The sequence below is a fragment of the Pantoea sp. X-Soil-ISGK-259 genome (assembly GCF_059730705.1).
In genome coordinates, this window is record NZ_AP035986.1 from 2521974 (window position 1) to 2637316 (window position 115343).

91 protein-coding genes, 1 tRNA gene, 1 pseudogene and 1 other annotated feature (2 of these 94 cut by a window edge) are annotated in these 115343 nt (G+C 51.8%); of the genes and pseudogenes, 40 read left to right on the plus strand and 53 right to left on the minus strand.

Annotated features, from left to right (window positions below):
* Nucleotides 1-65 carry the 3' portion of an RluA family pseudouridine synthase gene (locus AC6I77_RS12030; protein WP_033762058.1) on the plus strand. The gene continues 634 nt to the left of window position 1, outside the view, so the window shows 65 of its 699 coding nt (coding positions 635-699); its start codon lies off the left edge, out of view; the stop codon is at nucleotides 63-65.
* Between the two features lie 16 nt (nucleotides 66-81).
* On the opposite strand, the gene AC6I77_RS12035 is transcribed toward AC6I77_RS12030, so the two are convergent.
* A complete protein-coding gene (locus tag AC6I77_RS12035) occupies nucleotides 82-621 on the minus strand; it encodes a DUF2058 domain-containing protein (RefSeq protein ID WP_497816953.1) in 540 nt (179 codons plus the stop codon).
* 162 nt (nucleotides 622-783) lie between these two features.
* Between AC6I77_RS12035 and AC6I77_RS12040 the strand changes: the two genes are divergently transcribed.
* The 3 genes from AC6I77_RS12040 (at nucleotide 784) to AC6I77_RS12050 (ending at nucleotide 3725) form a co-directional block, all read left to right on the plus strand.
* Nucleotides 784-1416: a TetR/AcrR family transcriptional regulator gene (locus AC6I77_RS12040; RefSeq protein WP_497816954.1), complete on the plus strand. Its 633-nt coding sequence runs from the start codon at nucleotides 784-786 to the stop codon at nucleotides 1414-1416.
* Nucleotides 1417-1499: 83 nt separating this feature from the next.
* Nucleotides 1500-2882, plus strand: coding sequence for a D-arabinono-1,4-lactone oxidase (locus AC6I77_RS12045; RefSeq protein ID WP_497816955.1), 1383 nt, complete (start codon nucleotides 1500-1502; stop codon nucleotides 2880-2882).
* A gap of 12 nt (nucleotides 2883-2894) precedes the next feature.
* Nucleotides 2895-3725 (plus strand): glycosyltransferase family 8 protein, encoded by an 831-nt coding sequence (locus AC6I77_RS12050; RefSeq protein ID WP_004571356.1) that lies wholly within the window; start codon nucleotides 2895-2897, stop codon nucleotides 3723-3725.
* 88 nt (nucleotides 3726-3813) lie between these two features.
* Here AC6I77_RS12050 and AC6I77_RS12055 read toward each other — a convergent pair whose 3' ends face one another.
* Nucleotides 3814-4935 carry a Gfo/Idh/MocA family protein gene (locus AC6I77_RS12055; protein ID WP_187513315.1) on the minus strand — a complete coding sequence of 374 codons (1122 nt, stop codon included), beginning with the start codon at nucleotides 4933-4935 and terminating at the stop codon, nucleotides 3814-3816.
* A 332-nt stretch (nucleotides 4936-5267) separates the two neighbouring features.
* Between AC6I77_RS12055 and AC6I77_RS12060 the strand changes: the two genes are divergently transcribed.
* Nucleotides 5268-5343 (plus strand) — tRNA-Asn (locus tag AC6I77_RS12060).
* Between the two features lie 129 nt (nucleotides 5344-5472).
* Nucleotides 5473-6068, plus strand: a pseudogene (locus AC6I77_RS12065) (tyrosine-type recombinase/integrase); the annotation flags it as partial.
* A 218-nt stretch (nucleotides 6069-6286) separates the two neighbouring features.
* Here the strand turns inward: AC6I77_RS12065 and AC6I77_RS12070 are convergent.
* From AC6I77_RS12070 to AC6I77_RS12085, 4 genes are all read right to left on the minus strand, one after another.
* Entirely contained in the window at nucleotides 6287-7129 is an 843-nt protein-coding gene (locus AC6I77_RS12070) for an HNH endonuclease (RefSeq protein WP_485525587.1), read from the minus strand.
* On the minus strand, nucleotides 7129-8694 hold the full coding sequence (locus AC6I77_RS12075; protein ID WP_497816956.1) for an AAA family ATPase: 1566 nt from the start codon (nucleotides 8692-8694) through the stop codon (nucleotides 7129-7131). Before AC6I77_RS12075 ends, AC6I77_RS12070 begins: the two co-directional genes overlap by 1 nt.
* Before the next feature lie 144 nt (nucleotides 8695-8838).
* On the minus strand, nucleotides 8839-11295 hold the full coding sequence (locus AC6I77_RS12080) for a DEAD/DEAH box helicase (RefSeq protein ID WP_485525589.1): 2457 nt from the start codon (nucleotides 11293-11295) through the stop codon (nucleotides 8839-8841).
* Nucleotides 11292-12098 carry a Hachiman antiphage defense system protein HamA gene (locus AC6I77_RS12085; protein ID WP_497816957.1) on the minus strand — a complete coding sequence of 269 codons (807 nt, stop codon included), beginning with the start codon at nucleotides 12096-12098 and terminating at the stop codon, nucleotides 11292-11294. The genes AC6I77_RS12080 and AC6I77_RS12085 overlap by 4 nt, the downstream gene beginning before the upstream one ends.
* Nucleotides 12099-12999: 901 nt before the next feature.
* Between AC6I77_RS12085 and AC6I77_RS12090 the strand changes: the two genes are divergently transcribed.
* The 4 genes from AC6I77_RS12090 to AC6I77_RS12105 are packed head-to-tail and all read left to right on the plus strand — an operon-like array spanning nucleotide 13000 to nucleotide 16938.
* Nucleotides 13000-14451, plus strand: coding sequence for a circularly permuted type 2 ATP-grasp protein (locus AC6I77_RS12090; protein ID WP_004571354.1), 1452 nt, complete (start codon nucleotides 13000-13002; stop codon nucleotides 14449-14451).
* On the plus strand, nucleotides 14445-15386 hold the full coding sequence (locus tag AC6I77_RS12095) for an alpha-E domain-containing protein (protein WP_497816958.1): 942 nt from the start codon (nucleotides 14445-14447) through the stop codon (nucleotides 15384-15386). Before AC6I77_RS12090 ends, AC6I77_RS12095 begins: the two co-directional genes overlap by 7 nt.
* Complete coding sequence (locus AC6I77_RS12100; protein ID WP_140033249.1) at nucleotides 15386-16180, plus strand: transglutaminase family protein; 795 nt, start codon at nucleotides 15386-15388, stop codon at nucleotides 16178-16180. The genes AC6I77_RS12095 and AC6I77_RS12100 overlap by 1 nt, the downstream gene beginning before the upstream one ends.
* Nucleotides 16181-16206: 26 nt before the next feature.
* Nucleotides 16207-16938: a proteasome-type protease gene (locus AC6I77_RS12105; protein ID WP_105099003.1), complete on the plus strand. Its 732-nt coding sequence runs from the start codon at nucleotides 16207-16209 to the stop codon at nucleotides 16936-16938.
* Between the two features lie 148 nt (nucleotides 16939-17086).
* Here the strand turns inward: AC6I77_RS12105 and katG are convergent, their stop codons facing one another.
* The 4 genes from katG to AC6I77_RS12125 all read right to left on the minus strand — a co-directional run bounded on the left by katG (nucleotide 17087) and on the right by AC6I77_RS12125 (nucleotide 25138).
* Nucleotides 17087-19306: a catalase/peroxidase HPI gene (katG, locus tag AC6I77_RS12110; RefSeq protein ID WP_004571350.1), complete on the minus strand. Its 2220-nt coding sequence runs from the start codon at nucleotides 19304-19306 to the stop codon at nucleotides 17087-17089.
* Nucleotides 19307-19494: 188 nt separating this feature from the next.
* Nucleotides 19495-22590, minus strand: coding sequence for an efflux RND transporter permease subunit (locus AC6I77_RS12115; RefSeq protein ID WP_497816959.1), 3096 nt, complete (start codon nucleotides 22588-22590; stop codon nucleotides 19495-19497).
* Nucleotides 22587-23684 (minus strand): efflux RND transporter periplasmic adaptor subunit, encoded by a 1098-nt coding sequence (locus AC6I77_RS12120; protein ID WP_497816960.1) that lies wholly within the window; start codon nucleotides 23682-23684, stop codon nucleotides 22587-22589. Before AC6I77_RS12120 ends, AC6I77_RS12115 begins: the two co-directional genes overlap by 4 nt.
* A 431-nt stretch (nucleotides 23685-24115) precedes the next feature.
* The gene (locus tag AC6I77_RS12125) at nucleotides 24116-25138 is read right to left on the minus strand and encodes an LLM class flavin-dependent oxidoreductase (RefSeq protein WP_004571347.1); all 1023 of its coding nucleotides are present in this window, start codon (nucleotides 25136-25138) and stop codon (nucleotides 24116-24118) included.
* A gap of 294 nt (nucleotides 25139-25432) precedes the next feature.
* Here AC6I77_RS12125 and AC6I77_RS12130 point away from each other — a divergent pair, with 294 nt between their 5' ends.
* The 3 genes from AC6I77_RS12130 (at nucleotide 25433) to AC6I77_RS12140 (ending at nucleotide 28486) form a co-directional block, all read left to right on the plus strand.
* Nucleotides 25433-26206, plus strand: coding sequence for a phosphate/phosphite/phosphonate ABC transporter substrate-binding protein (locus tag AC6I77_RS12130; protein WP_039659859.1), 774 nt, complete (start codon nucleotides 25433-25435; stop codon nucleotides 26204-26206).
* Nucleotides 26207-26383: 177 nt separating this feature from the next.
* Nucleotides 26384-27298: a ketopantoate reductase family protein gene (locus AC6I77_RS12135; protein ID WP_039659857.1), complete on the plus strand. Its 915-nt coding sequence runs from the start codon at nucleotides 26384-26386 to the stop codon at nucleotides 27296-27298.
* A gap of 126 nt (nucleotides 27299-27424) precedes the next feature.
* On the plus strand, nucleotides 27425-28486 hold the full coding sequence (locus AC6I77_RS12140) for a LacI family DNA-binding transcriptional regulator (protein ID WP_039659856.1): 1062 nt from the start codon (nucleotides 27425-27427) through the stop codon (nucleotides 28484-28486).
* Nucleotides 28487-28581: 95 nt separating this feature from the next.
* Here the strand turns inward: AC6I77_RS12140 and tmaR are convergent, their stop codons facing one another.
* The 3 genes from tmaR to dacD all read right to left on the minus strand — a co-directional run bounded on the left by tmaR (nucleotide 28582) and on the right by dacD (nucleotide 31543).
* Complete coding sequence (tmaR, locus tag AC6I77_RS12145; protein ID WP_004571340.1) at nucleotides 28582-28908, minus strand: PTS system regulator TmaR; 327 nt, start codon at nucleotides 28906-28908, stop codon at nucleotides 28582-28584.
* A 160-nt stretch (nucleotides 28909-29068) separates the two neighbouring features.
* The gene (locus AC6I77_RS12150; RefSeq protein WP_004571339.1) at nucleotides 29069-30127 is read right to left on the minus strand and encodes an FUSC family protein; all 1059 of its coding nucleotides are present in this window, start codon (nucleotides 30125-30127) and stop codon (nucleotides 29069-29071) included.
* 252 nt (nucleotides 30128-30379) lie between these two features.
* Nucleotides 30380-31543 (minus strand): serine-type D-Ala-D-Ala carboxypeptidase DacD, encoded by a 1164-nt coding sequence (gene dacD, locus AC6I77_RS12155; protein ID WP_497816961.1) that lies wholly within the window; start codon nucleotides 31541-31543, stop codon nucleotides 30380-30382.
* 577 nt (nucleotides 31544-32120) lie between these two features.
* Here dacD and sbcB point away from each other — a divergent pair.
* Nucleotides 32121-33548 carry an exodeoxyribonuclease I gene (gene sbcB, locus AC6I77_RS12160; RefSeq protein WP_004571337.1) on the plus strand — a complete coding sequence of 476 codons (1428 nt, stop codon included), beginning with the start codon at nucleotides 32121-32123 and terminating at the stop codon, nucleotides 33546-33548.
* Between the two features lie 60 nt (nucleotides 33549-33608).
* Here sbcB and AC6I77_RS12165 read toward each other — a convergent pair whose 3' ends face one another.
* From AC6I77_RS12165 to ltnD, 5 genes are all read right to left on the minus strand, one after another.
* Nucleotides 33609-34964, minus strand: coding sequence for a GntP family transporter (locus tag AC6I77_RS12165; protein ID WP_004571336.1), 1356 nt, complete (start codon nucleotides 34962-34964; stop codon nucleotides 33609-33611).
* Nucleotides 34965-35088: 124 nt separating this feature from the next.
* Complete coding sequence (locus AC6I77_RS12170) at nucleotides 35089-35874, minus strand: HPr family phosphocarrier protein (RefSeq protein ID WP_004571335.1); 786 nt, start codon at nucleotides 35872-35874, stop codon at nucleotides 35089-35091.
* Nucleotides 35874-36518, minus strand: a complete 645-nt coding sequence (gene otnC, locus AC6I77_RS12175) for a 3-oxo-tetronate 4-phosphate decarboxylase (protein ID WP_375150270.1) — start codon at nucleotides 36516-36518, stop codon at nucleotides 35874-35876. Before otnC ends, AC6I77_RS12170 begins: the two co-directional genes overlap by 1 nt.
* Nucleotides 36511-37773 (minus strand): 3-oxo-tetronate kinase, encoded by a 1263-nt coding sequence (otnK, locus tag AC6I77_RS12180; RefSeq protein ID WP_497816962.1) that lies wholly within the window; start codon nucleotides 37771-37773, stop codon nucleotides 36511-36513. Before otnK ends, otnC begins: the two co-directional genes overlap by 8 nt.
* A complete protein-coding gene (gene ltnD / locus AC6I77_RS12185) occupies nucleotides 37773-38678 on the minus strand; it encodes an L-threonate dehydrogenase (protein WP_275769032.1) in 906 nt (301 codons plus the stop codon). Before ltnD ends, otnK begins: the two co-directional genes overlap by 1 nt.
* Before the next feature lie 266 nt (nucleotides 38679-38944).
* On the opposite strand from ltnD, the gene ygbI reads away from it, so the two are divergent.
* A complete protein-coding gene (gene ygbI, locus AC6I77_RS12190) occupies nucleotides 38945-39706 on the plus strand; it encodes a DNA-binding transcriptional repressor YgbI (RefSeq protein WP_008926050.1) in 762 nt (253 codons plus the stop codon).
* A gap of 49 nt (nucleotides 39707-39755) precedes the next feature.
* Here ygbI and AC6I77_RS12195 read toward each other — a convergent pair whose 3' ends face one another.
* Nucleotides 39756-41114, minus strand: coding sequence for an APC family permease (locus AC6I77_RS12195; protein WP_004571330.1), 1359 nt, complete (start codon nucleotides 41112-41114; stop codon nucleotides 39756-39758).
* 404 nt (nucleotides 41115-41518) lie between these two features.
* Entirely contained in the window at nucleotides 41519-42934 is a 1416-nt protein-coding gene (locus AC6I77_RS12200) for a glutamine synthetase family protein (RefSeq protein ID WP_497816963.1), read from the minus strand.
* 204 nt (nucleotides 42935-43138) lie between these two features.
* Here AC6I77_RS12200 and puuD point away from each other — a divergent pair, with 204 nt between their 5' ends.
* From puuD to AC6I77_RS12225, 5 genes are all read left to right on the plus strand, one after another.
* Complete coding sequence (gene puuD / locus AC6I77_RS12205; protein WP_497816964.1) at nucleotides 43139-43906, plus strand: gamma-glutamyl-gamma-aminobutyrate hydrolase; 768 nt, start codon at nucleotides 43139-43141, stop codon at nucleotides 43904-43906.
* On the plus strand, nucleotides 43899-44456 hold the full coding sequence (gene puuR / locus AC6I77_RS12210) for an HTH-type transcriptional regulator PuuR (RefSeq protein WP_008926054.1): 558 nt from the start codon (nucleotides 43899-43901) through the stop codon (nucleotides 44454-44456). The genes puuD and puuR overlap by 8 nt, the downstream gene beginning before the upstream one ends.
* Before the next feature lie 19 nt (nucleotides 44457-44475).
* A complete protein-coding gene (locus tag AC6I77_RS12215; protein ID WP_497816965.1) occupies nucleotides 44476-45753 on the plus strand; it encodes an NAD(P)/FAD-dependent oxidoreductase in 1278 nt (425 codons plus the stop codon).
* 404 nt (nucleotides 45754-46157) lie between these two features.
* Complete coding sequence (locus AC6I77_RS12220) at nucleotides 46158-46517, plus strand: GtrA family protein (RefSeq protein ID WP_497816966.1); 360 nt, start codon at nucleotides 46158-46160, stop codon at nucleotides 46515-46517.
* Nucleotides 46514-47437, plus strand: coding sequence for a glycosyltransferase family 2 protein (locus AC6I77_RS12225; protein WP_497816967.1), 924 nt, complete (start codon nucleotides 46514-46516; stop codon nucleotides 47435-47437). The genes AC6I77_RS12220 and AC6I77_RS12225 overlap by 4 nt, the downstream gene beginning before the upstream one ends.
* 598 nt (nucleotides 47438-48035) lie before the next feature.
* On the opposite strand, the gene AC6I77_RS12230 is transcribed toward AC6I77_RS12225, so the two are convergent.
* On the minus strand, nucleotides 48036-48863 hold the full coding sequence (locus AC6I77_RS12230; protein WP_497816968.1) for an SDR family oxidoreductase: 828 nt from the start codon (nucleotides 48861-48863) through the stop codon (nucleotides 48036-48038).
* Between the two features lie 179 nt (nucleotides 48864-49042).
* On the opposite strand from AC6I77_RS12230, the gene hisL reads away from it, so the two are divergent.
* The 13 genes from hisL (at nucleotide 49043) to AC6I77_RS12295 (ending at nucleotide 61455) form a co-directional block, all read left to right on the plus strand.
* On the plus strand, nucleotides 49043-49090 hold the full coding sequence (hisL, locus tag AC6I77_RS12235; protein WP_100396937.1) for a his operon leader peptide: 48 nt from the start codon (nucleotides 49043-49045) through the stop codon (nucleotides 49088-49090).
* Nucleotides 49066-49186, plus strand: a sequence feature (His leader region). (Overlaps the previous gene by 25 nt.)
* A gap of 45 nt (nucleotides 49187-49231) precedes the next feature.
* Nucleotides 49232-50131, plus strand: coding sequence for an ATP phosphoribosyltransferase (gene hisG, locus AC6I77_RS12240; protein ID WP_004571317.1), 900 nt, complete (start codon nucleotides 49232-49234; stop codon nucleotides 50129-50131).
* Between the two features lie 3 nt (nucleotides 50132-50134).
* Nucleotides 50135-51439, plus strand: a complete 1305-nt coding sequence (hisD, locus tag AC6I77_RS12245) for a histidinol dehydrogenase (RefSeq protein ID WP_497816969.1) — start codon at nucleotides 50135-50137, stop codon at nucleotides 51437-51439.
* Nucleotides 51436-52512 (plus strand): histidinol-phosphate transaminase, encoded by a 1077-nt coding sequence (hisC, locus tag AC6I77_RS12250; protein WP_497816970.1) that lies wholly within the window; start codon nucleotides 51436-51438, stop codon nucleotides 52510-52512. The genes hisD and hisC overlap by 4 nt, the downstream gene beginning before the upstream one ends.
* The gene (gene hisB, locus AC6I77_RS12255) at nucleotides 52509-53576 is read left to right on the plus strand and encodes a bifunctional histidinol-phosphatase/imidazoleglycerol-phosphate dehydratase HisB (RefSeq protein ID WP_136197175.1); all 1068 of its coding nucleotides are present in this window, start codon (nucleotides 52509-52511) and stop codon (nucleotides 53574-53576) included. The genes hisC and hisB overlap by 4 nt, the downstream gene beginning before the upstream one ends.
* Nucleotides 53576-54166: an imidazole glycerol phosphate synthase subunit HisH gene (gene hisH, locus AC6I77_RS12260; RefSeq protein ID WP_008926061.1), complete on the plus strand. Its 591-nt coding sequence runs from the start codon at nucleotides 53576-53578 to the stop codon at nucleotides 54164-54166. The genes hisB and hisH overlap by 1 nt, the downstream gene beginning before the upstream one ends.
* Nucleotides 54166-54903: a 1-(5-phosphoribosyl)-5-[(5-phosphoribosylamino)methylideneamino]imidazole-4-carboxamide isomerase gene (hisA, locus tag AC6I77_RS12265; protein WP_136197176.1), complete on the plus strand. Its 738-nt coding sequence runs from the start codon at nucleotides 54166-54168 to the stop codon at nucleotides 54901-54903. Before hisH ends, hisA begins: the two co-directional genes overlap by 1 nt.
* Nucleotides 54885-55661: an imidazole glycerol phosphate synthase subunit HisF gene (gene hisF / locus AC6I77_RS12270; RefSeq protein ID WP_136197177.1), complete on the plus strand. Its 777-nt coding sequence runs from the start codon at nucleotides 54885-54887 to the stop codon at nucleotides 55659-55661. The genes hisA and hisF overlap by 19 nt, the downstream gene beginning before the upstream one ends.
* Complete coding sequence (gene hisIE / locus AC6I77_RS12275; RefSeq protein ID WP_039659822.1) at nucleotides 55655-56266, plus strand: bifunctional phosphoribosyl-AMP cyclohydrolase/phosphoribosyl-ATP diphosphatase HisIE; 612 nt, start codon at nucleotides 55655-55657, stop codon at nucleotides 56264-56266. Before hisF ends, hisIE begins: the two co-directional genes overlap by 7 nt.
* A 114-nt stretch (nucleotides 56267-56380) precedes the next feature.
* Nucleotides 56381-56857 carry a YbaK/prolyl-tRNA synthetase associated domain-containing protein gene (locus AC6I77_RS12280; protein ID WP_497816971.1) on the plus strand — a complete coding sequence of 159 codons (477 nt, stop codon included), beginning with the start codon at nucleotides 56381-56383 and terminating at the stop codon, nucleotides 56855-56857.
* 66 nt (nucleotides 56858-56923) lie between these two features.
* The gene (locus AC6I77_RS12285) at nucleotides 56924-57715 is read left to right on the plus strand and encodes an ABC transporter substrate-binding protein (protein ID WP_312215595.1); all 792 of its coding nucleotides are present in this window, start codon (nucleotides 56924-56926) and stop codon (nucleotides 57713-57715) included.
* 106 nt (nucleotides 57716-57821) lie between these two features.
* Nucleotides 57822-59120 carry a succinylglutamate desuccinylase/aspartoacylase family protein gene (locus AC6I77_RS12290; protein WP_497816972.1) on the plus strand — a complete coding sequence of 433 codons (1299 nt, stop codon included), beginning with the start codon at nucleotides 57822-57824 and terminating at the stop codon, nucleotides 59118-59120.
* Between the two features lie 277 nt (nucleotides 59121-59397).
* Nucleotides 59398-61455: a hypothetical protein gene (locus AC6I77_RS12295; protein WP_497816973.1), complete on the plus strand. Its 2058-nt coding sequence runs from the start codon at nucleotides 59398-59400 to the stop codon at nucleotides 61453-61455.
* A 117-nt stretch (nucleotides 61456-61572) separates the two neighbouring features.
* On the opposite strand, the gene gnd is transcribed toward AC6I77_RS12295, so the two are convergent.
* The 27 genes from gnd to wbaP all read right to left on the minus strand — a co-directional run bounded on the left by gnd (nucleotide 61573) and on the right by wbaP (nucleotide 93843).
* Nucleotides 61573-62985, minus strand: a complete 1413-nt coding sequence (gnd, locus tag AC6I77_RS12300) for an NADP-dependent phosphogluconate dehydrogenase (RefSeq protein WP_497816974.1) — start codon at nucleotides 62983-62985, stop codon at nucleotides 61573-61575.
* 177 nt (nucleotides 62986-63162) lie between these two features.
* Entirely contained in the window at nucleotides 63163-64068 is a 906-nt protein-coding gene (locus AC6I77_RS12305; protein ID WP_497816975.1) for an NAD-dependent epimerase/dehydratase family protein, read from the minus strand.
* On the minus strand, nucleotides 64065-65312 hold the full coding sequence (locus AC6I77_RS12310) for a glycosyltransferase family 4 protein (RefSeq protein ID WP_497816976.1): 1248 nt from the start codon (nucleotides 65310-65312) through the stop codon (nucleotides 64065-64067). The genes AC6I77_RS12305 and AC6I77_RS12310 overlap by 4 nt, the downstream gene beginning before the upstream one ends.
* Nucleotide 65313: 1 nt before the next feature.
* On the minus strand, nucleotides 65314-66291 hold the full coding sequence (locus AC6I77_RS12315) for a glycosyltransferase family 2 protein (protein ID WP_497816977.1): 978 nt from the start codon (nucleotides 66289-66291) through the stop codon (nucleotides 65314-65316).
* Complete coding sequence (locus AC6I77_RS12320) at nucleotides 66288-67628, minus strand: hypothetical protein (protein ID WP_497816978.1); 1341 nt, start codon at nucleotides 67626-67628, stop codon at nucleotides 66288-66290. The genes AC6I77_RS12315 and AC6I77_RS12320 overlap by 4 nt, the downstream gene beginning before the upstream one ends.
* 3 nt (nucleotides 67629-67631) lie before the next feature.
* Nucleotides 67632-68462 (minus strand): glycosyltransferase family 2 protein, encoded by an 831-nt coding sequence (locus AC6I77_RS12325; protein ID WP_497816979.1) that lies wholly within the window; start codon nucleotides 68460-68462, stop codon nucleotides 67632-67634.
* Entirely contained in the window at nucleotides 68459-69691 is a 1233-nt protein-coding gene (locus tag AC6I77_RS12330; RefSeq protein ID WP_497816980.1) for an ABC transporter ATP-binding protein, read from the minus strand. Before AC6I77_RS12330 ends, AC6I77_RS12325 begins: the two co-directional genes overlap by 4 nt.
* Nucleotides 69681-70529, minus strand: a complete 849-nt coding sequence (locus AC6I77_RS12335) for an ABC transporter permease (protein WP_497816981.1) — start codon at nucleotides 70527-70529, stop codon at nucleotides 69681-69683. Before AC6I77_RS12335 ends, AC6I77_RS12330 begins: the two co-directional genes overlap by 11 nt.
* A gap of 117 nt (nucleotides 70530-70646) precedes the next feature.
* Nucleotides 70647-71579 carry a glycosyltransferase family 2 protein gene (locus tag AC6I77_RS12340; protein ID WP_497816982.1) on the minus strand — a complete coding sequence of 311 codons (933 nt, stop codon included), beginning with the start codon at nucleotides 71577-71579 and terminating at the stop codon, nucleotides 70647-70649.
* Nucleotides 71579-72124, minus strand: a complete 546-nt coding sequence (gene rfbC, locus AC6I77_RS12345) for a dTDP-4-dehydrorhamnose 3,5-epimerase (protein ID WP_497816983.1) — start codon at nucleotides 72122-72124, stop codon at nucleotides 71579-71581. The genes AC6I77_RS12340 and rfbC overlap by 1 nt, the downstream gene beginning before the upstream one ends.
* A complete protein-coding gene (gene rfbA / locus AC6I77_RS12350) occupies nucleotides 72124-73005 on the minus strand; it encodes a glucose-1-phosphate thymidylyltransferase RfbA (protein ID WP_497816984.1) in 882 nt (293 codons plus the stop codon). Before rfbA ends, rfbC begins: the two co-directional genes overlap by 1 nt.
* A 44-nt stretch (nucleotides 73006-73049) precedes the next feature.
* Nucleotides 73050-73937 carry a dTDP-4-dehydrorhamnose reductase gene (gene rfbD, locus AC6I77_RS12355; RefSeq protein WP_497816985.1) on the minus strand — a complete coding sequence of 296 codons (888 nt, stop codon included), beginning with the start codon at nucleotides 73935-73937 and terminating at the stop codon, nucleotides 73050-73052.
* Nucleotides 73937-75016, minus strand: coding sequence for a dTDP-glucose 4,6-dehydratase (gene rfbB / locus AC6I77_RS12360; RefSeq protein ID WP_497816986.1), 1080 nt, complete (start codon nucleotides 75014-75016; stop codon nucleotides 73937-73939). Before rfbB ends, rfbD begins: the two co-directional genes overlap by 1 nt.
* Nucleotides 75017-75451: 435 nt before the next feature.
* Nucleotides 75452-76465 (minus strand): UDP-glucose 4-epimerase GalE, encoded by a 1014-nt coding sequence (galE, locus tag AC6I77_RS12365; RefSeq protein ID WP_110411255.1) that lies wholly within the window; start codon nucleotides 76463-76465, stop codon nucleotides 75452-75454.
* A 42-nt stretch (nucleotides 76466-76507) separates the two neighbouring features.
* Nucleotides 76508-77410: a UTP--glucose-1-phosphate uridylyltransferase GalF gene (gene galF, locus AC6I77_RS12370; protein ID WP_110411254.1), complete on the minus strand. Its 903-nt coding sequence runs from the start codon at nucleotides 77408-77410 to the stop codon at nucleotides 76508-76510.
* 278 nt (nucleotides 77411-77688) lie between these two features.
* Nucleotides 77689-79029, minus strand: coding sequence for a lipopolysaccharide biosynthesis protein (locus AC6I77_RS12375; RefSeq protein ID WP_004571292.1), 1341 nt, complete (start codon nucleotides 79027-79029; stop codon nucleotides 77689-77691).
* Nucleotides 79026-80249, minus strand: coding sequence for a glycosyltransferase (locus AC6I77_RS12380; RefSeq protein ID WP_004571291.1), 1224 nt, complete (start codon nucleotides 80247-80249; stop codon nucleotides 79026-79028). The genes AC6I77_RS12375 and AC6I77_RS12380 overlap by 4 nt, the downstream gene beginning before the upstream one ends.
* A 4-nt stretch (nucleotides 80250-80253) precedes the next feature.
* Nucleotides 80254-81516 carry a colanic acid biosynthesis pyruvyl transferase WcaK gene (wcaK, locus tag AC6I77_RS12385; RefSeq protein WP_033762030.1) on the minus strand — a complete coding sequence of 421 codons (1263 nt, stop codon included), beginning with the start codon at nucleotides 81514-81516 and terminating at the stop codon, nucleotides 80254-80256.
* A gap of 161 nt (nucleotides 81517-81677) precedes the next feature.
* Nucleotides 81678-83894, minus strand: coding sequence for a phage tailspike protein (locus tag AC6I77_RS12390; protein ID WP_004571289.1), 2217 nt, complete (start codon nucleotides 83892-83894; stop codon nucleotides 81678-81680).
* 82 nt (nucleotides 83895-83976) lie between these two features.
* Entirely contained in the window at nucleotides 83977-85011 is a 1035-nt protein-coding gene (locus AC6I77_RS12395) for a glycosyltransferase (protein WP_004571288.1), read from the minus strand.
* A 46-nt stretch (nucleotides 85012-85057) separates the two neighbouring features.
* A complete protein-coding gene (locus tag AC6I77_RS12400) occupies nucleotides 85058-85810 on the minus strand; it encodes a glycosyltransferase family 2 protein (RefSeq protein ID WP_039659802.1) in 753 nt (250 codons plus the stop codon).
* Between the two features lie 70 nt (nucleotides 85811-85880).
* A complete protein-coding gene (locus AC6I77_RS12405; RefSeq protein ID WP_312041355.1) occupies nucleotides 85881-86798 on the minus strand; it encodes a glycosyltransferase family 2 protein in 918 nt (305 codons plus the stop codon).
* Nucleotides 86799-86927: 129 nt separating this feature from the next.
* Complete coding sequence (locus AC6I77_RS12410) at nucleotides 86928-88064, minus strand: EpsG family protein (protein ID WP_039659798.1); 1137 nt, start codon at nucleotides 88062-88064, stop codon at nucleotides 86928-86930.
* Nucleotides 88065-88341: 277 nt separating this feature from the next.
* Nucleotides 88342-90519: a tyrosine-protein kinase Wzc gene (gene wzc / locus AC6I77_RS12415; protein ID WP_497816987.1), complete on the minus strand. Its 2178-nt coding sequence runs from the start codon at nucleotides 90517-90519 to the stop codon at nucleotides 88342-88344.
* A 12-nt stretch (nucleotides 90520-90531) separates the two neighbouring features.
* Complete coding sequence (locus AC6I77_RS12420) at nucleotides 90532-90966, minus strand: arsenate reductase/protein-tyrosine-phosphatase family protein (RefSeq protein ID WP_497816988.1); 435 nt, start codon at nucleotides 90964-90966, stop codon at nucleotides 90532-90534.
* 9 nt (nucleotides 90967-90975) lie between these two features.
* The gene (locus tag AC6I77_RS12425; protein ID WP_033762024.1) at nucleotides 90976-92115 is read right to left on the minus strand and encodes a polysaccharide export protein; all 1140 of its coding nucleotides are present in this window, start codon (nucleotides 92113-92115) and stop codon (nucleotides 90976-90978) included.
* Between the two features lie 294 nt (nucleotides 92116-92409).
* Nucleotides 92410-93843, minus strand: a complete 1434-nt coding sequence (wbaP, locus tag AC6I77_RS12430) for an undecaprenyl-phosphate galactose phosphotransferase WbaP (protein ID WP_004571283.1) — start codon at nucleotides 93841-93843, stop codon at nucleotides 92410-92412.
* A 794-nt stretch (nucleotides 93844-94637) separates the two neighbouring features.
* Between wbaP and AC6I77_RS12435 the strand changes: the two genes are divergently transcribed.
* Nucleotides 94638-96209 carry a TerC family protein gene (locus tag AC6I77_RS12435; RefSeq protein WP_110411252.1) on the plus strand — a complete coding sequence of 524 codons (1572 nt, stop codon included), beginning with the start codon at nucleotides 94638-94640 and terminating at the stop codon, nucleotides 96207-96209.
* 30 nt (nucleotides 96210-96239) lie between these two features.
* On the opposite strand, the gene asmA is transcribed toward AC6I77_RS12435, so the two are convergent.
* From asmA to udk, 3 genes are all read right to left on the minus strand, one after another.
* The gene (gene asmA / locus AC6I77_RS12440; RefSeq protein WP_154926628.1) at nucleotides 96240-98063 is read right to left on the minus strand and encodes an outer membrane assembly protein AsmA; all 1824 of its coding nucleotides are present in this window, start codon (nucleotides 98061-98063) and stop codon (nucleotides 96240-96242) included.
* A gap of 12 nt (nucleotides 98064-98075) precedes the next feature.
* A complete protein-coding gene (dcd, locus tag AC6I77_RS12445; protein ID WP_004571280.1) occupies nucleotides 98076-98657 on the minus strand; it encodes a dCTP deaminase in 582 nt (193 codons plus the stop codon).
* 83 nt (nucleotides 98658-98740) lie between these two features.
* A complete protein-coding gene (gene udk / locus AC6I77_RS12450; protein WP_004571279.1) occupies nucleotides 98741-99382 on the minus strand; it encodes a uridine kinase in 642 nt (213 codons plus the stop codon).
* Between the two features lie 283 nt (nucleotides 99383-99665).
* Here udk and AC6I77_RS12455 point away from each other — a divergent pair, with 283 nt between their 5' ends.
* From AC6I77_RS12455 to yegD, 3 genes are all read left to right on the plus strand, one after another.
* Nucleotides 99666-100280: a phosphatase PAP2 family protein gene (locus AC6I77_RS12455; RefSeq protein WP_004571278.1), complete on the plus strand. Its 615-nt coding sequence runs from the start codon at nucleotides 99666-99668 to the stop codon at nucleotides 100278-100280.
* A 163-nt stretch (nucleotides 100281-100443) separates the two neighbouring features.
* Nucleotides 100444-103785 carry a diguanylate cyclase gene (locus AC6I77_RS12460; protein ID WP_039659793.1) on the plus strand — a complete coding sequence of 1114 codons (3342 nt, stop codon included), beginning with the start codon at nucleotides 100444-100446 and terminating at the stop codon, nucleotides 103783-103785.
* A gap of 75 nt (nucleotides 103786-103860) precedes the next feature.
* Nucleotides 103861-105213, plus strand: a complete 1353-nt coding sequence (gene yegD, locus AC6I77_RS12465) for a molecular chaperone (RefSeq protein ID WP_008926093.1) — start codon at nucleotides 103861-103863, stop codon at nucleotides 105211-105213.
* Between the two features lie 372 nt (nucleotides 105214-105585).
* Here yegD and AC6I77_RS12470 read toward each other — a convergent pair whose 3' ends face one another.
* Entirely contained in the window at nucleotides 105586-106926 is a 1341-nt protein-coding gene (locus AC6I77_RS12470; RefSeq protein WP_004571275.1) for a carbohydrate porin, read from the minus strand.
* Between the two features lie 206 nt (nucleotides 106927-107132).
* Nucleotides 107133-108092, minus strand: a complete 960-nt coding sequence (locus AC6I77_RS12475) for an aldo/keto reductase (protein ID WP_004571274.1) — start codon at nucleotides 108090-108092, stop codon at nucleotides 107133-107135.
* A 240-nt stretch (nucleotides 108093-108332) separates the two neighbouring features.
* Here AC6I77_RS12475 and AC6I77_RS12480 point away from each other — a divergent pair, with 240 nt between their 5' ends.
* The 3 genes in view from AC6I77_RS12480 to mdtC are tightly spaced (each overlapping or abutting the next) and all read left to right on the plus strand, a layout consistent with a single transcriptional unit that may run on beyond the window.
* On the plus strand, nucleotides 108333-109571 hold the full coding sequence (locus tag AC6I77_RS12480; RefSeq protein ID WP_312041224.1) for an MdtA/MuxA family multidrug efflux RND transporter periplasmic adaptor subunit: 1239 nt from the start codon (nucleotides 108333-108335) through the stop codon (nucleotides 109569-109571).
* On the plus strand, nucleotides 109571-112693 hold the full coding sequence (locus tag AC6I77_RS12485) for an MdtB/MuxB family multidrug efflux RND transporter permease subunit (RefSeq protein WP_110411248.1): 3123 nt from the start codon (nucleotides 109571-109573) through the stop codon (nucleotides 112691-112693). The genes AC6I77_RS12480 and AC6I77_RS12485 overlap by 1 nt, the downstream gene beginning before the upstream one ends.
* On the plus strand, nucleotides 112690-115343 hold the 5' portion of the coding sequence (gene mdtC / locus AC6I77_RS12490) for a multidrug efflux RND transporter permease subunit MdtC (protein WP_004571271.1). It continues 418 nt past the right edge of the window; only the first 2654 of its 3072 coding nucleotides appear in the window; its start codon is at nucleotides 112690-112692; its stop codon lies off the right edge, out of view. Before AC6I77_RS12485 ends, mdtC begins: the two co-directional genes overlap by 4 nt.

Consider the following 115343-nt stretch of genomic DNA (forward strand, 5'->3'; position numbering starts at 1 on the left):
GGCTGACGTTTGTTCATCCTGTCAGCGGCGAGGTAATGCAACTCTCTGCCGCCAGCCCGTTCTGAGTGGGTCAGAATACAATTACCACATCAAATCATCAGGCACTTTGAAATCAGCATAAGGATCATCTTCGTCCTGTGCTTCTTCGCTTAATGCGCTGTTTAACACGATGGCGCTGGCATCACGCTGCGCAATTTTATCCGCTACGCTGGCCGGGATGATAGCGTACTGGCTCTCACCACTGGCGTCGGCAGCCAGGCGGGCAATGGCGAGACGACCATTAATCAGCTGCGTCTGCGTAGGCTTATCCACCATGATCTTTTTAATCAGGTTATTGTCGGTAAAGTTGAAGGTGATGTTGCCTTTTGCCACATCAATTTTGTTCATCTCCATCAACTGCTTGACCTGGGCTTTGTACTCTTTCGACAGCACAGCCAGCTTCTGCTGTTCGTTCAGCTGCTTATCCCGCTCAAGCTGCGCCTTTTTGTTGTCTTCCACCGCGGCTCTGGCTTCGCGCGCCTGAACCCGGGATTTTTTGGCTGTGCGCTGAACCTTGTCCATTTTTTTGCTGGATACCAATCCCGCTTTCAGCATCTGCTCTTGCAAGGTGAGTTTTGTCATTGTGATCTCTGAGTCGTCTCTGAAGCTGTGAAATTCTATCCGGGATTATACCTGCAATCGTCCGGCGCGTGCCAGGTTGCCGCATCTGCTGCGCCTGCGGTTGCAGGCAGCCACTCAACACTGTGCTAACATTCCCCGGTCAGAATCACTTTATTGAGCACCATGTCAGAACTAACAAAACGTAAAAATGACCCTGAAGGGCTGAAAAAACGCATCATTGCCGGCGCACTTAAGACGTTTGCAGAATTTGGTATGCAGGGTGCGCGGCTGGAGCAGATTGCTGAGCATGCGCAGACCACGAAACGCATGGTGGTCTATCACTTTGGCAGTAAAGAACAGCTTTATATCGACGTGCTGGAACAGGTTTATCAGCAGATACGTCAGCATGAAACGGGCCTTAACCTTGCGGCGATGGAGCCAGAGCTGGCTATGACACGGCTGGTGGAAGCCAGTTTTGATTACCATGTCGAGCATCCCGATTTTATCCGGCTGGTGTGCAGTGAGAACCTACTGCGCGGTCGCTATATTTCCCAGTCGGCGCAGATAAAAGCACTGAACCGCAGTGCGCTGGATCTGCTGGATGATATCCTGGCACGGGGTCAGCAACAGGGCGTGTTTACATCCGGCGTGCAGACCATTGATGTTCATCGCCTGATCAGTAGCATCTGCGTTCACCACGTTTCGAACCGTTATACTTTCAACGCTCTGTTTAGCCCTGATAATAGCGAAGCGGAGAGTATTCGCCGCAATCGTCAGCTGGCTGTCACCGCAACGTTACGTTACATCCGTAGATAATTACCGGCATTCCTGACTGCAATTGGCAATAGTCTACGCTTAGTGATACTTGTCTTTTAAATGCAATAATAAGGAATACTGTTGTGACCAGAGACGCACGCCTCTATCCGCTTCGTCAGACCCATATTAAACCCGATGATGATGCACTGTGGAACTGGGCGCAGAACGCGCAGATCGGTCGTCGTCAGCAGGTTCAGCGTCCCGCCAGTGAAGCGGAATTACAGACACTTCTTCGGGAGTCACGCGGTCAGATTCGGGTGATTGGCAGCAAGCTGTCGCCAGGCCGCATGCTGCACGTCGCTGATGATGATGTGCTGCTTGATCTCAGCGCACTGAGTGGCCAGCTCGCCAGCGATGAAGAGAGCGTGACCTTTGGTGGCGCGACCCCGCTTGAGCAGGTTTATCGCAGCCTGACCGAAATGAACCGCATGCTGGCATCTTCGCCAGGTGTGATAGCGATTCAGACGCTGGCCGGTGCGATGGCGACCGGCACGCACGGCCAGGGTTTGCAGCAGAGTTCGATTGCCGATGAGGCGCTGGCAATCCGGATGGTGCTGGCCGATGGCAGCGTGCGCGAATTTGTTCGTGGTGAAGCTGACTTCCCGGCCGCGCAGGTTTCTCTCGGGGCGCTGGGCATTGTTACTGCGGTAAAACTTAGTACGCAGCCGTTTCGCATTTTCACCTGCCACAAGAATGCCGTGTCCGCCGATACGCTTGAAGAGGATCTGTTGCGCTGGAACAACGACTATCCGCTGAGCAAAGCGTGGTGGTTTGTTGACGACAACCTGATGCACGTCTGGAACGCCCATGAAGCGAGTGCCGAAGAGCGTGAGCACTATGAAGCACAGGGTCGTCAGGTGGTGGAACATGAGGGTGAGGTTGATGAGAGTCTTAACGACACTATCGACCAGACGCTGGCGCATATGCATCGCGATACTCAGATTGAGGGCAAAGGGGGAAAACAGTTCCGCACCGTTACCCGTTTTCGTGATTTCACCGATGTTACCGGTGACATCTACCAGCTCTTCTGCCGTGGCATTGCAGTCCCCCAGATCAATGTGGAAATCGGCGTACCGCTGGCAAAAACGCCGGCCATTATTCGCCGGATCAAGCAGTGGTATGCCGAAAACCGTCCGCATATGCACTACCCGATTATCCTGCGCTGCACCGGCGCATCGTCAGCCTGGCTCAGCCCGGCAACTGACCAGCCCACCTGCTTTTTCGGCTTTGTCGTCTATTACGCCGATGATGGCTCGCTGTCTCAGGAAGGGCTGCACTTCCTGACTGAAGTGGAAAAATTGCTCGCCGAGGAGGGTGGACGCCCGCACTGGGGCAAGTATTACGACGAAGAACGCTACAACTGGCGTGAGATCTATCCGAAGTGGGACGCCTTCCGCGCCCTGCGCAGCCAGCTCGACCCGCAGGGCCGACTGGGTAACGACTACATCACGCCACTTTTTGACTGATTGAGGAAAGCTATGTTTGCCTGGGTAACGCTGTTAACACAACCCGATTATCTGGTGGGCGTGAAAGCGCTGCACCGTTCGCTGAAAGAGAGCCAGAGCCAGTGGCCGCTGGTGGTGATGACGACATCGGCGATTTCAGACGCTGACTGTCAGATTCTGCAAAATGAAGGCTGTGTGATTAAACCGGTCGATCCGCTCTATCCGCGTGACGATCTTGACCAGCATTACGCCTCGGCGCAGTTCGGTGAGGTCTGGACCAAGCTGCGCGCCTGGCAGCTCACCGATTATCAGCGCGTGGTGTTCCTGGATGCCGATATGCTGGTCCTTAAAAACATGGATGAGCTGTTTACGCTGGATCTGGGTGAAAACCCGCTGGCTGCCTGTCACGCCTGCCGCTGTAATCCCAACCAGATTGCCTCTTATCCGCCAGAATGGCAGCCAGAGCAGTGTCATTACACCTGGCAGGCACGCGGTGAGCAGGCGCCGGAGAGCGTCGACTATTATCTCAACGGCGGTTTTCTGGTGCTGAAGCCTGACAACGCAATGTTCGACGCACTGGAAAAACGTATTGCCGCCATTGATGATCTTAGCGCTTATCCTTTCTCTGAACAGGATCTGCTGAATGAAGTGTTCGCGGAACGCTGGAAACCGCTCTCTTATATCTACAATGCGTTAAAAACGCTGCCCTTCCAGCACCGTGGCCTCTGGCAGGATGATGAGGTGAAGAACCTGCACTATATTCTGGCGAAGCCGTGGAAACGCGATCTCAATCAGCCGGAGAGCCAGCGTGATCGGTTCTATGCGCTGGACAAGCTGTGGTGGGAAAAAAGCGGCTTGATCTGATTACGTCAGGGCGGGAAACCCAGGTTCCCGCCCTGCCCGACGGCATTCATTACCGCAGCGGCAATCTCTTCTCACCTGTGACGCTGCATTACACCGCGATCCAGCGACGCTGCTCTGCGGAGTGCGCAATCGCTTCCAGGACTTTCTGCACCTGCAATCCCTCTGCGAAATCGGGCCACATGCGATCACCCGCCGCGATACCATTGATCAGATCGCGGATTTCCACCGTTTTTTGATCGTTAAATCCGATGCCGTGCCCGGCTGAAACACAGAAGTTCGCGTAGTCCGGATGTGCCGGCCCGGTGAGGATGGTTTTAAATCCCTGACGCCCGGCGGGATCGTCATGCAGATAAAGCTCAAGCTCCGCCATACGCTCCTGGGTATACCGCAGTGTGCCTTTGGTGCCGGTGACGACGTACGTCAGCCCCATTTTTGCGCCACAGGCGATGCGTGAGGTTTCAATCACGCCATGTGCGCCATTCGAGAAGCGCAGCAGCGCGCTGGCCTGATCCTCGTTTTCAACCGGTAACTGCCGTTCAGGTGCTTTCGGGTCGGGCCGTGAGGTAATTACCGTCATCATGTCGCCGCTGACCTCTGCAATGTCACCGACCAGGTAGTGCGCCATATTGACGATATGCGCCGCCAGATCGCCCAGCGCACCCAGACCGGCCAGCGCTTTCTGACAGTGCCAGTCGAGCGGGGTTTCCGGTCTGGCGAGGTAATCTTCGTTGTGGGTGCCGTAGAAATGCACCACATCACCAATTTCGCCATTGGCAATGATCTCTTTTGCCAGCTGGCTGGTGGGGTTTTTCATATAGTTGAAGCCGACCAGCGTTTTTACCCCTGCGGCTTCAGCCGCCGCGACCATCTCCTGCGCGTCCGCCACGCTCAGCGACAGCGGCTTTTCTGAATAGACATGTTTGCCGTGGCGAATCGCCTCCAGCGCCATCTCTTTGTGCAGGAAGTTAGGCGCGCAGATATCCACCACATCAATCGCCGGATCGCTGACCAGCGCGCGCCAGTCACCGGTTGAACGCGCAAAACCAAAGGTTGCTGCCTGTCGGGCCGCCAGTTCAGGATTCACTTCGGCCAGCATCTCCCGCACGATTTCGCCTTTCAGCGCGAAGACGGTGGGTGCCTGGGCGTAGGCAATGGCGTGGCAACGCCCGATATAGCCGCTGCCGATCATGCCGATTCTGACTTTGTTCATGTCAACTCCGTATATTCTGTTCAGGATTGAAATGAAATCTACGTTTCGTTTCTGTTGCTGACAAAGCGAGAATAGAGACTTTGTGACGGCCGTAAAAAACTATCCGCTTAAATCATGCGCACAGCAGTCTGACAAGCGCTTTGCACCATCGGAACACCTCATAAACACCTCAGTTTTGCGTGCCTCTTTTTCCGCATGAATGCTCCTTGCAGCGCGTTCTGTCACGGCATAACACGCGATAGTGGCGACTATTTCAGCAGTCGCGCGAATTTATGAAAAAGAGCTTTGACATGCTCCGGCGTGGCCGTTACTATGCGCCCCGTTCAAACGATTCCTCTGTAGTTCAGTCGGTAGAACGGCGGACTGTTAATCCGTATGTCACTGGTTCGAGTCCAGTCAGAGGAGCCAAATTAGAAAAGCCTGCTTAGGAAACTAAGCGGGATTTTTGCTTTTTGGCGTCTTTGGAAATCTTTGCACGTTTCAGATCCAACAACGGAGTGCAAAAAGTCTTTCTGATGCGCTTCGTTCCCTCCTCCCGCCCGTCTGCTTGCCAGCACGAACAATCATATAGTCCCGATAATTGGACACCTGCCCGTCACAGAACTGAATACCCGACATTTCATCGATCTGCTGGAAGGGATCGAAAAAAAGGTTTGCGGGAAGTGGCGGCACGGACTAGACAGCATATGTGCAACCCCATATGTCATGCCATACATTTGGGGTTGATACAGCAAGAACCGGCGGCAAATCTGGACGGGATAATCGCCCCTCCCGTTAAACGCCGCTACCTTGCCCTTCCACTGGAACGACTGACGGAGCTGTTGACTCGTATTTAGGGCTATCAGCAAGGACGAGAATTAATCCGCCTGGCAATATCACTCATCCTGCATCTGTTCATCCATTTCAGCAAACTACGTTTCGCCCGCTGGTCTGAGATCGATTTCAGAAATAGAATCTGGACCATTCCTTCCACTCGCTAGGCCATCCCTAGTGTCCGCTATTCTGGGCGTGGTGCAAAAATGCGCACTCCACATATCGTTCCACTATCTTGTCAGTGTATTGCTATTCTGAAACAAATACCGGAAATATCCGGGCATCAGGTGTTGGTATTTCTAGGTGATCATAATCAGTATGTCGGAAGATCTCTAAAAGTGAATGGTCCGGTTAAGCGGGATACTTACAGAGGGTTGGGGGTTGGGGGTTGGGGGTTGGGGGTTGGGGGTTGGGGGTTGGATCGTTTTTGTATCATGACTTCTTTTACGACAAACCCCATTTGGACTTAAATGAAAGACATTGAATTTTTAAATTCAAAGTATTTCTTTCAAATTTAAGATGGCAAATACTAGAATAATTACTCTCTAAAACCACCATTACAGAACCATTCACTTTCAGCAAGGGCAGAGTAAATAGCTGTTTCCCAAGAATTAATACAATTACCTCTTCTACTACTTGCCTCTAACGAAAGATACTCCGCAACACTTTCAGCACCGCCATCGTTGTGAAGATCAGTAATTCTAATTATCAAATTAGATAAAAGAACACCTGATTGAGAAATATATAAATCATTTAACCCAAACGTTTTAAAGTGAAGTTTGATTCTTCTATTTAATACATCATCATACTCAGCAACGTCTTGTGTATAAAAACATACGGACATAGGATTTTTTTCTATAACTTCAGCAAAAAGCCACTGATATTCAGTAACATCGTCATAGTACGGATGAAGGGTCTGATTTTCTTTATGTGTAGGTATAATGTCTAACTTTTCTTTATTACAGTCAGAGCAGGATGGTATGAGATTAAATGGAATAACAACATGCTTTGAATAATTTGATTTCGGTAAATAATGATCTAGTGTTTTCACCTGCCTGTGCCCACATAGAGGGCACTGGTTGAATTTAGCGGATAACCGGAGTGTATTATAGATGGTCCTACCTGGTGATTTCAATTTTGCCATACGTTGCGTATAGACATTCTCCATTACCTTCTTTGTGATATCGCCATTAATATCTAATGATTGCGGGGTAAGATATATATCAGCTAGTCTACCGAGACTATCATACTCTTCTGCAGCATCAACAATTAGCTGTGAAATATTTTCAAGATTTCTTTTTAGTTCTACACTTCTAATTTTACTGATACACAAAGCATAAACATCTAATGAATTGCTAGTTGGCTTTGCTAACTTTTTCATTATTCCTTCCCTTTAGCATAAACTAAACCTTGCAAAATAATTTTTGCTTCAGAACCCAATTTGCCATCGAAACGATTTACTATCCCCCTAAAGTTAGCTGATGGATTGGCGTTAATTTCTCTCTTCAATAATGTATGAAATCCGGATTCGGTAACCTCAAGACCAAAGACATCATTAGTGAGTAACCCAACATTCTCTCCAAACGTTTCACTCTCGGGCCTCTCAGCTAAAGCCTCATTACCAAATCGCTTAATTTTCCATACACAAACCTTAGGTACCTCCTGAAGAATAATTGGAGAATGTGTAGCTATAATTGCTATCCCATTCTTGTATATTAATAATTCAGAAATCGCACGAATAAATGATGATAATAGAGGTGGATGTAAGTGTGCCTCTGGTTCATCCATTAAGACTAAAGTTTTCTCCTCCAAAACCTCAACAAGTTTGGTAATAGTTAGCAGTGTTATTGCATGTCCTGAGCTTAACTTTCTAAATTTATTTCTACATTCTCTTCTGAAATCCTCACCCTCATGAATATGACCATAATCCTCATATAAATTAAGTAGTTCATTTATATTTTGCTCGCTAAATAGAACATCAGACTCAAGTATATGTATATATCGCCACCATTCATCACCTTTTTCCCTTTTACAACACGCATATAAACTTTCAGCAAATTCATTCTCTAGCATCCTTTTACTTTTATGTGTTCCTATTTTACCACCAATGTTATTGGAGCGTTTAAGACCAATATATGAATATTTTATTCCTTTAGTTTTATCTTTCTCTTCTGGAAGTGGAGCAAATGGGTCAAATGCGCTAAACGCAACTGATACCACACCAGAAAAAAGATTATTAGCATCGTTGATATCTATCTGTTCATCGCTCTCATCAATTAAGTAAAATTTTGATGTTTGCTTAGCGTCTGATTTTGTTTGTAATAATGTACTTACCATTCTATTGAGTAAACTTGTTTTACCAACACCATTCGAACCAATGATAACATGCACGTTACTTGGAGGTGTAGAGTCTGGTACAACATGAAAATCCAAATCCGTTCTCAATGTATTTTTTATATTTTTAGAACCAAAGCCAAAATGAAATTCTGTAAGAATACTCCCACCATCTAATAATCTTCTGAATTGATTTTTTAGAACTGAAATACTCACATCTCTCAAAAGAGAATGCGTCATAACCTTTTCTTTCAAAGCTAAATCAAACATCTCATCATTATAAACAACATCTCTGAGACCTAAAAGAATTGATTCTTTTAATGAAGAAGAAAAATCCCGCACCTTTAAATAATAATCAACACTTTGGCCTACAGAAAAAAATTTATTTTTTAGTTTCGAAAACTCTCTTTCTATTTCAGTCCTAGTTTCATCCTGTCCAATATGGCCAATTTTTATTATACCAAGATCATGCCTTACTCCCTTCTCATCAAAAACAACCGCTTTAAAGCTTGTTCGAAAGCTAAAATCATCCCAATTATCATCTATTAAATACATAACTGGTTCATTCAAGCTTATAATAGGATGATTCCGTGATACATGTTTAAAATTCATGATACATTCCACTAAATAAACTATTATATAAAAATATTCCCTAAGGGTCTAGCAAGGGAAACCTGGGCGCCTTATTTTTTACTTTTGCTTGTTTTACCTTTCAATCTTTAAAAAATGAGATAGCAGCCTTAAAGAGTATAATTTTTACTCACCAAGATTTAACTTCATTTCAAGTAACAACATTTCACTTTCTTGATTATCCATCATTGCTTTCATCATTTTTTTATCAATAGTCACATCACCACTTTCAGATACTAAAAAATACTTGTCGTATTTACTCACTATTAAATCAGATAAGCCACGGCTAAACCCATCACTCATTAAAGAAATAACCCGCTTGTCTTTAGTACCATATTTTATATTGAGATAAAATGTTTCATCAATAAGTCCAACATCTTTAATAACCTCGATAAATTTTAATATTTTATAATCTAAAAAATCATCCTCCTCTTTAATCCGAACTATAGCTAAGTTTATTTTCTCAGACCTTGTCTTTTTGTTAATGTTTACCCAGTGTTCGCGGTAAGCATTTCCGAATGTTTCGTCCCCCCATTTCCCCACGAATACAAGTTCCTGTGGCGTATTCTTTGGAATGCTATCCCAATAATTTATAAAATTTCGGATAACCAACTTAAATGGTGCGTTTTTAACCTTCCATTTAAGAAACATAACGTAAAACTTTTGAGCATCAATATTTTTCAATCTTGTTAATTCATTATATTTTTCACCGTCAGCCATTTTTTCAATAAATAAGGTGGTGATTAATGATATCAATGATTCCTCATCAGATATTAACTCATTATTTTTACGAAAATAATTAATTTCTTCTTGTATACTATGTTCACACTCGTGAATATTTAGCTCCGATATATTGTTTTCATATAATATTTTTCCAATTTCAGTTTCGACATATTTACCATCATATTCTGTCACTATTCCTCGTTCTAAATTCTCTAAATTATCAATGGATCTATTGTACTCTTCTTCATTATATTCGTTTATTATTGTTTCATTTAATAATACATTGTTAACCTGATCATATCGCTTACTATCAACTTTAGAAACCTTCTTAATAAATTCATTCAAATTTGTCTTTTTTCCAGAATATTGGTCAGTGCCAATTATGTAAATGACTGGCAATAGTTTTTTAATTTCAACTAACTTACCCTCTTTGAAAACATCTCCAAATCTATTTATTCTCCCAACAAGATTATTGAATTGAGAATGATTTAAAGAAGATAGCCCTTTTTTATTTTCTAAAAGAAATAGCCTTTCCACTGGTAAGTTAACACCTTCAAGAAGTGTTGAGTTAGTTATAAGATATTTGACATGATGAGATTCTTTAAATACTGTTTCAATAAACAGCCTCACGTTATCTGTCATTGACCCGTGATGATACACAATTCCTTTTTTTAAACACTTAATAATGAGGTAATTTTCATCAATATTTTCAGATAATTCAACGCAAGCTTTATCTACAATAGCACAGGTAATATTTTGAAGATCCTGAGCAAGCTCTTTTGCAAATTTTTCAAGTTTTTTGGGACTATTGAAATATACGATGTTTTTATTAAGTGATTTATTTTTTATTAATTCAATGTGATCATTCACAGATTTTTTAACGTTACTCCAGCTATCCATAAATTGATCGTATCTTAGAAATTTTTCATGCAGATCTCTGAAATCATAAAGATATATAACCTCACTTTTAATATATTCATTTATTTTATAGTCTGTAATTTTTTGCTCTATTTTTTTTAGCGCCAAGTTATTGGCATCATTCAAAAACGGAGTGAAATATTTAATTTCAAGATTCATTTTCCGAAAAATTGAACGACAAATTACACTAGCTAATAATTTGCTTCTAGGTGTATTTTCTAAAATATTATGAGCTTCATCTATTAATAGCAAATCGAATTGAAACCCTTTGTTTTTAGACAATAGCTTAGACGCTCGTTCTTGCGTTAGAACAAAGATATTATCTTCACCCTCTTTATACATTTCAGGGTGAGTAATTACTTTCGTTTTGGTATTATATGACCTTAGAATGTTATTCTTTGTTTGTGATAGTAATGCTTTGGATGGTACGATGACACATCTATTCCCATGTGTTTTTTTCTTTATTTCTTCAATGATAAGATTAGATTTTCCATACGATGTAGGTGCTACAATTGCAACATTATTGTCTATGTTTTCTTGAAGAAAAAATTTCATATCACTTTGTTGCTGAGTCAATGTGATTCCATTCTCAACAAAATTATCGGAGAAACTATCAGATAAAGTTTTAATGAAAGTATCATTATCAGATGTTAAATAGTTGTCACTAATAGATTTTGCAACAGGTATTAGACCTTGGTTTATGGCAATCTCATAAAGTGGAATGTAATCATGTTTCTTATTGGCATAAAGTAATGCTATTCTATATCCAAACCTTCTAAGATGAATATCCTCCTGATTTATAAAAACAATCGTCAGTGATAGTAATATTTGTATCTCTTTATTGGTTAAATCTTTTTTGAGAAATAATTTGGAATAATAATTATAAAATTCTGTTTTTCTTAGTTGAAGTAATGTTAGAGGTTGAGTTTTTTTTATAGTCATTTTTTACTTTCCTCTTTCAAAAAATCGACTACCTTATTTAAGGTGCTTTTTTGGATAGAAAAACAAAACACATCTGCAAATTCAGCTTTTTCGACCATGCTTTTGTGAAAATCCATGACGGTTTTTTCTATAGTTTTAAATTTTATATCGTGGAACAAATTAGAAATAAAAAAGACGTAGTTGTCAGTACTGGTTGATTTTTTTTCAGAAGTTTTTTCACCTTCACTGGCAAGAAGATCTAGTACGACCCCCTTGTAACTTCTATGTTGAGAAACTGCAACACTCGCAGCATTCATCGCATTAGCCCAGTGATTTATTTCATTTTCATTTAATCTGGTTTTTAAATCATTATACGCTGTATTTAAAAGAATTTGAGTAGTGACATTTACATCCTTCCCTTTACGTAACCCACCGGATTTAACTTCAGTGATCCAAACTTTATGATCTGATGTTGAATATAATAATAAATCGAATCCTTTTTTAATGCTTTTTTCTTCAAGATTAAAAAAAGGTGACGCGGTTTCAAAACTATCGAAAAGCTCATTAATAATGATATGTGATAGAAATTCTCCAATCATTCCTTTTTGAGTTTTTATAGGTTTTTTTTCATACCGTTCTAAAAAAGCTTGGACGGTCGGTTTATACCGATACATTGCATATCCACTCGTGGAATGAGTTTCTCCATGGCAAATTCGCGTTAGATGATTTTTAATTGCTTGTTTCAGCTCATCAGAAAAGCTCGATATATGGCATAAACCATAACCATTTTTAAACAAAATTTGGACGCCATTTAACGTTTTCAAGTACCACTACTCTTGAGCTGATTAAATTTTGACTAATAATATCACATAATCTGTTGTTTCAGAATGTTAACCAGCTCATAGACGTGAGCTGTACTCTGATACAATCATTTAGTTATAAGTACTATGATGCAACTCATGAAGCAGTGTTTTTCGGAAAAAATATCAAAAGTATTCTTCACTCCCCCGAGATCGATGTTTCTCCATCGGACATGCAACGTCTGCAAGTTCTTCGCGGTTGTGGTCGAGTTTCATCTACCATCTTATCTAAACTTAGCTAATGTAACTTGCAGTCCTCCAGTGGATCATTCGATATCACTACACCCACTTTTGTTCCCCTGTCAAGTACAATGCATTTAGGACTGGCCACAAATCTCATAGTCGGTAGCATCAAAAAGTTTGTGGAACTGAAGCTGGGATACTTACACGCACATTCCCCTCTCTTAAAAAAGCTTACTTACTGATTCTCAAAATTTATATAAACATAAATTGCAGCCTGAATCGCCCTGAATGTATGAATTATCTTACCGCTTCAGTCTCACTCACTGTCCGCTGCTCGTGCTCAACAGATCTCTCATTCCTGGAGTTTGTCTGCTGCGCTCCAGGAGCAGATGTTGCTTAAGGCAGCTTGAATTGATCCACATGGAGCCGATAAGCGGACTCTGCGATAAGTGCGTCGTTTCCTGGCATTACTGGCAATTGCCTCATCAGCGACCATATTTAAAGTAAGCACCTTGTTTTTGCCCTCTTTTCACACAACCTGAAAGCGAGCCGCACCCGAACAGGGCAGAACCACCCCTTTTTCCCTGATTTTCAGCCCATTTTGCACCCTGGCACACTTTATGCCTGATCGTCAGTGTTATTGAACGATTCAATTGCAGCCTGTCCTGTTTGTGAGGTGATGATGATCAAGATTGACCTTTCCGATTCACCCTTTTTTGATGAAATGTTGATGGCTGAAGGTAAACACCGCAGCCATTATCAGGACTACTGGCAGTGGTTGCAGAAAGCCGATCAGCAGGCCGTCCAGCGCAAAAAAGAGGAAGCTGCGCTGTTGTTTCACCGGGTGGGGATTACCTTTAATGTTTATGGTGAAGACGATGGCGCGGAACGGCTGATCCCGTTCGACAGCGTGCCACGTATTATTCCGGCCAGCGAATGGCAGATGCTTGATCGCGGGATTCGTCAGCGGGTTCAGGCACTCAATGCGTTTCTGCATGATATTTATCATGACCAGAAGATCCTCAAGGCAGGGATCGTGCCCGCTGAACAGGTGCTGGCCAACGAGCAGTATCAGCCCTGCATGCAGGGTATCGACCTTCACCGTGATACTTACGCCCACATTGCCGGAACCGACATGGTGCGGGGAGGCGATGGCGAATATTACGTGCTGGAAGATAACCTTCGCACGCCCTCTGGTGTCTCTTACATGCTGGAAAACCGCAAAATGATGATGCGGTTATATCCCGAACTGTTTGCCGGGCAGCGTATCGCGCCGGTTTCCCGCTACCCTTCTCACTTACTGCAAACCCTGCGCGAAAGCACGACCGTCAACGATCCCACCGTTGTGGTACTGACACCTGGCCGCTTTAACAGCGCCTATTTCGAGCACAGCTTCCTCGCTCAACAAATGGGCGTTGAACTGGTTGAAAGTGTCGATCTGTTCGTGAAAGACGGCGCGGTGTTTATGCGCACTACCGCAGGTCCCTGCAGGATTGATGTGATCTATCGACGTATCGACGACGCCTTCCTCGACCCGCTGGCGTTTCGCGCCGATTCCATGCTCGGCGTTCCCGGCCTGCTGTCAGTCTACCGATCCGGTGGTGTGGTGCTGGCGAATGCGATAGGCACCGGCGTGGCAGATGATAAATCGATCTATCCGTATGTTCCGGAGATGATCCGCTACTACCTTGCTGAAGATCCCATTCTCAACAACGTGCCGACGTGGCAATGCCGCAAAGAGAGCGATCTCTCTTTCGTACTGGCAAACCTGGAAAAAATGGTGGTGAAAGAGGTTCATGGTGCTGGCGGTTACGGCATGCTGATTGGCCCCAAGGCCAGCAAGGCGGAAATCGAACGCTTTCGCGAATTGTTGCGCGCCCGCCCGGAAAATTATATCGCGCAGGAAACACTGGCGCTTTCCACCTGCCCGACCTTTGTCGATAACGGGCTCGCACCGCGTCACATCGACCTGCGGCCCTTTGCGCTGACTGGCGCCGAAATTCGTCTGGTACCAGGTGGATTAACCCGCGTAGCACTGGAAGAAGGCTCACTGGTGGTGAATTCCTCTCAGGGCGGCGGAACCAAAGATACCTGGGTACTGGAAGAAAATGCGACGGAGGATGATGCATGCTAAGCAGAACAGCCAGCGAACTGTACTGGATGGCACGTTATCTGGAACGCGCCGAGACAATTGCACGCCTGCTGGACGTGACCAATAAGTTGTCGATGATGTCGATCCGTGATGTCCACGCACGCGATGAAAACAATGATTTACTGGTCCCGCTGACCATGACCGGCACGTGGGATCTGTTCGACGAGCACTATCCGCAGGCGTCGATGGGAAATCTGCTTAATTTCTTCGCGCTGGACAGTTTCAACCACAGCAGCATTTTCAGTTGTCTGCAAATGGCCTGGAACAATGCGCATGCGGTGCGTGGCAGCCTTTCCTCTGAAGTCTGGGAAAGCATTAATGCCACGTGGATAGAGATGAAGCTGATCCGCCGTCAGGGCGTCGGTTCTGCCGGTGCAGATGCGTTCTTTGACTGGGTCAAAGAGCGTTCACATCTGTTCCGTGGGGCGATGTTTGGCACCTTGCTGCGCAGTGATGCACAAAACTTCATCCGCCTCGGTACCCTGCTGGAACGCGCAGACAGCACCGCGCGCCTGCTGGATGCTAAAAATCAGCTGTTGAACGCCGATGAGGATCCGGTGCGTGAATACTACCGGATGGACACGCTATTGCGTGCAGTCAGCGCCCGCGAAGCGTTCCATACGCTTTATAAGCAACAAATCAGCCAGAGAGGTATTGCCGAGCTGTTGATACTGCGCCGCGAGCTACCGCGTTCTCTGCTTTCCTGCATCGAACTTATGGCCCAGGAGCTGGATGAGATCGGTGGCAGCGCGGGTAATCAGCCCCGTCGTCGCGTTCATACCCTTTATGCTCAGCTGCGCTTCACCGAAATGGACGAAATTGTTGAGATGGGTCTCAGTCCCTGGCTGATGCAGTTTCTGGATCAGACCAATGCCATCGCTGAGTGCATTCATCAAACCTATCTGGAGGCTCAATAATGAAACTGAATGTCACGCATCAGACGCATTACAGCTATGCGCAACAGGTTAAACACAGCACGCAATATCTTCGCCTTACGCCGCAGGATTCCAGTCATCAGAAGATATTGTCGTGGGATCTGACCTTGCCGGAATATGCCACCCGCACGCTGGATGCTTACGGCAATATCCTGCATGTTCTGACACTCGACCAGCCCCATCAGGCCATTACCATTGTCGCCAACGGCGTGGTGGAGATCGAAGATAATACGGAAGACGATAATTGCGGGCATCTCTCACCACTGGTGTTTCTGCGCACCAGCCCGCTGACGCTGGCCGATGGCGCGATTCGCGATTTCGCCAGTCGTTACTACCGGCCGCAGGCACAGCATGAGAGTCTGTACAATCTGATGGGCGAACTGCTGCTGAAAATGCCCTATAACCCCGGCAGCACCACGGTAAAAGACAGCGCTTCCCAGGCCTTTTCCGCCCAAACCGGCGTATGTCAGGACCACACGCATGTTTTCCTGGCCTGCTGCCGCAGCCTGGGTATCCCGGCGCGTTACGTCAGCGGCTATCTATACTCGGAAGACTCCGCACATGTGGCCATGCATGCGTGGGCGGAAGCCTGGCTGGATGACCGGTGGCAGAGCTTTGATGTCACCAATAACACCTGCCAACCGAATCAGCATTTGAAACTGGCTATCGGCATAGATTATCTTGATGCATGCCCGGTCCGCGGTATCCGGTTAGGTGGAGGAAGCGAAGACATGCGCACTGTTGCCGCCGTTGCCATGCTCGACGTTCCGCAATGATCCTGAATACCTGAGGAAGCCATTTTATGACTTACTGTGTGGCCATGCGCTTGTCCTCTGGCCTGGTGTTTGTTTCAGATTCACGCACCAATGCCGGAGTGGACCATATTTCCACCTTCCGTAAACTGCATGTGTTTCATCAAAGCGATGAGCGCGTGCTGGTGATTCAGAGTGCCGGAAATCTGGCGACCACACAGAGCATTATCAGTCTGCTGCATCGTCGCTGCGCAGACGATGAGCGGGAAAACCTGCTGAACGTAACGTCCCTGTATGATGCCGCCAGTTTGCTGGGTGAAACGGTGCGTGAAGTGATCGCCCGGGACAGCGGCGCAAATCAGGGCGGTAATACAGATTTCAGCTGCAACCTGCTGCTCGGTGGACAGATTAAAGGGGAAGGTCTGCGGCTGTTCCACATCTATCCGCAGGGAAACTTCATTGAAGCCACGCACGACACGCCCTATTTCCAGGTAGGTGAGAGTAAGTATGGTAAGCCGATTATTGATCGCGTGCTGAACTACGACACCGCTCTGGATCAGGCGATGCAATGTGCACTGATTTCGATGGACTCCACACTGCGCAGTAATCTTTCCGTGGGCCTGCCGCTGGATGTGATGACCTACCCCAAAGACAGCTTTAGTGCCGCGCAGCAGCATCGAATTACCGAAACGCACCCCTATTTCGACATGATCCGCAAGGGCTGGGGCGAAGGGCTGCTGAGCATTTTTGCGCAGTTGCCGCCGCTGAAACTGGACGAGTAATTATCTGCCACACCAGGTCTGAGTAAAAAGGATCGCCTCAGACCTGCCATCAGAAGCATAGCGCGCAAAAAAAACTGCACCCTACTCAGTTGGATTACCAACTTTTGGGGTGCAGTCACTTGTCAGCGTTTTACCGCGTTAACACCAGTCAGATATCAAACCGATCCAGATTCATCACTTTGGTCCAGGCGGCCACAAAGTCTTTGACGAATTTTTCACGGGCATCACTGCTGGCATAGACTTCCGCCGAGGCACGTAACACCGCGTTAGAACCGAATACCAGGTCGGCGCGGGTGGCGGTGAAACGGGTTTCCCCATTAACACGATCACGTCCGGTAAAGTGCTCGTTGCTGCTATCAGTCGCTTTCCATTCGGTACGCATATCCAGCAGATTGACGAAGAAATCTGTGTTCAGCGATCCCACATGGTGCGTGAAGATACCGTGCTGGCTGCCATCAAAGTTAGCACCCAGTGCACGCATCCCGCCCACCAGCACCGTTAACTCCGGCACAGTCAGCGTCAGCTGTTGCGCTTTATCGATCAGCAGACTTTCAGTGGTGGTTTTGCCAAAGCCAGTGCCGTAGTTGCGGAAACCATCAGCACGCGGTTTCAGCAGATCGAACGACTCGATGTCGGTCTGATCCTGACGCGCATCAACGCGGCCCGGCGTGAACGGAACCTCAATCGCGACGCCAGCCGCTTTCGCCGCCTGCTCAACGCCCACAACACCCGCCAGCACGATCACATCCGCCAGTGAAGCCTTGTGTGCTTCGCGCTGGATCGCTTCCAGCGTCGGCAACACGCGTGCCGCGATGGCATTGACCTGCCATTCACGTTGCGGCAGCAGCGCCAGTCGGGCACCGTTGGCACCACCACGCTTGTCGCCACCACGGAAGGTGGATGCCGAGGCCCACGCAACTGACACCAGCTCGCTGACGCTGAGACCGGATGCTGCAATCTTCTCTTTCAGCTGGGCGATATCTGCCACGGTTGGATGATAAACCGGTGCAGGCAGCGGATCCTGCCAGATCAGATCTTCCTGTGGCACTTCCGGACCGATGTAACGCGCTTTTGGCCCCATATCACGGTGCGTCAGCTTAAACCAGGCACGGGCAAAGGCTTCGTTAAACGCCTGCGGATCGTTGTGGAATCGACGCGAAATTTTTTCAAATTCCGGGTCAAAGCGCAGCGTCAGGTCAGTGACCAGCATGGTCGGTTTGTGTTTCTTCGTGGAATCAAACGCATCCGGGATGATTTCCGGTGCATCAGCCGCTTCAAACTGAATAGCGCCCGCCGGACTGCGCGTCTGGACCCACTCATATTTGAACAGGTTCTCGAAGAAGTAGTTGCTCCACTGGGTAGGCGTCTGAGACCAGATGACTTCCAGGCCAGAGGTAATCGCATCTGCACCGACACCCGTGCCGTGGCTGTTAACCCAGCCCAGGCCCTGCGCTTCAATGGGCGCGGTTTCGGGATCGACACCGACGTGGCTGGCGGGTGCGGCACCGTGGGTTTTACCCAGCGTATGACCACCTGCAATCAGCGCGACGATCTCTTCGTCGTTCATGCCCATGTTGCCGAAGGTGGCACGAATAGCCGGGGCCGCAGAAGCAGGATCACCGCTGTGTTCCGGACCTTCCGGGTTCACGTAGATCAGACCCATTTCAGTGGCGCCCAGTGGTGACTGCGCCAGAGATTCCGGATGACGGTGTTCCAGCCAGGCCGCTTCTTCGCCCCAGTTCACATCCATATCCGGTTCCCAGACATCGTCACGGCCGGCACCAAAGCCAAAGGTGCGGAACCCGGAGTTTTCCAGCGCAACGTTACCCGCCAGAATATAGAGGTCGGCCCAGGAGATTTTCTGACCATATTTCTGTTTGATTGGCCACAGTAAACGGCGCGCTTTATCCAGGCTGACGTTATCAGGCCAGGAGTTTAACGGGGCGAAACGTTGCTGACCACGGCCCGAACCACCGCGTCCGTCCACGGAGCGATAGGTTCCGGCGCTGTGCCAGGCCATGCGAATAAACAGACCGATATAGCTGCCCCAGTCAGCGGGCCACCAGGATTGTGATTCGGTGAGCAACCCTTTGATGTCAGCTTTCAGTGCAGAGTAATCTAATTTGGCAAATTCTTTACGGTAATCGAAGGATTCATCAAGCGGGTTCGAACGGGATGAGTGCTGGTTCAGCAGGTCAACCCGGAGTTGATTCGGCCACCAGTCACGGTTAGTTGTTCCGCCACCCGGCGCCTGATTTGACTGAGGTGGTTTGCCCGCATGAAAAGGACATTTTCCCTCAGGCGCTTCGCGATCGGCTTCGACAATAGGCTTTGCATCTTTTGCATCTTCATCAACGGAATTGCTCATGGTCACACCTCTTTTTTGTATTTTCATCGCTACTCTATAGAGGATTTTCAGGATCGCACACCTGTCTCATCCTATATGTTTGATAGCTTTTACCTTTTTATGCACCTTCTTCAAAAGCTTAAGGCAATGAACCGACGGCCGCCGCTGTGCTTAAAAAAAGCAGCGAAGCGGCAACCGCCACCCTGAGACTATTCCGACAGCGCCGGTTTCACAACTGCCGTTTTACTCTCTGGCAGACGAATACGGAACCAGATCGCATACATCGCGGGCAGGAAAACCAGCGTGATTAGGGTACCGCCCAGCGTGCCGCCAATCAGCGTGTAGGCCAGCGTTCCCCAGAACACCGAGTGGGTGAGTGGAATAAACGCCAGCACCGCCGCCATCGCCGTCAGTAACACAGGACGCGCACGCTGTACGGTCGCTTCTACCACCGCAGCAAAAGGTGCCAGCCCCTGCTGTTCGTTATGGTGGATCTGCCCTATCAGGATCAGCGTGTTACGCATCAGGATACCCGACAGGGCAATCAGCCCGACCAGCGCATTGATACCAAACGGCTGACCGAACAGCAGCAGCGTCGGCACAACACCTATCAGCCCGAGAGGTGCGGTGAGAAATACCATCACCATCGCCGACAGAGAACGCACCTGCAAAATGATGATTAAAAGTGTGATCGCAATCATGATTGGGAACAGCGGCGCCATCGCCTGTGTCGCTTTACCGGACTCCTCTATTGCACCGGCCAGTTCAATGCGATAGCCCGCAGGCAGCGTTGCGATGATCGGTTGCAACGCTTTGTTCAGCGCCGTGGAGACATCCGGCGGCTGCAGGGAGTCAGCAATATCTCCGCGAACAGTAATGGTCGGTGTACGGTCGCGCCGCCTCAGCAGGGGATCTTCCATTTTCACCTGCACCTCACCAATCTGCGACAGTGGGATACGTTGCCCCGCCGCACCTACCAGCGTGAAGTCAGCAATCTTAGCCGGATCGAGCCGGATATCTCCGGCGGCACGGCCCACGACCTGGACCGCGCGGATATCTTCCCGCACGGTGGTGACCGGCACGCCCGTCAACAGAAATTGCAACTGCCGGGCGACTTCACTGGAGGTCAGCCCAACGGCCTGCAGTCGGTTTTGATCCAGCGAGAAATGCAGTGTCGGCACGGGTGCGCCCCAGTCGGTGTTCACCGTCCTCATCATCGGGCTGGCACGCAGTACGGCTTCCACCTGATTAGCGATAACATGCAGGCGTACCGGGTCCGGCCCCATCACGCGCCACGCCACCGGATAAGGTGAATAAGGGCCAAATACCAGTTGCGTCACGCGAACCTGCGCTTCAGGCACCAGGCCACGGGCGATAGCGGTGCGAAGCTGCGCTTTTAACGCCTCGCGTGCATCCTGACTGTCGGTCAGTATGACCAGCTTGGCAAAGGCGGGATCGGGCAGTTCGGGCGCCATCGCCAGGTAAAAACGCGGCGGTCCCTGACCAATGTAGGTGGTGACGATTTTTGCCTCACGCTGCTGTTTAAGCCAGGTCTCAATCTTTTCAGCCGCAGCCGCTGTCTGTTCAATGGCGCTGCCGTAGGGAAGCTGAACTTCAACCAGCACTTCAGGCCGATCTGAGGTCGGGAAAAACTGTTTTTTCACCAGCGTCATCCCGAGCACTGCGATAATAAATAGCGCAATGACCACGCCTGCTACCCAGCCTTTACGCGCAATCACGCCGGTCAGTAGCTGGCGAAAGCGATTGTAGTTGCGGGTGTTGTAGATGGCTGCGTGACCGCCTTCCACCGTTTTGATGTCAGGCAGCAGCTTTACCCCAAGGTAAGGCGTAAATACCACGGCCACAATCCAGGAGGCGATCAGGGCGATGCCCACTATCCAGAACATATTGCTGGTGTATTCACCCGCCGTGGACTGCGCAAAACCATTGGGCATAAAGCCCACGGCGGTGACCAGGGTTCCGGCCAGCATCGGTGCCGCCGTATGACTCCAGGCATACGCAGACGCCTTGATGCGGTCGTAGCCCTCCTCCATCTTCACGACCATCATCTCAATGGCGATAATGGCATCATCCACCAGCAGGCCCAGCGCCAGAATCAACGATCCCAGCGTGATGCGGTCAAAGTTTTTGCCGGAGGCTTCCATCACCACAAATACTACCGCCAGGGTGAGCGGAACGGCCGCCGCCACCACTACTCCGACACGCCAGCCCATGCTGACGAAGCAGACCACCATCACCACCAGTAATGCCACGACGAACTTAATCATAAATTCATCGACCGCTGAGCGGATATTCACGGACTGATCGGTGACCTGAGTCAGTGACATCCCTAACGGCATCGCCTGATTAATGCTGACGGTTTCAGCAGCCAGAGCCTTGCCCAACGCCAGACCGTTCCAGCCATCACGCATCACAATACCGAGCAGCAATGCGGGTTCACCCTGATGACGAACCTTAAACGTGGCGGGATCTTCATATCCCCGCGTCACGGTAGCCACGTCTGCCAGCTTGAGGCTTCTCCCCTGCGCCACAATCGGTGTCTCTCGAATTTTTTCCAGCTTATCAAAAGCGCCCTCCAGCCGGATAAACACCTGCGGTCCCTGAGTATCGATCGAGCCCGCAGGCGTCAGGACATTCTGGTCGTTCAGTGCCGCAAAAATTTCCTGTGGGGTAATACCGAGCGTCGCCAGCCGATCGTGTGAAAACGAAACATAGATGCGCTCACTCTGCTCGCCGATGATATTGACCTTTTTCACACCCGGCAGATGCAGCAATTGCTGACGCAGTGATTCCGCCTCACGCACCAGCAGGCGCTGCGGTTCCCCTTTTGCCTTCAGCGCCAGCAGCGCAAAGGTCACGTCAGAGAACTCGTCGTTGATCATCGGCCCGATGACCCCGGCGGGCAGATTTCTGCTCTCATCGCCCAGCTTCTTACGAGCCTGGTAAAACTCCTCCTGAACCTGGGAGGGCGGCGTTTTGTCCTGCAGGGAGAGCATGGTGAATGCCAGGCCAGGCCGCGTATAGGTTTCGCTGCGGTCATACCACCGCAGCTCCTGCAGCCGCTTCTCTAGCGGTTCGGCCACCTGATCCTGCATCTCCTGCGCCGTCGCACCTGGCCACGCGGAGATAATCGTCATCTGTTTTACGGTGAACGGCGGATCTTCTGCCCGGCCCAGTTCGAAAAAGGACAGGATGCCCGCCACGGTAATCAGGATGATCAGAAACAGGGTGATGGCGCGTTCGCGCACGGCCAGTGCTGACAGATTAAAGCGTCCGTGGCTCATGGCTGGCTCCCTGCAACCGCAGCGTCATCGGGTCGCACGCGCTCGCCCTGCTGCAACAGATGTGCCCCGAGAGCCACGATCCGATCGCCTGCATTCAGCTGCCCCGTCACGGTCGCCGCCTCGTCACTGATCGCGATCACTGTTACCGGCCGCCAGGCAACAGTGGCAGGCAGCCCCGTAATATCCCAGACGCCTGGCCCTTTACCGGCATCATAGATCGCAGCCAGCGGCACCTTCAGCTGCGGTTGCACGGGTTTATTGATTAACGAAATTGTGACGGTAGCACCCAGTGGCGCGCTGGCCAGTGCGCCCTCCAGCACATATCTCGCCTCATAGGTGCGCGTCATCGGATCGGCTGCATCCGCCAGTTGCCGAAGCCGGGCTGACACGGGCGCACTACCCGCACCATAGAGCGTTGCCTGCGCCTCGCTGCCCACTGCGGGACGAAGCGTCTCCGGCAACTGAACGCTCGCCTCACGCTGCCCGGCTCTGGCCAGTCTGACAACCGCCTCACCGGCGCTCACCACCTGGCCCGGCTCCGCCAGTGTTGCCATCACCACACCGTCGTCATCCGCCAGTAACAGCGCATATCCACTGGCATTAGTCGCCACGCTGGCCTGCGCCTGCGCGGCTTTCAGATCGGCCAGCGCGGTGGCCGCAGCGGCCCGAATCTGGTCATAGGCCGACACGGAAACCGCGCCGGTTGCCATCAGTGTGTGGTAACGCGCTTCATCGGCACGGGTCTGTCTGACGCGTGCCTGCGCAGCGGCAACACTCTGCTGTGCGGCCTGGGCCTGCAGTCGCAGATCGACCGGATCAAGCCGCATCAGCGGCTGATCACGCTTCACACGCTGGCCGCTGTCCACCAGCCTTTCGAGGATTTTGCCCGATATCCGAAAGCCGAGGTCGCTCTGAACCCGGGCAACCACGATGCCGCTGAATGCGCGACTGTCATCCGCAGCGCTGAGAACTTTCGTGACCCTGACCAGCGGCGGCTGGGTGCGCGGATCCGCTTTGGACGCGTTGTCCCGGCAGCCCACCAGCGCCAGTGGCAGCAGACAAACAACCAGGGTGGCGGGAATAAACCTGAGCATAAATGACCTTCAACAGTAAGCAGGAGAGTGCCGCCATTTTGTTATCATGTGACCAATATTGTCAATGGTCACTAATTACGGAAAGGCATTATCCGTTGAGCCGATCTTTAAAGAGCAACGAGCAGCAAAGGCTTAAGCAGAAGATTTGCTGAAACGCTGACTAAGTGGATGTAACTCCCTTCCAGGCGCAGGCGTGACTAAAATAGAGGAAAGTCACCACTCCAGAAATCGCAGGTTTTAACTAAGAAAGAGTGAGTGAGAAGTGGCGTGTCAGCTCGGGAATGATCTGCCAGCGATAAACACAGAGGGGAAAAGCTAAAGAATCAGAAGGTGATGATACGCACAGGCTGCAGAGACATTACAACGAACGCGCATCATTTGCGGACAAGGTAAACCAGATAGCGCCCTGCTTATCCAGGGCGCTGGGTCACTTAACGCCAGCCGAGTTCCGGGGCGACATACTTCAGGATCGCCTCAATAACATGGGCGTTATAGGCGACACCGAGCTGGTTAGGCACGGTGAGCAGCAGCGTATCCGCTTCGGCAATGGCTTCATCCTGTGCCAGCTGCTTAATGAGCACTTCAGGCTCTGCGGCGTAGCTGCGGCCAAAGATGGCTCGGGTTTTCTCATCCAGAAAACCGACCGAATCCTGGTCGTTACCGCTGCGGCCAAAATAGGCGCGGTCCATATCATTCACCAGCGCAAAGATACTGCGGCTGACAGAGACGCGTGGCGCATGCTGATGCCCGGCTGCTTTCCAGGCCTCACGATAGGCGCGAATCTGTTTCGCCTGCTGAATGTGGAACGGCTCACCCGTTTCATCATCTTTCAGGGTTGAGCTTTGCAGGTTCATGCCCATTTTTGCTGCCCACTCTGCGGTGGCATTGGATCCGGAGCCCCACCAGATGCGGTCGCGCAGCCCTTCAGAAAGCGGCTCAGGGCGCAGCAGGCCAGGCGGATTCGGGAACATCGGCTGCGGATTCGGCTTCGCAAAGCCTTCGCCGCGCAGCACCTCCAGGAACTCTTCGGTGTGACGACGTCCCATATCCGCATCGCTTTCACCCGCTTTGGGTTCAAAGCCAAAGTAGCGCCAGCCATCAATCACCTGCTCCGGTGAACCGCGGCTCAGACCCAGTTGCAGACGACCATTGGAGATCAGGTCTGCTGAACTGGCGTCTTCCACCATGTAGAGTGGGTTTTCATAGCGCATGTCGATGACGCCGGTGCCAATCTCAATCTTTTTGGTGCGCGCGGCCACGGCAGCCAGCAGCGGAAATGGCGAGCTCAGCTGGCGGGCAAAATGGTGGACGCGGAAGTAAGCGCCATCTGCGCCCAGTTCTTCGGCGGCGACCGCCAGGTCGATCGACTGCAATAAGACATCCTGCGCGGTACGGGTGGCAGACTGAGACGAAGGCGTCCAGTGACCAAAAGATAAGAAGCCAATATTTTTCATCTGTAGTTCTCCTGACAGGCGTTAAACGCCTGTGAGCATAAGGCGATATTCGATAGGGGAAGGTTACGCCCTCCGCGCCGCCACTGATAGTCAATATCTTTCAGCGCTATATTCAGGATTTTCGACATAGCCTGCAGCGTATCCACGTTACTTTTGACCAACCTGGCTTTCACTCTTCGGGTTTCTGCGGGTTTCAGCTGTCAGACACGGGTACGCCCAATAGATTGCCGGGGCGCAGGTTGCTGCTGAATCTGAACTACCCTTGAGAGCATTACGCGCCACCGGAAAACACACATGAATACCCTGCTCGCTTTGCCGATGTATGCGATTCATCCACCCGCTACGCAGGCGCTGATGCAGGCGATGGTTACCCTGCTGGCACAGCAGGGTATGGCCGCGCAACCGGTCTGGCCTGAGGATTTGCTGACACACTGGCAGAATGATCGGTTGCTGCTGAGCCAGACCTGCGGCTATCCGCTGGTCAGTCAATTGCCTGCAGTGCAACTGGTCGGTGCATTTCACTATCGGGCACCGGGCTGCAACGGTTACGCATATCGCAGCTGGCTGGTGGCGCGGGATAAAAAGGCAACGCTCGCCGATTTTAATGGTCAGCGGGCCGTGGCAAACAGCCTGGACTCGCACTCTGGCTATAACACGCTGCGGTTTGTCGCTGCGCTTCAGGGCATAACGTTTTCGCAGCTGTTGCTGAGCGGCGGGCACCGTCAGTCGCTGGCGGCACTGCGGGATTCACAGGCGGATATCACGGCGATCGACTGCGTCAGCTGGGCGCTGCTGGCGCGCCATGCACCTGAGGAACTGCGCGGCCTGCATATCATCGGAGAGTCACCAGCCGCACCCGGATTACCGCTGATCACGGCAGCCTCAACGTCAGCGGCCCTGCTGGAGACTTTACGCACAATACTGCTTCAGCTGGTGAGCGACCCTGCGTTTCGCGCCATCTGCGACGATAATCTGATCGGCGGATTCAGCCCGGTGCATCGGGACAATTATCAGGTCGTGCTGGCATGGGAGCAGCAGGCCGCCGCGCTGGGCGTCACCCGGCTGTAACGCACCATGCTGGCTTAATCGTTTAACCGGAACAGAGGGAGACTCTGCGTTGCCGCCTCCCTGCCGACGCTTTCCCGACCTGGCATTTTATGCTCCTCAATGCGCTCTGACCTTGCTAAGACTGGTAAGCCCGGCTGCGGCGTTCTAAGGTAGAGGTTTTCAGAAAGGGAGAGTGGGATGCGTATTCTGATGGCAGGTGCCGGGGCGACCGGCGGGTATTTTGGGGCACGACTGATTCAGGCAGGTCAGGATGTCACGTTTCTGGTACGTGAACGGCGTTATCAGCAGCTTCAGACCCACGGTCTGGTATTACAGACGCTGCAGGGCACTGAAAAGTTTCAGCCGCAGCTAATCCAGGCCAGCACGCTGAAAAGCCACTATGACCTGATTATCGTGACGGTGAAGAGCTTTGCCCTTGATCAGGTCATGGATGACATTGCGCCTGCGGTCGGCCCGGAAACCCTGATCATGCCGATTCTCAACGGAATGCGGCACATCGCAACACTACAACAGCGTTTCGGCGAAGATAAGGTGATTGGCGGCCTGTGTAAAATCAATGCCACGCTGGGTGACCAGGGTGAAGTGATCCAGATGACGCCGCTGCATCAGCTCTTATACGGTGCGCTGGACGGTAACAACGACGCGCGGCTGCAGCGGGTTGATGCCGCACTGCGCGACTGTCGGGTTGATACCCTGTTCAGTGACAACATCATGGATGAACTGTGGGAAAAGTGGCTGCTGCTGAGCACGCTGGGCGCGGTCTGCTGCCTGGCACGCGGCAATACTCAGCAAATTCTCACCTCGCGCGGCGGTGAAGCGCTGTTACAGGGGGTTTTCACTGAGATTCTGTACGTCATCACTGCCGAAGGCTATCAGCCGCGCCCGGCGGTCACCGCCCGCATTTTTGAGCTGCTGAACAATCCGGCGACGCCCATGACCTCCTCTATGTATCGCGATCTCACCCAGGGCTCTGATATCGAAGCGGATCAGGTGATAGGCGATCTGCTGCTGCGGGCGAAACGAAATGGCCTCGCGACGCCGCTGTTGAACGCAGTGGATGTGAATCTGCAGGTCTATCTGCAACAGCGTTAACCAGGGCCGACTGCGCTGACCGGGTGCGGGAATGGCCCCGGCAGTGTGGCGGTGAAAGTGTGGTCAGCAGCAGCAGCGCAGCAGGAAAATTTGCTACACTCATCGCTTCATATTTTGGAGAGTTCAATGACTTCCCGCTCCGTGACCCTCGATGATGTCGCTCAACTGGCTGGCGTCTCATATCAAACCGTTTCACGTGTTTTAAATCGTTCTGAACAGGTGTCAGCCCGCACGCGGCAAAGGGTTGAGGCGGCAATGCAGCAGCTCAATTATGTGCCTAATCGCGTGGCGCAGCAGCTGGCGGGCAAAGCGACGCGCACGCTCGGTCTGGCTACCAGCGATCTGGCGCTGATGGCACCGGCGCAGATCGCCTCGGCGATTCAGCAGCGTGCTGCGAGGGCGGGATATCATCTGGTGATCGCGATGGACAGCGGTAACGATGCGGCAGCCACCGTGAATGAACTGCTGGCACAGCGGGTCGATGGGCTGCTGATCAATCTGCCGCTGGAGGCGGACGAGGCGCAGCAGATCCAGTTGCTGTGTGGCAGTAAACCGGTAATCTTTCTGGATGTTGAACCCAGGGCCGCGGTGGCGCAGTGTCAGTACCCGAATGAGTCTGGCGCGCGCGCTGCCGTTGAACATCTCGTGGCGCTGGGTCACCGTCAGATTGGCCTGCTAAATGGACCGCTGCGCTCGGTGTCCGCCCGTCAGCGTGAAAACGCATGGCGTCAGGCGCTGGCCGATCATCAGTTAACGCCGCACTGTTCCCTGCGGGGCGACTGGAGCGCACAGTCCGGCTACCAGGCGCTGCTGGCGCAGTTGCCCGACGATCTGCCACAGGCGCTGCTGGTCGCAAACGATCAGATGGCGCTGGGTGCGATGCGGGCGCTGCATCAGTATGGCGTGGCGATTCCCGGTGAGATATCGGTGATTGGTTATGATGATACCGCAGAGAGCGCGTGGTATCAGCCGCCGCTGACCACGGTGCGGCAGGATTTACACTTTCTTGGCGCACAGAGCGTCGAGCGGATGCTGGCGCGGCTTCAGGGTGAAGAAGCTTCACACATCGCGCTGGAAACTACGCTGGTGATCCGCGAGACCACCGCCCCGCCCGCAGATAAGCAGGTCGATTTAGTGGCGCTGTCACAGCAGCTACAGGGGATTGCGCGAAGGCTGGCGGGTAAATAAATCTGCGGTTATGCGGGCAATAAAAAACCCGCTCCACCAGAGTGGAAGCGGGTTCGCATGGGAGCTCAGTCGCATTAGCGCTCAGCTATAGGCCCTTACGCTTTTGGGTGTTCGCCCACGCCCATCGCTTTGATCTTTTTAGACAGCTCGCGACGCTCTTTCGACAGGTCGGCGTTTTTGATGATGTACTCATCGACGCGATCTTCATAATCCACACGCATGCTGGCGATGATTTCCTGAATAGCCTCAACGCTCATGCCCGGTTTGATATATTCGCTCAGGTTGTCGAGCAGCAGAACGCGCTTCTGGTTGTCGCGAATTTTCTTCTCGTTGTCGACGATTTCACGCTGCAGTTTGTTTTTGCGGCGGAACATACGCACGAACTCCAGTACGTCCTGAAATGACTGCTTGGCATTTTCCATGATGGCACCTTTCTTTGAGCCTGCTGACGCAGGGAGAGAGTCAAAACGATCAGCTTAGCGGCTAGCCCGCCAGGTAAGCAATTTTCACAGCTAAATTCAGACTGGCTCTTATCTTAGCGCAAAGAAACCCGGTTTCACATTAAGTCATTGTCTGAGGTGATTATTTGCGCAGCGCCATTCGCATCAGATCGGTCATCCGCTCCAGCTGTTTCGCCAGTTCCAGCGTCAGCCAGACGTAGCCGTAGATGGGCGTCTCTTCCAGACCATCGCTGCCCGCGTCGGCGATCAGCCGTCGCAGTTCGCCGCTGATTTCAGTCAGCTCATGGCTGTTGGCAATCACCTCTTCCGTTTCCCCCTCAATCGCCATCACCGACAGCGCCCGCAGCGTGTTCTCGGTCATCTGCTGGGTGCGGCGAAGTGCGGGTGCGTTAAGCATAATCAGATGGCTTTCACGCGATGCCCACCAGGCATTAATCTGCATCTCAATGGTGTTAACCATATTACGGTTAATGGTCTGAATGGCTTCAAGCACCGACTTCGGGATGCGCGTCTCTTTGCTCGACGGCTCCAGCAGCGCTCGCATCTTAATGACGCTGCTCAGCAATTTGCTCAGCGGCTTGTTGAGACGCGGCTTTTCAACCAGGTTGGGCGAAAAACCGGCGTGATAGATCTTCGCCATTTCCGCCAGCGCGTCAGAGAGCTGAATACGCCAGTGGATGTAGGCCCGCTGCGCCCAGATCGCGGTAAACAGCAGCGCCATCAGCGATCCCAGAATCACATCACCGCCCCGCCACAATGCCATGGTGAAATCGCCGGTTGGCGCACCCACCACCACACTCAGCGTAATTCCGATCAACAGCGCCATGTAGGGATGTTTGCCCAGCGTCAGATAGCCGCTGATCACCATGATGACACCGCACCAGGCCAGCATCACCGGCATCGAGATCAGTTCCAGCTTCAGAGCAATCAGACCGGAGATGGAGCCCGCCACCGTGCCGCTGATACGCTGCAGCGCGCGCGGAAAGACATTTCCCCAGGTGGAGATCGGTCCCATCACCACCACCAGTGTAATCAGCGGCCAGGTGCCTTCAGGTATCCCGGTTGCCCGGACAAAGATGAAGCAGAGCAAAAAGGCGATGGCAATGCGCACGCCGTGAACGGAGCGGTAATGGCGATAAAACCAGAACTCCAGTTTTGATATGGGCTTATCAGGACGCAAGGTGGCTTTCCGGTTGCGGGAACATAATGTGGCTATCTTAACCCTGAACGCGGCTCAGGCTTAGCGCAGGCGGGATATTTCAAACAGTTTTGACGTTCGCTTACAATTATCAACATCCGTCTCACATACCTGCCCGGAAGTTAAAAACAACTGGCTACGGCTCTGTAACTTTTATCGACACGCAGTCACAGGGCATCAATGTGAAAACGGGCAGCCCGCAGGCTACCCGTTTTAGTGCTGACAATCGGCTAATCAGAACTTCTGCTTCAGATAATCCGTCACGCGGGTAATGACACCGGCCGGTTCAACCGCACTGAGCGCCACCAGCGGATAGTGAGCAATCTGGTGATCTTTATCGATCACCTGAATTTCACCCACCACTTCATTGGCTTTCAGCGGGGCTTCCAGATCTTTGCGATTAATGACGTACTTCGCCTTCACGTTCTGCACTTCACTGCGCGGCAGCGACAGATACACATCATCTGCGGTTCCGACATCGACCTGATGAGGATTACCGTACCAGACATTTTCAGTGCCAATCTTCTTACCGGCGTGGAACAGCTGAACAGTATCAAAGGTGTTCTGGCCCCAGACCAGCAATTTACGCGCCTGCTCTTCACGGCCTTTTGAACTTTTACCCCCCATCACAACGGCGATGAGGCGATGCTTGCCCACCACATTCGAGGCAATAATGTTAAAGCCTGCCGTCTCAGTGTGACCCGTTTTCAGTCCATCAACGTGAAGATTATTGTCCCACAGCAGGCCATTACGGTTGTTCTGAGTGATGCCGTTCCAGGTCAGGGTTTTCTCACTGTACATGGCATAAAAGTCCGGCTCACCATCAATAATGGCGCGTGACAGTTTTGCCATATCAAGCGCACTGGAGAACTGACCGGGTGCATCCAGTCCATGCACTGTTTCAAAATGGGTATTCTGCAGACCCAGTTTTTCGACATAGTGGTTCATCATGCCGACAAAGTTTGCTTCGCTGCCCGCCACGTAATCCGCCAGCGCAACGCAGGCGTCGTTACCGGAATCGATGATGACGCCACGGCTTAAGTCCCGGACGCTCAGTTTATCGCCTGGCTTCAGGAACATCAGCGATGAGCCTTTAAACACCGGATTACCCGCTCCCCAGGCATCTTTACCCACCGTGACCATATCGTCGCGGCTGATTTTTTTCTGGTCGATGGCGCGATCCACCACGTAACCGGTCATCAGCTTGGTCAGGCTGGCGGGATTGCGGCGTTCATCGGGATTACCCGCCGTCAGGACCTGCCCGGTGGTGGCATCCATCAGCACCCAGGAAGCGGCATCAATCGCCGGAGGCGTCACAGGAAAGGGGATCGCATCAGCCTGTGCCAGCGAGGCCCAAAATAGAGTAGCGGTAACGGTGAACAGCAGACGCCTTTTCAACACTTCATCCTTAATTACACGGGAGAGAAAATTTCTAAAACGAAACGGAAACAGCCGCACGTTTTACGTTAAAAGCGTTGTGAAGGTTTGAATAAATTGAAAAAAAGTATGAACTGATGACGGGGTTTGACCTGCCAGGTGCCGGGTTAACGCCAGTGATCCGCGTCATCCCACAGGTAAAGAGCAGATTTCATAGGGCGACCTGCACCGCGAGCGCCAGGCATGACGCAGTAAGAACAGGCGAAACAGCGTCCGGTCTGGGAGCGTGACAAACGACACCAACAGGGTCTTATTCGTCTGACGCTGCGGTTCTTGCTGCGATGCCGCTAAAAATCAATGTAGCGGGTTAAACCCTTAACTTCTGGCGTGCCGGATTATGGTTTACCATACAGGTAAAGCCCCATCGGCTGTATTGGGCCACTATAATGGCACGACACGGCTGAACCACAATCAGCGCACATCAGACACAACGAACATCATTCAGCCTGCTGTGCGCAGACAAATTCAGAGCGAACAGAGAGCCGTTTTCTCGCTTTCTGTTTATAAAGTCAGTGAACGCAATGAACGGATATGAAATTTGAATAACGACCGCGTACAGCCTACTTTCCTCTTCCACGATTATGAAACCTTCGGCACCAGCCCCTCTCGCGACCGGCCCGCCCAGTTTGCCGGCCTGCGCACCGACAGCGAGTTTAATCCGGTTGGCGAGCCCGACGTGTTCTACTGCCGTCCGCCTGATGACTATCTGCCACAGCCCGAAGCCGTGATGATTACCGGCATTACCCCGCAGATAGCGATGAGTCGCGGCATGATCGAAGCAGAGTTTGCCGAGCGTATTCATACGCTGTTCACCACCGAACAAACCTGTGTGGTGGGCTACAACAACGTGCGTTTCGATGATGAAGTGACACGCAATATCTTCTATCGCAACTTCTATGACCCTTATGGCTGGGCCTGGCAAAATGGCAACTCACGGTGGGACCTCCTGGACGTGATGCGTGCCTGTTACGCATTGCGCCCTGACGGGATCATCTGGCCGGAGAATGAAGAAGGCTTCCCCAGCTTCCGGCTGGAGCATCTGACCAAAGCCAATGGCGTAGCCCATGAAAATGCCCATGATGCGATGTCTGATGTGTACGCCACGCTGGCGATGGCGAAGCTGGTAAAAGAGAAGCAGCCAAAACTGTTTGAGTTTTTGTTTACTCATCGAAACAAAAACAAGCTGATGAACCTGATCGACATCCCGCAGATGAAGCCGCTGGTCCATGTCTCCGGTATGTTCGGTGCCGCGCGCGGCAACACCAGCTGGATCGTGCCGCTGGCCTGGCATCCCGATAACCGCAATGCGCTGATCGTGGTGGATCTGGCGGGTGACATGTCGCCGTTGTTGCAACTGGATGTTGACACGCTTCGTGAGCGTCTTTTTACGCCGAAAAACGACCTTGGCGATCTGCCGCCGGTGCCGGTAAAACTGGTGCATATTAACAAATGTCCGGTGCTGGCCCCTGCCAGTACGCTGCGTCCGGAAGATGCGGCCCGTCTGGGCATTGACCGTCAGCACTGTCTGGCGAATCTGGCACTGCTGCGTCAGCAGCCCGACGTGCGGGAAAAGCTGGTCACGCTGTTTGCGGAAGCGGAGCCGTTTACGCCGTCAGACGATGTAGACACGCAACTTTATGATGGCTTCTTCAGTGATGCCGACCGCGCCGGGATGAATATCATTCGTCAGACCGCGCCCGCGAATCTGCCCGCGCTCGACCTGAGCTTTGAAAGTGCACGGGTGGCAAAACTGCTGTTCCGCTACCGGGCGCGTAACTTCCCCGGCACGCTGGATGATGCCGAGCAGCAACGCTGGTTGCAGCATCGCCGTGAAGTGCTGAATGCTGAGCGCGTGTCGGCCTTTATGCAGGAGCTGGAGGGACTGGCCAATCTGCATGAAGCGGATGCAGAAAAGGTTGGGCAGCTGAAAGCGCTCTATCTCTATGCGCAGGAGCTGGTTTCCTGACGTACTGAGACACTCAGACCCGGCATCACCTGCCGGGTCTGAGTGTCTGATATTGCTGAATCAGAGTACGGTCCACGCCAGCCAGGTCAGTGCAAAACCGCTTAATCCCATTATTGTCGTCAGCACGGTCCAGGTGCGTAAACCATCGGCGACGGATAATCCAAGATAACGTGTCACCACCCAGAATCCCGCATCGTTGACATGCGACAGTCCCAGGCCGCCAAAACAGGCTGCGAGGGTGACCAGTACCCGCTGCATATCCGTCACACCAGTTACCGCCTGCGTCAGCAAACCGCTGGTGGTCAGGATGGCCACCGTGGCTGAACCCTGTGATGCACGCAGTGCCAGCGACAGGATAAACGCAGCCGGGACCAGCGGCAGATGCAGCGTTTCAAGCGTGACCGCCAGCGCTTTACCCACGCCCGACTCCACCAGCACTTTACCGAATGCCCCACCCGCACCGGCCACCAGAATCACGCTGGCTGAGGTAGGAATGGCGCGACCGGTCAGATCTTCCAGCTTGTCTTTGCTCCAGCCCCGTCGCACGCCCAGCAGCCACGCCGCCAGACCTAAAGCAATCAGCAGGGCAATCGGCGGCGTGCCAATCACGGTCATCACATTTCGCAGCAGGCTCCCTTCTGTCAGGAGTGTGTGGGACAGCGTTCCCAGCACAATTAACACAATCGGAACCACAATCAGACCGCTGATGGTCAGCGCGCCGGGTGGAGCTGGCTCATTTTTCTTTTCCTGTCCCTCCGGCTTCGCCATCTGCAACTGTTCCAGCACCTCCACCGACAGATGGTAATGGCGACGGTTCATGACCTTCGCCACGTAGTAGCCGATGATGCCGACCGGCACTGAAATCGCAATACCCAGCATCATCAGCCAACCCATATCGGTGTGCAGGATGCCCGCCGCAGCGGCTGCTCCCGGATGGGTCGGCAGCGCCACGTGCACTGTCAGCATCACACCCGCCATCGGCAGACCAAATTTCAAAGGTGAGACGCGTGCCACCTTAGTGAAGCCATAAATCAGCGGGATGACGATAATAAAGCCCACTTCGAAAAACACCGGAATGCCCAGGATAAAGGCCGCCATGGTCAGGGCCGCGACGGTTCGCTTTAGCCCCAGCGTTTTACTGAAGCGTTGCGCCAGCGATTCAGCACCGCCCGAGGCTTCAATAATCGCCCCAAGCATGGCACCCAAAACGATAATGATGGTGATATGACCGAGCAGTCCACCCATCCCGGTGATAATCGTCTCCATGATTTTTTCAGCCGGAATGCCGGTCGCGATAGCCACCAGCAGACTGACAATTAACAGGGCGACAAACGGATGAACTTTGGCTTTGATGACCAGCAGCAGCAGGATCACGATGCTGGCGGTCGCTATGGCTAACAGCAGTGCGGTGGACATAGTAAACCTCAGAAATTGTTATATTTTTTGGGTTATCGGCGTACAGAAATAGCAGGTACAGGGCCAGAAAAAAGGCAAGCCTCTCCCTACCGGTGCCGAAACACCGGTTTTAAAGCACGTTAAATCAGGTTCTTATCTTCCAGGTTTTAAACCAGCCAAGCCCCTCGGTCGTTTTTCCGCGCGGGATATACTCGCAGCCGATCCAGCCGGTATAGCCAACCTCATCCAGCAGCGCGAAGAGGTACGGATAATTAATTTCACCCTCATCCGGCTCATGGCGATCCGGTGCCGACGCAATCTGTACGTGACGATAGCGTCCGGCATAGTGGCGAATCAGATGGCTGAGGTTGCCGTCAACGCGCTGCGCATGGAACAGGTCAAGCTGAGTAAACACATTAGGCCGGTCGATCTGTTCAGCCATCTCCAGCGTCTGATACTGGCTGGCGTAGAGATAGTTGGGTTTGGTTGTCGGGTTAAGTGCTTCTATCAGCAGGGTGATGCCGTGCGGCGCAAAGCACTCAGCCGCATAACGCATGTTGCTGATAAAGGTCTCGACGTAGCGCTGGCGGTCGGCACCAGGCGGCACCGTCGCGGCCATGATATGAACCTGCGGGCAGTTCAGCGCAATCGCATAACTCAGGGCGCGATCGATATCCGCCTTAGCTTCCGCTTCCCGTCCGGGAATGGCAGAGACGCCCCACTCACCCGCCGCAATGTTGCCGGGAGCCGTGTTGAACAGCACCAGCTCCAGATGATTATCATCAAGCCACTGTTTTATCTGCGCGGCGGGATAGTCATAAGGAAACAGAAATTCCACCGCAGTAAAACCGGCTTCAGCTGCTGCCGCGAAGCGTTCAGCAAAGGGGTATTCTGTAAACTGCGTCGAGAGGTTAGCAGCAAACTTCGGCATTATCGTCTCCTTAATTCCGCCACTTCGCCATCATTGAGATAACGAATCGGGCGGTCGCCCAGGGTAAAGATCAGCCGGGCAGTCTCTTCCAGCTCTTCGGTGTTATCTGCCGCTTCCTGTAATGATTTACCTACCACCACCGGACCGTGATTCGCCAGCAGAAAGGCACGGTAGCGCGGTGCCAGCGTTGCCAGATCCTCGGCCAGTCGTTCATCGCCCGGCTTGTAGTAAGGCACGACCGGCACATCACCTACGCGCATCACGACATAAGGCGTAAACGGGCGAATGCAGTTTTTCTTGTCCAGACCCTGTAAACACGACAGCGCTGTGAGGTAGTGGCTATGCAGATGCACCACTGCCCTGCAGTCGGGATTATTCAGGTAGAGCGCGCGATGAAACGCGATTTCCTTGGAGGGTTTATCACCGGAGAGCCATTCCCCCTCAGGCGTGACTTTTGACAGCCGATCGCCCTGTAATTCCCCGAGGCAGGAACCGGTGGGTGTCGCCAGCAGATTGCCATCGGTCAGCAACATGGAGAGGTTACCCGCCGAGCCGGTGGCATAGCCACGCTGAAAGAACGACGCGCCAAGACGCACCATTTCGTCACGCGCCTGCTGCTCCGCGAAAGAGAAAGATTCAGACATAAGTAAACTCCGTTTGCGCGCGGCGGAAAAAGTCTTCATCGCCAAAATTGCCTGATTTCAGGGCCAGTGAGAGCGGCTGATGGATATCGCGAACCCAGGGTACGCCAGGTGAAATGGTCGGGCCGATGTGAAAGGCCGTTACGCCCAGGCTCTGCGCAACCACACCGGAGGTTTCACCGCCCGCCACGATAAAGCGCTGCCAGCCGCGCTTTTTCAGCTCACGGGTGACGGCGGCAAACAGCTGCTCAACGGCTTCACTGCTGCGCTCCGCACCATAGCGCTGCTGAATGACCTGCAACTGTTGCGCGTCCGCAGTGGCAAACAGCAGCGGTGCCAGCGCCTGATGGCGATGTGCTTCTACCCAGTCGCACAGCTGTCGGGCATACCCTTCGGCATCTTTCAGGCAGTGTTCAATCTCAACTTCGCAGGCCGGTGCCAGCTGGCGATACGCGGCAACCTGCCGGTTGGTCATCTGCGAGCAGGAGCCGGAAAGCACCACGGCGCGATCGCCCTGCGGACGACCGGCCTGCTCCGCCTCAGCGTCGGTCTCAGCCGTCGCCCACTGCCGTGCCAGACCGATAGCCAGCCCCGAACCACCGGTGACCAGCCGCATATCGCTTAGCGCCGCGCCCAGCGTCACCAGATGATCCTGATGCAGAGCATCGGTCACGACGTAGTTGATCCCCTGCGCCGCCAGCTGGCCCAGCGCCTGACGCACTGACTCTACGCCCTGTTCGACCTGCGCCGCTGCGATCAGCCCGGCTTTTCCCGACGCCTGCGACGTCATCAGACGCAGCAGGTTGCTGTCGTGCATCGGTGTGACCGGATGATGACGCATCCCGGAATCTGACAGCAGCTGATCACCGACAAACAGATAGCCCTGGTAGACGGTGCGGCCATTGACCGGCAGCGCCGGACAGATGACCGTCTGCGTTTCACCCAGTGCGTTCAGCAGGGCGTCGGTCACCGGACCGATATTGCCCTGCGCGGTGCTGTCGAAAGTAGAACAATATTTGAAGTAGAAGCGCTCGCAGCCCTGTTGCTGCAGCCAGGCCAGCGCCGCCAGCGACTGGGCAACCGCCTGCTCTGCCGGACAGGAGCGGCTTTTCAGGCTGACCACAATCGCCTGCGCCCCGGTGTTTTCTTCGCTGGCGGGGATGCCGTTGAATTGAATAGTGCTCAGGCCGTTCTGCACCAGAAAACTGGCGATGTCCGTCGCACCGGTGAAATCGTCCGCTATGACCCCAAGACGCATCAGTTTTTCTCCCCGGCCTGTGGCAGCGTGATACCGCTGAAGATTTTAATTACCGCGCTGTCATCTTCACGGCCATATCCCGCGTTGCTGGCTTCGGTGAACATGTTGAGGGCGGTCGAGGCCAGCGGCAGCGGGAAGTGCAGCGATTTGGCAGTATCGGCGACCAGATTAAGGTCTTTCACAAAGATATCGACGGCTGATTTCGGGCTGTAATCCCCGTCTACTACATGCTTCATACGGTTCTCGAACATCCACGAATTGCCCGCCGCATTGGTGACGACTTCATACATGGTTTCCAGCGGGATACCGGCCCGCGCCGCCAGCGCCATCGCTTCTGCACCCACGGCGATATGAACACCCGCCAGCAGCTGATGGATAATTTTGACGGTAGACCCAAGGCCGATTTCACTGCCCACGCGGTACACTTTGGCCGCGACCGCATCCAGCACCGGCTGCAGGTACGCAAAGGCTGCGTCGCTGCCTGAGGCCATCACGGTCATTTCACCGCTTGCGGCTTTGGCGGCACCGCCGGAAACCGGGGCATCCAGCATCAGCAACTGGTGTTCGGCCAGCCGCTGTTCAATCTGCTGCGCATCGTGCGCGGAGAGCGTGGATGAAACCATGACTGCGGTACCGGGACGCAGTTTTGCAGCCAGGCCCGCTTCACCGAACAGAATGGCGTTTACCTGCTGCGCGTTCACCACCAGCAGCAAGACGGCATCAAGTTGGTCTGCAAAGGCAGAGGCAGATGGCTGCGCATCACGCGCGCCGGCCTGACGTAAACTCTCCAGCGCAGCGGGGTTCAAATCGACACCCCAGGTGTTTAAACCGGCACGCAGACAGGATTTCGCGGCACCCATGCCCATAGAACCTAACCCGATAACACAGATGTTTTCAGCTGGCACGTTACGCCTCCACTGTTAAATTAAGTGATTATTTGTTTGTTACTGTTAATCCTGCCAGCTTACTCCCGGTAAAAATGTGTTATCCCTCACAAAAAAACATCACACTTGTGAACAGGAACAATTTTTAACATGGCATATTTATCCGCAATCTGGCTCTTAAAGGGCGTTAAAGCAAGCTATCATGGGGTGCATGCTGCTATTTTTTGTTCTGGATAAGCGGCAGATACTTTATAGTGTGAAAAAATGATAATTATCAGGGAGCAGATATGATTCCGGTTGAACGTCATCAACAGATTCTGGCGCTGGTCGCCGATCGTGGCGTGGTCAGCATTGCAGAACTCACTGAGCGGCTGGGTGTGTCACACATGACCATACGTCGTGATGTGCAGAAACTGGAAGAACAAGGTGCGGTGTTGTCCGTTTCCGGCGGCGTACGCTCGGCCGATCGGCTGGCGGCTGAACCCTCACATCTGACGAAAAGCGCCCTCTACAACGAAGAAAAGTGCGCTATCGGCCACACCGCGGCCGGGCACATTCCGCGTAACAGCTGCATCTATCTGGATGCCGGCACCACGACATTAGCGCTGGCACGAGAGCTGGTGGATCGGGATGATGTGCTGGTGGTGACCAATGATTTTATGGTGGCGAATCTGCTGATGGAAGCGAGTCAGTGCCGGGTTATTCACACTGGCGGCACCGTATGCCGGGAGAACCGCTCCTGTGTCGGCGAGTCGGCGGCACGAAGCCTCCGTCATCTGGCTATCGATATTGCCTTTATTTCCGCCTCCTGCTGGGGGCCGCGCGGCTTGTTTACGCCGGATGAAGATAAAGTGATGGTGAAACAGGCGGTGAGTGAGGTGAGCAGTAAGCGGGTGCTGCTGAGTGACAGTTCGAAGTACAACAGGATTGCGACGTTTCTGGCGTTACCGCTGGAGAGGTTTGATGTGGTTATAACCGATAAAAAACTGAGTAATGCAGGACGGGAGTTGTTAAGTATGGGTAACTGGGAGCTGGTGCTGGCCAGTTAAACCGTTGCCGCCTTTCCGTTCTTGCGGAAAGGCGGCAACGTTAGCGCGATTAAACTTCTTCGCTGAACTGCGGCACCGGATTACGGAAGCTGCGGGTCACAAAGGCCAGGTAGATAATCCCGATGGCGGCCCAGATCAGGCCCAGCTCCATAGAACTCTCTTCCAGGTTTACCCACAGCGCACCCACCGTCAGTGCACCCAGCAGCGGCAGCAGCAGATACTGAACGTGATCTTTCAGCGTGCGGTTACGCTTCTCACGGATCCAGAACTGCGCGATCACCGACAGGTTCACGAAAGTAAACGCCACCAGCGCACCAAAGTTAATCAGCGCGGTAGCCGTGACCAGATCAAAGTTAATCGCCATCAGCGCAATCGCACCGACCAGCAGCACGTTGAGCGATGGGGTACGCCATTTTGGATGGATATAACCGAAGAAACGCTCCGGGAACACACCATCACGGCCCATCACATACATCAGACGCGATACGCCAGCGTGCGCTGCCATACCGGATGCCAGCACCGTGACCACCGAGAAGATCAGGATGCCAACCTGCAACGCTTTACCGGCGACAAACAGCATGATTTCAGGCTGTGAGGAGTCCGGGTGCTGGAAGCGGGTGATGTCCGGGAAGTAAAGCTGCAGGAAGTAAGACGCAGCGATAAAGATCACACCACCAATCAGCGCAGTCAGGAAAATGGCGCGAGGAATTGTGCGTTCTGCATCTTTGGTCTCTTCCGACAGCGAACTGATGCCATCAAAGCCCAGGAACGAGAAGCAGAGTATGGTCGCACCGGTAATCATCGGCACCACATGGGCATTCTCAGACCAGAACGGACGGCTGCTTACCAGCGTACCGGAACCGACGCCGCTTGCCACACCGTAGATCACCATCGCAGTGATCCCAACCATGACAACCACCTGCAGCACCACAATCACGCTGTTGAAGTTCGCAACAGTTTTGATGCCCTTGAGGTTAGAGAGCGTCATAAACCCAACCAGCAGCACAACAAAAATCCACGACGGAATGCCCGGCACCAGCGATTCGAAATAGTTTTTAGCCAGCAGGATGTTGATCATCGGCATGAACAGGTAGTCCAGCAGAGATGACCAGCCGACCATAAAGCCGACATGCGGACTGATTGCCTTCTGAGCGTAGGTATAAGCGGAGCCCGCAGAGGGGAAGCGGCGTACCAGCTTACCGTAACTCACAGCAGTAAACAGAATCGCAACCAGCGCGAAAGCATAAGCGGTGGCGACGTGACCGTCGGTCAGCCCGGAAACGATGCCAAAGGTATCGAACAGGGTCATAGGCTGCATGTAGGCTAAGCCCATCATGACGACCGGAAGTAACGTGAGTGTTTTTTTGAGTTGCGCACGCTGCGGTGCGGCGGAGGTATTAAGCGACATGCTTCAGTCCCCCATGTGCAACAACCTGGCTGGGCTGGGTCACAGGGCAACTGCGCATTAAGCGACAGGGAGAAAGGTTAGCGGTTAACGCGGCGCCGTAGTCATCACGAAAACGCGTACCAGCGTTAGCTGGCAGAGTGTAAAACATCCCCATCTTTGTAATCCTCAATCTCACGCTTACGCGTGTTTTCAGTGTTTATCTATCCGGGTGCGTGCCCGGCCTCGGTTAAGTCAGCAAAAACGCTCTATTAAAACCTGATGCAAAAAAAATAACCGGCGCGTGAAGCGTCGGTTATCATCTGATTTTGCAGGCCGCGTATTCTGCCCCAACCCGTGGCAGAAATACAAGCCATCGGGGCATCTTATGCAAAAATAACGCACGGAAGTGCGGGTAAACCGGCGTTTCAGGCGTTTTTCAGCATCCAGTCAATTTCCGTAGAGGTAATCAGCCGTTCAAACTGCATCAGTTCATGATTCTTGCAGCTGTGCCAGACACTGGCAAAACGTTCGCCCAGTAACTTCTGCAACGGATAACTGTTGTCAAATTCATACAGTGCATCGCTCTGACGAATCGGCAGTGCCAGCCCCTCGGCATGATGACCGTTGCCAGTGACCGGATGCGGCAACGGCAACTGAGTATCCAGCCCGTGCAGCATCCCGGCCAGAATAGCCGACACCACCAGATAAGGGTTAGCATCGGCACCAGCCACGCGATACTCAATACGGTGGTTATCAATATCGCCACAGGGAACGCGCAGTGCAACCGTCCGGTTGTTATGGCCCCATGAGGCCTGCAACGGCACATAGGCATCCGGAACAAAGCGGCGATAGGCATTCACGTTAGGTGCCAGCAGCGCCATTGACGCGGGCATCAGGTCGATCATCCCGGCCAGCGCGCGTTTCATCAGCGGCGAATCACTGCCGTCATCGCAGGCGAAAGCATTGTGATCGGCCGCATCCAGCATGCTGATATGCACATGCATACCGCTGCCCGCATACTCTTCATACGGCTTGGCCATAAATGTTGCGGTCATACCGTGATTTTCCGCCACCTGACGAATCAGACGCTTGAGCTGCACCGCATGGTCGCAGGCACGCAGCACGTCGCGCGTGTGGTGGAGGTTAATTTCAAACTGTCCGGGCGAGGCCTCCGCCAGCGCGCCGTCGGCCGGTATGCCCTGCTGACGCGCCAAATCGTCAATGTCGCGCAGCACATCGGCGAAGTGATCGAGGTTATCTACCGAGTAGACCTGGTTCTGCATATTGCGTTCATCACTACCAGGCGAACACGGCGGCTGGATAAAGCCTTCTGCATCACGCTTTTTGTCCACCAGATAGAACTCCAGCTCTACCGCTACCACCGGAAACAGCCCTCGGTTACGCAGCTGTTGCCACAGCCGGTTAAGGACATTTCGGGGTTCAACGTCAAAGGGAGTGCCATCTTGGTTGCACATGGTTAACAACAGCTGCGCAATGTGTTGAGGGTCAGACGCGGAGGGAACTAACGTACCGGTGACGGGCAGACAGAGGTTATCAGGTTCGCCCAGTGACTGCCCGAGTCCCGCTTCTTCCACCGTGTTGCCGAGGATATCCATGGCAAACACCGAGGCGGGGAAATAACACCCTTTTTCCAGTTTAGACAGCGCAGAGACCGGAATGCGCTTGCCACGGAACACACCATTTAGATCATTTAACAGGATGTCGACATACTGCGTTTCAGGATGGCGCTCCAGCCAGGTTTTCACCTCAAGCTGGAACGCGCTGGTTCGTTTCTCTTCACTGTGAAGCATGAAGTCTTCCACTTCTACCAGGTTAGTCATGATCTCACCCGCCCCTATTAGGTTTGCGTAATGCTCAAAATAACAGCCACACCACTAACATAGCGCCAACATAAAAAGTGTGCAAATGTAACAATTCTGTTTGAAGAACAAACAGCAGGTTGTTAGATTGAAAAAATATTGCACACTTAGTCACCAGACGTGCCTTTTCGGTAGATATTTCGAACAGCGATGCGAGGACGGGAGATGGGCATTATTTTTGACAAGCCGTTGATTGGCGTAGTGATGTGTCAGAAAGATTTGGGCGGCCATCTGACCCAGACGGTTCACAACAAATATATCGACGCGATTGTTCTTGCGGGCGGTGTGCCGCTGGCACTTCCCCACAGTCTGATGAATGCCCCTCATCTATTAGAAAACGCTATGGCTGTTCTGGATGGCCTGCTGCTAACCGGCAGCCCGAGTAATATCGAACCCTGGCATTATGGCGAGCCGGGCGAAGAGCCCCATGCCGATCCAGGTCGGGACCATCTTGCCTTTCAGCTAATCACCTGGGCCACCAGCCACAAAATGCCGATATTCGGGATCTGCCGTGGCATGCAGGAGCTGGTGGTGGCGAATGGCGGCGCGCTGTGGAGAGAAGTCAGCGGTCAGCCGCCGTTTCAGCGTCATCATGAAGATGAGACGCTGCCACTGGATCAACAGTATGCACCGGCACATCAGGTCACTATCGAACCGGATGGCGTGCTGGCAACATTACTCGACAGTGATAGCCCACTGAGGGTCAATTCACTGCATCATCAGGGCGTACGCGAACCGGGCCCGCAACTGAGCGTTGAAGCGCGTGCGCCGGATGGCCTGATTGAGGCCGTCAGTCTGCGCCATCATCCCTTCGCCCTCGCGGTACAGTGGCATCCCGAGTGGCAGCCAGAAATCACGGCGGGATCACAGGCGCTGTTCAGCGGCTTTATTCAGGCCGCCATTCGCTATCACAGGGGAAAAGCAGATGAGTGATGCCACGCTGGCACCAGGACGACGGCTGGCGCAGATTCGCCAGACGCTGGGGCTGTCGCAACGTCGGGTTGCCGAACAGGCCGGACTGACTCACAGCGCCATCAGTACCATTGAGCAGGATAAAGTCAGCCCGGCAGTCAGCACGCTGCAGAAGCTGCTGAAGGTTTATGGGTTATCGCTGTCAGAATTCTTTTCGGAACCCAAACCGGACGCAGAACCCAAAGTGATTGTCCGTCCCGGCGACCTGGTGGAGATTGGCAGCCAGGGTGTTTCGCTGAAGCTGATCGACAACGGTGGTGCGCAGCGCTCGCTGGGCATGCTGCTGGAAACGTATCAACCCGGCGCCAGTACCGGCGAGAAGCTGCGTCATCCGGGCGAGGAAACCGGCACGCTGCTGGAAGGCGAAATTACGCTGGTGATTAACGGACAAGCGTTTCATCTCTCCGCCGGAGAGAGTTACGTGATTGATACCGGCTTACCGCACAGCTTTACCAACAGTGCAGACTTCCCGTGCCGCATTGTCAGTGCCCACACGCCAGCAAATTTCTAGGCGCATTCCGGAGGTTGTTATGAATTATGTGGAGAGTTATTACGCTGCGACCGCCAATACGCATGCGCCCTGGCCGATGCTGCAGGAGAGTATTCAGTGTGACGTCTGCATTATTGGCGGTGGTTTCACCGGTCTTTCGGCGGCACTGCATCTGACCGAGGTGGGTTACGACGTGGTCGTGCTGGAAGCAGCACGCGTCGGCTTTGGTGCCAGCGGTCGTAATGGCGGTCAGGTGGTGAACTCCTACAGCCGCGACGTAGATGTGATTGAACAGCGCTACGGCATAGAGAGCGCCCGCATGCTGGGCGGCATGATGTTTGAAGGCGCTGAGATTATCCGCGATCGCATTAAGCGGTATGCAATTGAGTGTGACTACCGTCCTGGCGGCATCTTTGCGGCCCTGAATGCGCGCCAGATGGCGCATCTGCAGAAACAGAAAGCGTTATGGCAGCAGTATGGCAATCACGATCTGGAGCTGCTGGACGAACGCGCCATTCGCCGCGAAGTCGCCACCGAACGCTACGTCGGTGGACTGCTGGATCGGCGTGGCGGTCATCTGCATCCGCTGAACCTGGCACTGGGTGAAGCAGAAGCCATCCGGCGACATGGCGGGCGCATCTATGAACAGTCTGCGGCAACGAATGTGGTTTATGGTACACCTAATCGGGTGAAAACGGCTCAGGGCGAGGTGAGCGCAACGTTTGTGATCTTCGCCGGTAACGCCTATCTGTCACCGCAACTGGAGCCGCGCCTGAGCAGGAAAAGCATGCCGTGTGGATCGCAGATTGTCGCGACCGAGCCGCTGACACCCGACCAGGCGTTATCGCTGATGCCGAACAACTACTGTGTGGAAGATTGTAACTATCTGCTGGATTACTTCCGACTGACCGCAGATAACCGGCTGCTTTATGGCGGCGGTGTGGTCTATGGCGCACGTGAACCGGCGGATATCGAAGCGTTAATACGACCCAAACTGGCGCGCACGTTCCCGCAGTTGCAGAATGTGAAGCTGGACTTCAGCTGGAGCGGCAATTTCCTGCTGACGCTGTCGCGCATGCCGCAGTTTGGCCGGCTGGAGAACAATGTCTACTTTATGCAGGGCGACAGCGGCCATGGTGTGACCAGCACGCATCTCTCCGGGAAGCTTATAAGCGAAGTGTTACGCGGCGACGCCGAACGATTCGATGCTTTTGCCCGCCTGCCTCACCTGCCGTTCCCGGGTGGCCGACGCTTTAAGGTGCCGCTGACGGCAATGGGCGCGGTGTGGTATACGTTGAGGGATCGGCTGGGGGTGTAAGGTTATTTTTTACCCTACCCTAAGTAAGACTTAATCTTGCCGCATTGCTATTGATGCTTTGATATTCAAACGCCCCACAAAAGCAGGAAAGGTCTGACGCAGAACGGTGAATCAAATACGTTTTGCGTGCAGTTTTAGTTACTACCAGGCCTGATTGCGTCGCTTTGCGATAATTTCGCGTATAAATTTTCCAGGGCGATTTTTAAGCGGTAGCAGACCCTTTTTTATGTGCTGAAGAGCAAAACTTATCACATGACTGAAAAGTGCATTGGTCAGACACCCAAATTCTTTGCAGATGTACACAACTACTCTCTGGATGAAATGGTATTACGGCCTTAACAATTTCTTGATCCTATCGCTGCCAGGTGTCAGGATTTGCACCTCACTTTTTACAGAACTTTGCCATGCTGAAACTTTTTGCCAGATACATGTCAGTTGGTGTCATCAATACGCTGATCCATTGGGTGACCTTCGCCATCTGTGTAGAGAGGGGTTTGCAGCAGTCACTGTCTAACTTTATTGCATTCTGCATTGCTGTCACCTTCTCTTTCTTTGCCAACGCAAAGTGGACGTTCAGTTCAGAAGCCACAACGATCCGCTACATCATGTATGTGTTTTTCATGGGCATGGTTGCCGTCATGATTGGTTCCTATGCTGACCGGATGAAGGTCAACCCTGTCGTAACCCTCATCGTCTTCTCAGCAATAAGTCTGGTATGCGGCTTTGTCTATTCGAAATACATCATTTTCCGAGATAAGAAATGAAAATATCGCTTGTTGTTCCCGTTCTGAACGAACAGGAAACACTTCCTGTTTTCTATCAGACTGTAAGAAATTACACGCCGCTTGCAGATGATGAGATTGAGATTGTTTTCGTCAATGATGGCAGCACAGACAACACTGAATCTCTGATTCAGGCGATCATGAAAAATGACGCGTTAGTCAAATACGTGTGCTTTACACGAAATTTTGGCAAAGAACCCGCCCTGTTTGCAGGCCTTGAGGCTTCGACCGGAGATGTGGTTATTCCTATAGATGTAGACCTGCAGGATCCGATCGAGGTTATTCCGCTCCTGATCTCGAAGTGGAAAGAAGGCGCAGATGTTGTGCTGGCTAAACGGGTTGACCGCTCATCCGATAGCCACCTGAAGCGTAAAAGCGCTGAATGGTTCTATAAATTACACAACATGATTAGCAAGCCGCAGATTGAAGAAAATGTGGGTGATTTCAGGTTAATGTCCCGTCATATTGTCGATAACATTAAGCTTCTACCTGAGCGAAATCTGTTTATGAAAGGTATTCTTTCATGGGTAGGCGGAAAAACAGAGGTCGTTGAATACACGCGCGCTGAACGCATCGCGGGTTCGACAAAATTTAATGGGTGGAAACTCTGGAACCTTGCCCTGGAGGGGATAACGTCATTCTCTACCTTTCCTTTACGCATGTGGACCTATATCGGTTTCTTTGTGGCCGGGCTCTCTTTCATTTACGGCGTCTGGATGATTGCAGATAAGCTGATCTGGGGAAATCCGGTAGCGGGTTACCCGTCGATTCTCGTTTCTATTCTTTTCCTTGGCGGTATTCAGCTAATTGGTATTGGTGTGCTGGGAGAGTATATCGGCAGGATTTATATCGAGACTAAGCAGCGTCCGAGATATATTATTAAGAAAGACCAATCAATTTAGACAGAGAAGATCAGGCTTTATAATGAAAGGCGAGCCAGGAAAGATCCCCTCTGACTCGCAACAAACAAGCCTGTTTGACAAAAGTCATAATAGATCTTTGGCTCGTTCAAAAGAAAGTGAGGTTCATTAAATTATTCATAAAGCAAGCATCATACATGTATTAACTAATAGTGCCTCAGTTAAATGGAAAGCGGCGTGATTATAGTCAACCCTCATTCAGAATCAAGTCAATAATGAAAGCCCACATTAGGGATTTCATTAACACAGCAATAGCAATCAACCTGATTCTGCAATAAATCACATCATAAAACACAAAAGTCATTCATGCTAAAAATGAGGAGTCGTCATGCACTTAAGCGCATAAAGTATAGGGCAAAAAATAATTTTTTACAGCACTCCCTTCGTTTATGAATTCTATATGTGAACTTTCCTGGCTCAGAAATAAACAGGATTTTTTAAAATGAAATTAATTACTGAGCTGGCTCGCCTTAGAATGTTAAGGTGGGTCGTGACGGAATTTTTTACTCCGTCCGACACAGAACTTAAAAATACTTTATAAACTCAAAATCATCACCTCGGCATATTCATAAGATGCGATTCACTCCAGCGGCATCTTCACCGGATCGTCATAGCGATACTCAAACCCGAGTTCATTACAGATACGCGACCCATCAATCAGCTTCCCACTATCCTTTATGGCCTCTGGCGCGAACTGCGGCGGCTGCAACCCCAACTGACGGGTAACTGCGGGATAGAAGGTGTCGCGCGTCGGATGTTTCGGCGCACTGAGGTTATAAACCCGGCCCCCTTTGGGCGACTGCAGCAGCAGCGTAATCGCCTCGACCACGTCATCCAGATGCACCAGATTCACGCCCTGCGAGCCATTCGCCACATCCTGCTTGCCCGCCAGGAAGCGTCCCGGATGGCGCTTTGGCCCGACCAGACCGGACAGACGCACAATATCCACGCTGGTTCCTGGCAGATCGTGCAGCCAGCTCTCCAGCTTAACCAGCGTTTTACCGGCTACCGTTTCGGCGGTCAGCGGGCTGTTTTCCCGTTTAATGCCAGAGCTGCCGCCATAGACTGACGTTGAGCTGGTAAAGATGATGCGCGGCACTTTATACACCAGCGCGGTATCGACCACATTCTGCACCGCCTGCAGATAAGCTTCGCCGCCTTCCGCAGTACGGCTGGCAGGTAACGTGACGATTAATGCATCGACGTTAAAGAGCGGCTCGATATCGGCAGCATCACACAGCAGTTCCGGCGTCAGTTCCAGCTGGAACGCCTCAATGCCGCAGCGGCGTGCGGCTTCAACACCGTCTGGCGTGGTTTTGCTGCCGGTAACCTGCCAGCCTCGCGCCGTTAACGCCGTGGCCAGCGGCATACCCAGCCAGCCCAGTCCCACAATCGCGACCTTCTTCATTTTGACTCCTGACGTGAAACATCAACCCTGACTTCACCGTAGTTTGCCCCCGGATTGCAAACCAGAACAACCTGTTTCAGCGCTTTCTGAACCGCCTGTTTAAAAAAGTGTTGCCAAGCGCAGCCATCTTCGTTAGGTTAAACCTCACAAATGAATACTCATTCATCGACGAGATTATTATGACACGCGTTCAGTTCAACCATCATCACCACCATCATCCTGACTAGTCTTTCAGGCGATTGGTGCTGGAAGACTTTCAAGATCTTCCAGTGGTGTGAACGCAAGAGAACCCCCGGAAGATCGTCTTCCGGGGGTTTTTTTATGGGCTGACGTAACCACACATTCAGGACAGGAAAAGGACAGGAACCATGTTAGATAACACCCGTTTACGCATAGCTATGCAGAAATCTGGCCGTTTAAGTGATGATTCACGCGAACTGCTGGCGCGCTGCGGCGTTAAAATCAACCTTCAGCAACAGCGCCTGATTGCGTTTGCGGAGAACATGCCGATCGACATCCTGCGTGTGCGCGATGACGATATCCCTGGCCTGGTGATGGATGGCGTGGTCGATTTAGGCATCATCGGTGAGAACGTGCTGGAAGAAGAACTGCTCTCACGTCGTGCTCAGGGTGAAGATCCGCGCTATTTCACGCTGCGCCGCCTGGATTTCGGCGGCTGCCGCTTGTCACTGGCGATGGCGACTGACGCCGAGTACACCGGCCCGGAATGCCTCGATAAGTCCCGCATCGCCACCTCTTATCCTCACCTGCTCAAACAATACCTCGACAAAAAAGGTGTCAGCTTCAAAACCTGTCTACTGAACGGTTCCGTGGAAGTGGCGACCCGTGCGGGTCTGGCGGATGCCATCTGCGATCTGGTCTCCACTGGTGCAACCCTGGAAGCCAACGGCCTGCGCGAAGTTGAAGTCATCTATCGTTCCAAAGCCGTATTGATTCAGCGTGACGGCGAGATGCCTGCCGCCAAGCAGGAGCTGATCGATAAGATGATGACCCGTATTCAGGGCGTGATTAAAGCGCGTGAATCGAAGTACATCATGCTGCACGCGCCGAGTGAGCGTCTGGAAGAAGTGATTAGCCTGCTGCCTGGCGCAGAGCGTCCGACCGTTCTGCCACTGGCAGGTGATGTCAGCCGCGTAGCGATGCACATGGTCAGCAGCGAAACCCTGTTCTGGGAAACGATGGAAAAGCTGAAAGCACTGGGTGCCAGTTCCATTCTGGTGCTGCCTATTGAGAAGATGATGGAGTAAGCCATGGCCTTTTCTACCCCGATTGAGTGGCAGCAGTGCACCCCCGAACAGCAGCAGGCGCTGCTGTTACGTCCCGCCATCGCCGCCTCTGAAAACGTCACGCTGACGGTGCGCAACGTGCTGGAGCAGGTAAAGCTGAACGGCGATGACGCTCTGCGTGAGTTCAGCACCCGCTTTGATAAAGCGCAGGTGGAAAACCTGCGCGTGACGCCGCAGCAGATAGCAGAAGCCAGCGCCCGTTTAAGTGACAAACTGAAGCAGGCGATGGCCGTCGCGGTGGGGAATATCGAAACCTTCCACAACGCGCAGATTCTGCCGCCGGTGGATGTTGAAACACAGCCTGGCGTACGCTGCCAGCAGATCACCCGGCCGGTGAAATCGGTCGGGCTCTATATTCCTGGTGGTTCCGCCCCGCTCTTCTCTACCGTGCTGATGCTGGCGACACCTGCCCGTATCGCCGGTTGTGGCCGCGTAGTGCTCTGTTCGCCGCCGCCGATTGCCGATGAGATTCTTTATGCCGCGCAGTTGTGTGGCGTAGAAGAGGTGTTCCAGGTGGGTGGCGCGCAGGCTATCGCCGCGCTGGCCTTCGGTACGGAAACCGTGCCGCGCGTCGACAAGATTTTTGGTCCGGGCAATGCCTGGGTCACAGAAGCAAAACGTCAGGTGAGTCAACGTCTTGATGGCGCAGCGATTGATATGCCAGCCGGGCCTTCAGAAGTGCTGGTGATTGCTGATGAAGGTGCCACCCCCGCGTTTGTTGCGTCTGATCTGCTCTCACAGGCCGAACATGGTCCTGACTCGCAGGTGATTCTGCTGACGCCGTCACTGAAGCTGGCCGAAGCGGTCGCGGTCGCCGTTGAGCAGCAGCTGGCGCAGTTGCCGCGTGCGACCACAGCGCGTCAGGCGCTGGAAAGCAGCCGCCTGATCGTGGCGCGCGACCTTGAGCAATGCGTTGAGATTTCCAATCTTTACGGCCCGGAGCACCTGATTCTGCAGACCCGCCAGCCGCGCGATCTGGTGGAGTCCATCACCAGCGCCGGTTCGGTATTTTTAGGCGACTGGTCACCGGAGTCCGCAGGCGATTACGCCTCAGGCACCAATCACGTGTTACCGACCTACGGTTATACTTCGACCTGTTCCAGCCTGGGCCTGGCTGATTTTCAGAAACGCATGACGGTGCAGGAGCTGACGCCGCAGGGCTTCCTGAATCTGGCCGCGACCATTGAAACCCTGGCCGCCGCCGAGCAGCTGGATGCCCACAAAAATGCCGTCACCCTGCGCGTTGCCGCACTAAAGGAGCAAGCATGAGTCAGGATATTGAGCAGCTGGCGCGCGCCAATGTACGCGCTCTCACGCCTTATATGTCGGCGCGTCGTCTGGGTGGCAATGGCGATGTCTGGCTTAACGCCAACGAGTTTCCGTTGCCGGTGCCGTTTGAACTGTCACAGCAGACGCTGAACCGCTATCCCGAGTGTCAGCCGAAAATCGTGATTGAGCGCTATGCGGCCTACGCAGGTTTAACGCCGGAGCAGGTGCTGGTGAGCCGTGGGGCGGATGAAGCGATTGAACTGATCATGCGCGCTTTTTGTGAGCCGGGGCAGGATGCGATTCTGTTCTGTCCACCGACTTATGGCATGTACAGCGTCAGCGCCGAAACCATCGGCATTGAATACCGTACCGCGCCGGCGCTCAGCGACTGGCAGCTGAATCTGCCTGCTATCGCGGAACAGCTGGACGGCGTGAAAGTCGTTTATCTTTGCAGCCCGAACAACCCGACCGGCAACCTGATTAATCAGGAGGATATCCGTCAATTGCTGACGATGACTGCCGGTAAAGCGCTGGTTGTGGCCGATGAAGCCTATATTGAATTTTGTCCTCAGGCGACGCTGACTGGCTGGCTGAAGGATTATCCGCACCTGGTGATCCTGCGTACCCTCTCGAAAGCCTTTGCGCTGGCTGGCCTGCGTTGCGGCTTTGCGCTGGCCAATAAGCCCGTTATCGACCTGCTGATGAAAGTGATTGCGCCCTACCCGCTGGCGACCCCTGTGGCCGATGTGGCCGGTCAGGCATTGAGTGAACAGGGTATTGCGCTGATGCGTGAACATGTTGCGGAGCTGAATGCAAACCGCAGCTGGCTTCTGGCCGAACTGCCTCAGCTGGCCTGCGTTGAGCAGGTTTTCCCCAGCGAGACTAACTATGTTCTGGCGCGCTTTACCGATTCACCAAAAGTCTTCAAAACCTTGTGGGATCAGGGCATTATCCTGCGAGATCAGAACAAAAATCCGGGCCTGTCGGGATGCCTGCGCATCTCCATCGGTACGCGTGAAGAGTGCGAACGAGTGATCGCCGCGCTGCAAGCCTTTTCTGTGGAGCAAGCATGAGCCAGAAGACCCTTTTTATTGACCGCGACGGTACATTAATCTCTGAGCCGCCTGAAGATTTTCAGGTGGATCGTCTGGATAAGCTGGCATTTGAGCCAGACGTTATCCCGGCACTGCTGGCGCTGCAGGCCGCCGGTTATCGCCTGGTGATGATCACTAACCAGGATGGTCTTGGCACCTCACGTTTTCCGCAGGCCGATTTCGAGGGTCCGCACAATCTGATGATGCAGGTTCTGACCTCGCAGGGCATCGCGTTTGATGATGTGCTGATCTGCCCGCACATGCCGGATGATCACTGCGACTGCCGCAAGCCAAAAACCAAAATGGTTGAAGCCTGGCTGGCTGAAGGTGCGCTGGATACTGCCAGCAGCTATGTGATTGGCGATCGTCTGACCGATGTGCAGCTGGCAGAGAACATGGGCATTCAGGCTATCCGCTACGGCGCTGATGGCCAGAGCTGGCAGACCATCCAGCAGCGTCTGACCCAGCGCGATCGCCATGCGCTGGTGCAACGTAACACCAAAGAAACCCAGGTGCGGGTTGAACTGTGGCTGGACCGCGAAGGCGGCAGCAAGATTAACACCGGCGTGGGTTTCTTCGACCACATGCTGGACCAGATTGCGGTGCACGGCGGCTTCCGCATGAACATCGAAGTGAAAGGCGATCTCTATATTGACGATCACCACACGGTGGAAGATACCGGTCTGGCGCTGGGCGAAGCACTGCTGAAAGCGCTGGGCGACAAACGCGGCATTGGCCGTTTTGGCTTTGTGCTGCCAATGGACGAATGCCTGGCGCGCTGCGCGCTGGATATCTCCGGCCGTCCGCACATCGAGTTTAAAGCGGAGTTCAACTATCAGCGCGTGGGCGACCTCAGCACCGAGATGGTCGAGCACTTCTTCAGCTCGCTCTCCTACGCCATGATGAGCACTCTTCATCTGAAAACCAAAGGCAAGAACGACCATCACCGCGTCGAAAGCCTGTTTAAAGCCTTTGGTCGTACGCTGCGCCAGGCGATCCGCGTTGAGGGTAATACCCTGCCGAGCTCGAAGGGAGTGCTGTGATGAACGTGGTGATCATGGATACCGGTTGCGCCAACCTTTCATCGGTGAAGTGGGCAATTGAACGTCTGGGCTATACCCCGGAAGTGAGCCGCGATCCCGATGTGGTGCTGCGCGCCGACAAACTGTTTCTGCCGGGCGTAGGCACCGCACAGGCGGCAATGAATCAGCTGGAAGAGCGTGATCTGATCGATCTGGTGAAAGCCTGTACCCAGCCGGTGCTGGGGATCTGTCTGGGTATGCAGCTACTGGGACGCGGCAGCGATGAAAACGGTGGCGTGCCGACGCTGGGCATTATCGATGAGCCGGTGTCGTTAATGGACACGCACGGCCTGCCGCTGCCGCACATGGGCTGGAACCAGATTACCGCGCAGGCGGGCAATCATCTGTTCCGCGGCATCGACGAAGGCTGCTACTTCTACTTCGTCCACAGCTATGCCATGCCGGTCAATGCCAGCACCATCGCCCAGTGTCACTACGGTGAAGCTTTCACCGCAGCGGTACAGAAAGATAACTTCTTCGGCGTCCAGTTCCACCCGGAACGCTCGGGCAAAGCCGGCGCGCAGCTGCTGAAAAACTTCCTGGAGATGTAATGATTATCCCCGCGTTAGATTTAATTGACGGCAAAGTGGTTCGTCTGCATCAGGGCGATTATGGTCAGCAGCGCGATTACGGCAGCGATCCGCTGCCACGTCTGCAGGATTACGTAAGCCAGGGCGCGACCATACTGCATCTGGTGGATTTAACCGGCGCGAAAGATCCGGCGAAACGCCAGATTGCGCTGCTGAAAACCCTGCTGGACGGCGTTGATGTGACGGTGCAGGTCGGTGGCGGCATTCGCAGTCGTGACGATGTGCACGCGCTGCTGGAAGCCGGAGCCAGTCGTGTGGTGGTCGGTTCCACCGCCGTGAAGCAGCCTGAAGAGGTAAAGCAGTGGTTTGCAGAGTTTGGCGCCGAGGCGATTGTGCTCGCGTTAGATGTCCGCATTGATGCCAGTAACCGCAAAGAAGTGGCGATCAGTGGCTGGCAGGAAGCGGCGGGCGTGACGCTGGAAGAGGTGATTACCGATTTTCAGCAGGTGGGCCTGAAACACGTGCTGTGCACCGATATTTCGCGCGATGGCACCCTGAGCGGCTCCAACGTTGCGCTCTATCAGGAAGTGACGGCGCGCTTCCCGACGATTGCTTTCCAGTCCTCGGGAGGCATTGGCGACCTCAATGATATCGCCGCACTGCGCGGCAGCGGCGTTCAGGGCGTAATTGTCGGACGTGCGCTGCTGGAAGGTAAATTCACAGTTTCGGAGGCGATCTCATGCTGGCAAAACGGATAATTCCCTGCCTGGACGTACGTGACGGCCAGGTAGTCAAAGGCGTACAGTTTCGCAATCACGAGATCATCGGCGACATCGTACCGCTGGCGCAGCGCTACGCCGCCGAAGGTGCCGACGAACTGGTGTTCTATGACATCACTGCCTCATCTGATGGCCGCGTCGTCGACAAAAGCTGGGTGTCACGCGTTGCGGAAGTGATCGATATTCCGTTCTGCGTGGCGGGCGGCATCAAAACCCCGGAAGACGCGGCGCGTATTCTGGAGTTTGGTGCGGATAAGATTTCGATTAACTCGCCGGCGCTGGCCGATCCCTCGCTCATCACCCGCCTTGCGGACCGTTTTGGGGTGCAGTGTATTGTGGTCGGCATCGATACCTGGTTTGACGAAGCCAGCGGCAAATATCAGGTGAATCAGTATACCGGTGACGAAGCGCGTACCCGCGTGACACAGTGGGAAACGCTGGAGTGGGTGCAGGAAGTGCAGAAGCTGGGCGCAGGCGAAATCGTGCTGAACATGATGAACCAGGATGGCGTGCGTAACGGCTATGACCTGGTGCAGCTGAAGAAAATGCGTGAAGTCTGCAACGTGCCCCTGATCGCCTCTGGCGGCGCAGGCACCATGCAGCACTTCCTCGAGGCGTTTACTGAGGCTAACGTCGATGGGGCTTTAGCCGCCTCGGTATTTCATAAGCAGATTATTAATATTGGTGAGCTGAAGAGCTTTCTGATCGACAACGGAGTGGAGATTCGCGCGTGCTAACTGAACAACAACTGTCCCAGCTCGACTGGGACAAAACACAGGGCATGATGCCGGTCATCGTTCAGCACAACGTCTCAGGCGAAGTGCTCATGCATGGCTACATGAACCCAGAGGCGCTGGAAAAAACGCTGGCAGAAGGCAATGTCACCTTTTTCTCGCGCACCAAAAACCGTCTGTGGACCAAAGGCGAGACCTCCGGCAACTTTCTGCAGGTGGTAAGTATCACACCTGACTGCGACAACGACACGCTGCTGGTGCTGGCGAACCCGATTGGCCCGACCTGTCATCTGGGCACCACCAGCTGCTTCTCACCGGCCGTACCGGAATGGACCTTCCTCTATCAGCTGGAAGAGCTGCTGGCGTCGCGCAAAACGGCCGACCCTGAAAGCTCCTATACTGCACGGCTCTACGCCAGCGGCACCAAGCGCATCGCGCAGAAAGTGGGCGAAGAAGGGGTTGAGACCGCGCTGGCGGCGACCGTCAACGATCGGGATGAGCTGACCAATGAAGCGTCAGACCTGGTTTATCACCTGATGGTGTTGTTGCAGGATCAGGATCTGGACTTCAGCGCCGTGATCAATAACCTGCGCGCCCGCCATAAGTAATTGTGCAATATGCTGCTCAGAATTTCGTTTTTATGCAGATTCTGAGCAGAATCCTTCTCAATCTTCATCTCAATCCCGCACAGTAACGGCGACTCAAACCTCAGGGAGAGAACCGTGACAACCCATGAAAAATTAATCGCCCTGCTCGACCAGCACCAGGCGCGCTATCGCCTGATGGAGCATGAGGCGACCGGTAAATGTGAAGCCGTCGCGGCAATACGCCGCACCGAAATCGGTCAGGGCGCGAAAGCGCTGGTCTGCCATGTAAAGGGCAACGGCGTTAAACAGCATGTGCTGGCGGTGTTACCGGCCGATCGGCAAGCCGATCTGGGCAAAGTCGCCGCAGCGGTCGGTGGACGCCGGGCCTCACTTGCCAGCCCGGCGGAGACCGATCTGCTGACCGGCTGCGTATTCGGGGCGATTCCGCCGTTCAGCTTTCATCCCGACCTCCGACTGATTGTGGACCCCGCGCTGTTTGAACGTTATCCGGAGATCGCATTTAACGCCGGTCTGCTGGAGCGCTCGGTGATCCTGAACACCGAAGACTACCGGGCGCTGTGCAAGGCTGACGTGACAGAGATAACGCAATAATTGCCATCCCGGCAGCCCGGCGATACTCTGCATAATCACTCATCACGACAGAATAAGAGCAAAATCATGAACATTTTCACTCAACGCCTGCGTCAGACGCTGGCTGTGGCGGTTATGGCAGGCTGCACGTTTAGCGCTCAGGCAAAAGTTGAACAGGTGCGTTTTGCGGTCGATCCGACCTATCCGCCGTTTGAATCGAAAACCCCGCAGGGTAAGCTGGTCGGCTTTGATATCGATCTGGGTAATGCGCTCTGCACGCAGATGCAGGCGAAATGTGTCTGGGTTGAAAGCCAGTTTGACGGCATGATCCCGGCGCTGAAAGCACGTAAGTTTGATGCCATTCTGTCTGACATGGGCATTACAGAAGAGCGCCTGAAGCAGATCGACTTTACCGTGCCGCTGTATGACACCCACACCCAGCTGATTGCGCGTAAAGGCGCCGGCATCCTGCCCACCGTCGAGTCTCTGAAAGGTAAAACGGTTGGAGTGGAACAGGGAACGGTTCAGGAGCGTTATGCGCTGGCGAAATGGCAGCCCTACGGTGTAACCGTGGTACCTTATGGCGATCAGGCACAGGTTGAAAGCGATCTGGTTTCAGGCCGACTGGATGCCGTCTTTACCGACGCGGCACAGGCAGCGATTGGCTTCCTGAAGCATCCACAGGGCAAAGATTTTGAACTGGCTGGCCCGATTATTCAGGATCCAATTATCGGCCCCGGTACAGCAATTGGCCTGCGCAAAGGCGATACCGAACTGAAAACGGCGCTGGATAACGCCTTTGCGGAAATCAAAAAGAACGGCACCTTTGACCAGATTCAGAAGCGCTACTTCGCTACGGATATCTCTATCCAGCAGTAACCTCGCGGTCGCCCTTTTTCGTCCTCACCGCGATCCGGCACTATACTCTAACTTTTTCGGGACGGCGCGCTGTCGTCCTTTGCCGATTAAAGGACATTAACACGGTATGCATCAACAACATCATCCACTGTTAAGCGCCTCTTTAGGCACCCAGCGTGAAATCATCAGTTTCCATTTTGCTGAGGACAATGAACGTCAGGTTTATATCCAGGCTGCGCTGCATGGCGACGAACTGCCCGGTATGGCGGTTGCCTGGTATTTAAAGCAGCGGCTGCAGGCGCTGGAGTCTGCCGGACAGCTTAAAGCTGCCTTTACCCTGGTGCCGGTGGCTAATCCGCTGGCACTGGGACAGCACTGGCACGGCACCCATCTCGGCCGCTTTCATACCCTCTCCGGTCAGGACTTTAATCGCCGCTTTCCGTCACTGGGCAATACTCTGGCGGCCGGGCTGGCTGAGAGTCTGACCCAGAGTGAATCACAGAACAGAAACTTGATCCGCGACGCGATTGATCGTCATTATCGTGATACCGTGCCAAAGACCGAGCTGGATGCGCAGCGCTATACGCTGATGCGGATGGCCAGTCAGGCCGATCTGATGATTGACCTGCACTGTGACTGGGAAGCCGTGCCGCATCTCTACACCACGCCGCATGCCTGGCCAGACATTGAGCCGCTGGCGCGCTGGTTAGGCAGTGAAGTGCAGTTGCTGGCCCAGATCTCTGGCGGTGAGCCGTTTGATGAAGCCTGTTGCGAACCCTGGCTGACGCTGGCAGAGCGGTTCGGTAAAGATTACCCGATGCCTCGTGGCTTATTGCCGGTGACGCTGGAGTTGCGTGGCGTCCGTGATGTGTCGCCTGAACAGGCGGAGAAAGATGCAGATGCAATTATTTCAGCACTGCAGGAAAGCGGTTATATCGGCTACAGCGAACCGTCAATATCTGTGGAAGTGGCCGCACCCGTTATCGGTGGGGATGAACTGGTTCCTGCCAACGCGGGTGGTGATGATGTTGTGGCGATCAATAACGGGCCGATTGGCTTAACCGTGCCTGACGTGGCTGAAGCACCGGGAGAACCGGGTGTGATTAAAGAGCGTCACAGCGAGGGTTCGGCGGTGGCCTCTCCTGCCCTGAAAAACCCCGCTACGCCGTTAGCGGGCTGTGAATATATTCATTCGCCGGTGTCAGGGCTGATCCTGCATCGTAAACCGCTTGGCGCACTGATTCGTCCGGGAGAAGTGGTGGCTGAGATTATTGATCCGATTACGGACCATATCACCCCACTGGTGGCGGAGTATGGCGGTATTCTCTATGCGAGACATTGGGTAAGGTTTGCGACGGCAGGCATGCTGGTTGTGCGGCTGGCAGGAGAAAACGCAGGTAGGAAAGGTGAATTGTTAGTAGGCTGAATAATTAAATTTCAGGTTTATTAATAGCATGCAGAAATGACGGAAATTTATTTATCTAGTCGCGCATGCTATTATACTCATAGCCGATTTCATAAAGAGCCAGCAATTTAAAAAAGATCTAAAAACTTGCAGTGAGAGAATCTACTTTATCTGCTTTCAAAAATCGCATTGCTTTTTTTACATTAATTCAAGAGGTAGTTTTTCAAATCGTCAATTGTTACATTCAGATAGCTACAACCCAGCGGGCAGGCTTAAATCATATGGTAAGGACATAACAGTGGTAAACAAAAAGATTATTACTTTTAGCATTTTGTTAATATTTACTCTATTGGGCTGTATGATTTCATATCATAAAGCGCCGTATGCTTTTGGTAGCGGTGACCATTTTTTATTCCATGCCTTTGGTCACTGGATTGCTAACGGCGAAGTCTTTACAAGGGACTTTATACATTTTCGCACCCCAGGTCCATACTACTATTATGGAATAATGCAGTATATTTTTGGTGAAACATTTCTGACGACCAGTACATCACTACTGATGGAATCACATGTTTTCCAGATGATAGCAGGTTTTATCTTAGCTATGGCACTGACTAAGAATATCATCGGTAAATCATCATTATTTATTGCCAGTGCAACAGCATTGTTTTTCTTAGCGGCTCCGCCAATATATCAACTCAGAACTGCTCTTCCAGCTGCGGCATTAGCTTTATATTTACTTTCCTACTCAACGCTTAACGATGCCGTTCAAAAAAAAACCGAAAACCCGCAGTTGATCATCAGCGGTTTGTTGCTAGGAATCACTTTTTGGTTTGGCCAGGAATTATTCATATTTCTTTCGATAAGCATTTTCGCAGGCGAGTTTTCGGCAGGGAATAAGTTGTCCATTCAGAATAGAATAAAAAGAATAGTTAAAATTGGTATAACAGCGCTTTTAGTGATAATAGCAGGCATTGCCTATTTGTATTTCAAAGGTGTGAATATCCATGAATTTTTATATAACACACTCTATTATGCATTTTTCATTCAACCTAGTGGCATGGATGTCCCCTTTCCATCATTAGATAAATCTTCAATTATTTATTATGTGTGGATAGCATTTTTCATAGCTTCATTCATTATCTTAGGCTTATCCCGAAAGTTATTCACACCAACCGGCATTGTTTTTTCAGCCTATGTCGCACTTAGACTAATATCGATGTTCGGAAGAGCGGATGTATTACATTTACTCTTTTCAATCTCGGAGTTAGTAATAATGGGAATAATTTCACTAAGACTACTGCCGGCATGCCTCAAAAACATCGATGTTAAAACAGTAATTAATACTTCCCTGATAACTGCAATCACGATTACCTGTCTGTGTTTTGCGATTAAAGGAAAATCCAGTTCTCTGCTCGTTCTGCCTTTTGCTCTTCTGGTTATAAGTTACTTTAATAAAGCCAACGATACATTATTCATGAAAAAAGAAGGTGTGAACGCTTTATTCGCGCTTGCTGGATTAGGGATTGCTTTGTTATCTTTATACCCCTTGTCAATTAGCACAATTAAACTCTCTTACTATTCATTTTTCATCAAACCAAAAAATGAGTTTCTGGGGGTTCAGTTACCTGCAGATACTCAGAAGCAATTTATGCAGGTAAAAAATATCATAGAAAGTGAAAAGCCTGACAGTATTTTTAGTTATCCTATCCGAGCAGAATACTATGCTCTCACTAAAGAACATGGTACCCGATTTATCGAATTTGCAATGCAAACCACGCCGGACGATGTCAAAAATGCAATTTCAGATCTTGAGAAAAATAAACCTCAGTTAGTTATTCAGGATTTGGATCAGACTATCAATCTTTCGCCAATTCTTAATCGGATATCCAATTTCATAGCAATGAATTACACACCAATTACAATTATTAAGGGTGTAAACAATCTAGAGATTTATAAACTGAAAGAGTCGTCAGATAACACAATAAGATTGTTTGATAACATTTACACTTACAATGAAGACCATTCTCATACGACGGGGGGGTTAAGAACAACAGAAGATGGCAATGTCATGCCAGTCATTGCAACTAACATCGGCAGGAGCAGATTTCTTATCGATGACAGTGTTCGATCTGTTATTGTCCAGATTTACCCTGAGCCCAATGCATCAGAATCTGGTATTGTTGAAATCAGAAAGGGTGATGAATCAGTCAGGAAGGTTATTAAGCTGTCGGATGGCAGAGTAAAAATTAATTTATCTGAAGTAAATGGAAAGTCAGAAATTCTTTTATCTAGCGGTGAAGCTGGAAAATCTGTGTTATGGCTTAATCCTCAGGCAGAATTAAACCCTCTGTAAAACTGTTGAGATTCAATCATAATTCATAGCGCATTGATCCGCTAATATTGCGTAAACAATGAGTAGCATGACAAAAAAGCCCTCCAGCATGGAGGGCTTTTTCATAGACATAATAAGTTAGCTTTCTAACCACTCGGTGTGGAACACACCGTCTTTATCAATACGCTTGTAAGTATGCGCACCGAAGTAGTCACGCTGCGCCTGAATCAGATTAGCAGGCAGCACCTCTGAACGGTAGCTGTCGTAGTAAGCGATCGCCGCAGAGAAAGTTGGCGTCGGAATACCATTCTGAATCGCGTAAGAAACCACATCACGTAGCGCCTGCTGATACTGATCCGCGATATCTTTGAAGTACGGAGCCAGCAGCAGGTTAGCGATACCTGCATCTGCTGCGTAAGCATCAGTGATCTTCTGCAGGAATTGGGCACGGATGATGCAGCCAGCGCGGAAGATCTTAGCGATTTCGCCGTAGTGCAGATCCCAGTTGTTCTCCTCTGACGCTGCACGCAGTTGTGAGAAGCCCTGCGCATAAGAGACGATTTTGCCCAGGTACAACGCGCGACGAACTTTCTCGATGAATTCCGCTTTGTCACCTGTGAAGGCTTTAGCCTGTGGGCCGCTCAGTACTTTAGAGGCCGCAACGCGCTGAGTTTTGAGTGAGGAGAGGTAACGGGCAAAGACAGACTCGGTGATCAGTGACAGAGGTTCACCAAGATCCAGTGAGCTCTGGCTGGTCCATTTACCGGTGCCTTTGTTAGCTGCTTCATCCAGAATCACATCAACCAGATATTTACCCTCTTCGTCTTTCTTAGTGAAGATATCTTTAGTGATGTCAATAAGGTAGCTGCTCAGCTCGCCATTGTTCCAGTCAGTAAAGGTTTCAGCCAGTTCTTCGTTGCTCAGACCCAGCGCGCCTTTCAGCAGCGCATAAGCTTCTGCGATCAGCTGCATGTCGCCATATTCGATGCCGTTGTGAACCATCTTCACATAGTGGCCCGCGCCGTCCGGACCAATATAGGCCACACAGGCTTCGCCATCTTCCGCACGCGCCGCAATCTTATCCAGAATCGGTGCAACCAATTCGTAAGCTTCTTTCTGACCGCCAGGCATGATGGATGGGCCTTTCAGTGCCCCCTCTTCACCGCCGGAAACGCCGGTACCGATGAAGTTGAAGCCCTGGTCAGAAAGTTCTTTGTTACGACGGATGGTGTCTTTATAGAAGGTATTACCACCGTCTATCAGGATATCGCCTTTATCGAGATGTGGTGTCAGTGAGGCGATAGTCTTATCGGTCGCTTCGCCTGCCTGAACCATCAGCAGGATGCGACGTGGCTTTTCCAGTGATTCAACAAACTCTTCAACGGTGTAAAAAGGAGCAAGCTTCTTGCCCGGGTTCTCGGCGATGACTTCATCGGTCTTTTCGCGTGAACGGTTGAAGATTGAAACAGTGTAACCGCGGCTCTCAATGTTAAGAGCCAGGTTGCGGCCCATCACTGCCATACCTACAACGCCGATTTGTTGCTTAGACATTAGTTACTCCTGTCAGGTGAGAATTCCAACTCGAAAGATGGCTTGTTGATTGAGCCATGTTAACTCAGCATAAATAGAAGTACACAGCAGAATTAGCAATTAAATAGATTGAAAAACTAAAATCCGCATTAACTAACAAAAGATTGAGCCAGCCTGCTCAATATTTCGGCAGCAAGATTAGCTACGCATAAGTGATGTCAATCTTCCTAACCCTTCAGTTAATGAAATTGATGGCACCCAACCAAGGTGATTCTTCGCTCGCTCAACTGATAGAATATTACTTGGAACATCTACAACTCTGGATTCAGAATACTTAACGATTGATTTGCTTGAGGTTAATTTGAATAATAAGTCAAGCAATTCATTCAATGATGTGCCTGTTGAGCTTCCAATATTGAACACTTTTTCATGGCCGCTATACTTAAGCGCAGCGGAGAAGGCAGTTGCAACATCATCAATATAAACATAATCTCTGACTACAGAGCCATCGCCCCATATTTCCAGAGGAGCATCCTGCATCATTTTATGTAAGAAAATACCTACTGCACCCTGTGGACGATTAATATTTTGTCCCGGGCCATAAGGGTTACTAAGCCTAAGTGAGATACTCTGCAAACCATGAAGGTCACTATATAAGCTAAGATATTTTTCAACCGTCAACTTCATGATTCCATAAGAACACTTCGGATCCAATAAAGAATGTTCATCTATATTGTCATCATGATTTCCATATATAGTGCCACCAGAGGAAGCAAAAACTATCTTTTTACAAGACATCGACCGTTTCATGGCTTCTAAAAGATGAATGACGGGAATAAGATTTTCCTGAATATCTCTTTCAACATTTTCATTAGAAGGCTGAGGTAATAAGGTTGAAACCAGATAAATAACAGCGTCAACACCTTGTATTAAAGATGTAAAATCGCATTTGGTAACATCAACTTCACTATATCGGCTAAAAGAGGAGTGTAGAGCTGAATCAGCTATATCAGCAGCAATGACAAAATGTCCGTCGGCCAAAAGCTGACGGCATATATTCTGACCAATGAAACCATTGGCTCCAAGTACGAGTACTTTTTTCACTCTGCCAGCCTCTTTAGAATGTTTACTAGCTTTAATCCTTCATCGTCCCAGCTTGTACTGTTGGCAAACTCAATACCATTCTTGCGTAAACGAGCAATCTTATCTGAGTCGTGCAACAATTCACCTATTTTGTCAGCCATCTCAACAGGATCACTACTGGTAAGCTGGGCATTATCGTTATTCAATAGCCATTCGACGTTAGGGCCTTCATTTGAAACAACAACACATCCACATGCCATAATCTCAAGAGGTAATAACGAAAGATTCGTGTAGGAAAGGACTAATGCGAGGTCACATTTCGAGTACACATCAGGTAATTCCTCAAGGGATAACAAACCTGCATTAAGAAAAGGATGGTCAAATTTGAAATCATTCATATCCCATCCCGCGAATATAAATTCAACGGCAGGATTTTGCGTAGCCACCCTGTCGAGGGCGATTAGAGCAGTTTCTAAACCACGCCTGATGGTTGGTGGTCGAAAGTAACAGAAAACTCTTTTTTTCCCATCACCAAGAACGGGATGAGGAAAATAAAGCTCACGATCATAAGAAAACCCTATTTTATGAGTCTGCATTCCATAATCATGATTAAGTTTACTAGCCAACCAATTTCCTGCACATACCCCTGTAAAGCCAAATTTGTATGTTTGCTCAGCAAATGCATATTCACTGCCGCCAGCATAAAACGAAGGCTCAAAATCCTGAACAAAATAAAGCTTATGCAATGTGCGCTTAAAGGCCCTAAGATAGTAAGCCGTTGTCCAGCCTGTAGCGAAGCTAAATTCGGCTTCAGGTAATGACTCTATACCAAAGAAAACCTCTGCATCCATTTTAAAAAAATGTTCACTAATTAGCGCTTTTGCTTTGTCAGGTGAAGAGTGACGATGAGAACCAACAAGACAAATGTTATTTTTATATCCACTCCGCTCTAACATTTTAATAAAACGAAATATATTAAGATGTCCGCCTGAGCCAACACCAAAATCAGGAATAAGCCAATTGATTGTATTTTTGGCGGCCGCGCTGTTGAGTGTTTGAGCCACTCCAACATCCTGAAAAGTTATAAATTCATAAAATCCAATAACATCTCTTTTATTAAAGATACTTATCGCACTGGTTAGAGTAACACCATTAATTGTTGCATCTTTACTTTTCAATTTACGATAGGTGCGAGTTAAAACGCCACGAATCCCTTCATCTTTATAAACCCTGGCAACCATTGATAAAATCGTTCTGATTGTCATATTACTTCCTTTTAATAGAGTTATCGAGCGAAACTAAACGGAATACGGTTTTATTATTGGTGAAATTATTTCCCAGATAATATCCTGATTGCTTTAAAAAATGCATTGCAATGATATTAAATATTGATTTAAGACCACTGTGATTTGAAGAATTCTTTAAATAATTAATATCCCGGCGTGAGCAGGCTTGAGTCTGATAAAGTACGTTTAAAATACTTGGGCAAATATTGTAATCAAATAGTTTTTTTAGTGCGCGCGATTCGTCATAAGACCGACGAAATGTTTGTCCCAGGCTATAATTATGAGAATGATAAACAATGGCATCATCTGCGTAAGCTTTTTTATATCCTTTCTCGATGATTTCTTTTGCCCATAGCTGATCTTCAGCAAAATCGACTTCAGGATAAGGAATTTTTTGCCAGACACTTTTACGTAATGCTGCATTATTATCAGAAAAATAGTGTAGCCATTGGCGATAGCCAACATCTTTTACATATCGATCTTTATCATCCAGCCAGACAATTTTTTGACCGGAATTGAAATTGTCAAAATGTAATTTAATATCCCTTTTAGTAAAGGGCGAGGCTGAGTCGTATGCGTCATGTCTACCAAAAACTCCAGCAATAGCCTCATCCTCAAAGAATGGAGCTATCATACCTTGTAACCAGTAATCGTTTTTAGGAAGGGCGTCATGAGTGATCATCACAACAAACTCCCCGGAAGACTCAGATACAGCAAAGTTGCGGGTCTTACCATGACCAAAATCAGTTGGTTTGATTGAAAGCAATTTTAGTTTCGTTGATTTTAAATTATTAATAAAATCCAGAGTTCCGTCAGAAGAGCCAGAATCTACAACTATCACTTCATAAATAAAATCGGTTTTCTGATTCAAAACCGCCGGCAAAACCGACCTAAAAATAGCGCCCGGATTCTTCGTCAGAATACAAACGGAAACCAATGGCAAAGGCTGATCATTCATTTTTTAACCTTATGAATTAGTGCTTTAAATCTTTTTAAAATTTTTAACGTGCGGTATGCTTTCTTGCCGGATCGAGTTTTCTTTGCAAACTGAATAAATTTTATATATCTTTCAATTTTTGAAGCGTAACCCTTAATAACTTCATCCTGTTGTACAAGCTGTTCTTTTAAACTATCATTTTCTGCTTTTAAATATATCAACTCTCGATCATCATGACTTCGGTTTATTTCAAGCTGCCAGGCTTTATGAACTTCTAGCAACTTTTCTTCAGTTCTGAATCTTCGCTGACTTTCCGTATTCCAGGCTAATTGAAAATCACTTTGTAATTTCTGATCGCGTAAAAATATATCAAGATGCCTGGCCAGAATATTTTTTAGTGTGGTATTTTTAAGGTTTACAGAATCATTAGTTGAATTTAGTAAAGTAAGGATATTATTGATATTATTAGTGAGAGAAAATGTGTTCCTGGCATACTCATACAATTGCTCAAGCACCGATGAATCAGGTATTACATTATCAACAAAATATCGTTCAAGAATTTCAGCGTTTAATTTAGAATTGGTACAGCGACCTGAGAAGTTAAACTCAGCTGCACGTTCTACATTTTCTGGTGTTATCCACCCGGGACCGCCAAAGCGATCATAACAGAAAATCGGTATTTTAAGTCCGAGCGAGTATTGAACGGTTTTACCGATCGAGATACAAGCCCGATAGTTAACCATGTCTTCAGCTGAAACTTTTTTATGCAAATGACCGACGCCAAAAATATCTACTTGCCAGTTACTAATTCGCAGGCGTTCTGCAAGTTCTAAAACTTCATCAGGTAAATGGTTAGATACGATGATGAGTTTTTTTTCCTTCATTTCAACAGGTTCGATAGTCCAGAAGTTTTCTGGTATCGAATTTGGCAAAACCACCACTCTTGGTGAGTAGTCAGGAAACTGCTCACAGAAAAAACGCTTATTTTCGCAGGAATTAGTCGTAAATAGACTAATCTGACGAACTTCGATTGGCGGTGACTCAAGTGGTTCAAAATGTGATAGTGACGAGAATATTGTTTTTTTTGTTTGATAATCAAAGTGCGTAAATAATGCGTAATAGGCTGGTGGATGTAAAACCCAAATAAGGTCCCACTCAGTTTCAATTAATACTTCATCATCAAAAGTTGAAACGGTTATCCCTGCTGCATTACATTCTGGTAACAGTAGAGCCGTCTTTTCGAAACTGGCAATTGAAACGTTGTATCCGTGACGTGTGAATTCTTCGGCATATTCGAAAACAGTAATCTCAGAGCCAGCAAGATCCTTGAATCTTGAAGTTGCAATTAGTATTTTCATTAATCAAAATTCGGTGGTTGCATTATCAAATAACTCCTGACCCCAAGGAAAAAGAGGTCGACCGAAGTCAGACTGGCTGTGAAGTGCTTTGCCCTTTCTGGCACTCCATTTCTTTCCATAAGGGTCCCATGGGAAATTTTCCACATAGTAATTACAGGTTTCTTCCCAATGCTCATATGACAAGCTTTTGCCGTAGTGCTGACAGTAAAATTTCACAGTTTCAGTTGCCACACGAGACGGTTCCCGTGCATCAAGTCCCTGATAAACGATATGTGGTCTGTTTTGCCAAAGCATTAAAATATTACGGCATTCCGGACCAAAATACTTCCGAAAATCCATCATTTTTAAACCTTGCCTGTAAGGCTCATCGTTCCCAGAGGTCATATAAGCATCAAATAACTGTATCCTCACACCTTCAGGTTTTTCAGCTATATCTTGCTCTACATAAGACTTAATATCTCCTATGTAACGCTCATCAGCATCGCAGCACATGCACCATTTGAAACTGAGATAGCGATTTGCGAGTGCCATCAACAGGCCGCGATGGCGCGTTTCCGACAGCAAACGATTGTCGGTACCTTTTCTCCAAAGATTATTTTCTACTATTAGAAAAACGCTGGGATGCGATTTTAGAATTTCTCGAGTTTTATCGTTGCTACAGTCGTCATATACGCAAATATAATCTGCAAACTTGCTAATATGGTCAAGGGTGTCTTTAAGCACCAACTCTTCATTACGAATACGCATCAGGACAATTAAATTGTGCTTGCGAGTAATATTTATATCACCCTTCCTGAACCATAGCGTCTCGTGCTCATCGATTTGCCAGTTCATACACCTTCCCATTCATGATCGCATCGGAGAACACCATCAACTTTCGCTAGCCCTGAACTATTTCGCTCCATTTTAATTTTAAAGCTGGATATATATTCAAGCTTGTCGTATGGAAACATGCCTAATTCGTCAGATACTGAAGCAGTGATATGATATTCGCCTGGCCCAAAATGATTATTAAGGATTTTGAGACTAATTTCATCTCTTTTACCAGTCATTATTACTTCGTCTCTAAGGGTATTGAGTATTGATATGATATTTCCTTTCATATCATAGATCACAATTCCGAGGCCGTATTTTAAATTTTCCTCGCTAAACGACAACTTGAATGAAAGTAAAATATCCTCTCCCATTTCATACAGTTTTTTACTACACTTCACTTCGTGCAACTTTATTTTTTTCTCATCATCGTGCTGAAGTGGTAAATTAGTTGCTGATCCAGCTGATTTGGGCAGAGTATTTTTCCCCTCTGTTTCTTGCTGATAGGCATCGCAAACATCAAGTCGCTCGCCAATCATTCTGATTTGCCCCTTTTCAACCCAAACAGCTTTATCGCAAAAATTCCTGACTGCTGATAAAGAATGAGAAACAAACAGAATCGATGTTCCCATATCCCGAATTTCTTTCATTTTACTAAAGGATTTTTCCTGAAAAGCCATATCGCCAACACTAAGTGCTTCGTCAACGATTAGAATATCAGGGTTCACCTGGACAGCCACTGAAAAGGCCAGTCGTGCAATCATACCGCTTGAATAAGTTTTGACGGGTTGATCCATGAAGTCTTTAATATCAGCAAAATCTACAATGTCCTGATACTTAAGATCTATTTCTTTCTTAGACAGCCCCAATACAGCGGCATTTAAATAAACATTCTCCTTGCCAGTAAAATCCATATTAAAGCCTGAACCAAGCTCAAGAAGTGCCGCTATCCGGCCATTTACTGTTACTTGACCTTCTGTTGGATTCAATGTCCCACAGATCATTTGCAATAGTGTTGACTTACCGGCACCATTATTACCAATAATTCCGACAGTTTCTCCTTTTTTAATATCAAAGGATACATCTTTAACCGACCAGAACTCACGATAATAGTTATTAATTTCTTTTCGGCCAATTAAACGTTTGATTGTGGGATAAATAAATTGTTTTAATCTCGCACGTGGCGTTTCATAGATATGATAACACTTGCTGAGGTGTTCAATTATAATTGCTGATTTATTAGAGTACATCGGCAAAACCTTTACGTGTTTTCTGGAACCATACATAGCCAAGCCATGCTATAAACATCGCACAAATCAGGTATATTCCCAACCCGACATAATCAGGGTTATTGCCCCATATCAGTACTCCCCTTACCTGCTCAATGATAAAGGTCAGTGGATTTAACATTAACCATGGTCTTAATATGGCAGGTACTGCGCTTACCGGATAAAATATTGGTGACAAAAATGATAGTATAGTAGTCAGGATGCTTATGCTTTGGCCAACATCTCGGATATAAACTCCCAATGATGCAAGGAACCAGGAAAGCCCTGTAGATAAGATAACCAATGGCAATAAAACTAACGGCAATTGAAATGCTGTGACAGGCAAATCTTCTTTTATTAAAAGAATGGCAATAAGCAGAACTAATATACTAACTAATGTATTGAACATAGCACACAGCACGTTAATTATTGGTAATATTTCGAGTGGAAATACGACCTTTTTTACATAATTGACGTTTCCAATAATTAACCCTGGCGATTTGTTCAACACTTCGGCGAGAAACGTATGCGTCAATAGTCCTGCAAAAAGTACAATTGCAAATTCGTAGCGAGATTCATCTCCCCCGACATTCCACTTTGCTTTAAACACGACTGAAAACAAAAAGGTATAAATTACCAGCATCACCATCGGAGTTATAACCGACCACATTAGTCCCAGTGATGAACCTTTATAGCGGCTAAGTATTTCTCTCCTTGCCATTTGAAAAATCAGACTGCGGTTAATCCATATTGACTTAACCATATTTTTTGGCGAGACATTTGTTTTTGAATTAGATGCCAGTATCTGAGCGTTTTTCATTGAACCTTCTCATTAAATTTACATAAGCGATTCATTTTCAACGAATTGTTAAGCGCCTATTCGTTTTATTTTAAACATCTTAAATTTAAATCGCTTAAGTTAGTAACCTTTAGCTTTCTATATTTTTTTTAGTAAAACTGCTATATAAAATGCAATAGTTCCATAGTGAGTCTGCCGATAGAGCTTCAACTCTCTGAAAAGAGAAATGCGTTTCATCAACGGAGCGTCTCTGGCTTCAATAAACTTTTTCAATAACTGGGCGTTTTCCTTTGGAAGATCGACGTCCAAGGACTGTAATGCTGTAATATTCTTTCCAATCCAGTCACGAAACTTTCCGTCCATCAATCCAGAAATACGTTTTATTCTGGCAAGCCATCCTGTGTTCGAACCAACGATATTATTCGTATGCTGTCGATAGTCGATAGTCGGTGTCATATCGTAATGAACTATCCCATTGTAACTTGAGAGTAAAATGTATACCCACCAATCATGTGATACGATTTCTATCCAACGTGGAGTCATAATAACAAGTTTACGTGCCTGATGGTTCAACGTCATTGTATTGCCACCTGCAATACTTTGAATAAGAGCGTTTCTCAGTGATGGCAGTCTTACGAAAAGTGGAGAGTAACCAATTGCCGCATCATCCTCATCAATCAGTTCGGTGCGCCCACAATGCATTGCGGGCTTTTGGGCGTTTTGCTTACAAAGCCAATTAATGCTTCGCTCAAGTTTATTTAGTTTCCAAATATCATCTTGATCGCAAAAAGCATATGCAAAAAATTCTTCACCTGCTGATTCAAGTAAACTCAGGAAGTTCCATGAAAATCCTTTCCCCGGTCCCGTCAGGATATGAAATTTTTCATCGCCCAGTTTGTTCTGATATTCTTTGAGAATATTGACCGTATCGTCAGTAGAGCCATCATCAGAAACGAAGATTACCCAAGATTTATGAGTTTGATTCAATATTGAATCAAGTTGTTTTCTGAGATATTTACTACCGTTATAGGTACACATTAATACAGCGACTGTCAAAATCTGACTACTCATTAGCGGAAAAGCTCAGCTGAGTTTAAATTTGAACCCTTCAGATCTTTGTCTGACAATTTTATTTGTCTTACGCTCGGCCATTCGATACCAATTTCTTTATCATCCCACAAAATACAACGCTCAGATGCAGGAGCATAATAGTTAGTAGTTTTATATAGAAATTGTGCGCTTTCACTGATTGTCAGGAAACCATGCGCAAACCCTGCAGGGATCCACAATTGTTTTTTGTTCTCCGCAGTAAGCATTACACCGACCCATTTCCCGAAGGTAGGAGAATTGCAACGTATGTCTACCGCAACGTCAAAAACTTCGCCCTCGACACAACGTACTAATTTACCTTGGGCATTGCTTCCTACCTGATAATGTAGTCCACGCAAAACACCATGTTCAGATTGTGAATGGTTGTCCTGAACGAAAACCTGAGGAGAAACCTGCTCGTCAAAATTTTTCTGCTGCCAGGTTTCCATGAAAAAGCCGCGTTCATCACCAAATACGGCTGGTTCAATAATTTTTACATCTGGAATGTTAGTATTAATAATCTTCATTAAAGCTTGCCTTCATACAGAGCCAGGAGATATTGACCATATTTATTTTTCAACATGGGTGTGGCCAGATTTTTGAGCTGTTCTCTGTCAATAAAGCCCATGCGATATGCTATCTCTTCAGGGCAAGCAATTTTTAAACCCTGGCGGGTTTCAATAGTCTGAATAAAGTTGTTTGCTTCGATCAGGCTTTCATGTGTACCGGTATCCAGCCAGGCATGCCCGCGTCCCATAATCGAAACCGAAAGTTTACCCTGCTCCATATAGATACGGTTGATGTCCGTAATCTCCAGCTCGCCGCGCGGTGATGGCGCAAGATTTTTTGCCATTTCCACAACACTGTTGTCATAGAAATAAAGACCGGTTACTGCATAGTTGCTAAGTGGCTGTTCAGGTTTTTCTACCAGTGAAATTGCTTTACCTTCACTGTCAAATTCCACAACGCCATAGCGCTCAGGATCGGTGACGTGGTAGGCAAAGACCGTAGCGCCTTCGTCTTTCACTGACGCGGCTTCAAGCTGCTTATAGAGATCATGGCCGTAAAAGATATTATCACCCAGAATAAGCGCGACAGAATCATCACCAATAAACTCTTCACCAATAATAAAGGCCTGCGCCAGTCCATCCGGACTCGGTTGTACTTTATACTGAATTGAAATCCCCCACTGTGAACCATCACCTAACAGGCTTTCAAAGCGTGGTGTATCCTGCGGCGTACTGATGATCAGAATATCGTTAATGCCTGCCAACATCAGTGTGCTGAGCGGATAGTAAATCATTGGCTTGTCGTAAACCGGAAGCAATTGCTTGCTGACTGCCATCGTTACCGGATAGAGGCGCGTTCCTGAGCCACCAGCGAGAATAATGCCTTTATTCTTTTTCACAATTTCACCTTAATTGGTCAGGCCGCTATAGCGGCCTCTTTCGATTAAATAAGCGTTTCGAGCAACATACGTTCAACGCCGACCGTCCAGTCGGGCAGGTTCAGACCAAAGGCCTGCTGAAACTTCTCTGTATTGAGTCTCGAGTTTGCCGGACGTTTAGCCGGTGTCGGGAATGCACTGGTTGGCACAGCATTGATCGATTTTACCTGAAGTTCGACGCCCTGCGCTCTGGCAAACTCTATTACCCGAGTCGCATAAGCATGCCAGGTCGTCTCACCCGCGGCGATAAGATGGTAAATGCCAGCAACGGCTTTCTCGTTCAACGCCACTCTTATCGCATGTGCTGTACTGTCTGCGATCAGCTCAGCACCGGTGGGTGCACCAAACTGATCGTTAATCACAGACAAAGTATCCCTGTCTTTAGCCAGCTTAAGCATTGTCTTAGCGAAATTATTCCCTTTCGCAGCATAGACCCAACTGGTGCGGAAGATGAGGTATTTCGACATGTTATTGACGATGGCCTGCTCTCCTTCCAGCTTAGTCTGTCCATAGACATTCAGCGGCGCAGTTGCATCATCTTCGCACCAGGGCCTGTCACCCGAACCATCAAACACATAATCGGTGGAGTAGTGAATCAACCATGCGCCGATTTCCTCAGCGGCCTCTGCCAATGACTTAATCGAAGTGGCATTTACCAGGCGTGCCTTATCCTGTTCAGATTCCGCTTTGTCCACCGCAGTATAAGCGGTGGCGTTCACGATCACAGCCGGCTTAATCCTGCGAACGGTTTCAGCTATCCCCTCAGAATTTTCAAAATCGCCACAGTATTCACTGGAATGCCGATCGACCACAATGAGGTTGCCCAACGGTGCCAGCGCACGCTGCAATTCCCAACCTACCTGACCATTTTTACCAAAAAGCAGAATATTCATTAGCTACGCTTCTCGTAGTTTTGTTCGATCCAGTTCTGATACGCACCGCTCTTCACATGCTCAACCCACTCTGAATTGTTGAGATACCATTCGACCGTTTTCTTCAGGCCCGTTTCAAAGGTCTCTTCCGGTTTCCAGCCCAGATCTTTTTCAATTTTAGCGGCATCGATCGCGTAGCGACGATCGTGCCCCGGACGGTCCTGAACATAAGTGATTTGGTCACTGTACGGGGTCGCTTTTGGACGCAGCTCATCCAGCAGTTCGCAGACTTTCAGCACAACATCGATGTTTTTCTTTTCGTTATGACCACCGATGTTATAGGTAGTGCCGGTCTCTGCATTTTTCACCACGGTATAGAGCGCGCGCGCGTGGTCTTCAACATAGAGCCAGTCACGAATCTGGTCGCCTTTGCCATAGATAGGTAACGGTTTGCCTTCCAGCGCATTACTGATAATCAACGGGATCAGTTTTTCCGGGAAATGGTAAGGACCGTAGTTGTTTGAACAGTTTGTCACAATCACCGGCAACTTGTAGGTTCGGCCCCAGGCGCGTACCAAATGATCGCTGGCTGCCTTCGTTGACGAGTAAGGGCTGCTTGGCGCATAAGGGGTTTCTTCGGTAAACAGCGGTAGTTCACCGTCCATCTCGTCCGGATGAGGTAAGTCACCATAGACTTCATCCGTTGAAATATGGTGAAAACGGAAAGCTGATTTACGCTCTTCAGGCAGAGCGCTCCAGTACTGACGGCTTGCCTCTAGCAGTGCATAGGTGCCAACCACGTTGGTCTGTACGAATTCCGCCGGACCGGTGATTGAACGGTCTACATGGCTTTCTGCGGCAAGGTGCATGATGGCGTCTGGCTGAAATTCATTTAACGCTTCAGTGATAGCCTGACCGTCGCAGATATCGATCTGCTTAAAGGTGTAGCGTGGATTGCTGCTAATCTCTTTCAACGATTCAAGATTGCCTGCGTAAGTAAGTTTATCAACGTTTATGACTTCATCGCTCGTATTGTTGATAACATGACGCACAACCGCTGAACCGATAAAACCTGCACCACCAGTGATAAGAATCTTCATAACGTATTTATTCCTGACAAGCTATCTGAGGCATGGGCGCCTGAATAAGAAGCAGACAATCATAGGTGTTTTCAGAGCACGCTACCGCCCCTGGGTTACAGCTCCCACGATGCTGATTATCTTTGACCGAATAAGTATGCTGAAACATGAACTCGCCAGGTGTTCAGCATTCAATTGATTGATATCACTTTATTAATGAAATTAGTTAAGTGGGTTTATCATTCAACCATCGTAAATTCTATCACTCAGGTATAGCTATTACGAATAAAATGCGATTATGCCGAGGGTGTTAGTTCAACTTATGAGCGCTTTGCAGGCACAGATGATGGTTGCTGATGCGCCAGGACGATGCAATCAGAATATTGAGAAAGGTCTTATAAGATAATTCAAACCAAATATAAGAAAGGCGAACCTATGTTCGCCTTCTGTTTTCAACTACTTAAACCCATCCGGGTTCTTACTCTGCCAGTTCCACGTATCGCGCATCATCTCATCGATGCCGCGCGTCACGCGCCAGTCGAGCGTATTGTTCGCCAGTGACGCATCGGCCCAGAATGCAGGCAAATCGCCATCACGGCGTGGCTTAATTTCAAACGGAATCGCTTTACCAGACGCCTTCTCAAACGCCTTGATCATCTCCAGTACAGAGAAGCCTTTGCCGCCGCCCAGGTTAAAGGCCGTGTAGCCCTCAACTTTATTGAGGTGGTCCAGTGCTTTCAGGTGCCCTTCCGCCAGGTCTACCACGTGGATATAGTCACGCAGGCAGGTACCGTCTGGCGTATCGTAATCACCGCCAAACACGCCCAGCTTCTCCAGACGCCCAATCGCAACCTGCGCGATGTATGGCAGCAGGTTGTTCGGGATACCCGTCGGGTCTTCACCAATTTCGCCAGACTCATGCGCGCCAACCGGGTTGAAGTAACGCAGGGCAATGGCCTTGAACTTCGGCTCTGCTTTAGCGAAGTCGCGCATCACGAACTCGGTCATCAGTTTAGAGGTGCCGTAAGGACTGGTGGTGCCGCCAATCGGGGTGGTCTCAACGTATGGAACCGGTGCATCTGCGCCGTAAACGGTCGCTGATGAGCTGAAGATGAAGTTCCAGACGCCGGCGTTGCGCATCTCTTCCAGCAGTACCACGGTGCCTGCTACGTTGTTCTCGTAGTATTCCAGCGGCATGCGGGTTGATTCACCCACTGCTTTCAGGGCTGCGAAGTGGATGACGGCTGAAATGCTATTTGACGCGAATAAATCACGCAGGCAGGCACGGTCACGGATATCGCCTTCAACGAAGGTCGCTTTTTTACCCGCCAGTTTCTCAACGCGATTAATCGCTTCGCGAGAGGCATTGCAGAGGTTATCCAGAACCACAACATCATCACCGCGCTGCAACAGCGCCAGTACGGTATGGGAGCCGATATACCCTGCTCCGCCCGTTACTAAAATTGCCATGTGAGCTCCTTTCAATCTGCCGCGCAGAACGCGGCGAATTTATTACTTTTGTTTTGCGAGGATGGTCTGGATAGCTTCGCGGAACTCACGACCCTGCGTGTTACTGCGCAGTCCGTAAGAGACAAACGCCTGCATGTATCCAAGTTTACGACCGCAGTCGAAACTGTGACCGGTCAGCAGCGAAACATCAACGGTTTTGTTTTTGCTCAGGCTGGCAATCGCATCGGTCAGCTGAATACGACCCCATGCGCCTGGCTCAGTGCGCTCCAGTTCCGCCCAGATATCAGCAGAAAGAACATAGCGACCTACCGCTGCCAGGTCAGAGCTCAGTCCTGCAGTATCTTCTGGCTTCTCAATGAAATCGGTGATGGTGCTGATGTCACCTGGGTGTTCAATCGGCTCTGCAGTGGTGATCACTGAGTACTCAGTCAGATCGGACGCTGGCATATGCTGTGCCAGAACCTGGCTGTGGCCGGTCTCTTCGAAACGGGCAACCATTGCAGCCAGGTTATAACGCATGTGGTCCGCGGTAGAATCATCCAGCAGGACGTCTGGCAGCACCACCACGAACGGGTTATCACCGATCATTGGACGGGCACAGAGAATGGAGTGACCCAGGCCCAGTGGCTGTGCCTGACGCACGTTCATGATCGTTACGCCTGGCGGGCAGATAGACTGCACTTCGCTCAGTAGCTGACGCTTAACGCGTGCTTCGAGCAGTGCTTCCAGCTCGTAAGTGGTGTCGAAGTGGTTTTCTACTGCATTTTTAGATGCATGCGTGACCAGCACAATCTCTTTAATACCCGCGGCAACGCACTCGTCAATGATGTACTGGATCATCGGTTTGTCGACGACAGGCAGCATCTCTTTCGGAATGGCTTTAGTCGCAGGGAGCATATGCATACCGAGGCCCGCAACGGGGATTACTGCTTTAAGCTTGGTCATATTTATTCCGTTTAATAAAATGAAGATGTGGGTCGATTATGCAGGATCGGCCGGAAGTCCAAGTATAATCTTTATCTGAAAAGCGGACAGTAACTCTCTGTCATATCTTGGAAATTCGGCATTTTGCCCATTGCCAGATACGGCATAAACTGAATAAAGACAATCAGTAATCGAATATGACGACTGTGATCTGCAGCACTATCCGTTGGATGCCTGAGACCAGCCATAAATGAAAACGGGCGACCATAAGGTCGCCCGTTGATATATCTGTGCAGTAATCAGAGCCAGCCTTCAAACCACTCTGGCATCACAAACAGATTAAAGTGATTTACCAGCAACATCACACCGACAAATACCACCGACACCGCCACCCACTGACGGGCATAAGGAATAAACCGAATGCCAATCACCGGCTTGATAAAGAACGGATGCGCCAGTGCAGAGATCAGGATCTGCGAGATAGAGAGCGTCAGCGCCACGTAGAGCACGTTAGGCCAGATAAAGGTGGTCGCCAGTACGGCCAGCACCACAATACTCGCCACAATGTTCCAGTAAAACTCTACGTTGGTCCGCCCGTTGGCCTGTGAAATCGCCCCGGTCAGGCCGCCCATCGGTCGCAGCATGCCAAACAGCAGCATTAGCGGGATCAGATGATAAACCTGCTCATGCGACGCACCATAAAGTACACGGACGATGACCGGCGAGAAGATACCAATCACCAGGTACATCGCGCTGCTGAACAACATGATCCCCAGCGTGCCCTTCAGGAACAGCTTTTTCAGCTGCTCGGCATCGTGCTGCTTTTCAGCAAAACGTGGCAGTGCCAGACGGTTGATCACCGGCGTGACCAGCTTCAGCGGTTGCAGTACCAGCTCTTTCGCCAGCGAGTAGACACCCAGCATCTCGGCACCCATCACTTTACCCACCACCAGCGCATCCGCCTGGGTACGCAGCTGATTAATAGTCTGCGAGCCGAGCTGATAGCTGCCGTAGCGAATGGCGCCGATAAAGGTCGCTTTGTCGAACTCCCACGTCGGACGCCATGACTTTTCGCCCAGCGCAATCATGCAAAGGATGCGGGTAAAGGCGTTGATAAACAGACCCAGAATCGCGGCTGCCACCGTGAGCGAGGTGAACTCCAGCATCGCCACGACACAGAGGAAGGCAAACAGCTTGGTGCCCATCTCAATCTTCGCCAGCGAGACCATCCGCTTGGTTTTGATGTAGTGCGCCTGATATTGGGACAGATGCCCCAGCACCAGGAAGTTCAGGCTGGTCAGCATGATCAGCCCGGTCAGCTCTGGCAGATGATAGAACCAGGAAACCGGGAAGGCGATCAGTAACATGATCAGACCGGTGCACAAGCTGAGTGAGACGTTCACCCAGTAGATAGTGCTCTGCTCACGACGAGTAATATTCTGGCGATGCACCAGATAACTGCTCATCCCCATATCCTGCAGCACACCCGCCACCGCCAGGATGGCGTTGATGATGGCTAACAGGCCCAGCTCGTGGGTTTCCAGTTTGCGGGCGAGAAAGCTCAGCTGTGCAACCTGCAACACTGCGGAAAAGCAGGTGCTGCCGAACAGCCAAATCGCCTGTGACTTAAATCCACTCACACCAGTCGCTCCAGAATCTGTGCCAGTTCGCCGTAGGCGATATGCTGATTAAATTCAGTCTCGACTTTGTGGCGTGCCGCGGCAACCACGGGCGCCACATCCACTTCGCCCTGAGAGAGCTTCAGCAGCGTTTCCGCCAGCGCCTCAGGATCATCCTCTTCCACCAGCCAGCCAGAGACGTTGTTCTCAATCAGTTCCGGAATACCACTGTGGAAGGTTGAGACCACCGGCAGGCCCACCGCCATCGCCTCCATCAGTGCAACCGGAATACCTTCCATGTCACCATCTGCGGCGGTTTTAGACGGCAGAAGGAAGATATCGGCTTCGCTCAGCGCACGACGAATCTCCTCCTGCGGTTTGAAGCCCGGCATGCTGACGCAATCCTCCATCCCCTCGCGGGCGATGAAATCACGCATCATCTCATCCTGATCGCCATTGCCGATGATGGTGTACTGAAACTGACCGCCACGCTGCTTCAGGATGGCGCTGGCTTTGACCGCCACATCCAGCCCTTTCTTCTCGGTCAGACGCGCCACCGAAACGATACGCAGCGGCGTCTGGAACGCCTGCCGCGGCTGGAAGTTAAATTTCTCCGGTTCAATGCCCATACGCGTCACGTGAATTTTTTCCGGCGGACAGCCCATCTCGATCAGCTTGTTTTCCCACAGATGGCTGATAGGCAGCATCAGCTCACTCTGGCGGAACAGATTGACGTAATCGAGTTTGTGCTCTTCCAGAATGTGACGACGGGAAATATCGGCGCCATGAAACACGGTCGCCTGTTTACCCTTGAGCACGCCCAGTTCACGCAGCTTGTTCGCCAGCGCACCGGCATAGCCGAAATGCACCAGGAACACATCTGCAGTGAAGGTCTGCTTAGCATTCGCCACAATCGACGGCAGCAGCAGTTTGCTGGACTGCGCGCCATAACGGCGCACATTCAGCGAACGCAGTAGCGACGGTTTGGTCACTTTTGGCAGCACCAGTTTGATACGCTGGTTCAGCTTATCGACAATTGAGATTTTCTCTTCCGGCAGCAGATAGTGCGTCTTCGCCGCCAGACCATACTCATCAAACGCGGCATGCCGGTTCACTAAATCGCCGGGAAAGACTGAAATGATCTCCACCTCGTAACCGGCATCAATAAAATGGGTTACCTGATTTAGTACGAATGTCTCAGAGGCAACCGGGAAACGCATGGTGAAAAAAGTCAGTTTCATCACATTACCCTAATACTTTGAGAATCTCTTCAGTGATCCGGTTGCCAATTTCCCTTTCATTCGCAACGGCCGTGTTGACCTTCAGCTTGATGTTGTCGTAATCGGCAAGGACCGTTTTTACCTTATCGATCAGCGAGCCATCCATCAGGCTTTTTACGTCGGTTGCCATCTGCGGCAGACCAAGCTGGTTCATCACACCCATCGACTTGTGCTCGTAGTTGATTGCCACAGCCGGGGTGCCAAAGTTCATGGAGATAATCGCCGAGTGCAGGCGGGTACCAATGGTCAGATGACAATGACTCAGCAGGATGCCCAGCTCCAGGTCATTAAACTCATCCATGATGACATGGTAATATTCAGGCTGCGTCACGTGGTCACGTAGTGTCAGTGCGACCATGCGATCATCTTTGGCATAGCTGTCGATGCCGGTACAGGTTGAGAACGCCACAACCTGATAGCCTTCCGCAATCATGGCGTTGATGACCCGGCCAAATGCTGCTTCATACTCTTTCTGTGTGACACCCAGACGCTTATCAAACGGCGCCAGTTCACGCACGGTGATCGCGATGGTTTTACGACCATCGATAATGCCCTGCCAGTAGAGCAGGTTATGGCTTGGGTTTTCGACTTCACGCGCACGTACCAGGAAAGCGGTATCCACACCAGACGCCACTTTAGAGCTGGTCACACCATCGCGCTTCATCAGATCAAGGCTGACCGATTCGCGCAGCACCAGGCTGTCGACCCGATCAAAGACAAAATTCGCCAGCGCATTAACGCGCGGGTTCTGGAAAGGCCCCACCGAGTGACCAATCAGGTAGATCGGCTTTTTGGCCATCAGTGCACAGAGCGCATGGTCGAACTGGGTTACGCCATAGAGGTCAACGAAGAACGATCCGCCCACCTGAATAATCGCATCATATTTTTCCAGACTTTCCGTAAACGCTTTCAGGTGCGGTGGTACTGAGAAGGACTTAAAGATACCGCCCTTGCCCAGATGCGCCATCATGATATCGGGCATCAGGCGGTTCGCGACTTTACGTTTAAACGAACCGACCAGACCTTTACCAGACTTGCTGTTGTGCAGATACAGCGCATCCTGCTGTATATCCTGCTGGAGCAGATAACCGGAGCTGGTTGGATAACGGCTTATAACGTCAATCTCTAAATCACTCCGTGCAGACCGCATTGAATCAATCAGTCCACGAAGAATCGCGCCATCCCCGCGGTTCCCACACGTGTGGTTACCCACCAATAAAATTTTCATAAAAACTCCGAATGAATTTTTTTTAATTCTGAAAGCCGCCCAGATCCGCAATGGGCAAAATGAACTCTGATTAAAAGTAATGCTTTACGGGATAACGCACCCAAAGGTAGTGCTCCTGTTGAAACCGGCCGCCTCCATTCTGGCGGCCGTTATAGACGCTGTTACGACTTAATCGCGAAGTAAGGCAGTGCAACCTGTTTCCCGTTGATTACCACGGAAACAAACCCTTCTGGCTTACTGGTATCAACCTGATCGGCAGCGATCGGACGGGAAGCCATTAACAGATCGCCCTGCTCGTTGGCACCGATACCCGCTTTGCCGTTGTGCAGGCTGAAGCGCTGTGGCGCGCGTTTCGTCGCGTCACCTGACGGTGGATTGCCCTTCTCCATTACCGCATTGACCCGCGCACATCGCCCGGTCACAAAGCGATCTTTACCGGTGGTTTTCACCAGCACGGCAGCCGACGGCGTCCAGCCCGCCAGTTTGACGTAGAGATGCACATCGGTGTCATGCTCAGCCACATAGCGCACATCCACAATCGGGCAGCTGCCTTCGGCTGACCAGCTCGCTTCCGAGCGGTCTTTCTTACGCTGCACGTGGATTACCGCGCGGCCGCCGGTGGTCTTGTCGCCGATCAGGTTCATCAGCGGCTTATCACCACTGCCGTTACTGAATTGCGACTGACCGAAAATCTCGATCTCCCATGAATCCCCCACCGTCGGTGAGTAGAGGCTACCGAGATCAAACCAGGTTTCCTGATTCGTGTTGTTCTCTAAGCGCCAGCGCGAGGTGATGTAGTTGTACTTCAGGCTGCCATCCAGTGCGACGCCATAGGACTCAACGCGGGTAGAGCCCATTTCCCAGATGCTAAGCAGACGATCGCCCTGCATGGAGTTATCAATCCAGCTGCCCGACTGGAGACTGGTCTGACGCATATTCAGGCGAGTGTTATGGGCGATAAGCGGATTCTTACAATCCTCAATGCTCAGCGCATCAACGATCCACTGGCCGTTGGAGAGATCGCCTGGGTTATCGCAGTGCTCAATCCAGCCGTTATGGATAATTGACTGACCGCAGCGCGGCAGGTTAAGGACTTTACCGCCACGACAGTGCTGCGCATTGAAGTTTGACAGCTCAATTGCGGTGCTGTGGTCCCATTTGCCCTGCTTCTGCCCTGACCAGCCCGATTTAATTACGTCGCCGCTGCAACGAGAGGCGTACCACTGGTCAATTTTACAATCGAGGGTATCCTGCAGGCTGATGGCCGTGCCGCCAACGGCGTTAAAGCGCAGGCAGGCACCCCGGAAATATTGTCCGCCAGGACAGTTGTTATGGAAAAAGCCCTGCTGATTTGCACTCTTATCGCTGTTGCCATTAAAAATCAGGTTAGAAAGTTCAACGCGACGGGCGTTCATCTCAAAGACGAACGCTGACTTACCATCCGAGACAATTGTGGTCGCTGGAAAATAGCCGAAGTTCACCATCGCACCGGACATGCGGAAGAAGTTGAGATACTTATCGCCAAGGTTACAGGCTGAGACCATAAAGGTACCGGCCGGGAACTGGACGCAGATCTGCTGGTTAGCCTGCTGCGACCACTGGAACATCGCCATAATGGCGGGTGCCGTATCGGTTTTGCCATCGGCAATCGCACCGAAATCAAACAGCGTCAGGCGGTTAAAATCGTCTACCACACGACGCCAGGAGAACCCCTCACCGGCAAAATTCACACCGCCATCATTCTGGGCAGGCTGGAAGCTCCCGACAAACTCGCCGCCGCCAACTTCCCGTCCTTCATGCCAGCTTTTCAGCTTAACCTTGGCCCCTTCAAACAGTGGACGGGTTTTACGTAACTCCGCCACAGACGCAATCTCACCAATCAGCTGATAACCCGCTGGCTGCGCCAGACGCTGACTGAAATCTGCAGCGCCCGGACGACTGACATCCGCAATGTTGAACAGCGTCTGACCGTTGCTGTCTTCCACCGTCATCGAATGCGAAGGATCGGCAATCAATGCGGCATTGTCCTGAATAAACTGGGTAAAATTGCCTTTATTCAGCGCGATGGGCTGCGCAATCTCAGACACCTTACCGCTGGCGTCACGCAGGAAGACCGGAATCTGGTTGCCAGGCTTACTGGCATCCGCACCCGCTTTACCGATCCAGAGTTTTCCTTCAAAGCTCTGCCAGAATTGCGGTGGCATCGCGTAGACATTTTCTGGCGTCAGGATCGGCACGTCGCCTTTCGGGATATTAGTGGCATCAACCGGCTTCAGGGCAATACCGTTACTTTTTGCAGCGTAGCTGGAAAAGGTGCTCACGGAGAGAGCCCCCACCAGAGCGGAGGCGGCGGTCTGTAAAACTTCTCTTCTTTTCATGCATCAATTCCCGTAGTCAATAAGGCCATTGGCCATGGCGGTGTCCCTGAGGCACGTCGCAAGTGAGCGTTTCCAGCTCCGGTTAAACCAATGACAGCCAGCTTTGCTTAATCTGGTTACCGTCGAATTTCAGCGCGGTTTGTTTGGTTTTTTCGCTCATGGCATAGAACAGCGCGTCATCGGTGGCGAGCTGCTCCATTCGTGCCAGAAACGTGGCTTTATCATTCATCGGAACCAGGAAACCGTCTTCACCGTGATTGATGATCTCCTGCGGTCCGGTCGGACAGTCATACGCTACAACGGGCAGTGACCAGGATTTTGCTTCCAGCAGCACCAGTGGCAATCCTTCATAACGCGAGGTCATCAGCGCCATATCGCTGTCACGGTAGTAGTCATTGATATTGCTGACCTTACCGACAAACTTCACGCTGTCAGTGATGCCCAGTACGGCGGCCTGATCGTGCAGCTGCTGACGCAGTTCACCATCACCGGCAATCACCAGCGTCCAGTCCGGATGGCTGCGTGCGAAGTCGCGCCAGATATCCAGCATCAGATCAAACCCTTTCTGGTTATCCAGACGGCCCACCGCCAGCGCCTGACGATGACGAGTCTGACGCTGAAAACCTTTGTAGACGACGGGGTTAGGAATTTGCTTGCTGGGAATGTGCCAGCGGCTGAACACCTGATGATCTTTGTCGGTCAGAACAATCACGCGGTCGTAGTAGCGCAGCAGCAGAAACTTGAGGAACTTGATCGGCTTGCTGAAGGAGTTAATGGCAATGTGCTCGCAGGCGTAGGCTTTGCCCCGTTTCTTCTTCATTGCCAGCAGATTCCAGAAGGCAAACATGACGCTCAGACGCCCCATGCTGATCAGGAAGACGGTATCGAAACCCTCTTCGTGGATCCGGGCTACCGCGCTTTTAATGGGGTTGCTCTGCCCTTCGAAGCTGACAATCTGTCTGACATGTTCAAACGGATAAAAAGTCTTACCACTGCCTTCCAGCGAGTAGATGGTGACGTCATGTGTTTCGCCAAGACACTCTGACATGAAGTTACAGATGTTCTCGGTGCCCGCATACGAATAAGCATCTTTGATCACCAGGACAATTTTTTTCATGAAACGCTATCCACCTCAAATAATAAAGACAATCCTGCCGACAGGCTCAACGATGCTTAAGGGTAAACAGCACACCATTCACCATATACCAGGCGTAATAGTAATAGATTTTTAACGGATTGTTTTTATAGATAATTCTTAATAATTCAAGGTGCCACTGGGCTGCTTTGTTCTTATTGCGAGAAAGGGAATCGCCTAATTCGTAATAGTTGACAAGAATCGTCTGAATTACCCGTGCCTGCTTATAGCGGGTGAATAATTCATACAAAAACAGGAAATCTTCATGACCTTTGCGCTGGAAGAAAAGTCCCTGTGGCGGACGACGGAAACAGACAGAGGAGAAGCAGACGCGATACTGCTTTTTCACAAAGTTGTCCTGCTGCAGGTAAGGCTTTCCGTAGGTAATGTCGTGCTCAGCCTTGCGGGTTTTATAGTGATATTCGGTAATCACAAAATCATCACCGGCGGCGATAGCAGCTACCTGCTGGGTCAGCTTATCCGCATGCCACTCATCATCGCTGTCAAGAAAGGCAATAATCTCTTCAGTGGCCGCGCGCAGTCCGACGTTGCGGGTCTCTGCTGCGCCCATGTTGACCGCGTTATCCAGAATGGTAATGCGCGGATCCTGACAATGCTCCCGCACAAATGCCAGCGAGTCATCAGTGGATTTATCGTTGACCAGATAGAGGTGCCAGTCGGTATAGTGCTGATTGATAACCGATTGCACAGCGCGTAACACGGTCTGACGGGCATTGTACATAGGCATAACAATGCCAACGGTTCCAACAGAAGTATTCATCTTCAACCCTGAATGTAAACGAAAAGAGAGGTGCTCCTGGTATCAGGAGCAGAGCGAGGCGCAGTGCGCGTCAGGAGATCGCTTTCTCACCGCCAAAACGTGCTTTGACCTTGTCTTTAACCCGGTTCATAAAATAAGTACGGTTGTCTTTATTGGTGAGGAAGAAGTAGCGAGCAAAGCTCAGGCTCGCCATCAGCGACTTACCGTCCATCTTGTAGCGCAGCGGCAGCTTAAAAGCTTTGTAGGTGTGGATATCACGCGGGGTAAGATGCGGCTTCATGCTATCAAGCCAGAACATCGAATAGTTCACCGATTCGCCTTTATGTTTTGAGCCAAATTTTGTGACCAGGTGGTAGTTCGCCAGCGGTGCGGCGATCATCACAAAGTCATAGCCCATGCGGTCGGCACGAATGCAGAAATCATAATCCTGATGACGGATGTAGCGGGTATCGAACTGAATTTTCGCCGCATCTTCCCGTTTCAGCACAATCGTGCTGGTCTGGATAAAGCCATAACAGCCGAACAGATACTCAGCGACGGTTTCATTTTTGCCTGGTGGTTGCATTGGCATCACTTTCAGGAATGTGCCGTCCTGATAGATATTTACCTGGCTGAAAATAACGACATTCTTTTTGCCCTGTGCGTCCAGTTGAGCAATTTTTTCAGTTACCTGCTGCAGTTTGTCCGCCGCCCACTCATCATCGGCGTCAAGAAAACTGACATAATCACCGGTCGCCAGCTCAATGCCTTTGTTACGTGCACCGGCCCCGTTGAGTTTGACCTCAGAAAGCACCAGATTGATGTCGAGATCCTGATAGCGTTCGCTGCGAACGACCTCCGCCAGCGCGGCGGCATCTGCAGACTTATCATCCACGATGATGACTTCGAAATTACGATACGTTTGTGCTTTAACGCAATCCAGCGTCGTGACAATCGATTCTGACGCGTTATAAGCCGGAATTACGATGGAGAAACGAATGTCCTTCATTGCCAGCACCTCATTAAAAAGTTCAAAAAAATAAACAGTTCAGTCGACAACGGTCGATTAAAAATCTGAATTCTCACACGCGAGCGCCCCCGCGTGACACTTATCACGAAGGGGCGCCCGTCGGGTCAATCAGTGGACCAGCCAAAACTCCCGCGCCACTTCATAGCCAGTAACGGCCTGCTTGGTTGAAATGGTGTTGTAGTAGAGGTAATAGAGCAGGAAGAACACCAGCATCGCGTACAGCGCTGGCTTCCACGATCGCCTGGCCTGATAAATCAGTGAGGTCAGGATGATCGGCTCGACCTGTTGCAAATAGTTGGACAGGCGCGAACCTGAAGGGAAGTTGTACAGGAAGATCCTGACAGCACCGCCAATAGCAAAACTCATGATCAGCAGATAGTTAAGACGATACTGAGCATAATTTTCGCGCTTCAACTGGTCAGTAAGCATGAAATAGAAGAAGACAAACACCAGCATGATGTTTTTCAGGTTCGATACGGCCAGGATGCTGCCACCCATTGCGTAGGACGGGTCATTGTTATAGCCCGAGGCCCTTTCCCCCAGCGATCCAAGATGACCCGCAATCAGGGCAACAAAGCTGGATCCGCCCACTACGGACAGCGGCAGACTGGCAACGATAATGACCACAGGCCACCAGCGCCAGTCGCGAATAAACAGGAACGGCACAAGTGTTACCACCATTACGGCAGTGTTATGGCTTGTAAACGACAGAATAAAGAAGGCAAAAGCCCACCAGTAACGCTTGAGATAGATTGACCACAGGACACCAAGGAACAGCGCAGAACTCAGGCCAAAGCGAATCTGGTTTATATCTTTGTTAATAAAGATGTGCGCTGAATAGAGCACCAGCGCCAGCACCGGATACGGTGACATCTTTTTGAAAAAGTAAGCATTGATGGATACGGCAAGGGCGCAGAAAACAAACAGAAAGATGCTGGCATTATGCGAAAACAGACTGGTGATCCAGGCCGTGGCAAAAATCAGCGGTTCGTAACGGAAAAAAGCAACGGTTTTAAAGAAGCCGTTAATCTCTATACGTCGAACAAAGTCTTCAAAGAAGCTCCGGTACTGGAAGTCATCCATGCCGGTGCCAAGGCCGCGTATTCCCCCAAAAACAATCAATAGAATGGCAGCAAAACAGAGCAGCCAGGTCAGAATATGATTTGTGCGTTCGTCTTTTTTCAGGGCTAATTCAAACAGCGAAATCAGCAGTAAAAATCCTGATACATACCAATATGGAGCCATGGTGTGATTCCTTAATTCCACAAGTTCTCATGCCAGCAATAATCACGCTTCGCCTTCCCGACGGGCTTTTCAGTAAACCTGACAGTACGGTCACACATTGCGTGCAGGCAATGCCATGCTGGTGATGAATTCTGTTGATTGACGCTCGCCATGCGATTTATAGAGGTATCGCTTTTGTGGGTTTGGACAGAATAACCTGTGTAAATTGATGCGTGTCGTCATTCAAAAGGACGATAAAAAGGGGCGGTCAGACCGCCCCCTGGTTATTACTCAATGATCAGCTTTTGCTGGGCTTGCTGTAGTCATAGGCGTAGTAGTCATAACCATGTCCGTAAGCATTGGCGGCTTTACGCACCACGCCGTTGAGGATCACACCTTTAATCTCAATACCGTTCTGGGCAAAGCGTTTGAAGCTGACGTCCACTTCTTTGGTGGTATTGGCTTCGAAACGCGCCACCATCAGTGAAGTACCGGCCATTTTACCGATAATTGACGCATCGGTGACGGCCAGGATTGGCGGCGTATCGATTAACACCAGGTCGTAGTTCTTGCTCGCCCAATCCAGCAGCTCACCCATACGACGATGCATCAGCAGCTCAGACGGGTTCGGTGGAACCTGACCACGTGGCAGGAAGTCGAAACCGTAGACGCCCTGCTGAATCAGCGCCGGGCTGAATTCCGTTTTACCGGAGAGCACGTTTGACAGGCCTGATTTGTTATCCGCGCCCAGCAGCTCGTGGGTGTAACCACGACGCATGTCGCCATCGATAAACAGAACACGCTGACCCGCTTTCGCGACCAGTGTCGCCAGGTTGGCACAGATAAAGGTTTTACCAATACCCGGGCTGGCGCCGGTGATCATCAGGATGTTGTTTTTCGCTTCCATCATGGCGAAGTGCAGGCTGGTGCGCAGGCTACGAATCGCTTCGATGGAGAGGTCAGTCGGATTACCCAGCGCCAGCAGTGTTTCGTGCGGGTCGGTTTTCACCTTGCTGCCACGACGCGCCAGCGCTTCGGTATCTTTCTTACGCTGCCACTCAGAGAGTGGAACGCTGGCGTAGACATTCATGCCCAGCTCTTCCAGCTGTTCAGGGTTCTCGATACCGTGATGCAGCAGGGCTTTCAGCAGAACCAGACCCATTGACACGAACAGGCCCAGAATCAGGCTTGCAGCGATAATCAGCAGCTTCTTCGGTGCAACCGGCGCGTTAGCGGTCTGCGCGTTATCGATGATGCGGACATCACCCACGGTGCTGGCTTTGCTGATGCTCAGCTCCTGCTGACGGTTCAGCAACTGCATGTAGATCTCCTGACCTGACTGAACGTCACGGGTCAGACGCAGGATTTCCTGCTGAGTCTGTGGCATGCCAGAAATTTTCTTGTTCAGCTGAGCCTGTTCACCTTCCAGCGTTTTGCGTTTTTCAAGCAGCGCGCGATACGTTGGGTGATCTTTGGTAAACAGCTGAGACACTTCAGCTTCACGGAAGGTCAGTTCGTTCAACTGGCTCTGCACGCTGACAGAAGAGTCCAGGGCGGATTTCGCTTCCAGTGACAGGTCAACCGATTCGTTCTGACGACGGAACGTATTCAGTTTGTTTTCTGCTTCATCCAGCTTGGCGCGAACGGCAGGCAACTGAGTGCGTAAGAACTCCAGGCTTTTCTCTGCCTGCTCTGACTTGCGCTCAACGTTCTGTAACAGATAGTTGTTCACAATCTGGTTCAGGACTTTGCTGATCTGCTCGGGATCTTCACCCAGATACTCCAGACCCAGTACGCCGGTATCTTTACCTTTGTCTGCAACGGTCAGGTTAGCCAGTACGGAACGGATCGCCTGCAGGTCATTCAGCTTAGTCACGGTGAAGCTGGTGCCTTCATCGGCATGAATCTCGCTCACCAGCATGCTGATGTCGCCGTGCGACTCCAGCTGGCCGACTTTACCTTTAAACAACTCATCGCCATCTTTAGAGACGGTGTAGCTATCCGGACCGGTAACTTCCAGCTCGACATTACGTTTTTCGACAGTGCGTGGGATTTCCAGACGCGAAATCGCGATATCAGCAGGTTTGTTGCCCATCAGGCGCGACAGGCCCTTGCCGATAACCGGGAAGTAGTTCTGCTCAACCACAGTATCCAGACCCAGATCGTCAACGGTTTTGCCGATGACCATACGGGATTCCAGAATCTCGATCTCCGTATCGGAGGCTGGCGTTTGTGGCAGAATGCTGTCAATTTCGTTCAGGACGGTACTGGCATTCTTCTGCTCAACCTGAACTAACGCATCTGCGCTGTAAATCGGTGTTGCAAACAGTGTGTAGAGTGTTCCCGCCAGCATGAAAAATGCGGTAACGGCAACAATGATCCAGCGATGATCAATTAGCTGTCCCACAAGATGCGCCAGATCCCATCCATTCGAATCCTCTCCCGGCGCAGTTCTGACCTTATTTTTTATATTCATGGATAATCCCAACTATCGGCTTAATACGTTGACCCATTTCTGGGTAGCGTTTTCCAGTAACCCGTAAATCTCTTCAAAGGCCTCACGGCTTTTTCTGTACGGATCCGCAATTTCTTTCTGATTGAGCCAGTGCCCAAGCAACATGGTTTTGCCACGTGCAGCCGGGTCGATGCGATTGACCTGTTCAATATGTCGCTTTTCCATGACCAGAATCAGATCAGCCTGGCGGCACATTTCGGCCGTCAGTTGCTGTGCCTGATGTCCTTCCAGCGACAGGCCCTGCGCTGCCGCGACCTCGGATGCCACTCTGTCGGCCGCATGGCCTACCAGCGCTCCCAGGCCAGCAGAGCGAACATCCAAATCGGGCAATGCACGTTTAAACAGGCGCTCTCCGGTAGGAGAGCGGCAGATGTTGCCAATGCAAACGACTAACACGGACGTAATCATGGTCAGACCTTAGTTCGACCAGTTGCGGATACGCTGTGCGGCCTGAGTCGCATCGTTGATACCAGCAATGGTTGGTATCAGTTGCGAAATCACACGGTTCCAGCGCGTCAGCGGTGTAGAGGTGACATAGACGATGTCATAAGGCTGGAGCTGGAAATCGGTTCCCATCACCATGGATGCTGCATCTTTGGTGTTCAACTGATAGATGTTGGCAATCTTGCTGCGATCGGTGCCGTGCAGTGGACGGATAACGAAGACACCAGTAGCGTCAGAGGTGGTTTGATCCATCCCCGCCGCATTGCCCAGCGCTTCCGCCAGCGTCATGCCGCTACGGTCCATTTTCAGCGTGGTTTGCTGCTTCACTTCACCCATCACGAAGATTTTCAGATCATCGTTACGCGGAACGTAGAGAATATCGCCTGGATAGAGGAGGTGGTTCTGGCTCAGGTCGCCATTCTGCATCAGTGCCTGCAGAGAGACGCGCTGCTCACGACCGTTGTGCGTCAGCACGACGTTACGCCAGTCAGCATCAGGTGCCAGGCCGCCAGCGGCGTTGATCGCATCCAGAACCGTCAACGGTACGTTGGTGATCGCCTGCTGACCTGAGGTGGTCACAGAACCCGTAACATAGGTTTTCTGCGATTTGAACGAGGCGATGCTGACATCAACCTGTGGACTTTCAATATACTGAGCCAGACGACGCGAAACTTCGTCACGCACTTCGCCGACGGTACGGCCCGCGACACGGACGCGACCAATGTAAGGATAGAAGATGGTGCCGTCAGAATGCACCCAGTTACCGGTGTCGCTAGCGCTACGGTATTGACCCGCTGGCGTGGTCAGTTCCGGGTGATCCCAGACTGTCACGGTCAGGACATCGCCCACGCCGATACGGTATTCATAGTTCTGAATTTCGTTCTGCAGTGCCGGGTTCGTCTGAGCCACCAGAGGCTTAGGACGCATCTTTTCAACCAGTGAAGGCGTTAACGGAAAGACGTTGACGTATTTATCGATGTCAAAGTTGCTATCCTGCTGCTCGATAACATCTTTTCCTGATGTAGTAAGACGAGAACCGGGTTCGATTGTACACCCGACAAGGAATGTGGCGGATACCAGCAAGGGTATCAATTTCATTTTGATTGTAATCATTTAGATCTTCGCTATCAGTTATTTATTGATAGAGGCGAAACCGCCGCTGTGTAAGCGTCCAACAAAAAGTAAATCCTGGCTGACTAAAGCCTTAAGCACTGAACCTGTCGTTCATTATCCTTGCTCCACTTGTTATAAGTAGTGGCCATCAACCAGGGTGTACCTGAAACGCCTTGCATCATAGCGGACTATGGATGCACTGCGATATCCCTGGTGATGGCCGCTATTAACGACACGCCTGACAACGGCACAACACCTCTGAGCGCGCGTTAGCACGCTCATTTCGACTCACGGTTAATAGGCACCGTCGCGTTTTAACACCACACCCACTGTTTTGAACAGAATGGCAATGTCATTCCACAGTGACCAGTTTTTTACGTACCACGAATCGAAATAGACGCGGGTTTCATAGTCAACGTCATTACGACCGCTGACCTGCCACAATCCCGTCATGCCCGGCTTAGCCATCAGGTAATAATCAACATCACCAGCATAACGACAGAGTTCATCTTCAATGACCGGACGAGGTCCAACCAGACTCATATCACCGCGCACCACGTTCCAGAGCTGAGGCAGCTCATCGAGGCTTGTTTTACGGATGAAGTGGCCCACTTTAGTAATACGTGGATCATTTTTGAGTTTGAAATCTTTATCCCATTCCGCACGCGCAATCGGATCGGTGCGTAATACCTCTTCCAGCACTTCTTTGGAATTGATGACCATTGAACGGAATTTCAGGCATTTGAATTTACGGCCATTCATTCCCACACGTTCGTGACCATAAATCGGCGGTCCACCATCACGGCCCACCAGGAAGCCCAGCACCAGCAGCGCTGGCATCAGCATCAGGATAATTGAGAGTGCACCCACGATATCGAATGCCCGCTTCAGGAAACGCGAGGTGCGTTTAGCCAGGTTATTCTGAACACGCAGAATCATCACCTCATGGCTAAAGATATAAGCCATGTCTGTACCGTAAAGCGGAACACCACGCAGGGTCGGAATCACTGAAACTGAACGGCAGTTATGCATCGCCAGCGATTTTAGCCAGATATCACGATACTGACTCTGCTCATACTCGACTGCCACGATAAACTGGGTTTCGCTGTTAGTCAGGCTCCAGAGCTCCTGCTCATCACGCAGCACTGGCACGCCATTCATGATCTCCTGCGGACAGGTTCCATCAACGTCGTAGAAAGCGATAACGTCAAAACCCATGACCTCTTCGCTTTGCAGTGCCTGCCAGGCTTCGTGCGCATTTTTGCTGCTGCCGATAATAATGGTTTGTTTCTTCCACAAGCCTTTTTTATTCAGCAGACGTTTTGAGAGCGCACGACAGGTTGGAATTAAAATCAGCGCCAGAACCCAGGTCAGTAACCAGACGAAACGCGACATCTGCCACTGCGACAGTGCGGTGATCGACAGATCGATGACAGAAAATATAAGAATGGTACGAAAAACTTCTTTTAATTCGAACCAGAAAGGTTTCCGGTAGGTATAGTGCCGAAGCCTTACCCAGAACCAGCCAATACAAATTACCGACAGACAAATGTGTGTGGCAATTTTTAAATTCATTTCTTTTTCAGAAATATCTGCCAGCGGCGAACCTGAGTGAAGATTAATTAGCATCATCGCCACAAATAATGCTGCGTTGAAACAAATTAAGTCTGAACATGCCAGCATTAATTTGGTAATAAGACTTTTAAACGTAAATTCTGTATCGCGCATATTTAACTCTTTATTTTATTTCCTTAAACCCGCAACGGCTATCGCCTGTTAAATCATTAAGCGACGAAACCTCTCCAGACTGAGCCGTTTCTAAGGGGAGCTCCTGCGGCGTTTACGCCAATGATCTTAACCATAAACCAGTAATATTGTGATGAATACCAACAGATTACTCTGACTTAACCACCGCCAGCGCTGCTCACTTTATCAACAAAAACACGATTCGGGCACGCTACCGCCCTTGGCTGTCGCTGCCAATATCGCTGTCGTCATTCATATTGATCCCCGTAATGCAGTAACGTTACCGCATTGCATCGTGCAGACGTTCACCGGCGAATGACTCATTCGTCACATTGCGATTAATGTCGAATAGGCTCGCGAATTACGACTCTGGGGCAGAGTTTGCAAACTTGTTGCTATACTAGTTATTACTGGCTTGTTTACAAGCAGGTCCCGCTATCCCTGGACTATTTTAGGAAAAAGACTACCAGCGATTAGTATTGAGGCCTGACAGGCAGTGCAATGCTTTCTTCAAAATTAGGATTAATGCCATACTCGTGATGAGATAAATCGCATAAGCCCGACAGGTGAATATCTCATCCAGGGTTAAAAAGGAGTCAGAATACTCTCTGCTGCATTCTGTGAATTTAATCAAAACGTCACACTCATATGTTCATATTTTGCACGATATATCGCCTTGATTGGGTCATCGCTCCCCTGCCCTGCCATTTGTACGTGGCTTTGCACTCCACTATCATCAGAGAAAACTCAATTTAAAATATTCAGGTGAACATGACATGCTGGAGGTAATTGCAGATCCCTCGCTATGGGCGGGATTAGTAACGCTAATCGTTCTGGAACTGGTTTTAGGCATCGACAATCTTATCTTTATTGCCATCCTGGTTGAGAAGCTGCCTGGACCGCTTCGCGACCGCGCACGCGTGATAGGACTGCTGCTGGCGTTATTATGCCGATTATTGTTACTGGCATCGCTTTCCTGGCTGGTTACCCTGAAAGAACCCTGGATCACGCTGGGCGGACACCCCTTTAGTGCGCGCGATCTGTTGCTGCTGTCAGGCGGCATTTTCCTGCTATTTAAAGCCACTACAGAGTTGAATGCGCGTCTGGAAGGACACGATGAGGCGTCCGGTCAACAAAAAGGCGGCGCTAAATTCTGGCCGGTGGTGGCGCAAATCGTGGTGCTGGATGCCATATTCTCACTGGATGCGGTCATTACCGCCGTGGGCATGGTGAATGATCTGCCCGTCATGATGGTTGCTGTCACCATTGCCATTTTGCTGATGCTGCTCGCCAGCAAGCCGTTAACCCGCTTTGTGAACAACCATCCGACAATTGTCATCCTCTGCTTAAGCTTTTTGCTGATGATCGGTTTCAGCCTGGTGGCGGAAGGCTTTGGCTTTGTCATTCCTAAAGGGTATCTCTACGCGGCCATCGGCTTCTCAGTTGTCATCGAAGCGCTTAACCAGCTGGCACACTTTAATCGCCGCCGCGTGCTGTCGGCTGGTCGCCCACTGCGCCAGCGCACGGCTGAAGCGGTATTAAGGCTGCTGCGCGGGGCAGCAGAACCGGCGGAGCTGGATGCCAAAACCTCATCACTGATTGCTGACAGCGATGAGAGTATGCTCTTTAACCGCCAGGAACGCGCAATGATTGCCCGCGTGCTGGGCATGGGTCAGCGTCACGTTAACAGCATCATGACCTCGCGTCACGACGTCGACCATATTGATCTCAGTGATGATCCGGCTGAGATCATGTCGCGCCTTGACCGCAATCAGCACACGCGCATTCTGATAACCGAACACTCCAGTGAACCACTGGGTGTGGTGCATGTTATCGATCTGCTGCACCAGTCGCTGCACAACAATTCACTCGATTTACGCGCCCTTATCCGACAACCGCTGGTATTTCCTGAGCGACTGACCCTGCTGCAGGCGCTGGAACAGTTTCGTCAGGCTCATACACATTTTGCCTTTGTGGTGGATGAGTTCGGTTCAATGGAAGGCGTGGTGACGCTGAGCGATGTGATGGAGACCATCGCCGGCAATCTGCCGAATGAGGCAGGTGAAATTGACGCCCGTTACGATATACAGATTCAGGGTGAAGGTCACTGGATTGCCAACGGCCATATGCCACTGGACGATCTGGCGCTCTATGTGAAATTGCCGCTGGATGAACAGCGTGACTACCATACGCTGGCAGGCTTACTGATGGATAAGCTGCAACACATTCCTCAGGAAGGCGAAGTGTTGCAACTGGGTGACTATCTGCTGCGAACGCTGCAGGTTGAAAATCATCGGATTCAGAAGGTAGAAATCCTGCGGCAGCCTGACGCAGATTACGAGGTATAGCCACTGCCAGGGGCGCAGGGAATGCGCCCGCTAGGGACGCATGATTTTCTTCAGATTCTCTTTGTTCTCGCCCTCTTTCTGGCGATCAATCCACTGATTCAGACGTGACCTGGCCTCACTCTGCAGACGGTTACGAAGAACATCATCCACTGGCAGGGAATATTGCAGGCTGTTCCAGCCGCCATACATACGCAGTGGGATAGGCTGACTGGAAAGTGCCTTTACCAGCGCATCATCGCCACGCCAGCCGCTGATTTTCAGTCCCAGCGTCACATCCAGCTGTTGCTGCACCATGTCGACTTTGCCCGCGCCCTGTAATCCCAGATTCTGACCGTTACCATTGAGATCACTGAAGCTGAGTACACCTTTATTCAGCGCCACCTGCCCGCTGATCGACTCAATACCCTCTTCTACGGCATCCTGGCTGCTGACCTTATCGCTGACCCGAGCCACAGCACGCTGCACCATTTGCTGGAGATTAAGCTGTGCCAGCTTCAGGTTGCTGGCACTGATCGTCGCCCTGCCCTGCCAGCTGCGCTTTGCCGCCTCGACTGTCAGCGTATCGCCGGACAGCTCCCCGTCAAGACTCAGGTTGCCCTGCAGACTTTCCGGTAGTGCAAACGCTTTCAGCAACGGCTGGATTTGAATAAACCGGAGTTGCGGTTTCAGGCTGACCCGTGTCTCTGGATGACGAATGTCGATGCTGCCGGGAATCGAGAAGCTGCCATTACCCAGCTTGCCGCTGAGGGTGTTCAGCGTCATGAGTCCCTGCTGATTGCGGGCATTTAACGTAAAATCAGTCAGCGAGAGGCCGCGCCATACCGCATTATTCGCCTGAAGTTTTAGCGCCAGATCCATGTCGTTGAGAGGAGAGTCCGCATTGGTGCGTTCACGCGGCGCAGCAATCACCGGCGAACGGGCCACGGTGGCGTGCTGCGCGCCAGGCGCTTCAGAAACGGGCGCACTGGTGAGTAAATTATCGAGATTCAGGTTGCTGGCTTTCAGATCCAGCGCCAGCTGCTGTGGCGGCACCACATGACCACTGCCCTGCCCGGTCAGGGTACTGTCATTTGCGGTGAGCTGCAGACCACTAAAGGAGAACTGCTGCCGGTCACCATTCCATTCGCCTTGCAGGCTTAACGACCCTTTAATCCCCTGAGACGGAATGTCGGCGCCCGATAAGGTGTAATCGAGCTGCTGCAGCTGGCCGGTAAGACGGTGCGGATATTGCGCAGCATCCAGCTGGCCTTTGAGATTCAGCGCGGCGTTGCGCTGGTTGCGCATCAGCGTCGTGCTCAGAGAGAGTGTCGCCAGCTTGTTCGCGTCCTGATCCATCGTAATGTTGAGGTCGCGGAAATTATATTCGTCGCCGCCTGGCTGTTGCCAGATCAGCAGACTGTCGGCTACCCGCAGTTTAGCGATATCAAATGACCAGCCGGTGGATGGCGAGGCAGGCTCCGCATCACGCGGACCCTGAGGGGCATTTCTGGCAGGCTGCGCGCTACTGTCGGGCGTTACCCGCACTATCGCATTTTTCAGCAACACCTGACTGACGCTGAGCTGATGGGATAAAAGAGGCCAGAGATCAACATCGAGACGCATGTTCTCCGCTGAGACCAGCGGCTGAGTCGCCCCCGGCGCGGTGAGGCTCATCCGCCCAGCCAGGATGCTGAGCTGAGGCCAGACGTGCCAGCGCAAATCGTTACTGACCTCAAGGCGATAACCACTGCGTTGTTCAACCTGTTGCACCATATAGGTACGGAAGTCGTTGGGATTGACCAGCAGCACCAGCGCGCTCAATCCCGTTACGACCACCACTAACAGGATGGCCAGCGTGGTTATCACTCTTTTCATTACATCCTCAGATCAGTCTTTATCGATACGGCTGGCATCAGCGCCCTGCTGACCCCGATATTTAGCATCTTCACGTCGGTTATAAGGACGCGCAGCCGGGCCTGAAAGCGGTTCAAAACTCAGCGCGCCGATTAACATACCCGGACGCAGAGCCAGCGGCAGTTTACCTGAATTGTAGAATTCCAGCACGATACGACCCTGCCAGCCTGGATCAATGCGGTGCGCTGTCACATGCACCATCAGCCCGAGGCGCGCCAGCGATGAACGGCCATCCAGCCAGCCGACCAGGTCGTCAGGCAGCGTCACGGACTCCAGCGTTACCGCCAGCGCCAGCTCACCCGGATGGAGGAAAAAGGCTTCACCATCAGGCAACACGATCTCATCGCTCATGACCCGATCCAGTGCCGCGCTTACTTCCTGTTTCGGGCCACTCAGATCGATAAAGGCCGCGGTATGGCCGCTGAAGGTGCGGAACTGATTCCCCAGGCGCACATCGACGGTTGCCCCATTAATGCGCTCGACAGGCGGGCGTGGCTCAATGGCCAGTTTGCCATTGTCCAGCCAGGCTTCAATATCGCGATCGCATAATCTCATTGCGGTAACTCCATGGCATAAGTGTAGCGAACCGGTGACAGCGTGCCTGCCACCGGTCTGCACCCCGTCCGGATGGACGTGGGTTATTCAAAAAACTGGTTGATTTTCGCCTTCAGGATATCAATGGCGATACGGTTTTTTCCGCCGCGCGGCACAATGATATCGGCGTACTGTTTTGATGGCTCGATAAACTGCAGAAACATCGGACGCACGGTCTTCTGATACTGACTCATTACCGAATCCATTGAGCGGCCGCGCTCATTGACGTCACGTTTCATACGGCGCATCAGACAGATATCAAGCGGCGTATCCACGAAAATAGAAAAGTTAAGTTCCTGGCGCAGACGGGCATCGGTTAACAGCAGAATGCCTTCAAGAATAATGACCTTTTTCGCTTTCAGGTGCTGCGTTTGCTGAGTGCGGGTGTGCTCAACGTAGCTGTAGACCGGCAGCTCAATGTCCTGCCCGGCTTTTACCGCCTGCAGATGCTGCAACAGCAAATCATGATCCATCGCACTCGGATGGTCATAATTGGTTTTAACCCTCTCTTCCATGGTGAGGTGACTTTGATCTTTGTAATAAGCATCTTCCGGGATAACCCCGATATGCTCGTCACCTACCTGATCACGGATTTCACGATAGAGCGTGCTGGCAATTAAACTTTTACCGGATGCGGAAGCGCCGGCAATGCCTACAATCACGCACTGATGAGACTTGTCAGTCATACTTTTTTAAGACCTGATAACTGGAGCCTGCCACTGGTCACACATTACGCGGGCAGCGGACGGGCCGAAATGGAGAGGGTGTGTTCGCGCTAAGTATAGGGATTTCGGCCTTTTGATGCCAGAAAAATGGCACCGGCGTCTTTTCAGACTTTCTCCTTTGGACGCCACTCATTTCACCGATAAACTAGCAGCACACCATATTATAAAAAAATGGCCTGTGCGGCGCGCGGTTGTCTGAACGCGTGTCGCTGACATGATGACCGAATGATGCATCAGGAGTGGTATGCACTGGAAGACTTTGACCTATTTTGGCGACAGCATGCTGTTGATTCCGACAGCGGTAATTATTGCGCTGATTTTGCCGTGGAAAAGTGATAACCGCCTTACGGTCTTTTACTGGATTGTGGCCTTTGGCCTGGCTGGCCTGACAGTCAGCATCTCAAAGATTCTGTTTCTCGGGTTTGGCATCGGCAGTGCCCGTTTTAATTTTACCGGCTTCAGCGGTCACAGCGCGATGTCCGCTACCCTGTGGCCAGTGATGCTGTGGCTGATTTCCGGACGCTGGTCAGCAAAATGGCGCATTGCCGCGATTGGCGTGGGTTACCTGATTCCTCTGATGGTTGGGTTCTCGCGTCTGGTCATCCACGCTCACTCGAAAAGTGAGGTTGCCACCGGTTTGCTGCTGGGCTTCACGTTGAGTACCGCGTTTCTGATCTCTCAGCGCCGCACCGCGCTCAAAGGCTTTAGCTGGCCACAGATCGGTGCTGCACTGTTAGTGCCGTTTCTATTAATGGGTCATGGCCGTGTCGCCACGACGCAACAGTTTCTGGAACGCTTCTCTGCCAGCCTCGCGGGGCTGGAGAAGCCCTATACCCGCGCCGATCTTTTCCGCCAGTAATCAATACGCTGGTCATCAATTTCTCTGTGCCCGTCAATTCACCGAATAACGGGCAATATTGATTTCACCCCTTTTTTCTTTGCCGAATGTGCTAGCATGCAGTCAGAGAATGACTGGTGCCTGATTCGCCGTAGCGGAGTGTTGCACCCTGACGGAAGTCCGCATGACGATAGAGATCCTGTCCCCGCAAAAGAGCACGCCAAACTGCTGGCTTTCGGCGCTGTTCCTTGGCTGTATAGTGTTTGTCCTGACACTGTTCTGTCTTGAACTGATCGTGGTCAGCGGGAAAATCTCCCCGCTCTGGTTCCCGACGACATTAATGACTGTGGTGGTTTTCCGCTGTCCGTCACGACAGCTACCCCTGCTGCTGACTGCCTGTGTGCTGGGCACCGCCGCAGCCAACGCCATCATCATCGGACCTGCCTTTTCAAACATTAAATTCGCGCTGTTAAACCTTATTCAGGCCAGTGTGGGTGGCATGCTGCTGCGCGCGCTGCTGGATCGGCGCGCGCCACTGAACTCTCTGCATGACTGGGCCCGGATGGTGTTATCGGTGGGTATCGTGACACCGGTTCTGGGCGGCCTGCTGGCGCTCTGGACGCTGCAGGTCAGCGGCCACGCTTCGTTTCCCTTCTTTTATACATGGGTGATCTCAGAAATCATCGGCATGCTGGTGTTAGGCCCGATGCTGCTGCTGCTGCCCTGGCCGCTGCGACGGGCCCAGTTCAGCGAGCTGGGCAGGCAGTTGCCAGAAACGTTGATGACGCTGCTCCTGACCCTGGGTGCCAGTTATCTGTCGCTGCGTTTTCTGCCCTGGCCCTTTACCTTTATTGTCGTAATCCTGTTCTGGTGCGCGGTGCGCCTGCCCAAGCTGCAGGCGTTTGTGCTGTTCTTCATCAACGCCAGTTTTATCTCGATGCTGCTGGCTTTGGATGCGGTCAGCGTAGTAAACAACAACAGCGCGCTGGGCCCGGTCTCCAGCTGGTTACCTTTCCTTCTGGTGTTGATCCCCAGCCACATTATGTCGCTGGTGATGGATGCGTTCCGGCGTGAAAAACTCCACATCACCGACAGCGAAACCCGCTTCCGTCACGCCATGGAATACTCTGCAATCGGTATGGCGCTGGTGGCGCCTCAGGGTAAATGGCTGCAGGTTAACCGCTCGCTGTGCGATATCCTTGGCTATCCGGCCGAAGAGCTCAAACGCCTGACATTCCAGCAAATTACGCATCCCGATGATCTGAGCCTTGATCTGCAACATGCCAGCCGATTGCTGGAAGGTGAGATTGATACGTACACGTTTGAGAAGCGCTATTTTCGTAAAGATGGTGAGATTGTCTGGGCACGCCTCACGGTATCGCTGGTGCGCGATGGCAGCCAGGAACCGCTCTATTTTATCGCGCAAATTATTGATATCTCTGAGCTGAAGCAGAGTGAGCAGGTGAATCGCCGGCTGATGGAGCGCATCACGCTGGCCAACGAAGCCGGTGGCATTGGCGTGTGGGAGTGGAACCTGCTGACCGGTGAAATGTTATGGGACAAGCGCATGTATGCCCTGTTTGGTCTCGCCTCTCATGAGTCGCCCAGCTATGACCTCTGGATCCATCTGCTGCATACTGCAGATCGGGAGTATGCTGCGCTGACGGTGCAACAGGCGATTGAGCTGCGCAGTGCTTTTCACATGGAGTATCGCGTGGTTAATGCCGAGGGCCAGCGCTGGGTGCGCACCCAGGCAAACCGTTTACTGAGTAAAGAGGGCCGCATTGAGCGCATGCTGGGGATCTGCCAGGACATCACCCCGCTTCGTAATCTGAACGAAGCGCTGTTTCAGGAGAAAGAGCGCATGGCGATAACCCTGGACTCAATCGGTGAAGCGGTTATCAGCACGGACAAAGAGATGCGTGTCGCCTTTATGAATCCGGTGGCGGAGAAGATGAGTGGCTTGTCACAGGAGCAGGCTGCCGGGCAGCCGCTCAGTGAGCTGCTGCACATAACTCAGGGACGTAACGGCCCGAAAGTGGAGAATCTGCTGTTGTGCCAGTTGCCACCGGAAAAAATCACCCCCAGTCTGGCTGAAGATCTGGTGCTCCACACCCCGGATGGCGGCCACATCGATATTCATTACAGCATCACGCCACTGCGTTCAGAAGCGGGCGTGGAACAGGGTGCCGTCATGGTTATTCAGGATGTGAGTGAATCACGTAAACTGATGAAGCGCCTGAGTTACAGCGCCCTCCACGACACCCTGACCCGCCTGCCTAACCGCGCCAGCTTTGAGCTTCAGCTTAAACGTCTGCTGTTTGATGCCGCTGAACATCAGCATCAGCATGTGCTGGTGTTTATCGACCTGGATAAGTTTAAAGCGGTCAATGACACCGCAGGGCATGCCGCAGGCGATGCATTGCTGCGCGAGCTCTCCGATCTGATGCAGCACCATCTGCGCAGCAGCGACTTCCTGGCCCGACTGGGCGGCGATGAGTTTGCGCTTCTGATGCCTGATTGCGATGTGGGTCAGGCACATGACGTGGTGCAGCGCATCGTCGCTGCGGTCAACGATTACCGCTTCCAGTGGCTGGGTCGCCTCTATCATGTGGGCGCCAGTGCGGGCGTGACACAAATTTCAGCAGAAAACTGTCAGAGCAGCGACGTCCTTTCTCAGGCGGATATCGCCTGTTACAACGCCAAACGCAGTGGGCGTGGACGACTGATGATTTATGAGCAGCATAGCTTACCGCTGCCGGGTAACCATCAGGGAATGGATGCCGCGATGATTGATGCGCTGCAGATTGAACTGCCCGCCTGGCCTGTTGCGCCACCCAAAACCCCGCAGGCCGCCTTTATCTGGCTGCTTGATGTACAGTTGTTAACCGCAGATGGATTACTGCTGGATGAGACGTTGCTGCGCAATAACCTGCACGATGAGACGCTGCGACGTCGTCTCGATAACAATATTCTTGCGGTTTTTTTCCGCCACGACGTGGAAAAGCTCAATCAGAAAGGCATTCCGGTGATTTTGCCGCTTGATGCCGGGATACTCAGTGATGCCGCCTTTGTGGAGCAACTCTGTCAGCGCTTTGTCGCGGCCGGTCTCTCTGAAAGCCACTGTGGTTTTGCTTTCCCTGCGGCCAGCGTGTTGAGCAAAGGCGATCAGCTCTATTCCGCACTGCTGCAACTGCGGCAGTGTGGCTGCCGTATCGTATTGCAACATTTTGGCCGAAATCTGGACGCGTTTACTCTGCTGAGTAACGAGGTAGTTGATTACCTGGTACTGGCACCTGAACTGGTTGCTAACGTTCACAATAATCTGATGGATGAGATGCTGCTGACCATTATTCAGGGCCAGGCAACGCAGCGTAACATCGCGGTGCTGGCCGGTCCGGTTTCGGTCCCTGCTGTGCTCAGCACGCTGGCTACCCTTGATGTGGATGGCGTCTGGGGCAGTGCCGTGGCCGAGCGGCAGCCATTACGCGCACTGGCCGAAGATCGAATCTTCGCTATCCGTTAATTCCAGCGCGACCTGCTTGCTACACTGATGAAGCTGCGCTAAAGTCGCCCCCTTTTTTCCGGCATGGGGGCGAAAATGTTCATAGGATTCGATTACGGTACGGCTAACTGCTCAATTGCAGTCAGCGAAAATGGCACGCCACGTCTGTTAACGCTGGAAAATGATCAGCGCCTGCTGCCGTCGATGATCTGTGCGCCTACCCGCGAGTCGATCAGCGAATGGCTCTATCGCCATCATCAGGTGGCAACACCTGATAGCGAAACCACCGCGTTGTTGCAGCGCGCCCTGCGTTATAACCGCGAAGAAGATATTGAGGTTCAGCCCAACAGTGTGCAGTTTGGCCTTACCGCGCTGCAGCACTATATGGTCGATCCCGAAGATGTCTGGTTCGTTAAATCCCCCAAATCCTTTCTCGGTGCCACTGGCCTGAAGCCGCAGCAGATTGCTCTGTTTGAAGATCTGGTCTGCGCCATGATGCTGCACATCCGCCAAAAGGGCGAAAGCCAGCTTGATCACGCTATCGATCAGGCGGTGATCGGGCGTCCGGTCAACTTCCAGGGATTGGGCAGTGAAGAGTCTAACCAGCAGGCTGAAGGCATTCTGCTTCGCGCAGCACACCGTGCCGGTTTCCGCGACGTGGAGTTTCAGTTTGAACCGGTGGCAGCCGGACTCGATTTCGAAGCCACACTCAAACAGGAAACAACCGTGCTGGTTGTGGATATCGGCGGCGGAACCACCGACTGCTCGATGTTGCTGATGGGGCCAAAGTGGCGTGATAAGGCCGACCGCCGCGAAAGCCTGTTGGGCCATAGCGGTTGCCGCGTTGGCGGTAACGACCTGGATATCATGCTGACGTTTAAGACCCTGATGCCGCTACTTGGCCTGGGTGGTAATACCCAGAAAGGCACCGCCTTGCCAGCCCTGCCGTGGTGGAACGCCATCGCGATAAATGATGTGCCGGCACAGAGCGACTTCTACAGTCCGGCCTGCGGAAAGTGGCTGCGGGATTTAGTGCGGGATGCTGAACAGGGTGATGTGGTGGCTCGACTGCTGAAAGTCTGGCAGCAGAAGCTGAGTTATCGCCTGGTGCGGGCAGCGGAAGAGAGCAAGATTGCGCTGTCAGCTAATCCGGCACATACCGCCTCTCTCGACTTTATTGCCGCGGCATTAGAGACAGAAATTGGTGTGGAGCAGCTGCAGGACGCCATCAGTCAGCCGCTGGAGAAAATTCTGGAGCAGGTGCAGCTGGCCTTAGCCACCAGCCAGATTAAACCGGATGTCATCTACCTGACCGGCGGCAGTGCGCGTTCACCGTTACTGCGCGCGGCACTGCAGCAGACGCTGCCGGATACGCCGATTGCGGGCGGCGATGATTTCGCCTCCGTCACCGCAGGGCTGGCCCGCTGGGCAGAAGTGATGTTCCGTTGATCTTTGGCAGCCCTGCTATGTAAAAAAATGGCACCTTTAAGTGCCCTTTCAGACTGCTGACAAATTCAAATCAGGGTGCAACTGGCAGCGACGGAATAACTCAACAAGCAGGGAACACGGTCAGAGGAGGAAAGCGTCCCGCGCCATGGACGGCGCGGGCCGAGCGTGCCAGGGATTGGTGTAAGCGACTTTCCGATCTGACCGTGTTTACTGCACTGGCTCGATCTCACAGCTAACCGAGCCAAACTTCGTCATCAATCTCAAACGGCAACTGCTTATCGTTTTTGTTTGCAGACAACGATGAGCACGCTCCCATCGCTTTACGTTTGGGAGCAGTCTGCCTGATACATCTGAGCCCTTTTGGGCTGTAAATCAGAAGGCAATATTGGCGCTGATACCGCCGATAAACGCATCCTTCACTTCGCTTACCGCGCCTGGCGCCACCACATACTGCAGGTTTGGTCGCAGTGACATCCAGTTCGTCACTTTGGCGTTGTAATAAACCTCATAGTTGTACTCTGAACCTTCCTGAATCGGCAGATAAGTCGGGCTGTCAAAGCGGCTCTCGCCATTCGCCTGATTCTGCTGACGCAGAGCGCGGGTGTAGTCGCTGTTCACATGAATACGCGACGCGCCCACGCCGATCTCATCCTGAGGACGGGCATCAAACGGTCCTGTCCAGGTAAACGCGATAGACTGGTAGTTATCCGTCTTCGAGGTCTTGTGATCGTTCATCACCGCCTGAACCCGCACGCCCAGACCACGATTCACGTCGCCATCCTGCGCGGTCAGCTGTTGCTGTAACAGCAGATAGCCGCCATAGGCATGCGCCTGATCCTGATAGCCGCCATTGCGCCAGCTGCCATAAACATCGCCATCCACCGACGAATAGTAATAACCGATGCGGTAGTTACCCGGTAATTTCTCCGGCCCGAACGTCGGTTTCCAGCCCAGTTCCACCGGCACCAGATTGCCCTCGGAATTGCTGGTATCCAGACGGAAGCCATCTCCGCGATCATAGTTAGCTCGGTTCTGATTGTAGAAACCAACCTGGAAGAAGACCTCCGGGGTGATATTGAACTTAATCCGACCGCCCCACTGCGATACCGGCCAGTTGAACCAGCGGTCGCCGCGCCAGTTACCTGCCTGTCCGCTGCCCAGTGCCAGGTTCTGGAACAGGTTGCCATCGAAATTATCGAAGTCTTCACCCACCGTCACGCGTCCGGCTTTCAGATCGACCACATCGTTAAACAATCCTTTGCGTAACCAGAACTGTGTCAGACGCCAGGTCTGGCCGCGACCATACACCTCCTGCACGGAGGAGAGCATCCCGGTGCGTTGATCCGCGACCTGCTCAGAAACATTCTGACCGTTACGATTCGTCACGGTCATCTGAAATTCGGCATCCTGCCAGTCCAGCAGCTTTTGCAGGTCGAAATTGGTGCCGAACGTCCACTGGTCGCTGTAACGCATGGTGGTGTTGGTATTTGCGCCACCCCCTAAATTTGCGGCGCTCTCCATGGTGTAGTTGACGTCAAACTTGATGCCGTCATCCTGCAATTGCGTTCGGTAGCCGCCCCAGTCACCAAACATCCATTCGGAGTCCGGACTCAGCGCGTCAGCAGCCATGGCTTGTGAAGAAAAAATGGCCAGGATCAGGGTGCCCGTTGCCATACTGGCAGCGGAAAAGGTGGGTGCTTTTCTGTTTTTCATCTTGTTTATTCTTATGTGAGTTACGGGAAGTGACGCGCAGAGGATAGTGCTGGGTAAACGCTGTTTTTTATAAATACGTGCGCATAATTTCCCGTAACATCCGTTTATTAATGCAAGTGTGATCGGGATCTCTGATTGATTATTCTTTGGGCGGGCTTACTTCCTGCACAGGCATACCGTAAAAAGGGGCGCTGGCGCCCCTGAAGTTAACGGCTCGCCTGGTTCAGTTGCGCGATCTGCGCGGGGGTCAGCGTCAGTTGCATCGCACCAGCCAGATCGTCGAGTTGTTTAATCGACGTCGCACTGACGATCGGGGCGGTGATGCCAGGACGGGCAATCAGCCATGCCAGTGCCACCTGAGCTGGCGTCGCCTGATGGGCTTCACTGATGGCATCCAGCGCATCCAGGATCCGCAGACCGCGCGGGTTAAGGTATTTCTCCACCACGCCCTGCCCGCGTGCGCTTTTACCGGCATCTGCTGCATCACGATATTTGCCACTGAGAAAACCGCTGGCAAGCGAGTAGTAGTTGATCACGCCTAAACCCTGCGCCATGACAACGGGCTCCAGTTCCGACTCATAAGGCTGGCGGTCAAACAGGTTATATTGCGGTTGCAGCGTTTCATAACGCGCCAGCCCTTGCGATTCACTCACCTTCAACGCCTCCTGCAGACGCGCTGCGCTGTAATTGGAGGCACCAATGGCGCGCACTTTACCTTCACGGATCAGGCTGTCAAAGGTGCTCAGCGTTTCCGTCAGCGGCGTATCCTGATCGTCGCGGTGTGCCTGATAGAGATCGATATAGTCAGTCTGTAAGCGGCGAAGTGAATCTTCGACTGCCTGACGGATATATTGCGGCTTCAGCCCGGTCTTCTCAGGCGACATTTCCATGCCAACTTTGGTTGCCAGCACGATCTGGTCACGTTTTCCGCTTTTTTTCAGCCACTCTCCAATAATGGTTTCGGATTCACCGCCTTTATTGCCTGGCGCCCAGCGGGAGTAGACATCGGCGGTATCGATGAACCACAGCCCTCGTTCAACCAGCCCATCCAGCAGAGAAAACGAGGTGGGTTGATCCACCGTCCAGCCAAACACATTGCCGCCAAACGTCAGTAACGGCACCGTAATCCCACTGTCACCCAACTGCCGGGTTTGATTCTGACTCATTATCTGCTCCTTAATTTGCCTGACAAACTGCCTGTTTCTCAGCATAGCAAAGTGTTTTCACGCCTTTATGACGATTGTGCTGCGATTAATGTAATAACAGGCATAATTACCCGGCCCTGACAGATATCCTTATTTCCTTCAAATTTTGCCTGTCAGAGGCGACTACACTCTGTCGTTTGCAGGCTACCCATTTGATGCCTGCGCCTGGGACTACGTCACTGCTGGAGAGCATCAACAATCATGAGCACCCGACACCCTGTTATGAAGAAAACACTGATCGCACTGGCCCTGATTGCTGTGGCCGCTGGCGGCTACTATGCCTGGCAGCGCACTGCCCAGCCACAGAGCAGCAGCCAGACGGACTCGCCCGGGCCTCGAGGTGGCAAGGGCAGCGGTGACGGCGCTCGTCGGCCACTCGCCCCTGTTCAGGCAGCGACGGCTACCAGCCAGAGCGTGCCGCAATACCTTAGCGGATTGGGTACCGTCACGGCGGCTAACACGGCCACGGTGCGCAGCCGGGTCAATGGCGATCTGCTGGCGATCCACTTTACCGAAGGCCAGCAGGTCAACGCGGGCGATCTGCTGGCAGAAGTCGACCCACGTCCTTACCAGGTGGCGTTAACCCAGGCTCAGGGCCAGCTGGCGAAAGATCAGGCGACGCTGGCCAATGCCCGTCGCGACCTGGCGCGCTTCGAGAAGCTGGCAAAAACGTCGCTGGTATCGCAGCAGGAGCTGGATACCCAGCGCTCACTGGTGAATGAAACGCTGGGCACCCTGAAAGCGGATGAGGGAAGCGTCGCCAGTGCGCAGCTCAATCTGACCTACAGCAAAATCACTGCACCGATTGCCGGCCGTGTCGGCCTGAAACAGGTGGATGTCGGCAACTACGTCACCAGTGGCGACACCACCGGTATCGTCGTGATCACCCAGACGCACCCGATTGATGTGGTCTTTACCCTGGCGGAGAACAGCATCAGTTCCATTCTCAAGGCACAGAAAAGCGGCCAGCCGCTGCTGGTGGAGGCCTGGGATCGCAGTAATGAGAATTTAATCGCCAGCGGCAAACTGCTGAGCCTCGATAACCAGATTGATGTGACGACCGGCACCATAAAAATCAAAGCGCGGTTTGATAATCAGGACGACGCCCTCTTCCCTAATCAGTTCGTCAATGTTCGGCTCAAGGTCAACACCTTGCAGAATGCCGTTGTGATTCCGCCTGCCGCATTACAGATGGGCAACGAAGGCCACTTTGTCTGGGTGGTCAACAGTGACAACAAGGTGAGCAAGAAAAGCGTGATTGCCGGCCTGCAGGATAGCCAGAAAGTGGTGGTCAGCGCCGGTCTGGAAGCCGGTGAACGGGTCGTGACCGATGGTCTGGATCGTCTGACCGAAGGCGCGAAAGTCGAGGTGGTCGCGCCGCAGAGCAACGCACCGCGCGCCACCCGCGCCGCCCTGCCGTCAAAAGGAGAGCGTGAGTAATGCAGGTCATGCCTCCCGATCACAGTGGCGGGCCGTCACGCCAGTTTATTCTGCGTCCGGTCGCCACCACGCTGTTGATGATTGCGATTTTGCTGGCCGGAGTGCTGGGCTACCGGTTCCTGCCGGTCTCGGCACTGCCGGAAGTCGATTATCCGACCATCCAGGTGGTTACGCTTTATCCTGGTGCCAGCCCGGATGTGGTCACCTCCTCCATTACCGCCCCACTAGAGCGTCAGTTTGGTCAGATGTCGGGGCTGAAACAGATGGCATCGCAAAGCTCCGGCGGTGCCTCGGTGGTAACACTGCAGTTTCAGCTGACGCTGCCGCTGGATGTGGCCGAGCAGGAGGTGCAGGCGGCCATTAACTCCGCCACTAATCTGTTGCCCAACGACCTGCCCAATCCACCGGTCTACAGCAAAGTAAACCCTGCCGATCCGCCCATCATGACGCTGGCCGTCACGACGCGCAGCATGCCGCTGACGCAGGTGCAGGACATGGTGGAAACGCGGGTCGCGCAGAAAATTTCGCAGGTCAGCGGTGTCGGCCTGGTCACACTGTCAGGCGGTCAGCGCCCGGCAGTGCGGGTAAAAATGAATGCGCAGGCGCTGGCGGCGCTGGGTCTGACCAGTGAAACGGTGCGAACCGCCATCAGCAATGCCAACGTTAACTCCGCCAAAGGCAGCCTGGATGGTCCGACGCGTTCTATTACCCTGTCAGCCAATGACCAGATGAAATCCGCGGAAGATTATCGCCAGCTGATTATCAGCTACAAAAATGGCGCGCCGGTGCGTCTTGGTGACGTGGCGACCATTGAACAGGGAGCAGAAAACAGCTGGCTTGGCGCCTGGGCCAATCGCGATGCGGCGATTGTGCTTAATGTTCAGCGTCAGCCTGGCGCTAATATTATCGCCACTGCAGATAATATCCGTGCCATGTTGCCCGCCCTGACCGAAACGCTGCCCAAATCGGTAGAGGTGAAACTGCTCACCGACCGCACCACCAATATTCGCGCGTCGGTGAACGACACGCAGTTTGAGCTGATACTGGCGATGGCGCTGGTGGTGATGATTATCTATCTGTTCCTGCGTAACGTGCCCGCCACGCTGATCCCGGCGGTGGCGGTGCCGCTGTCGCTGATCGGCACCTTTGCGGCGATGTACTTTCTCGGTTTTTCCATTAATAACCTGACGCTGATGGCGCTGACCATTGCCACGGGTTTTGTGGTCGATGATGCCATTGTGGTGATTGAGAACATCTCGCGCTATATCGAAAAAGGGGAAAAGCCGCTTACCGCCGCGCTGAAAGGTGCCGGTGAGATCGGCTTTACCATTATCTCCCTGACCTTTTCGCTGATTGCGGTACTGATTCCACTGCTGTTTATGGGCGACGTAATTGGCCGTCTGTTCCGCGAATTTGCCGTGACGCTGGCCGTAGCGATTCTGATTTCCGCAGTAGTGTCACTCACCCTGACGCCGATGATGTGCGCCCGGATGCTGAGCGCAGAGTCGCTGCGTAAACAGAACCGCTTTTCACGGGCCAGCGAGGCGATGTTTGATCGTATCGTGGCCGCCTATGGCCGTGGCCTGAAACGGGTGCTGAATCACCCCTGGCTGACATTGTCGGTCGCGCTTGGCACCCTTGTGCTGACGGTGCTGCTGTGGATGGTGATCCCGAAAGGCTTTTTCCCGCAGCAGGACAACAGCATTATTCAGGGTACGCTGCAGGCACCGCAGTCGGTCTCCTACGCCAGCATGGCAGAGCGCACCCGCGACGTTGCCTCCATCATCATGAAAGATCCGGCGGTTGAGAGCATGACCTCGTTCGTCGGCGTCGATGGCACCAATGCCTCACTGAACAGCGCGCGACTGCAGATTAACCTTAAACCTCTGGATCAACGCGACGACCGCATTCCGGCTATTCAGCAACGCCTGCAACAACAGGTCAGTCAGCTGCCGGGCGTGCAGCTCTGGCTGCAGGCGGTGCAGGATCTCACCATCGATACCCAGGCGAGCCGCACGCCGTACCAGTTCACGCTGCAGTCCGGCTCCCTGTCGTCGCTCAGCACCTGGGTGCCGGCTCTGCTGACCCGGCTCAGTACCCTGCCACAGCTGCGTGACGTCAGCAGTGACTGGCAGGACCAGGGGCTGGAAGCTTATGTCAACGTTGACCGCGACAGCGCCAGCCGCCTCGGTATCAGCATGGCCGATGTCGATAACGCGCTGTACAACGCGTTTGGGCAGCGACTCATCTCCACCATCTATACCCAGGCAAATCAGTATCGTGTGGTGCTGGAGCAGGATAATAACGCCACACCGGGGCTGGAGAGCCTGGAGGCAATTCGCCTTAACAGCAGTGATGGCGGCAGCGTTCCGCTGAGCGCCATCGCCCGTATTGAACAGCGTCACACGCCGCTCAGCATTAACCATCTGGACCAGTTCCCGTCGGCGACCTTCTCCTTCAACGTGGCTGATGGCTATTCGCTGGAAGATGCGGTGAAGGCGGTGTCGCAGGCGGAAGCGCAGCTGGGCATGCCCGCGGAGCTGATGACCCAGTTCCAGGGCAGTACGCTGGCGTTTGAGGCGGCGCTGAGCAGCACCGTCTGGCTGATTGTGGCAGCCATCGTGGCGATGTACATCGTGCTGGGCGTGCTCTATGAAAGCTTTATTCACCCGATTACGATTCTCTCAACACTGCCCACTGCCGGTGTCGGCGCGCTGCTGGCGCTGATGCTCAGCGGCAATGAGCTGGATATCGTGGCAATTATCGGCATCATCCTGTTGATCGGCATCGTGAAAAAGAACGCCATCATGATGATCGACTTTGCGCTGGCAGCCGAACGTGAACAGGGCATGAAGCCGGTAGATGCCATCTATCAGGCCTGTCTGTTGCGCTTCCGTCCGATTCTGATGACCACACTGGCAGCCCTTCTCGGTGCGCTGCCGCTGATGCTCAGCACCGGCGTCGGTGCCGAATTGCGTCATCCGCTGGGAATCGCCATGGTCGGTGGCCTGATTCTGAGTCAGGTACTGACGCTGTTCACCACACCGGTGATCTATCTGCTGTTTGACCGCCTGGCGCATGCTACCCGCCGACGCTTTGGCCGTACGGAGGCCGCAGAGTGAAGTTTTTTGCCCTCTTCATCCATCGGCCCGTCGCCACGACCCTGCTGACACTGGCCATCGCCCTGGCCGGGATGCTGGGCTTCCGTCTGCTGCCGGTGGCACCGCTGCCGCAGGTCGATTTTCCAGTCATCGTCATCTCGGCCTCGCTGCCGGGCGCCTCACCGGAAATCATGGCATCGTCGGTGGCGACACCGCTGGAACGCTCGCTGGGACGCATCGCGGGGGTCAGTGAAATGACCTCCACCAGTTCGCTGGGCAGCACCCGCATCATTCTGGTGTTTGATTTTGATCGCGACATTAACGGCGCGGCGCGCGACGTGCAGGCCGCCATTAACGCCGCGCAAAGCCTGCTGCCCACCGGCATGCCGTCGCGTCCCACCTACCGGAAAGTTAACCCTTCTGATGCGCCGATCATGATCATGACGCTGACCTCAGATACCTACAATCCGGGTCAGCTTTATGACTACGCCTCCACCCAGCTGGCGCAGAAGCTGTCACAGATTGAAGGCGTGGGCGATGTCACCGTGGGCGGCAGTTCGCTGCCTGCGGTGCGCGTGGCGCTGAATCCCCAGGCACTGTTTAACCAGGGCGTATCGCTGGATGCGGTGCGCACCGCTATCTCCAATGCCAATCAGCGACGACCGCAGGGCGCACTGGATGACGGTCAGCAGCGCTGGCAACTGCGAACCAATGACGCGCTGCAGACTGCCCGGGAGTATCAGCCGCTGGTGGTGCATTACAACAACGGCGCGGCGGTCAGGCTGTCGGATGTGGCGACGGTAGAGGACTCGGTTCAGGACGTGCGCAACGCCGGGATGTCACGCGGTAAACCTGCGGTTCTGCTGCTGATCCGCAAAACGCCTGAAGCGAACGTCATTGATACGGTCGATCGGATTCGCGCTGAAATGCCGCTGCTGCATGAGGTGATCCCTGCTGCCATCGATCTCGAGATTGCGCAGGATCGCTCGCCCACTATTCGCGCCTCGCTGCATGAAGTGGAGCAGTCGCTGATTATCGCCGTGGCGCTGGTGATTCTGGTGGTGTTTGTTTTCCTGCGCTCGGGCCGCGCCACGCTGATCCCGGCCGTTGCCGTGCCGGTTTCGCTAATCGGCACGTTTGCCGCGATGTACCTGTGCGGCTTCAGCCTGAATAATCTGTCACTGATGGCGCTGACCATTGCTACCGGTTTTGTGGTGGACGATGCGATTGTGGTGCTGGAGAACATTGCCCGTCACGTGGAAGCCGGCATGAAGCCGCTGGCTGCCGCGCTAAAAGGGGTGCGGGAAGTCGGCTTTACCGTGCTGTCGATGAGCCTGTCGCTGATTGCGGTGTTCCTGCCGCTCCTGATGATTGGCGGGCTGATTGGCCGCTTCTTCTCTGAGTTTTCCATTACGCTGTCGGTGTCGATTCTTATCTCGCTGTTTATCTCGGTCACGCTGACGCCGGTGATGTGCGCTTATCTGCTGAAGCCGCACGCGCCGCGCAGCCAGCCACGTCAGCGCGGGGTGGGCCGGCTACTGATGGCGATTCAGCAAGGCTACGGTCGGTCGCTTAACGTGGTGCTGAACCATGCACGCTGGGTGCTGCTGCTGTTTTTCGCCACCATCGCCCTGACAGGCTGGCTATTCGTTCATATCCCGAAAACCTTTATGCCGGAACAGGATACCGGGCGACTCTCCGGCTTTATCTCTGCCGACCAGAGCATTTCCTTTCAGGCGATGCGCAGCAAGCTGCAGGATTTTATGGAGATTGTCGGGGCCGATCCGGCGGTGGACAGCGTGGTGGGCTTTACCGGTGGGATGCGGACCAACAGCGGCTCGATGTTTATCTCGCTGAAGCCGCTGTCGGAGCGTAAAGAGAGTGCCCTTGAAATAATCGCCCGGCTGCGCACTAAGCTGGCGAAAGAGCCGGGGGCCAATCTCTATCTGAATGCGGTGCAGGACCTGCGCGCAGGGGGGCGGGAATCGAATGCTGCTTATCAATATTCATTGCTGTCGGACGATCTCGGCGCACTGCGGACGTGGGAGCCGAAAATCCGCGAGGCGTTCTCCGCCCTGCCGCAGCTGGCGGACGTGAACTCCGATCAGCAGGATAAAGGCAGCGAAATGGCGCTGACCTACGATCGTGAAAGCATGGCCCGGCTTGGCATTGATGTCTCTCAGGCCAATGCCCTGCTGAATAACGCTTTTGGTCAGCGTCAGATTTCCACTATCTATCAGCCGCTTAATCAGTACAAAGTGGTGATGGAGGTCGATCCGCGCTACACCCAGGATATCAGCGCCCTTTCACAGATGTTTGTGATAAATAGCGACGGTAAAGCCATCCCGCTGTCGTGGTTCGCCCACTGGCAGCCAGCGAATGCGCCGCTGTCGGTGAACCATGAAGGGCTGTCAGCCGCTTCGACGATCTCTTTTAACCTGCCAGAGGGTGTGTCGCTGTCACAGGCATCGGAAGCAATTGAACGGACCATGACCGCGATTGGTGTGCCCTCCAGCGTGCGCGGCAGTTTTGCCGGTACGGCGCAGGTGTTTCAGCAGTCGCAAAGCAGCCAGCTCTGGCTGATGCTGGCAGCCATTGCGGCGGTCTATATCGTGCTGGGCATCCTCTACGAAAGCTATGTGCATCCGCTGACGATTCTCTCTACCCTGCC

What these genes read in the sequence shown, in the direction of transcription:
- AC6I77_RS12035 (WP_497816953.1), bottom strand. Translation starts at nt 621, where the DNA reads ATGACAAAACTCACCTTGCAAGAGCAGATGCTGAAAGCGGGATTGGTA.
- AC6I77_RS12040 (WP_497816954.1), top strand. Translation starts at nt 784, where the DNA reads ATGTCAGAACTAACAAAACGTAAAAATGACCCTGAAGGGCTGAAAAAA.
- AC6I77_RS12050 (WP_004571356.1), top strand. Translation starts at nt 2,895, where the DNA reads ATGTTTGCCTGGGTAACGCTGTTAACACAACCCGATTATCTGGTGGGC.
- AC6I77_RS12055 (WP_187513315.1), bottom strand. Translation starts at nt 4,935, where the DNA reads ATGAACAAAGTCAGAATCGGCATGATCGGCAGCGGCTATATCGGGCGT.
- AC6I77_RS12070 (WP_485525587.1), bottom strand. Translation starts at nt 7,129, where the DNA reads ATGAAAAAGTTAGCAAAGCCAACTAGCAATTCATTAGATGTTTATGCT.
- AC6I77_RS12075 (WP_497816956.1), bottom strand. Translation starts at nt 8,694, where the DNA reads ATGAATTTTAAACATGTATCACGGAATCATCCTATTATAAGCTTGAAT.
- AC6I77_RS12080 (WP_485525589.1), bottom strand. Translation starts at nt 11,295, where the DNA reads ATGACTATAAAAAAAACTCAACCTCTAACATTACTTCAACTAAGAAAA.
- AC6I77_RS12090 (WP_004571354.1), top strand. Translation starts at nt 13,000, where the DNA reads ATGATCAAGATTGACCTTTCCGATTCACCCTTTTTTGATGAAATGTTG.
- AC6I77_RS12095 (WP_497816958.1), top strand. Translation starts at nt 14,445, where the DNA reads ATGCTAAGCAGAACAGCCAGCGAACTGTACTGGATGGCACGTTATCTG.
- AC6I77_RS12100 (WP_140033249.1), top strand. Translation starts at nt 15,386, where the DNA reads ATGAAACTGAATGTCACGCATCAGACGCATTACAGCTATGCGCAACAG.
- AC6I77_RS12105 (WP_105099003.1), top strand. Translation starts at nt 16,207, where the DNA reads ATGACTTACTGTGTGGCCATGCGCTTGTCCTCTGGCCTGGTGTTTGTT.
- katG (WP_004571350.1), bottom strand. Translation starts at nt 19,306, where the DNA reads ATGAGCAATTCCGTTGATGAAGATGCAAAAGATGCAAAGCCTATTGTC.
- AC6I77_RS12115 (WP_497816959.1), bottom strand. Translation starts at nt 22,590, where the DNA reads ATGAGCCACGGACGCTTTAATCTGTCAGCACTGGCCGTGCGCGAACGC.
- AC6I77_RS12120 (WP_497816960.1), bottom strand. Translation starts at nt 23,684, where the DNA reads ATGCTCAGGTTTATTCCCGCCACCCTGGTTGTTTGTCTGCTGCCACTG.
- AC6I77_RS12125 (WP_004571347.1), bottom strand. Translation starts at nt 25,138, where the DNA reads ATGAAAAATATTGGCTTCTTATCTTTTGGTCACTGGACGCCTTCGTCT.
- AC6I77_RS12130 (WP_039659859.1), top strand. Translation starts at nt 25,433, where the DNA reads ATGAATACCCTGCTCGCTTTGCCGATGTATGCGATTCATCCACCCGCT.
- AC6I77_RS12135 (WP_039659857.1), top strand. Translation starts at nt 26,384, where the DNA reads ATGCGTATTCTGATGGCAGGTGCCGGGGCGACCGGCGGGTATTTTGGG.
- AC6I77_RS12140 (WP_039659856.1), top strand. Translation starts at nt 27,425, where the DNA reads ATGACTTCCCGCTCCGTGACCCTCGATGATGTCGCTCAACTGGCTGGC.
- tmaR (WP_004571340.1), bottom strand. Translation starts at nt 28,908, where the DNA reads ATGGAAAATGCCAAGCAGTCATTTCAGGACGTACTGGAGTTCGTGCGT.
- AC6I77_RS12165 (WP_004571336.1), bottom strand. Translation starts at nt 34,964, where the DNA reads ATGTCCACCGCACTGCTGTTAGCCATAGCGACCGCCAGCATCGTGATC.
- AC6I77_RS12170 (WP_004571335.1), bottom strand. Translation starts at nt 35,874, where the DNA reads ATGCCGAAGTTTGCTGCTAACCTCTCGACGCAGTTTACAGAATACCCC.
- otnC (WP_375150270.1), bottom strand. Translation starts at nt 36,518, where the DNA reads ATGTCTGAATCTTTCTCTTTCGCGGAGCAGCAGGCGCGTGACGAAATG.
- otnK (WP_497816962.1), bottom strand. Translation starts at nt 37,773, where the DNA reads ATGCGTCTTGGGGTCATAGCGGACGATTTCACCGGTGCGACGGACATC.
- ygbI (WP_008926050.1), top strand. Translation starts at nt 38,945, where the DNA reads ATGATTCCGGTTGAACGTCATCAACAGATTCTGGCGCTGGTCGCCGAT.
- AC6I77_RS12195 (WP_004571330.1), bottom strand. Translation starts at nt 41,114, where the DNA reads ATGTCGCTTAATACCTCCGCCGCACCGCAGCGTGCGCAACTCAAAAAA.
- AC6I77_RS12200 (WP_497816963.1), bottom strand. Translation starts at nt 42,934, where the DNA reads ATGACTAACCTGGTAGAAGTGGAAGACTTCATGCTTCACAGTGAAGAG.
- puuD (WP_497816964.1), top strand. Translation starts at nt 43,139, where the DNA reads ATGGGCATTATTTTTGACAAGCCGTTGATTGGCGTAGTGATGTGTCAG.
- puuR (WP_008926054.1), top strand. Translation starts at nt 43,899, where the DNA reads ATGAGTGATGCCACGCTGGCACCAGGACGACGGCTGGCGCAGATTCGC.
- AC6I77_RS12215 (WP_497816965.1), top strand. Translation starts at nt 44,476, where the DNA reads ATGAATTATGTGGAGAGTTATTACGCTGCGACCGCCAATACGCATGCG.
- AC6I77_RS12220 (WP_497816966.1), top strand. Translation starts at nt 46,158, where the DNA reads ATGCTGAAACTTTTTGCCAGATACATGTCAGTTGGTGTCATCAATACG.
- AC6I77_RS12225 (WP_497816967.1), top strand. Translation starts at nt 46,514, where the DNA reads ATGAAAATATCGCTTGTTGTTCCCGTTCTGAACGAACAGGAAACACTT.
- AC6I77_RS12230 (WP_497816968.1), bottom strand. Translation starts at nt 48,863, where the DNA reads ATGAAGAAGGTCGCGATTGTGGGACTGGGCTGGCTGGGTATGCCGCTG.
- hisG (WP_004571317.1), top strand. Translation starts at nt 49,232, where the DNA reads ATGTTAGATAACACCCGTTTACGCATAGCTATGCAGAAATCTGGCCGT.
- hisD (WP_497816969.1), top strand. Translation starts at nt 50,135, where the DNA reads ATGGCCTTTTCTACCCCGATTGAGTGGCAGCAGTGCACCCCCGAACAG.
- hisC (WP_497816970.1), top strand. Translation starts at nt 51,436, where the DNA reads ATGAGTCAGGATATTGAGCAGCTGGCGCGCGCCAATGTACGCGCTCTC.
- hisB (WP_136197175.1), top strand. Translation starts at nt 52,509, where the DNA reads ATGAGCCAGAAGACCCTTTTTATTGACCGCGACGGTACATTAATCTCT.
- hisH (WP_008926061.1), top strand. Translation starts at nt 53,576, where the DNA reads ATGAACGTGGTGATCATGGATACCGGTTGCGCCAACCTTTCATCGGTG.
- hisA (WP_136197176.1), top strand. Translation starts at nt 54,166, where the DNA reads ATGATTATCCCCGCGTTAGATTTAATTGACGGCAAAGTGGTTCGTCTG.
- hisF (WP_136197177.1), top strand. Translation starts at nt 54,885, where the DNA reads ATGCTGGCAAAACGGATAATTCCCTGCCTGGACGTACGTGACGGCCAG.
- AC6I77_RS12285 (WP_312215595.1), top strand. Translation starts at nt 56,924, where the DNA reads ATGAACATTTTCACTCAACGCCTGCGTCAGACGCTGGCTGTGGCGGTT.
- AC6I77_RS12290 (WP_497816972.1), top strand. Translation starts at nt 57,822, where the DNA reads ATGCATCAACAACATCATCCACTGTTAAGCGCCTCTTTAGGCACCCAG.
- gnd (WP_497816974.1), bottom strand. Translation starts at nt 62,985, where the DNA reads ATGTCTAAGCAACAAATCGGCGTTGTAGGTATGGCAGTGATGGGCCGC.
- AC6I77_RS12310 (WP_497816976.1), bottom strand. Translation starts at nt 65,312, where the DNA reads ATGACAATCAGAACGATTTTATCAATGGTTGCCAGGGTTTATAAAGAT.
- AC6I77_RS12315 (WP_497816977.1), bottom strand. Translation starts at nt 66,291, where the DNA reads ATGAATGATCAGCCTTTGCCATTGGTTTCCGTTTGTATTCTGACGAAG.
- AC6I77_RS12320 (WP_497816978.1), bottom strand. Translation starts at nt 67,628, where the DNA reads ATGAAAATACTAATTGCAACTTCAAGATTCAAGGATCTTGCTGGCTCT.
- AC6I77_RS12325 (WP_497816979.1), bottom strand. Translation starts at nt 68,462, where the DNA reads ATGAACTGGCAAATCGATGAGCACGAGACGCTATGGTTCAGGAAGGGT.
- AC6I77_RS12330 (WP_497816980.1), bottom strand. Translation starts at nt 69,691, where the DNA reads ATGTACTCTAATAAATCAGCAATTATAATTGAACACCTCAGCAAGTGT.
- AC6I77_RS12335 (WP_497816981.1), bottom strand. Translation starts at nt 70,529, where the DNA reads ATGAAAAACGCTCAGATACTGGCATCTAATTCAAAAACAAATGTCTCG.
- AC6I77_RS12340 (WP_497816982.1), bottom strand. Translation starts at nt 71,579, where the DNA reads ATGAGTAGTCAGATTTTGACAGTCGCTGTATTAATGTGTACCTATAAC.
- rfbC (WP_497816983.1), bottom strand. Translation starts at nt 72,124, where the DNA reads ATGAAGATTATTAATACTAACATTCCAGATGTAAAAATTATTGAACCA.
- rfbD (WP_497816985.1), bottom strand. Translation starts at nt 73,937, where the DNA reads ATGAATATTCTGCTTTTTGGTAAAAATGGTCAGGTAGGTTGGGAATTG.
- rfbB (WP_497816986.1), bottom strand. Translation starts at nt 75,016, where the DNA reads ATGAAGATTCTTATCACTGGTGGTGCAGGTTTTATCGGTTCAGCGGTT.
- galE (WP_110411255.1), bottom strand. Translation starts at nt 76,465, where the DNA reads ATGGCAATTTTAGTAACGGGCGGAGCAGGGTATATCGGCTCCCATACC.
- galF (WP_110411254.1), bottom strand. Translation starts at nt 77,410, where the DNA reads ATGACCAAGCTTAAAGCAGTAATCCCCGTTGCGGGCCTCGGTATGCAT.
- AC6I77_RS12380 (WP_004571291.1), bottom strand. Translation starts at nt 80,249, where the DNA reads ATGAAACTGACTTTTTTCACCATGCGTTTCCCGGTTGCCTCTGAGACA.
- wcaK (WP_033762030.1), bottom strand. Translation starts at nt 81,516, where the DNA reads ATGAAAATTTTATTGGTGGGTAACCACACGTGTGGGAACCGCGGGGAT.
- AC6I77_RS12390 (WP_004571289.1), bottom strand. Translation starts at nt 83,894, where the DNA reads ATGAAAAGAAGAGAAGTTTTACAGACCGCCGCCTCCGCTCTGGTGGGG.
- AC6I77_RS12395 (WP_004571288.1), bottom strand. Translation starts at nt 85,011, where the DNA reads ATGAAAAAAATTGTCCTGGTGATCAAAGATGCTTATTCGTATGCGGGC.
- AC6I77_RS12400 (WP_039659802.1), bottom strand. Translation starts at nt 85,810, where the DNA reads ATGAATACTTCTGTTGGAACCGTTGGCATTGTTATGCCTATGTACAAT.
- AC6I77_RS12405 (WP_312041355.1), bottom strand. Translation starts at nt 86,798, where the DNA reads ATGAAGGACATTCGTTTCTCCATCGTAATTCCGGCTTATAACGCGTCA.
- AC6I77_RS12410 (WP_039659798.1), bottom strand. Translation starts at nt 88,064, where the DNA reads ATGGCTCCATATTGGTATGTATCAGGATTTTTACTGCTGATTTCGCTG.
- wzc (WP_497816987.1), bottom strand. Translation starts at nt 90,519, where the DNA reads ATGAATATAAAAAATAAGGTCAGAACTGCGCCGGGAGAGGATTCGAAT.
- AC6I77_RS12420 (WP_497816988.1), bottom strand. Translation starts at nt 90,966, where the DNA reads ATGATTACGTCCGTGTTAGTCGTTTGCATTGGCAACATCTGCCGCTCT.
- AC6I77_RS12425 (WP_033762024.1), bottom strand. Translation starts at nt 92,115, where the DNA reads ATGATTACAATCAAAATGAAATTGATACCCTTGCTGGTATCCGCCACA.
- wbaP (WP_004571283.1), bottom strand. Translation starts at nt 93,843, where the DNA reads ATGCGCGATACAGAATTTACGTTTAAAAGTCTTATTACCAAATTAATG.
- AC6I77_RS12435 (WP_110411252.1), top strand. Translation starts at nt 94,638, where the DNA reads ATGCTGGAGGTAATTGCAGATCCCTCGCTATGGGCGGGATTAGTAACG.
- asmA (WP_154926628.1), bottom strand. Translation starts at nt 98,063, where the DNA reads ATGAAAAGAGTGATAACCACGCTGGCCATCCTGTTAGTGGTGGTCGTA.
- dcd (WP_004571280.1), bottom strand. Translation starts at nt 98,657, where the DNA reads ATGAGATTATGCGATCGCGATATTGAAGCCTGGCTGGACAATGGCAAA.
- udk (WP_004571279.1), bottom strand. Translation starts at nt 99,382, where the DNA reads ATGACTGACAAGTCTCATCAGTGCGTGATTGTAGGCATTGCCGGCGCT.
- AC6I77_RS12455 (WP_004571278.1), top strand. Translation starts at nt 99,666, where the DNA reads ATGCACTGGAAGACTTTGACCTATTTTGGCGACAGCATGCTGTTGATT.
- AC6I77_RS12460 (WP_039659793.1), top strand. Translation starts at nt 100,444, where the DNA reads ATGACGATAGAGATCCTGTCCCCGCAAAAGAGCACGCCAAACTGCTGG.
- yegD (WP_008926093.1), top strand. Translation starts at nt 103,861, where the DNA reads ATGTTCATAGGATTCGATTACGGTACGGCTAACTGCTCAATTGCAGTC.
- AC6I77_RS12470 (WP_004571275.1), bottom strand. Translation starts at nt 106,926, where the DNA reads ATGAAAAACAGAAAAGCACCCACCTTTTCCGCTGCCAGTATGGCAACG.
- AC6I77_RS12475 (WP_004571274.1), bottom strand. Translation starts at nt 108,092, where the DNA reads ATGAGTCAGAATCAAACCCGGCAGTTGGGTGACAGTGGGATTACGGTG.
- AC6I77_RS12480 (WP_312041224.1), top strand. Translation starts at nt 108,333, where the DNA reads ATGAGCACCCGACACCCTGTTATGAAGAAAACACTGATCGCACTGGCC.
- AC6I77_RS12485 (WP_110411248.1), top strand. Translation starts at nt 109,571, where the DNA reads ATGCAGGTCATGCCTCCCGATCACAGTGGCGGGCCGTCACGCCAGTTT.